The 115,343-nt window shown below is 38.0% G+C and carries 111 protein-coding genes, 1 tRNA gene, 1 pseudogene and 1 other annotated feature (2 of these 114 only partly in view); of the genes and pseudogenes, 83 read left to right on the plus strand and 30 right to left on the minus strand.

What is annotated here, in order from left to right; translation table 11 throughout:
• Window positions 1-312 carry the 5' end (the start) of an argininosuccinate synthase gene (locus tag AC4PG0_RS08370; RefSeq protein ID WP_003769660.1) on the minus strand. 903 nt of this gene lie to the left of the window's left edge, so 312 of the gene's 1,215 nt are visible here — the first part of the coding sequence; the start codon lies at window positions 310-312; its stop codon lies off the left edge, out of view.
• Between the two features lie 214 nt (window positions 313-526).
• Here AC4PG0_RS08370 and AC4PG0_RS08375 point away from each other — a divergent pair, with 214 nt between their 5' ends.
• The 4 genes from AC4PG0_RS08375 (at window position 527) to AC4PG0_RS08390 (ending at window position 5,483) form a co-directional block, all read left to right on the plus strand.
• A complete protein-coding gene (locus tag AC4PG0_RS08375) occupies window positions 527-1,570 on the plus strand; it encodes an alpha/beta hydrolase (protein ID WP_003763352.1) in 1,044 nt (347 codons plus the stop codon).
• Between the two features lie 109 nt (window positions 1,571-1,679).
• Complete coding sequence (gene fepR, locus AC4PG0_RS08380; RefSeq protein WP_010991061.1) at window positions 1,680-2,264, plus strand: efflux pump transcriptional regulator FepR; 585 nt, start codon at window positions 1,680-1,682, stop codon at window positions 2,262-2,264.
• 14 nt (window positions 2,265-2,278) lie between these two features.
• Complete coding sequence (fepA, locus tag AC4PG0_RS08385; protein WP_492167605.1) at window positions 2,279-3,610, plus strand: multidrug efflux MATE transporter FepA; 1,332 nt, start codon at window positions 2,279-2,281, stop codon at window positions 3,608-3,610.
• Between the two features lie 592 nt (window positions 3,611-4,202).
• Complete coding sequence (locus AC4PG0_RS08390; protein WP_267667710.1) at window positions 4,203-5,483, plus strand: helix-turn-helix domain-containing protein; 1,281 nt, start codon at window positions 4,203-4,205, stop codon at window positions 5,481-5,483.
• 127 nt (window positions 5,484-5,610) lie between these two features.
• On the opposite strand, the gene AC4PG0_RS08395 is transcribed toward AC4PG0_RS08390, so the two are convergent.
• Window positions 5,611-5,694 (minus strand) — tRNA-Leu (locus AC4PG0_RS08395).
• A 132-nt stretch (window positions 5,695-5,826) separates the two neighbouring features.
• Here AC4PG0_RS08395 and AC4PG0_RS08400 point away from each other — a divergent pair.
• The 10 genes from AC4PG0_RS08400 (at window position 5,827) to tsaD (ending at window position 12,670) form a co-directional block, all read left to right on the plus strand.
• On the plus strand, window positions 5,827-6,720 hold the full coding sequence (locus tag AC4PG0_RS08400; RefSeq protein ID WP_492167606.1) for a phosphotransferase: 894 nt from the start codon (window positions 5,827-5,829) through the stop codon (window positions 6,718-6,720).
• Window positions 6,717-7,343 carry a GyrI-like domain-containing protein gene (locus AC4PG0_RS08405; protein WP_492167607.1) on the plus strand — a complete coding sequence of 209 codons (627 nt, stop codon included), beginning with the start codon at window positions 6,717-6,719 and terminating at the stop codon, window positions 7,341-7,343. The genes AC4PG0_RS08400 and AC4PG0_RS08405 overlap by 4 nt, the downstream gene beginning before the upstream one ends.
• Before the next feature lie 106 nt (window positions 7,344-7,449).
• On the plus strand, window positions 7,450-7,839 hold the full coding sequence (crcB, locus tag AC4PG0_RS08410; RefSeq protein ID WP_010991057.1) for a fluoride efflux transporter CrcB: 390 nt from the start codon (window positions 7,450-7,452) through the stop codon (window positions 7,837-7,839).
• Window positions 7,829-8,185, plus strand: coding sequence for a fluoride efflux transporter CrcB (gene crcB, locus AC4PG0_RS08415; RefSeq protein ID WP_492167608.1), 357 nt, complete (start codon window positions 7,829-7,831; stop codon window positions 8,183-8,185). Before crcB (AC4PG0_RS08410) ends, crcB (AC4PG0_RS08415) begins: the two co-directional genes overlap by 11 nt.
• 95 nt (window positions 8,186-8,280) lie before the next feature.
• Window positions 8,281-8,661, plus strand: coding sequence for a hypothetical protein (locus AC4PG0_RS08420; protein WP_003763337.1), 381 nt, complete (start codon window positions 8,281-8,283; stop codon window positions 8,659-8,661).
• Between the two features lie 148 nt (window positions 8,662-8,809).
• Entirely contained in the window at window positions 8,810-9,943 is a 1,134-nt protein-coding gene (locus tag AC4PG0_RS08425; protein WP_003763335.1) for an Lmo2079 family surface lipoprotein, read from the plus strand.
• A 105-nt stretch (window positions 9,944-10,048) separates the two neighbouring features.
• Window positions 10,049-10,510 (plus strand): tRNA (adenosine(37)-N6)-threonylcarbamoyltransferase complex ATPase subunit type 1 TsaE, encoded by a 462-nt coding sequence (tsaE, locus tag AC4PG0_RS08430; RefSeq protein ID WP_003763333.1) that lies wholly within the window; start codon window positions 10,049-10,051, stop codon window positions 10,508-10,510.
• A complete protein-coding gene (gene tsaB / locus AC4PG0_RS08435; RefSeq protein ID WP_492167609.1) occupies window positions 10,507-11,199 on the plus strand; it encodes a tRNA (adenosine(37)-N6)-threonylcarbamoyltransferase complex dimerization subunit type 1 TsaB in 693 nt (230 codons plus the stop codon). Before tsaE ends, tsaB begins: the two co-directional genes overlap by 4 nt.
• Window positions 11,196-11,651: a ribosomal protein S18-alanine N-acetyltransferase gene (gene rimI, locus AC4PG0_RS08440; RefSeq protein WP_003763328.1), complete on the plus strand. Its 456-nt coding sequence runs from the start codon at window positions 11,196-11,198 to the stop codon at window positions 11,649-11,651. Before tsaB ends, rimI begins: the two co-directional genes overlap by 4 nt.
• Entirely contained in the window at window positions 11,648-12,670 is a 1,023-nt protein-coding gene (gene tsaD / locus AC4PG0_RS08445; protein ID WP_003769636.1) for a tRNA (adenosine(37)-N6)-threonylcarbamoyltransferase complex transferase subunit TsaD, read from the plus strand. Before rimI ends, tsaD begins: the two co-directional genes overlap by 4 nt.
• A gap of 76 nt (window positions 12,671-12,746) precedes the next feature.
• Here tsaD and AC4PG0_RS08450 read toward each other — a convergent pair whose 3' ends face one another.
• Both AC4PG0_RS08450 and AC4PG0_RS08455 read right to left on the minus strand, forming a co-directional pair.
• Window positions 12,747-13,706 (minus strand): alpha/beta hydrolase, encoded by a 960-nt coding sequence (locus tag AC4PG0_RS08450; RefSeq protein ID WP_203573807.1) that lies wholly within the window; start codon window positions 13,704-13,706, stop codon window positions 12,747-12,749.
• A gap of 24 nt (window positions 13,707-13,730) precedes the next feature.
• Window positions 13,731-15,683, minus strand: a complete 1,953-nt coding sequence (locus AC4PG0_RS08455; protein ID WP_003769633.1) for an ABC-F family ATP-binding cassette domain-containing protein — start codon at window positions 15,681-15,683, stop codon at window positions 13,731-13,733.
• 310 nt (window positions 15,684-15,993) lie between these two features.
• On the opposite strand from AC4PG0_RS08455, the gene AC4PG0_RS08460 reads away from it, so the two are divergent.
• Window positions 15,994-16,641 carry a redox-sensing transcriptional repressor Rex gene (locus AC4PG0_RS08460; protein WP_003722329.1) on the plus strand — a complete coding sequence of 216 codons (648 nt, stop codon included), beginning with the start codon at window positions 15,994-15,996 and terminating at the stop codon, window positions 16,639-16,641.
• A 26-nt stretch (window positions 16,642-16,667) separates the two neighbouring features.
• Here AC4PG0_RS08460 and AC4PG0_RS08465 read toward each other — a convergent pair.
• Both AC4PG0_RS08465 and AC4PG0_RS08470 read right to left on the minus strand, forming a co-directional pair.
• Window positions 16,668-16,872: pseudogene (locus tag AC4PG0_RS08465) on the minus strand (DUF4305 domain-containing protein).
• Between the two features lies 1 nt (window position 16,873).
• Window positions 16,874-17,560, minus strand: coding sequence for a CPBP family intramembrane glutamic endopeptidase (locus AC4PG0_RS08470; RefSeq protein ID WP_033532858.1), 687 nt, complete (start codon window positions 17,558-17,560; stop codon window positions 16,874-16,876).
• Between the two features lie 232 nt (window positions 17,561-17,792).
• Between AC4PG0_RS08470 and groES the strand changes: the two genes are divergently transcribed.
• From groES to AC4PG0_RS08490, 4 genes are all read left to right on the plus strand, one after another.
• The gene (gene groES / locus AC4PG0_RS08475; protein WP_003726504.1) at window positions 17,793-18,077 is read left to right on the plus strand and encodes a co-chaperone GroES; all 285 of its coding nucleotides are present in this window, start codon (window positions 17,793-17,795) and stop codon (window positions 18,075-18,077) included.
• 32 nt (window positions 18,078-18,109) lie between these two features.
• Entirely contained in the window at window positions 18,110-19,738 is a 1,629-nt protein-coding gene (groL, locus tag AC4PG0_RS08480; protein ID WP_003767780.1) for a chaperonin GroEL, read from the plus strand.
• Between the two features lie 193 nt (window positions 19,739-19,931).
• On the plus strand, window positions 19,932-20,141 hold the full coding sequence (locus tag AC4PG0_RS08485; RefSeq protein WP_003763314.1) for a hypothetical protein: 210 nt from the start codon (window positions 19,932-19,934) through the stop codon (window positions 20,139-20,141).
• Window positions 20,142-20,185: 44 nt separating this feature from the next.
• Window positions 20,186-20,578 carry a hypothetical protein gene (locus AC4PG0_RS08490; RefSeq protein ID WP_003769625.1) on the plus strand — a complete coding sequence of 131 codons (393 nt, stop codon included), beginning with the start codon at window positions 20,186-20,188 and terminating at the stop codon, window positions 20,576-20,578.
• 56 nt (window positions 20,579-20,634) lie between these two features.
• Here the strand turns inward: AC4PG0_RS08490 and mscL are convergent, their stop codons facing one another.
• Entirely contained in the window at window positions 20,635-21,021 is a 387-nt protein-coding gene (mscL, locus tag AC4PG0_RS08495) for a large conductance mechanosensitive channel protein MscL (protein WP_010991046.1), read from the minus strand.
• Window positions 21,022-21,081: 60 nt separating this feature from the next.
• Window positions 21,082-21,273 (minus strand): hypothetical protein, encoded by a 192-nt coding sequence (locus tag AC4PG0_RS08500; RefSeq protein ID WP_045552873.1) that lies wholly within the window; start codon window positions 21,271-21,273, stop codon window positions 21,082-21,084.
• A 145-nt stretch (window positions 21,274-21,418) separates the two neighbouring features.
• Between AC4PG0_RS08500 and AC4PG0_RS08505 the strand changes: the two genes are divergently transcribed.
• The 3 genes from AC4PG0_RS08505 to AC4PG0_RS08515 are packed head-to-tail and all read left to right on the plus strand — an operon-like array spanning window position 21,419 to window position 24,334.
• Window positions 21,419-23,044: a copper resistance CopC/CopD family protein gene (locus AC4PG0_RS08505; RefSeq protein ID WP_203573809.1), complete on the plus strand. Its 1,626-nt coding sequence runs from the start codon at window positions 21,419-21,421 to the stop codon at window positions 23,042-23,044.
• A 12-nt stretch (window positions 23,045-23,056) separates the two neighbouring features.
• Window positions 23,057-23,674 (plus strand): YcnI family copper-binding membrane protein, encoded by a 618-nt coding sequence (locus AC4PG0_RS08510; RefSeq protein WP_010991044.1) that lies wholly within the window; start codon window positions 23,057-23,059, stop codon window positions 23,672-23,674.
• Window positions 23,675-23,692: 18 nt separating this feature from the next.
• Entirely contained in the window at window positions 23,693-24,334 is a 642-nt protein-coding gene (locus AC4PG0_RS08515) for an MOSC domain-containing protein (RefSeq protein ID WP_492167610.1), read from the plus strand.
• Between the two features lie 5 nt (window positions 24,335-24,339).
• On the opposite strand, the gene AC4PG0_RS08520 is transcribed toward AC4PG0_RS08515, so the two are convergent.
• Together AC4PG0_RS08520 and AC4PG0_RS08525 are read right to left on the minus strand one after the other, a co-directional pair.
• Window positions 24,340-25,083 (minus strand): potassium channel family protein, encoded by a 744-nt coding sequence (locus AC4PG0_RS08520; protein WP_033532862.1) that lies wholly within the window; start codon window positions 25,081-25,083, stop codon window positions 24,340-24,342.
• 110 nt (window positions 25,084-25,193) lie between these two features.
• Window positions 25,194-26,111, minus strand: coding sequence for a COX15/CtaA family protein (locus AC4PG0_RS08525; protein ID WP_003723941.1), 918 nt, complete (start codon window positions 26,109-26,111; stop codon window positions 25,194-25,196).
• 235 nt (window positions 26,112-26,346) lie between these two features.
• On the opposite strand from AC4PG0_RS08525, the gene cyoE reads away from it, so the two are divergent.
• The 7 genes from cyoE (at window position 26,347) to AC4PG0_RS08560 (ending at window position 31,461) form a co-directional block, all read left to right on the plus strand.
• Window positions 26,347-27,252, plus strand: coding sequence for a heme o synthase (gene cyoE / locus AC4PG0_RS08530; RefSeq protein WP_010991041.1), 906 nt, complete (start codon window positions 26,347-26,349; stop codon window positions 27,250-27,252).
• Between the two features lie 147 nt (window positions 27,253-27,399).
• Window positions 27,400-28,455 carry a CAP domain-containing protein gene (locus tag AC4PG0_RS08535; RefSeq protein ID WP_003763300.1) on the plus strand — a complete coding sequence of 352 codons (1,056 nt, stop codon included), beginning with the start codon at window positions 27,400-27,402 and terminating at the stop codon, window positions 28,453-28,455.
• Window positions 28,456-28,502: 47 nt separating this feature from the next.
• Complete coding sequence (locus AC4PG0_RS08540; protein WP_003767765.1) at window positions 28,503-28,952, plus strand: YlbF/YmcA family competence regulator; 450 nt, start codon at window positions 28,503-28,505, stop codon at window positions 28,950-28,952.
• Between the two features lie 30 nt (window positions 28,953-28,982).
• Window positions 28,983-29,264 carry a YlbG family protein gene (locus AC4PG0_RS08545; RefSeq protein ID WP_003726138.1) on the plus strand — a complete coding sequence of 94 codons (282 nt, stop codon included), beginning with the start codon at window positions 28,983-28,985 and terminating at the stop codon, window positions 29,262-29,264.
• Window positions 29,265-29,360: 96 nt separating this feature from the next.
• Entirely contained in the window at window positions 29,361-29,918 is a 558-nt protein-coding gene (gene rsmD / locus AC4PG0_RS08550; RefSeq protein ID WP_003769609.1) for a 16S rRNA (guanine(966)-N(2))-methyltransferase RsmD, read from the plus strand.
• 2 nt (window positions 29,919-29,920) lie between these two features.
• Complete coding sequence (gene coaD / locus AC4PG0_RS08555) at window positions 29,921-30,406, plus strand: pantetheine-phosphate adenylyltransferase (protein ID WP_003767763.1); 486 nt, start codon at window positions 29,921-29,923, stop codon at window positions 30,404-30,406.
• Between the two features lie 14 nt (window positions 30,407-30,420).
• The gene (locus AC4PG0_RS08560; RefSeq protein WP_003769606.1) at window positions 30,421-31,461 is read left to right on the plus strand and encodes a SepM family pheromone-processing serine protease; all 1,041 of its coding nucleotides are present in this window, start codon (window positions 30,421-30,423) and stop codon (window positions 31,459-31,461) included.
• Window positions 31,462-31,506: 45 nt separating this feature from the next.
• On the opposite strand, the gene AC4PG0_RS08565 is transcribed toward AC4PG0_RS08560, so the two are convergent.
• Both AC4PG0_RS08565 and AC4PG0_RS08570 read right to left on the minus strand, forming a co-directional pair.
• Entirely contained in the window at window positions 31,507-33,747 is a 2,241-nt protein-coding gene (locus AC4PG0_RS08565) for an ATP-binding cassette domain-containing protein (protein ID WP_492167611.1), read from the minus strand.
• Window positions 33,748-33,829: 82 nt separating this feature from the next.
• Window positions 33,830-35,005, minus strand: a complete 1,176-nt coding sequence (locus tag AC4PG0_RS08570) for a nucleotidyltransferase (RefSeq protein ID WP_492167612.1) — start codon at window positions 35,003-35,005, stop codon at window positions 33,830-33,832.
• Between the two features lie 129 nt (window positions 35,006-35,134).
• Here AC4PG0_RS08570 and AC4PG0_RS08575 point away from each other — a divergent pair, with 129 nt between their 5' ends.
• From AC4PG0_RS08575 to AC4PG0_RS08590, 4 genes are all read left to right on the plus strand, one after another.
• Window positions 35,135-35,671: a YceD family protein gene (locus AC4PG0_RS08575; protein WP_003769603.1), complete on the plus strand. Its 537-nt coding sequence runs from the start codon at window positions 35,135-35,137 to the stop codon at window positions 35,669-35,671.
• Window positions 35,672-35,762: 91 nt separating this feature from the next.
• Window positions 35,763-35,936: a 50S ribosomal protein L32 gene (gene rpmF / locus AC4PG0_RS08580; RefSeq protein WP_003726143.1), complete on the plus strand. Its 174-nt coding sequence runs from the start codon at window positions 35,763-35,765 to the stop codon at window positions 35,934-35,936.
• A gap of 149 nt (window positions 35,937-36,085) precedes the next feature.
• A complete protein-coding gene (locus tag AC4PG0_RS08585) occupies window positions 36,086-36,991 on the plus strand; it encodes a 2-dehydropantoate 2-reductase (RefSeq protein ID WP_492167613.1) in 906 nt (301 codons plus the stop codon).
• Complete coding sequence (locus tag AC4PG0_RS08590) at window positions 36,984-37,370, plus strand: DUF3397 domain-containing protein (protein ID WP_003767754.1); 387 nt, start codon at window positions 36,984-36,986, stop codon at window positions 37,368-37,370. The genes AC4PG0_RS08585 and AC4PG0_RS08590 overlap by 8 nt, the downstream gene beginning before the upstream one ends.
• On the opposite strand, the gene AC4PG0_RS08595 is transcribed toward AC4PG0_RS08590, so the two are convergent.
• Window positions 37,342-39,114, minus strand: a complete 1,773-nt coding sequence (locus tag AC4PG0_RS08595) for an SgrR family transcriptional regulator (protein ID WP_492167614.1) — start codon at window positions 39,112-39,114, stop codon at window positions 37,342-37,344. The genes AC4PG0_RS08590 and AC4PG0_RS08595 overlap by 29 nt on opposite strands.
• 114 nt (window positions 39,115-39,228) lie before the next feature.
• Here AC4PG0_RS08595 and AC4PG0_RS08600 point away from each other — a divergent pair, with 114 nt between their 5' ends.
• The 16 genes from AC4PG0_RS08600 to AC4PG0_RS08675 all read left to right on the plus strand — a co-directional run bounded on the left by AC4PG0_RS08600 (window position 39,229) and on the right by AC4PG0_RS08675 (window position 56,169).
• Window positions 39,229-40,476 (plus strand): MDR family MFS transporter, encoded by a 1,248-nt coding sequence (locus AC4PG0_RS08600; RefSeq protein WP_492167615.1) that lies wholly within the window; start codon window positions 39,229-39,231, stop codon window positions 40,474-40,476.
• A 203-nt stretch (window positions 40,477-40,679) separates the two neighbouring features.
• A complete protein-coding gene (gene mraZ / locus AC4PG0_RS08605; RefSeq protein WP_003763280.1) occupies window positions 40,680-41,111 on the plus strand; it encodes a division/cell wall cluster transcriptional repressor MraZ in 432 nt (143 codons plus the stop codon).
• Between the two features lie 12 nt (window positions 41,112-41,123).
• Window positions 41,124-42,062, plus strand: a complete 939-nt coding sequence (gene rsmH / locus AC4PG0_RS08610; RefSeq protein ID WP_003769598.1) for a 16S rRNA (cytosine(1402)-N(4))-methyltransferase RsmH — start codon at window positions 41,124-41,126, stop codon at window positions 42,060-42,062.
• Window positions 42,063-42,078: 16 nt separating this feature from the next.
• Window positions 42,079-42,441, plus strand: coding sequence for a cell division protein FtsL (ftsL, locus tag AC4PG0_RS08615; RefSeq protein ID WP_003723754.1), 363 nt, complete (start codon window positions 42,079-42,081; stop codon window positions 42,439-42,441).
• The gene (locus AC4PG0_RS08620) at window positions 42,438-44,696 is read left to right on the plus strand and encodes a penicillin-binding protein (RefSeq protein WP_003769597.1); all 2,259 of its coding nucleotides are present in this window, start codon (window positions 42,438-42,440) and stop codon (window positions 44,694-44,696) included. The genes ftsL and AC4PG0_RS08620 overlap by 4 nt, the downstream gene beginning before the upstream one ends.
• Before the next feature lie 171 nt (window positions 44,697-44,867).
• On the plus strand, window positions 44,868-46,343 hold the full coding sequence (locus tag AC4PG0_RS08625) for a UDP-N-acetylmuramoyl-L-alanyl-D-glutamate--2,6-diaminopimelate ligase (protein ID WP_194318541.1): 1,476 nt from the start codon (window positions 44,868-44,870) through the stop codon (window positions 46,341-46,343).
• 46 nt (window positions 46,344-46,389) lie between these two features.
• Window positions 46,390-47,364: a phospho-N-acetylmuramoyl-pentapeptide-transferase gene (mraY, locus tag AC4PG0_RS08630; RefSeq protein WP_003767739.1), complete on the plus strand. Its 975-nt coding sequence runs from the start codon at window positions 46,390-46,392 to the stop codon at window positions 47,362-47,364.
• A gap of 138 nt (window positions 47,365-47,502) precedes the next feature.
• Window positions 47,503-48,870, plus strand: coding sequence for a UDP-N-acetylmuramoyl-L-alanine--D-glutamate ligase (gene murD, locus AC4PG0_RS08635; RefSeq protein WP_010991778.1), 1,368 nt, complete (start codon window positions 47,503-47,505; stop codon window positions 48,868-48,870).
• Window positions 48,867-49,958 (plus strand): undecaprenyldiphospho-muramoylpentapeptide beta-N-acetylglucosaminyltransferase, encoded by a 1,092-nt coding sequence (murG, locus tag AC4PG0_RS08640; protein WP_003763269.1) that lies wholly within the window; start codon window positions 48,867-48,869, stop codon window positions 49,956-49,958. Before murD ends, murG begins: the two co-directional genes overlap by 4 nt.
• 22 nt (window positions 49,959-49,980) lie before the next feature.
• Window positions 49,981-50,793, plus strand: a complete 813-nt coding sequence (locus AC4PG0_RS08645; RefSeq protein WP_492167616.1) for a cell division protein FtsQ/DivIB — start codon at window positions 49,981-49,983, stop codon at window positions 50,791-50,793.
• A gap of 363 nt (window positions 50,794-51,156) precedes the next feature.
• A complete protein-coding gene (gene ftsA / locus AC4PG0_RS08650) occupies window positions 51,157-52,437 on the plus strand; it encodes a cell division protein FtsA (RefSeq protein WP_003767733.1) in 1,281 nt (426 codons plus the stop codon).
• A 66-nt stretch (window positions 52,438-52,503) separates the two neighbouring features.
• On the plus strand, window positions 52,504-53,682 hold the full coding sequence (gene ftsZ, locus AC4PG0_RS08655) for a cell division protein FtsZ (protein WP_003769589.1): 1,179 nt from the start codon (window positions 52,504-52,506) through the stop codon (window positions 53,680-53,682).
• 120 nt (window positions 53,683-53,802) lie between these two features.
• Window positions 53,803-54,492 (plus strand): YggS family pyridoxal phosphate-dependent enzyme, encoded by a 690-nt coding sequence (locus AC4PG0_RS08660; RefSeq protein WP_033532873.1) that lies wholly within the window; start codon window positions 53,803-53,805, stop codon window positions 54,490-54,492.
• A gap of 3 nt (window positions 54,493-54,495) precedes the next feature.
• The gene (locus AC4PG0_RS08665) at window positions 54,496-54,954 is read left to right on the plus strand and encodes a cell division protein SepF (protein WP_003763262.1); all 459 of its coding nucleotides are present in this window, start codon (window positions 54,496-54,498) and stop codon (window positions 54,952-54,954) included.
• A gap of 22 nt (window positions 54,955-54,976) precedes the next feature.
• A complete protein-coding gene (locus AC4PG0_RS08670; protein ID WP_003763260.1) occupies window positions 54,977-55,267 on the plus strand; it encodes a YggT family protein in 291 nt (96 codons plus the stop codon).
• 125 nt (window positions 55,268-55,392) lie between these two features.
• The gene (locus AC4PG0_RS08675) at window positions 55,393-56,169 is read left to right on the plus strand and encodes a YlmH family RNA-binding protein (protein ID WP_185341445.1); all 777 of its coding nucleotides are present in this window, start codon (window positions 55,393-55,395) and stop codon (window positions 56,167-56,169) included.
• A gap of 764 nt (window positions 56,170-56,933) precedes the next feature.
• Here the strand turns inward: AC4PG0_RS08675 and nadA are convergent.
• From nadA to nadB, 3 genes are read right to left on the minus strand one after another with little or no spacing between them, the layout of a single operon-like run.
• Window positions 56,934-58,034 (minus strand): quinolinate synthase NadA, encoded by a 1,101-nt coding sequence (gene nadA / locus AC4PG0_RS08680; protein ID WP_492167617.1) that lies wholly within the window; start codon window positions 58,032-58,034, stop codon window positions 56,934-56,936.
• Window positions 58,031-58,876, minus strand: coding sequence for a carboxylating nicotinate-nucleotide diphosphorylase (gene nadC, locus AC4PG0_RS08685; RefSeq protein ID WP_185547730.1), 846 nt, complete (start codon window positions 58,874-58,876; stop codon window positions 58,031-58,033). The genes nadA and nadC overlap by 4 nt, the downstream gene beginning before the upstream one ends.
• A complete protein-coding gene (gene nadB / locus AC4PG0_RS08690) occupies window positions 58,873-60,327 on the minus strand; it encodes an L-aspartate oxidase (protein WP_492167618.1) in 1,455 nt (484 codons plus the stop codon). The genes nadC and nadB overlap by 4 nt, the downstream gene beginning before the upstream one ends.
• A gap of 131 nt (window positions 60,328-60,458) precedes the next feature.
• Between nadB and AC4PG0_RS08695 the strand changes: the two genes are divergently transcribed.
• The 7 genes from AC4PG0_RS08695 to cspB all read left to right on the plus strand — a co-directional run bounded on the left by AC4PG0_RS08695 (window position 60,459) and on the right by cspB (window position 68,058).
• The gene (locus AC4PG0_RS08695; RefSeq protein WP_492167619.1) at window positions 60,459-61,565 is read left to right on the plus strand and encodes an IscS subfamily cysteine desulfurase; all 1,107 of its coding nucleotides are present in this window, start codon (window positions 60,459-60,461) and stop codon (window positions 61,563-61,565) included.
• Between the two features lie 4 nt (window positions 61,566-61,569).
• Window positions 61,570-62,091: a transcription repressor NadR gene (locus tag AC4PG0_RS08700; RefSeq protein WP_003727955.1), complete on the plus strand. Its 522-nt coding sequence runs from the start codon at window positions 61,570-61,572 to the stop codon at window positions 62,089-62,091.
• Window positions 62,092-62,185: 94 nt separating this feature from the next.
• Window positions 62,186-62,713: a septum site-determining protein DivIVA gene (divIVA, locus tag AC4PG0_RS08705; protein ID WP_003725769.1), complete on the plus strand. Its 528-nt coding sequence runs from the start codon at window positions 62,186-62,188 to the stop codon at window positions 62,711-62,713.
• Window positions 62,710-62,943, plus strand: a binding site (T-box leader). (Overlaps the previous gene by 4 nt.)
• Before the next feature lie 52 nt (window positions 62,944-62,995).
• The gene (gene ileS / locus AC4PG0_RS08710) at window positions 62,996-65,761 is read left to right on the plus strand and encodes an isoleucine--tRNA ligase (RefSeq protein ID WP_003763254.1); all 2,766 of its coding nucleotides are present in this window, start codon (window positions 62,996-62,998) and stop codon (window positions 65,759-65,761) included.
• 111 nt (window positions 65,762-65,872) lie between these two features.
• Window positions 65,873-66,862, plus strand: coding sequence for a diaminopimelate epimerase (gene dapF / locus AC4PG0_RS08715; protein WP_492167620.1), 990 nt, complete (start codon window positions 65,873-65,875; stop codon window positions 66,860-66,862).
• A 13-nt stretch (window positions 66,863-66,875) separates the two neighbouring features.
• Window positions 66,876-67,571 carry a phosphatase PAP2 family protein gene (locus AC4PG0_RS08720; protein WP_003769562.1) on the plus strand — a complete coding sequence of 232 codons (696 nt, stop codon included), beginning with the start codon at window positions 66,876-66,878 and terminating at the stop codon, window positions 67,569-67,571.
• A 286-nt stretch (window positions 67,572-67,857) separates the two neighbouring features.
• Window positions 67,858-68,058, plus strand: a complete 201-nt coding sequence (gene cspB, locus AC4PG0_RS08725; RefSeq protein ID WP_003723180.1) for a cold-shock protein CspB — start codon at window positions 67,858-67,860, stop codon at window positions 68,056-68,058.
• A gap of 67 nt (window positions 68,059-68,125) precedes the next feature.
• On the opposite strand, the gene AC4PG0_RS08730 is transcribed toward cspB, so the two are convergent.
• A complete protein-coding gene (locus AC4PG0_RS08730; RefSeq protein WP_492167621.1) occupies window positions 68,126-71,224 on the minus strand; it encodes an alpha-mannosidase in 3,099 nt (1,032 codons plus the stop codon).
• Window positions 71,225-71,488: 264 nt separating this feature from the next.
• On the opposite strand from AC4PG0_RS08730, the gene AC4PG0_RS08735 reads away from it, so the two are divergent.
• The 22 genes from AC4PG0_RS08735 (at window position 71,489) to AC4PG0_RS08840 (ending at window position 96,456) form a co-directional block, all read left to right on the plus strand.
• Window positions 71,489-74,137 (plus strand): alpha-mannosidase, encoded by a 2,649-nt coding sequence (locus AC4PG0_RS08735; RefSeq protein WP_492167622.1) that lies wholly within the window; start codon window positions 71,489-71,491, stop codon window positions 74,135-74,137.
• Window positions 74,138-74,140: 3 nt separating this feature from the next.
• Window positions 74,141-75,445: a glycoside hydrolase family 125 protein gene (locus AC4PG0_RS08740; RefSeq protein WP_010991765.1), complete on the plus strand. Its 1,305-nt coding sequence runs from the start codon at window positions 74,141-74,143 to the stop codon at window positions 75,443-75,445.
• A gap of 59 nt (window positions 75,446-75,504) precedes the next feature.
• Window positions 75,505-76,116 (plus strand): YesL family protein, encoded by a 612-nt coding sequence (locus tag AC4PG0_RS08745; protein WP_003763246.1) that lies wholly within the window; start codon window positions 75,505-75,507, stop codon window positions 76,114-76,116.
• A gap of 56 nt (window positions 76,117-76,172) precedes the next feature.
• A complete protein-coding gene (locus AC4PG0_RS08750) occupies window positions 76,173-77,912 on the plus strand; it encodes a sensor histidine kinase (protein ID WP_492167656.1) in 1,740 nt (579 codons plus the stop codon).
• A complete protein-coding gene (locus tag AC4PG0_RS08755) occupies window positions 77,912-79,396 on the plus strand; it encodes a response regulator transcription factor (RefSeq protein ID WP_492167623.1) in 1,485 nt (494 codons plus the stop codon). The genes AC4PG0_RS08750 and AC4PG0_RS08755 overlap by 1 nt, the downstream gene beginning before the upstream one ends.
• Before the next feature lie 112 nt (window positions 79,397-79,508).
• Window positions 79,509-80,438, plus strand: a complete 930-nt coding sequence (locus AC4PG0_RS08760; RefSeq protein ID WP_010991761.1) for an ABC transporter permease — start codon at window positions 79,509-79,511, stop codon at window positions 80,436-80,438.
• An 18-nt stretch (window positions 80,439-80,456) separates the two neighbouring features.
• Window positions 80,457-81,428 (plus strand): carbohydrate ABC transporter permease, encoded by a 972-nt coding sequence (locus AC4PG0_RS08765; RefSeq protein WP_492167624.1) that lies wholly within the window; start codon window positions 80,457-80,459, stop codon window positions 81,426-81,428.
• An 18-nt stretch (window positions 81,429-81,446) separates the two neighbouring features.
• Window positions 81,447-82,904, plus strand: coding sequence for an ABC transporter substrate-binding protein (locus tag AC4PG0_RS08770; protein ID WP_185543450.1), 1,458 nt, complete (start codon window positions 81,447-81,449; stop codon window positions 82,902-82,904).
• A gap of 186 nt (window positions 82,905-83,090) precedes the next feature.
• Window positions 83,091-84,785: an acetolactate synthase AlsS gene (gene alsS / locus AC4PG0_RS08775; RefSeq protein ID WP_003769540.1), complete on the plus strand. Its 1,695-nt coding sequence runs from the start codon at window positions 83,091-83,093 to the stop codon at window positions 84,783-84,785.
• 114 nt (window positions 84,786-84,899) lie between these two features.
• Window positions 84,900-85,895 (plus strand): aldo/keto reductase, encoded by a 996-nt coding sequence (locus tag AC4PG0_RS08780; RefSeq protein ID WP_492167625.1) that lies wholly within the window; start codon window positions 84,900-84,902, stop codon window positions 85,893-85,895.
• Window positions 85,896-86,063: 168 nt separating this feature from the next.
• Complete coding sequence (locus AC4PG0_RS08785; protein ID WP_492167626.1) at window positions 86,064-86,795, plus strand: GntR family transcriptional regulator; 732 nt, start codon at window positions 86,064-86,066, stop codon at window positions 86,793-86,795.
• 2 nt (window positions 86,796-86,797) lie between these two features.
• The gene (locus AC4PG0_RS08790) at window positions 86,798-87,499 is read left to right on the plus strand and encodes a GntR family transcriptional regulator (protein ID WP_185540747.1); all 702 of its coding nucleotides are present in this window, start codon (window positions 86,798-86,800) and stop codon (window positions 87,497-87,499) included.
• Window positions 87,500-87,518: 19 nt separating this feature from the next.
• Complete coding sequence (locus tag AC4PG0_RS08795; RefSeq protein WP_010991757.1) at window positions 87,519-87,986, plus strand: PTS sugar transporter subunit IIB; 468 nt, start codon at window positions 87,519-87,521, stop codon at window positions 87,984-87,986.
• 22 nt (window positions 87,987-88,008) lie between these two features.
• Complete coding sequence (locus AC4PG0_RS08800) at window positions 88,009-88,827, plus strand: PTS mannose/fructose/sorbose/N-acetylgalactosamine transporter subunit IIC (RefSeq protein WP_010991756.1); 819 nt, start codon at window positions 88,009-88,011, stop codon at window positions 88,825-88,827.
• Window positions 88,808-89,629, plus strand: a complete 822-nt coding sequence (locus AC4PG0_RS08805; protein ID WP_010991755.1) for a PTS system mannose/fructose/sorbose family transporter subunit IID — start codon at window positions 88,808-88,810, stop codon at window positions 89,627-89,629. The genes AC4PG0_RS08800 and AC4PG0_RS08805 overlap by 20 nt, the downstream gene beginning before the upstream one ends.
• 12 nt (window positions 89,630-89,641) lie before the next feature.
• On the plus strand, window positions 89,642-90,706 hold the full coding sequence (locus AC4PG0_RS08810; RefSeq protein ID WP_112119948.1) for an SIS domain-containing protein: 1,065 nt from the start codon (window positions 89,642-89,644) through the stop codon (window positions 90,704-90,706).
• A 22-nt stretch (window positions 90,707-90,728) separates the two neighbouring features.
• Window positions 90,729-91,724 carry an SIS domain-containing protein gene (locus tag AC4PG0_RS08815; protein WP_045552899.1) on the plus strand — a complete coding sequence of 332 codons (996 nt, stop codon included), beginning with the start codon at window positions 90,729-90,731 and terminating at the stop codon, window positions 91,722-91,724.
• A 16-nt stretch (window positions 91,725-91,740) separates the two neighbouring features.
• Window positions 91,741-92,157, plus strand: coding sequence for a PTS sugar transporter subunit IIA (locus tag AC4PG0_RS08820; protein ID WP_003769526.1), 417 nt, complete (start codon window positions 91,741-91,743; stop codon window positions 92,155-92,157).
• A 95-nt stretch (window positions 92,158-92,252) separates the two neighbouring features.
• Entirely contained in the window at window positions 92,253-93,200 is a 948-nt protein-coding gene (gene deoR, locus AC4PG0_RS08825) for a DNA-binding transcriptional repressor DeoR (RefSeq protein WP_033532884.1), read from the plus strand.
• Between the two features lie 62 nt (window positions 93,201-93,262).
• Window positions 93,263-93,934, plus strand: coding sequence for a deoxyribose-phosphate aldolase (deoC, locus tag AC4PG0_RS08830; protein ID WP_003763218.1), 672 nt, complete (start codon window positions 93,263-93,265; stop codon window positions 93,932-93,934).
• 79 nt (window positions 93,935-94,013) lie between these two features.
• Window positions 94,014-95,024: a substrate-binding domain-containing protein gene (locus AC4PG0_RS08835; protein ID WP_003769520.1), complete on the plus strand. Its 1,011-nt coding sequence runs from the start codon at window positions 94,014-94,016 to the stop codon at window positions 95,022-95,024.
• A 130-nt stretch (window positions 95,025-95,154) separates the two neighbouring features.
• Window positions 95,155-96,456: a pyrimidine-nucleoside phosphorylase gene (locus AC4PG0_RS08840; protein ID WP_003769518.1), complete on the plus strand. Its 1,302-nt coding sequence runs from the start codon at window positions 95,155-95,157 to the stop codon at window positions 96,454-96,456.
• 31 nt (window positions 96,457-96,487) lie between these two features.
• Here the strand turns inward: AC4PG0_RS08840 and budA are convergent, their stop codons facing one another.
• From budA to ilvD, 10 genes are all read right to left on the minus strand, one after another.
• Window positions 96,488-97,207: an acetolactate decarboxylase gene (gene budA, locus AC4PG0_RS08845; RefSeq protein WP_003769517.1), complete on the minus strand. Its 720-nt coding sequence runs from the start codon at window positions 97,205-97,207 to the stop codon at window positions 96,488-96,490.
• 191 nt (window positions 97,208-97,398) lie between these two features.
• Window positions 97,399-98,667, minus strand: a complete 1,269-nt coding sequence (gene ilvA, locus AC4PG0_RS08850; protein WP_492167657.1) for a threonine ammonia-lyase — start codon at window positions 98,665-98,667, stop codon at window positions 97,399-97,401.
• A gap of 18 nt (window positions 98,668-98,685) precedes the next feature.
• Entirely contained in the window at window positions 98,686-99,267 is a 582-nt protein-coding gene (gene leuD / locus AC4PG0_RS08855) for a 3-isopropylmalate dehydratase small subunit (protein WP_003769516.1), read from the minus strand.
• Window positions 99,254-100,642 carry a 3-isopropylmalate dehydratase large subunit gene (gene leuC, locus AC4PG0_RS08860; protein ID WP_010991748.1) on the minus strand — a complete coding sequence of 463 codons (1,389 nt, stop codon included), beginning with the start codon at window positions 100,640-100,642 and terminating at the stop codon, window positions 99,254-99,256. Before leuC ends, leuD begins: the two co-directional genes overlap by 14 nt.
• Window position 100,643: 1 nt before the next feature.
• Entirely contained in the window at window positions 100,644-101,696 is a 1,053-nt protein-coding gene (gene leuB / locus AC4PG0_RS08865; RefSeq protein WP_492167627.1) for a 3-isopropylmalate dehydrogenase, read from the minus strand.
• Between the two features lies 1 nt (window position 101,697).
• Window positions 101,698-103,236, minus strand: coding sequence for a 2-isopropylmalate synthase (locus AC4PG0_RS08870; protein WP_010991746.1), 1,539 nt, complete (start codon window positions 103,234-103,236; stop codon window positions 101,698-101,700).
• A gap of 157 nt (window positions 103,237-103,393) precedes the next feature.
• Entirely contained in the window at window positions 103,394-104,389 is a 996-nt protein-coding gene (gene ilvC, locus AC4PG0_RS08875) for a ketol-acid reductoisomerase (RefSeq protein ID WP_003727977.1), read from the minus strand.
• Window positions 104,390-104,486: 97 nt separating this feature from the next.
• Window positions 104,487-104,978, minus strand: coding sequence for an acetolactate synthase small subunit (gene ilvN, locus AC4PG0_RS08880; protein ID WP_003723150.1), 492 nt, complete (start codon window positions 104,976-104,978; stop codon window positions 104,487-104,489).
• A complete protein-coding gene (gene ilvB, locus AC4PG0_RS08885; RefSeq protein WP_033532888.1) occupies window positions 104,979-106,700 on the minus strand; it encodes a biosynthetic-type acetolactate synthase large subunit in 1,722 nt (573 codons plus the stop codon).
• Window positions 106,701-106,718: 18 nt separating this feature from the next.
• Complete coding sequence (gene ilvD, locus AC4PG0_RS08890) at window positions 106,719-108,413, minus strand: dihydroxy-acid dehydratase (protein WP_003769508.1); 1,695 nt, start codon at window positions 108,411-108,413, stop codon at window positions 106,719-106,721.
• A gap of 689 nt (window positions 108,414-109,102) precedes the next feature.
• Here ilvD and AC4PG0_RS08895 point away from each other — a divergent pair.
• Entirely contained in the window at window positions 109,103-109,630 is a 528-nt protein-coding gene (locus AC4PG0_RS08895; protein WP_185505171.1) for a GNAT family N-acetyltransferase, read from the plus strand.
• Complete coding sequence (locus AC4PG0_RS08900; RefSeq protein ID WP_185501031.1) at window positions 109,603-110,088, plus strand: DUF6884 domain-containing protein; 486 nt, start codon at window positions 109,603-109,605, stop codon at window positions 110,086-110,088. Before AC4PG0_RS08895 ends, AC4PG0_RS08900 begins: the two co-directional genes overlap by 28 nt.
• On the opposite strand, the gene AC4PG0_RS08905 is transcribed toward AC4PG0_RS08900, so the two are convergent.
• The 3 genes from AC4PG0_RS08905 to zwf form a co-directional block, all read right to left on the minus strand.
• Complete coding sequence (locus AC4PG0_RS08905; protein ID WP_003763184.1) at window positions 110,071-110,208, minus strand: hypothetical protein; 138 nt, start codon at window positions 110,206-110,208, stop codon at window positions 110,071-110,073. The two genes, AC4PG0_RS08900 and AC4PG0_RS08905, sit on opposite strands and share 18 nt — an antisense overlap.
• Window positions 110,209-110,241: 33 nt before the next feature.
• The gene (locus AC4PG0_RS08910; protein WP_003767647.1) at window positions 110,242-110,673 is read right to left on the minus strand and encodes a YueI family protein; all 432 of its coding nucleotides are present in this window, start codon (window positions 110,671-110,673) and stop codon (window positions 110,242-110,244) included.
• A 118-nt stretch (window positions 110,674-110,791) separates the two neighbouring features.
• On the minus strand, window positions 110,792-112,267 hold the full coding sequence (gene zwf, locus AC4PG0_RS08915) for a glucose-6-phosphate dehydrogenase (RefSeq protein WP_003767646.1): 1,476 nt from the start codon (window positions 112,265-112,267) through the stop codon (window positions 110,792-110,794).
• A gap of 300 nt (window positions 112,268-112,567) precedes the next feature.
• Between zwf and rnz the strand changes: the two genes are divergently transcribed.
• From rnz to dinB, 3 genes are all read left to right on the plus strand, one after another.
• Window positions 112,568-113,488: a ribonuclease Z gene (gene rnz, locus AC4PG0_RS08920; protein ID WP_003769501.1), complete on the plus strand. Its 921-nt coding sequence runs from the start codon at window positions 112,568-112,570 to the stop codon at window positions 113,486-113,488.
• A gap of 4 nt (window positions 113,489-113,492) precedes the next feature.
• Window positions 113,493-114,284 (plus strand): SDR family NAD(P)-dependent oxidoreductase, encoded by a 792-nt coding sequence (locus AC4PG0_RS08925; RefSeq protein ID WP_003763179.1) that lies wholly within the window; start codon window positions 113,493-113,495, stop codon window positions 114,282-114,284.
• A 108-nt stretch (window positions 114,285-114,392) separates the two neighbouring features.
• Window positions 114,393-115,343 carry the 5' portion of a DNA polymerase IV gene (gene dinB, locus AC4PG0_RS08930; protein WP_492167628.1) on the plus strand. Its footprint extends 120 nt past the window's final position, so the window shows 951 of its 1,071 coding nt (coding positions 1-951); the start codon lies at window positions 114,393-114,395; the stop codon falls past the right edge of the window.

Here is a 115,343-nt window from a genome sequence, read left to right on the forward strand (position 1 = left end):
TACTTCTACTAATTTTTTCGCGATTAAAGGACGACTTAAAGCAGAAATAAGTGGATATTTTCCCTCATAATAGGCATGAGCTTGAAGGGCGATTAAAGCAAAGTTTTCGGCAAATTCTTCCTTGGCATCAATTGTATAAGATGCACTTGCGCCGACAGTAATCGCTTTTTCTTTAATAAAATCCAAATTTTTCCCTTCACCAACGTCTAAACAACATGCGATAACTTCATAACCTGATTCCACTAGCCACTGAATTGCAACAGAAGTATCTAACCCACCAGAGTAAGCTAACACGATTTTTTCTTTCGTCATTGTAAACATCCCCTATTCATAAATATACAAACATTTGTATTTATATTAACACCTATACTCTCATATATCAACCTTTTTATTTTAAAATATTCATCATTATGATTAAAAATACATTTCACAAGAAAAATAGCCATTTCAAATAGTAATAAATTGGTTCCTGTTCGTAAAACTGCTATACTTGATATTGAAGTTATATTGAAGGAGTTGAACGAATATGAAAAATGCAATAAAATGGATTGCCATTGGTTTTGCAGGAATTATTCTACTTCCGTTAGTAATCGTTTTCTTTATTTACAAAAAAGCGGTTGGGAAAAAAGAATATGATCCCGAGGTACTTGAGAATTTAGATGAGGCTTCCCAGGAATTTGTAAAAAATACTTCACCATTGTCAGATGTAGACTCGCGATATAAATATATGAGACTTGCGACAAAAGCATTGCCTTCTGCTAAAGATATTGAAATAGGCGATGTCGAAAATAAAAAAATTGACGGTCCAGCTGGTAAAATTCCGATTCGGATTTATACGCCAAAAGAGGACGGACCATTCGAGATTATCGTTTATTATCATGGTGGCGGATTTGTGTTAGGTGGTTTGCAAACACATGACGCGATTGCAAGAAAACTTGTACAAACAACAGGTGCTCGCGTTGTCACAGTTGACTACCGACTAGCACCAGAAAATCCTTTCCCGGCAGCAGTGGAAGATGCTTATGCAGCATTACTTTGGGTACAAAATCACCGTACTAGTTTACGTGCTAAATCCTCCGATATTATTGTCGCAGGGGATAGCGTAGGCGGAAACTTAGCAACAGTAGTGACCCAAATTGCCAAAGCCAAAGGAAAACCAAATGTTACGGCACAAATTTTACTTTATCCAGCAACGGATATTTTCAGTCGTGATGCTTCAGTGCTTTATCCGTCAATGGATGAATTTGCGGAAGGATATGTACTTACAAAAGAATCTTTAGACAAATTCTTTAAATTATATATTGCGAACTCAAGCGACCGTAAATATGATCCTCTGATTGCACCAATTCGTAGTAAAGACTTAGCTGGTCTTCCTAAAACCTTCATCGCAACTGCTGAATTTGATCCACTAAGAGATCAAGGAGAAGCATATGCGAAGAAATTAAAAGATGCTGGTGTAGAAGTATTTGCGAAACGTTTTGAAAAAGTTCCGCACGGCTTTATGACCACAACATCCGAAGCAACTGATGAGACTTACGAATTGATTAGCGAGTTTTTAGAAGAAAAATAAATCTTTGAATCCACTCTTTCACGAGAGTGGATTTTTTTATTGACAAAGAATTTTATTCATGAGAGAATGGCTTACGAACGGTCGTCAGTTTTTTGAGAGGGGTGAAAAGATGAGAAAAGAAGAAATAAAGCAAGCAGCACTGACACTTTTTGCAAATAATGGCTTTGAAGGGACATCCCTTGCTGATATTGCAGGCGTTGTAGGGCTAAAGAAACAATCCATCTATTCTCATTTTAAAGATAAGGATGATTTGTTTTTATCTATTATGAAGGACGCGAAATCTACGGAAATTGATTACTACCGAGCGAAACTTCGAGATAGTGATTTATCTAGGCCCGACTTAGTGTTATCTAGTTTACTTTTTGGTGTGAAAGAATTATATGATACCGATGAGGCTTACCAATTTTGGTTGCGATACGGGTTTTATCCACCGAAACATTTGTATGATATTGTTCAGGCAGATATTACCGAGAATATTTTGCAAATGGAACAAGATTTCACTGATTTATTTAGCGATTGGATTGAACAAAAGTTGATTCCAATGCAAGATGTCGAAACGATGAAAGAAGCGTACATGGGAATTCTTGACGCGGTTATCGTGGACATTGTTTATGTGAACGACCCCGAACGAACTAAAAAGAAAATCACAGCTTTATGGCAAATTTTCTGGAGAGGAATTACGCTAAAAGCTTAATTTAGAGGTGTAACATGGCAAAGAATATAGAAATATTAGAAACAGATTCAGTTAAAAAGATTTATTTTAGATATTTAGTTCCTTCCTTAGTCGGAATGTTATTAATGTCTTTGAATATTGTAATTGATGGAATTTTTGTTGGGCATAAGCTCGGCGGAGTGGCGCTTGCAGGGATAAATATTGCTGTACCCGTATTTACGATTTTTACAGCTATTTCGATTTGGATTGGGATTGGTGCCGCGACCCAGTTTTCGTTTGCTATTGGAGAAAAAAATGTTCCTAAAGCGCAATCAATTTTTACGAGTGCAATTTTAGCAGTTGTTTCGATTACGGTGGTTATTGCAATCCTCGCTTTTATTTTTAAAGTACCACTGGCATATTTTTTAGGCGCGAATGATGAAACGATTGGTTACGTACTGGAGTATATGAATATATTACTTATTTTCGGTTTTGCACTTACACTTGAAAATATTTTAAGTATTTTTGTTCGTAATGACGGTGATCCGAATTTATCAATGATTGCCCTTATTGTTACAGCAATCAGTAATGTTATTTTGAATTATTTATTCTTATTTGTATTTGAATGGGGCGTAACCGGATCTGCGCTTGCTACGATGATTGCAATTATTATCGGTGTGCTTATCCTAACTACCCATTTCTTTAAAAAATCCAGTCGCTTGAAATTTGTAAAAGTGAATTGGAATAAAGCTTTTTTCAAAAAAACACTGGGCATCGGCTTGCCAAGTTTTTTAGCAGAAGTTGGCGTGTCGGTATTTACTTTCGGATATAATATTTCCATCGCAGCCATTGCTGGTACTGCAGGAGTTGCAGCATTCTCGGTTTTAAATTATACCCATAGTGTGATTTTAATGTTGTTCCTTGGCATGGGTTCAGCGATTCAGCCACTTATAAGTTATTACCGCGGGGCAAGGGCGAGAGAAAAAGAAATTGAAACATTGAAAATTGCGATTGTCGTAGCATTTGGTACCGGGGTTGCTTTCTTATTAGTTGGATTATTTGGTTCTAATCTGCTCGTTTCGATGTTCGGAAACTTTAGTGCAGAAATTCGAGAACTTGCAAGCAACGGAATTAAGTTATTCTATTCAGCTTACTTATTTATGGGCTTTAACTTTGTTATGATGACTTACTTCCAAACTTCTGATAAAGTCAAAATGGCAACATGGATTACGATTTCACGAGAAATTATTTTCATGGTGATTTTCTTGCTTATTTTGCCACCAATTATTGGCATTCCAGGTGTTTGGTTAGCAATTCCAATTTCTGAGATGATTGTAGCTATTTCGATTGTATTTTACATGAAGAAGAAACATATCTTATTTAAATAAAACAAAGACGGAGATCTAGTATCTTCGTCTTTTTAGGATGATTTGGCAAAAAAGTAAGATTAAAAAGAGTATATTTCCATTTGTTTCCTTTTTCCTCAGTATGGCGATTTAAATGGTAAAATATTGTTCTACGTTTCCGTTTACGTAGGAATGCTTTAAAAAGGGAATGAATAGTTACTATTTTATGGACTCCTGAGTGTTTTAGGAATCCTGTTTTACTTTGCTGTTTTATAGTTGCATGTGGGAGCAATGGAAACTCTGTAGGGAAATGTATGAGGGATAATTTTACAGATAATGCAAAATAAAATAATAGCGATTCAAGGAATTTTTTAATGTCTTTACTTTGCCATTGGTGTAAAAAGCTAATGGCGAACGTAAAGAAAAACATTAAATATGGCAAATTAGTGAAGCGTGTAAAGATGCTTGAAATCAAGTCTAGTACTGAATTTAAGCCTTGTGTAAGACTGGATAATTAAAACAGAAAAATCATTCGTTATGAAAAGAAGCTAAAACTAATAAATAAGGTATTTGTTTTCTAAAAATAAATGTATATAATTAAAAGAAAAGTTTTCTAAGTAATGGCGGTGACATCATGGATTTAATCGGTTTACGAATTAGAAATATCCGTAAAATAAAACAACTTACTTTAAAAGAGGCGGCTAAAGGAATCATTTCCGTCCCTTATTTAGCTAATATAGAAAATGGTGTGAAAGTGGCTTCTTTTGAAACGTTAATGCATATAGCGAAACGTCTGGAAATACCGGAAGAAGCTCTTTTAATAGGTAATGAAGATTTAAATAAAGAATTATTACAAGAACTCAAGCAGATATTTGATTTACTTGTTTTTTCAAATACAAAAGAAGCGGGAGATAGACTTGATCAAATAGCTGCGAGTGTCGATTTACTGTGTGAATCTCCTGTTATAGAACTTAGTTTTTACTGGCTTCAAGCAGGTTTTTACTATAAAATATGGGAATTTTCTAAAGCTAGAGAAATAGAAAGAAAGTATTTGAATAGTAATGAAAAGCGTGTAGTGGAGTCATTCCCACCGGATTTGCTTAGTTATTATTACTATGGGCAAGCTGTGAAACATTCTCATGCTACTTGCGACTATCAATTGGCAGTGGAGTACTGGGAAAAAAGCATTGATTTAACTGATAAAGCTGCGTTTCAAGTGGTTTTTCAAGTGGGGCTTTGTATTAATTACATATGTCTAAATAACTATGAACCTGCTTTAAAACACATTGAATGTGCCTGGAACTTAATTAAGAGATTCCCGAGCAAAGACCAAGAAAGAATCACGGCCATTTTATATTTGTATGGTTATATAAACTTTCAAATTGGCTTTATGACTGAAGCAAAGCGGAAATTTGAAGAAGTGCTAGTATTTTTTAACATGTATCCAGAAGCTAAAACAATGTATTATTTTCTTGTTCGCTTTAAGCTGGCAGAAATAGAAAGAGTTGAAGGTAATCATGAGTTGTTTGATGAGAAGATAGTTTGTTTATACGAGGAATTAATGGCGCATGAGGCTTCCGAGATAGGTTTTAATAACAATGACTACCTTGTAATTACAGAACTGATGGTTATTTTTGCCGAACAAGGGTCAGTATTAGAAGCAAGTAATTTACTGGCTATTATTAACAAAGTAACTGAGCAAGTAATGGAAATCAATTTTTTTGTAACCTATACGGAAACATTACTGCTGTACCATCAAAACAAGCAATCTAGCTATGAAAAGAAAATGCTAGGTTTGCTTAAAAAAATTGATGAATCCAATGATCCAGCATTAATTGAACGCGTAAAAAAACACGCAAGTAAACACTTCGCTGACTCAACGAAATATAAAATGGCATATAATATTTTAGCTTAGTATAAAAAAAAGGAAGACCAGTTCAGTAGTTAACCTGGTTTTCCTTTTTTCGTCGAGTGTAATTTGTTCTATCAAAAAAGGTTTCGTAACTGTATGGACAATTACGAAACCTACTTGTAGTTCTCTATGCGGCCGAGAGGACTTGAACCTCCACGGGTTTTACCCCACTAGGCCCTCAACCTAGCGCGTCTGCCGATTCCGCCACGACCGCGTATGCGTAGCAAAACTAATTATAATATTGATTCTATTATTTTGTCAATAAATTCTGCATAGATAATTGAGAAAAAGTAAGCGTATTCTTGTATAATAGAGAATAGCTAATTAATAGGAGGGAGAGCTAATTATGGATGTGACCCAATTGAAAATGTTGCGTAATGCGAAAGTGGTTTCAGAAATAAAAAAGGGTTTTTCTATCGATAAGAAATATCAGGTGGATGAAACCTATCTTGTACGTGTTTTTCCAAAAGAGTTACTCCAAACACGAAAGCAAGAATTTGAAATAATCCAAGCGTTAGGTTCTCAAACTCCATTTGTTCCACGAGCATATGATTTTGGCTGTACCGGCGGAGAAGGCTATATGATTATTGGTTATGTGCGCGGTGAAGATGCGGAAAATGGCATGTTTAGCTTATCACATTCCGAACAGTTTAAGGCTGGTTTTTCAGCAGGGGAAATTTTACGAGAAGTTCATAAAATACCGCTAGATACACCAAAAATGAACTGGTTGGATTTTCAAACAGCTAAATTTAAACGAAAAGTGGAGGAATTAAAAGAATTAGAAATAACAGCTTCTTTTTTAACAGAAACCGAACAGTTTGTTTATGAGAATATAGCTAGATTAAAAAATAGACCGATTTGTTTACAGCATGGAGATTTTCATCCAGCGAATATTATTTTAAAGAACAAAAAGTTTGCGGGGCTAATTGACTTTAATCGGCTAGAGTTTGGCGATCCTTTATTTGATTTAGCTAAAATCGGCTTTTTTACAACAGAGGTCAGTATACCTTTTGCACGAGGAAATATTTTAGGCTATATTGATAAAGAAGAAGTTGCAGATTTTTGGAATCTTTATGCGCTTTACACGGCGATGCATATTACTTCGGCCGTTAATTGGGCGGCAAAAAATGAATCTCGTAATTTTAATAAGTTAATGAATTACGCAGCAAAGACGGCAGCTAGTCATGATAATTTTCAGAAGCTGATGCCAGACTGGATGAACAAGGAGGAATTCAAATGACTGAAAAGAAAATTGATTTTAAAAAAGAGGAAAAGAAATTCTATGCGCCTAAAAGAAAACCAGAGCGTATTTTTGTTCCGGAAATGAATTTTTTGATGGTGGATGGGAAAGGCGATCCGGACGGAGAGGAGTATCAAAAGGCAGTGCGGTCACTTTATGCGATTGCGTACACGATTAAAATGAGCAAGATGGGCGAGACGCGTCTGGATGGTTACTCGGATTTTGTTGTACCGCCGCTGGAAGGTTTTTGGTGGTCTGAAGGGAAGTTTGATTTAAAGGACAGAGATGCGTGGCTTTGGACATCGATTCTTAGACAACCAGATTTTGTTACCGAAGAAGTGTTGGAGTGGGCGAAAGAGGTTGCAAGGAAGAAAAAGCCTGACGTTGATACGAGTCGCGTGAAATTGGTTCGTTTTGAGGAAGGGGAATGTGTGCAAATGATGCATGTGGGGCCATTCAGCGAGGAAGTGCATACTGTGGCGGAAATGCATCAATTTATGGAAATAGAAGGGCTTCGGAACGACACCGGAGCTATTCGGAAACATCATGAAATCTATTTGAGCGATCCACGAAAAGCAAATCCAGAAAAAATGAAGACCATCCTTCGACTTCCAGTGAGTTGAATAATTGGAATGTTTTGCGTTATAGTATAGAAGAAATAGGACAAAGGCGACTGCCCGAAATGTAAATATTTCAGGGTAGTTTTTTTGTGAAGTGGGGTTTTTGAGGATGTATTTTTTATATGTGGGGATTTTTGGTGCGTTAGGCGGAATGTGCCGGTATGCGATGAATTTATGGCTTGGCGGCGGAGATTTTCCTTCTGCGACTTTAGCAGTTAATCTAATAGGTTGTTTTTTATTAGCTTTCATAATGCCTTTTTTGGCGGAAAAATCGCGTATTTCATTGGTGCTTTTAAACGGAATTGGGACTGGGTTTATTGGCGCATTCACGACTTTTTCGGCATTTAGTGTGGATACGATTGAATTATTGCAACAAGGTGAAGTGGTGTTAGCTATTAGTTATATTTTGGTGAGCTTAATTGGCGGCCTTGTGATGGTGAAGTTTGGTAGAAGATTTAGTAATAAGCTCTTGAGGCGAGGTGCGCATCATGTTGATTAATTTCTTGCTTGTCGGTTTTGGTGCAAGCCTTGGTGCGATTTTGCGTTATGGTATTTCTATATTTGTCAAAAGTAAATGGAAAACGGATTTTCCTTATGCGACTTTTTTTATAAATATCACAGGATCATTTTTACTAGGATTTCTTGTTTCTACTGCGCTTGGGCCAATGTGGCAGCTTTTTTTAGGCACGGGTTTTATGGGCGGATACACGACATTTTCGACTTTTAAAGTAGAGAGTATGGAATTAAAGTGGAAGGCAAATTTTCAGGTGTTATTTTCATATGTTGGTTTGACTTATTTATGTGGTTTAATCGCAGCTTTTATCGGAATCATGCTTGGTGTATAAGAATTGTTTAAGAAAATAAGAAAACGATTGCCTGTATTTACGCAAGATGCTATGCTAGAAAGAACGAAAAGCTTCAGAGAGGACGAGAACAAGAGATGACAGGTTTTAAGAAGGTAATCTGGTCGGTTTTACTAGTCGTAATATTTTTGGCAGGCTGTAATCAGGAAGTAGTTCCTGCTTTAGTCCTTGATGGAACAGTGACAGATGCTAGTTTATTAGAAAATAATAAACAATTAACTGTAAATGGCACGTTAACATGGAGCGGCGAAAAAAATAATTATGCGAGCGAACTAATTGTAACGGTTAATAGCAATACGGCGGTAACAAATGCCACTACTGGTAAGACGATGAAACTTTCGGATATTAAAGATGGTGATACGATTAAAGCTACATTCCCACAAGGCACAAATGTAACTTCACCGGCACCAGGGAAAATTTCTGAAAATGCAACTTCATTAAAAGTAACACCAAAATAAAACGTTCCCTTTTTAGGGGGCGTTTTTTTATTAACTAAGTGAAAAGTTAAGTTAATTGTGACTAACTAGTGAATAATCTATAAATCTCCTTGTTTTCTGTACTTAAATTGTGTTAGTTTAAATGTATTAACGATACAGGGGGAGAACTATGAAAAAAGGGATATTATTTTCAATTTTGTTAGCTTTAGCGTTAGTAGTCAGTGCTTGTGGTGGGAATTCAGCAGCGAAAACACCACAAGAAAAATTTGTTCAAACAATGAAAAATGCAACTAATGTACCGGATCAATCTACATATACAACTTCTTTTGCCGTAACCGATATAGATGTTGCGAGTGCTGATTCCAGCGCTCAAACGATGGGGATTTTAAAAGATATTAAGCTTTCAATGACAACTTCAACAGATAAAACAGCAAAAAAATCAGAAACTAAATTAAACTTAACTTCCACGAATAATTTACTCCCAGTTTCCATTAATTTGGACTTCTTATTAGACAGTAAAACAGGTAATGTCTTTATTCCACTTAAAACTATTGTTCAGCCAGATGCTTCATTACTAAGTTATTTAGACCAATCAACTGGTGGCATGTGGTCACAAATTAATACCGAATATCCAGATTTAAAAAACAAATATCTTAGCACGGAAGAATTAACCAGTTCATTAACAGGCAAATCAGAAGCTAAGACTGCTGCTAACACAAAAGAAATGGAAGCAGCCTCCAAAGATTTAAATAAAAAAACGACTAAATTAATTGATAGTTATTTCAGTGGTTTAGAAAAAGATCGTTTTAAAGAAGCGGATGATGGCACACTTACAATCACACTTACAAACGCCGACCTTGCTAATATGATGAATCAAGTAGCAAAAATGATGGACGATGAAAAAGTAAAAGCAGACTTTAAAGTTATTGTAGAAAGCCAAGGTTCAGAAGCGGTAACAGATTTTGATACGACTTATACAGAAATGCAATCAAGCATAAAAGACGCAGCTAAATCTTTAAAAGACAATAAAGATACGAGCATTCATATTAAAGTTTCTGTAAAACCTGGCAAAGACAATTCATTTGATGCAATCACCCTTAAAACCAAAATTGATGACAAATCCGATGCTAATGCAGATCAATCAATTAGTTTTACTGTGAAAACAAAAGCGGAGAAATTTGTTCCAATAGCAGATTTCCCAACCAAAGACCAACTTATATCGAGCGAAGAATTAAATAAAATTATTACTGAAGTTACCATGAAAATGTACGGTGGAATGGATTTAACTGGAACAGGTTATTAATTCATCCGAAAGACGCAGCGACTTAGGTTGTTGCGTTTTTTTGATTTTTATTTTGGCACGGCTTTGTGGTATGATATGTAGAGAAAATGATGGACGGGTGAGGTAATGGAATTCGAATTAATAATGACAAATGAAAGAGAGACAAGGCTTCTCGCAAAACAACTCGGCGAACAATTAGCAGCCGGAGATGTGATTTTACTTGAAGGCGATCTCGGCGCGGGGAAAACTACTTTTACAAAAGGTCTTGGGGAAGGCCTTTTAATTCCGCAAATGATTAAAAGTCCGACATTTACGATTATCCGCGAATATAAAAAAGGGCGCTTGCCACTTTACCATATGGATGTATACCGCTTGGAGGATGCTTCAACTGATGAGCTCGGTTTGGAAGAATATTTTTACGGAGCGGGTGTGAGTGTGGTTGAATGGGCGCAGTTTGTTCGGGAGGATTTACCGGAAGAATACTTGGAAATTAAGCTTTTTCATATAGATGAGAATACGCGTAAGATGATAGTGAAGCCAGTTGGAGAACGATATGAGCAACTGGCGATGGAGGTTTTTGGGAAATGATACTTGGAATGGATACGTCTTCAGATACGATGACGATAGCACTTTTTAATGAAGGTGTTGTTCTTGGTGAATATACGACGAATTTGAAAAAAAATCATAGCGTGCGATTACTTCCGGCGATTGCTGCTTTAATGGAAGAATGTGCCGTAAAACCAACTGATATAGAAAAAATCGCTGTTGCTAAAGGTCCCGGTTCTTATACAGGGCTTCGGATTGGTGTAACCGTTGCGAAAACAATGGCGTGGGATGCTGGAATTCCAATTGTCGGCATTTCTTCCTTAGCACTTTTAGCAGAAAATGGTTTATACTTCCCCGGAAAAGTCGTTGCTTTGATGGATGCTCGTCGTATGAATGTGTATGCGGGTGTTTATCGTGCAAGTGACGGTGTAATGAAAAACGTTGTAGCCGATAGCCATATCGCGCTTACTGATTTACTTGAACAATTAACGGCGGAGAAGGAAGCAATTTTATTTGTTGGCACGTTAACGGAACAAATTCGCCTTACTGTGACGGAAGTTTTAGGGGAACGTGCTGTATTTAGTCAAGCTGATTATACTTATGCACGGGCTAGCTCACTTGTAAAACTGGCAGAGAATTTAGACGGTGAGCCAGCAGACAATTTTGTTCCAGATTATTTAAAACTGGCAGAAGCGGAAAGCAAGTGGTTGGAATCGAGGGGTTCTGAGTGAGTTTAGACGCGGCCTTAGTATTTCGAGAGGCAACTGTTGCGGATTTAAAAAGTATTATGAATGTAGAAAATGCTGCATTTACAGTACCTTGGACAGAAGCCGCTTTTCGAAATGAATTTATTATTAATCAATATGCCTACTATTTACTTGCGACTTATAAGGATCAAGTTGTCGGGTACGCGGGTGTATGGCTGGTGCTAGATGAAGGGCACATTACGAATATTGCGATTCATCCCGATTTTCAAGGTAATCACTACGGCGAGGCACTTTTACGGGAAATGATTCGTGTTGCAAAAGAGCGCGGTGTTGTTCGGATGACATTAGAAGTTCGCGTTTCAAACGATGTAGCACAAGGGCTTTACAAGAAATTAGGATTTCAAGACGGCGCCATTCGGAAAAACTATTATCCGGATACGAAAGAAGATGCGCTAGTGATGTGGGTGGACTTATGAAAAAAAATACATTAATTCTTGGGATAGAATCGAGCTGTGATGAAACAGCTGCTTCTGTTGTGAAAAATGGTTGTGAAATAGTATCTAGCGTTGTGGCTTCGCAAATTGAAAGTCATAAGCGATTCGGTGGTGTGGTTCCAGAAATTGCATCTCGTCATCATGTGGAACAAATTACGCTCGTGATTGAAGAAGCTTTAAAACAAGCGAATGTAACGATGGACGATTTAGACGGGGTGGCGGTAACTGAAGGACCTGGTTTAGTCGGTGCACTTCTAATTGGCGTCAATGCTGCAAAAACACTTGCTTTTATGCATAATTTGCCTTTAGTTGGTGTGCATCATATTGCTGGACATATTTATGCGAATCGCTTTGAAACAGAATTTCAATTTCCGCTTTTATCGTTAGTTGTCAGTGGTGGGCATACAGAACTTGTTTTAATGAAAGCAGATAATGAATTTGAAATTATCGGGGAAACAAGAGATGATGCGGCCGGCGAAGCATACGATAAAGTGGCGCGTACACTTGGTTTAGCTTATCCAGGTGGTGTTCAAATTGATAAACTTGCAAAAGATGGTGAAGACACGTTCCATTTTCCGCGGGCGATGATGGATGATGGTTCGTTTGACTTTAGTTTTAGCGGATTGAAGTCTTCTTTTATTAATACGTTGCATAATTTAAGACAGCGCGGGGAAGAACCAAATCCTAATGATATGGCAGCTAGTTTTCAAGCCAGTGTAGTCGATGTTTTAGTAAGTAAGACGATTCGCGCAGCTAAACAACATGGCGTGAAACAATTGCTTCTTGCTGGAGGAGTGGCGGCAAATCAAGGTTTGAGAGAGCGACTTATTCAAGAAGTAAAATTAGAACTTCCGGATACCGAGCTGATTATTCCGCCGTTATCGTTATGTGGTGATAATGCGGCTATGATTGCCGCTGCAGGGACAGTGAGTTTCTTACAAGGAAAACGAAGCAATTATGATATGAATGCAAATCCAGGTTTATTGCTGGAAGACATTTAAAAAAGCATGCGGAGTTAAATTCCGCATGCCCGGGACTGCAATCAAAGTAATTTCTCACTTTGATTGCAGTCTTTTTTTACATTGTTTTAGTTAAAAATTGTCGGACTTTTTCTTCGTAAGTTTCTGGCTCAACAGTGAATGCTTGACCATGTTCAGCGCCTTTTACAACCCATTTTTCCTTGTAGCTTTTGGTGGCGTCATATAGTTCTTCTACCATAGAAGTAGGGACAAATGCATCTGAATCACCGTGAATATAGAAAATAGGTAAATCAGTTTCAGCTACGGCATTAATCGCACTTGCTTCACTGAAAAAGAAACCTTCTTTTACTTTATTGATAAGACTAGCCATTGGAATGATTGGGAATTTCGGTAAATGAAACATTGCTTTTAATTGATAAGCTAGTTCGGCGTCCATGGAAGTATAGCCACAATCCGCGATAATACTTTTTACTTGTTTCGGCAGCTTTTCGGCACTTGTCATGAGGACGGTGGAACTCCCCATGGAAACACCATGAAGGACAATTTCTGTATCATCGCCATTTTTATCGAGTACTTGGTTTGTCCACTGAACATAATCTTTACGTTCTGGCCAACCAAAGCCTATATTTTTTCCTTCACTTTCGCCGTGTGCTCTTGCGTCAGGCATTAATACATTGTAGCCGAATTTTTGATTATACATCCTTGCTAGACCAGCCATTTCGACTTTGCCGCTTTTCCCTCGATAACCATGTGCCAAAATAATGGTTGTATTGGAAGGTGAGGGTGCTTCTAAATAATTAGCGACTAGTTTCAAGCCATCTGCTGAGGTTTCTGTCCATTTTGTTAGACGTTGTTGCTCCATCCAAGCGGTATTTTCTTGGCGATTTTTCTTCGCAAGTTTGGCTGTTTCTGTAGTTTGATCGGCAGTCGGTTTATCATTCATACTTGAATTATCACGAGATAGTGCATAGCTATATAAGTAAAAACTTGCGCAAATACTAATAATTACAAGTAACCCAACGATAATTGAACCAGAAATAATTAAAATCTTTTTCATTGTTAGCTCCTTTTTTTATGTAGATTACATAGATTCTAGTTCTTCGCTTACTTTTTCCCATTCTTCCATCAATTTTTCACCACGTGCTTTTACCACATCAAGTTCCTGCGTAATTTCAAAAGCTTTCTCATGATCTTGAAAAATTTCCGGTTTGGTTAATTGAAGTTCTAGTTCGGCGATTTTTTTATCTGTTTCTTCCATAGACTTTTCTACTTCTTCTAGTTTGCGTTTTCTTTGACGAAGTAGTTTTTGTTGTTCTTTTTCTTCTTGATAATTTAGTTTTCTAACCGAGGCAGTTGCTTCGACAGGTTCCCCTTTTTTACGACGATCTTCTGCATCAAGGCGCGCTAGTTCTTTTGCTTCGGCGATTTTTTCCTGATAATAATCATAATCGCCAAGGAAAACGGTCGCTTTTTCTGGAGCTAGTTCTACTACTTTTGAAGCGATGCGATTAATAAAGTAACGGTCATGAGAAACAAATAGAATCGTTCCTTCAAAATCGATCAAAGCAGCTTCTAAAACTTCTTTACTTTCAATGTCTAAATGGTTGGTAGGTTCATCAAGAATTAGCACATTGGCTTCAAGTAAAGTAAGTTTGGCAAGAGCGAGTCTAGCTTTTTCACCACCACTAAGGGATTGAACGTTTTTTAGGACGTCATCATCTGAAAATAAGAAATTACCCAGTGTTGTTCGAACGTTCACTTCATTTAATTCTGGATAATCATCCCAAAGTTCCATCAAAACAGTTTTGTTGGATGTTAGTTTAGCTTGTTCTTGGTCATAGTAACCGATTTTGACACCTGCTCCAAAATGAAATTCACCGCTAAGAGCTGGAATATCACGAATAAGTGTTTTAAGAAGGGTAGATTTACCGATTCCGTTTGGACCAACGAGCGCTAGACTATCTTGACGTTTCATTTCGAATGTTAGATTGGAAGCGATGCGCTTGTCTTTGGCGTAACCAATACTTAATTCATCTACCATTAAAACATCTTTACCAGTTTGCTTTTCAAATTGGAAGCCAAAATGAGCCGATTTTTCGTCGCCTTGAGGTCGGGCGAGTACATCCATTTTTTCTAATTGTTTTCTTCTGCTTTGAGCTCGCTTAGTAGTAGAAGCGCGAACGATATTTCTAGCGACAAAATCTTCTAGCTTGGAAATTTGTTTTTGTTGTTTATCGAATTCTTTCCACATTTGTTCAAGTTTAGCTTGTTTTTGACTAACAAATGAACTGTAATTTCCTTTGTAGTGATCAATTCTTGTGCGGCTAATTTCGTATACTTGGTTAACGACTTTATCTAGGAAATAGCGGTCATGAGAAACGATAAGTAAAGAACCATGATAGTTTTGCAAATAGGTTTCTAACCATGCTAGTGTTTCAATGTCTAAATGGTTTGTCGGTTCATCGAGAACAAGAATATCCTGTTTCGCGAGTAATAACTTAGCCAGCGCAAGCCTTGTTTTTTGCCCACCACTGAGTGAGGCGATTTCTACTTCATAATCTTCTGGATAAAAGCGTAAACCGTTTAAAACGGAACGGATTTCTGCTTCATACGTATACCCACCAACTTCTTTAAAAGTGTGTTGCAAGGTATCGTAATCGGTCATCAATGCTTGATATTTTTCCGGATTATTATAAAGCTCAGGTTCCCCAAGACGAAGCTCCATTTTGCGTAAATCTGCTTCCATTTTTCTAAGTGAATCAAAAACACTTAACATTTCATCCCAGATTGTTTTCGTGGATTCAAGGCCAGTATTTTGAGCCAAATAGCCAATTTCGACACTTTTAGGTTTAGAAATTGTTCCGCCGTCATAACTCATTTTTCCAGCGATAATTTTAAGTAAAGTAGATTTACCGGCGCCATTTCGGCCAACTAAGGCAATTCGGTCGCCTGTTTTTACTTCTAATTTAATATTATCTAAAATAACTTCTGCACCGAAGAATTTAGAAATTTGCTGAACTTGTAATAATATCATAATCTCTCTCCTCGAACGTTCTCCTTACTAGTTTATCTTAAAAGCCAAGTAATCGCAATGAGAGAAGAAGGGCTTCACGTATAAGGCAGATTGTGAAAACACTCGCATTATTTGTGATTTTAGCGTAGAATGGAAAAGAAGGAAAACACTAGATATTTTGCGGGACAAACTATTGCTTGAAAATCATGAGCAAAAAGTTTGTGCATTCCTTGTGAAATGTTTATAGTATATAAGCAAGCATGTGAAAGGAAGTACAGTTCACAAAAGCTTCAACTTCAGAAAAAATTTAAAAGAAGAAGGGACAGAAGGCATGATGGAGGAAACAACAAAAATTCCACAAGCGACAGCAAAACGCTTACCATTATATCATCGTTACTTGAAATACCTAGATGAATCAGGCAAGGAACGAGTATCATCTGCGGAATTAAGTGAAGCGGTGAAAGTTGATTCAGCGACTATTCGACGTGATTTTTCGTACTTTGGCGCATTAGGTAAGAAAGGATACGGGTATAACGTTTCTTACATACTCGACTTTTTCAGTAAAACACTTAGTCAGGACAAACAGACAAATGTTGCACTAATCGGTGTAGGTAACCTAGGTACAGCATTATTACATTATAATTTCATGAAAAACAATAATATCAAAATCGTTGCTGCATTTGATGTAGACCCAGCGAAAGTTGGTAGTGTTCAACAAGACATTCCAATTTATCACTTAAATGATATGGAAGAAATTGTTCGTGAAAATGGTGTGGAAGTAGTTATTCTGACAGTTCCAGCTGATGAAGCACAAGTAACTGTAGATCGTTTAATTGAAGCAGATGTTAAAGGTATTCTAAACTTTACGCCAGCTCGTATTAGCGTTCCAAAACAAGTTCGTGTGCACCATATCGATCTTACAACGGAATTACAAACGTTAATCTATTTCCTGGAAAACTATCCAGCGAAAACAGAATAAAAAAACCTGTAGAAGGTAAGCAACACTTACTTTCTACAGGTTTTTTTTACGTCTTTTAAGCCCAGTGATAATAAGGCCAATACCAATACCAAAATCAATTAACATCATGAGTATAAGTATATAGGCAACAAGATCATAACCATATTCAGCCACTCGAACAATAACAAAATAGACAAATACAAGACCAAGCGCAAAATAAAGAAAACTTTGCTTTATTAATGAATTTTTCATATTATCCTCCAATGATTCCAAGACTCACGAGCAAAACAATGGTATTCATTAAAATATGTGCGCCCATCGAAACAGCAATTCGTTTCGTTTTCGTATAAAGAAAACAAAGAATTAATCCGATGACAAAATAAGTAAGTAAAAAGGAAATATCCCCGTGAAGTAGCCCAAAGAATAGCGAACTAATAACTGCAGCCACATGAATGTTCATCACATTACTCAGCCCACCAAAAACCACTTTTCTAAAAACAAGCTCTTCTAAAATTGGCCCGAGAACTGAAATGAAAATCAAGAAAATAGGCGCCGATCTAGTTAAATCAACAAGTAATTCTGTGTTTGCCGATTCACCAATATTCCCAGAAATTAGCGTTAGAATAATGCTACAAATAAATTGTGCTACGTATAACCCAATCACTCCACCAATAATCCACACAATACTCAGAAATGGCGCAGTTTTTTCACCGAGTTCGATTTTATTTTCTTTTGGTTTTCTATAAAGCATTGGAATAATAATGGCGAGTGATAATAAATTAGAAAAAATCGACCATGTAATTACCCCATAAGTTTGAGCATCCGCTGTAGAAATCGAAGTCATACTAAGTAAAATATGTTGAACAACGGGAATCCCAATAGATGCAGAAAATAGTAATAATAAATAAACTAATACAATCGTAATATAACGTTTAGCCAAAAAATACGCATCCCTTCTAAAAACAAGCTCCAGCTAAATGCTTAAAAATAGCGGAAATAGCTCTTCTTATTGTACTAGTTATCACGCTTTACCGCAAATAAGAATTCTTTAATTTTTAAACGTTTTTGCTTGCAATTTTTATTTAGTTTGGTATCATAATAACTGTATTAGCACTCTAATGTGTCGAGTGCTAAAATGAAAAATGTAATTATATCAGAGGAGGTCATTTACATTGTTAAAACCATTAGGAGATCGTGTTGTAATTGAAGTACTTGAAGCAGAGGAAAAAACAGCGAGTGGGATTGTATTACCAGACTCTGCCAAAGAAAAACCGCAATCAGGGAAAATTGTTGCAGTCGGTTCAGGTCGAGTGCTAGATAACGGCACAAAAGAACCGCTTGAAGTTGCAGAAGGTGACACGGTTATCTTCGCAAAATACTCTGGAACAGAAGTGACGTATGAAGGAACTGACTATCTGATTTTACGTGAAAGTGATATTTTAGCAATTACTAAATAATAAAAAAAGAAATAATCGGAGGGAAATATAAAATGGCAAAAGATATTAAATTTAGTGAAGATGCTCGTCGTGCCATGTTACGTGGTGTCGACCAACTAGCAAACGCAGTAAAAGTAACGCTTGGCCCAAAAGGTCGTAATGTTGTTTTAGAAAAAAAATTCGGTTCTCCGTTAATTACAAATGATGGTGTAACGATTGCAAAAGAAATCGAATTAGAAGACCCATTTGAAAACATGGGCGCAAAACTTGTATCTGAAGTTGCTTCTAAAACCAATGATGTTGCTGGGGACGGAACTACAACTGCTACCGTTTTAGCGCAAGCAATGATTCAAGAAGGCTTAAAAAACGTAACAGCTGGAGCAAATCCAGTAGGCGTTCGTCGTGGTATCGAAAAAGCCGTAGCAACTGCTATCGAAGAATTAAAAGCTATTTCTAAACCAATTGAAAGCAAAGAGTCTATCGCTCAAGTTGCTGCTATTTCTTCTGGTGATGAAGAAGTTGGTAAATTAATCGCAGAAGCAATGGAACGTGTTGGTAACGATGGCGTTATTACTATTGAAGAATCCAAAGGCTTTGCAACAGAATTAGACGTAGTAGAAGGTATGCAATTTGACCGTGGCTACACTAGCCCTTACATGGTAACTGATTCTGACAAAATGGAAGCAGTCCTTGAAAAACCATACATTTTAATTACAGATAAAAAAATCAACAACATCCAAGAAATCTTACCAGTTTTAGAACAAGTTGTTCAACAAGGTCGTCCAATGTTAATTATCGCGGAAGATGTTGAAGGGGAAGCTCAAGCAACTCTAGTACTAAACAAACTTCGCGGAACATTTAACGTAGTTGCAGTGAAAGCTCCTGGTTTCGGTGACCGCCGTAAAGCAATGCTAGAAGATATTGCTGTTTTAACTGGTGGACAAGTCATCACAGAAGACCTAGGCTTAGAACTAAAAACAGCTACAGTTGACCAACTTGGAACAGCTAACAAAGTAGTTGTAACAAAAGATGATACAACAATCGTAGAAGGAGCAGGCGATTCCACACAAATCAGCGCTCGCGTAAACCAAATCCGTGCGCAAATGGAAGAAACTACTTCTGAATTTGATAGAGAAAAATTACAAGAACGTTTAGCAAAACTTGCAGGTGGAGTAGCTGTTGTTAAAGTCGGCGCTGCAACTGAAACAGAGCTAAAAGAACGTAAATTACGTATTGAAGATGCCCTTAACTCTACTCGTGCAGCAGTAGAAGAAGGTATCGTAGCTGGTGGTGGTACTGCCCTTGTAAGTATTTACAATAAAGTAGCAGCACTAGAAGCAGAAGGCGATGTAGAAACAGGTATCAACATCGTGCTTCGTTCCCTAGAAGAACCAGTTCGTCAGATCGCGCATAACGCTGGACTTGAAGGTTCTGTTATCGTAGAACGCTTGAAACACGAAGCAGTTGGCGTTGGTTTCAACGCAGCTAATGGCGAATGGGTAAACATGATTGACGCTGGTATTGTTGATCCAACAAAAGTTACTCGTTCCGCATTACAAAACGCTTCATCTGTTGCTGCTCTTCTATTAACTACAGAAGCTGTTGTAGCAGATCAACCAGATGAAAACGGCCCAGCAGCAGGCCCAGATATGGGAATGGGCGGCATGGGCGGTATGATGTAATTCATATCAACCGAACAATAAAAAGATCTCTGAATTTTTTCAGGGATTTTTTTTGAATTAAATTGAAGTTAGCTGCCTTATTTTTATAACAACAAACCAAAACTTGTCACGGGGCATACAATTTTGGGACCTAAAAAGTAATCAGTTCTCTCCTAACCATTGTTATAATAAAAGAAAAGGAGATGCACTTGCTATGAGAGAAAATTCCATTATTGGTCGAATTATTGCATTTTGTGCGATTTGCTTTGCATTTTTTAATCCGAAAACGGTGACTTATTGGCTTGGAGTACGCGCGGAATCTGGGCCGGCTTGGTATCTTACAACAGTTGTCGCATGCGGAATTGCGGTTTTCGTACTGATCGATTTAATCAAAAAAATAAAACGAAGAAAAGCAGCAGAATGATAATTTTCGTGGTATACTACTAGAAAAACGACTAGGAGAACGCCATGAACTGGACACGTATAAGTAGTATTTTAATAGTTGGTTTTACAGCATTTGGAGCAATTTATGGGGGATTATCGATGGTTTTTAAGCCTAGTGGTAGTCTTTTATCACTTTCGACCGGATTGCTTGATGGTTCACCGTTTGTCGATTATTTAATCCCAGGCATATTTTTATTCATATTTGTTGGGTTATTCCATTTAGCAGCACTAATTTATTTACTAAAAAAATTACCACGAACAAAAGAAGTCATGTTTGCAGCAGCGGCCGTACTCGCAGTCTGGATGGTTGTTCAAATACTCATTATCGGTTATGTATTTATTTTACAAATTATCTTCTTAGTAGTCGCTGTGGTGGAAATGTTCTTAGCGGTACAATTAAAGAAACAACAACAATAAAAAAACAGGAACCTTTAGTCAGAAATAATGACTTAGGTTCCTGTTTTTTTATGTGCTTATTTTTGTTGTTCTTTTAATAAATCGCGAATTTCTTTTAAGTATTCTTCTGTTGGAGGTACTGGTGTCTCTTCGGTTGGTTGTTCTTTTTTCTTGATAAAACTAGTAAGTACTTTGACAAAAATAAAAATGGCAAAAGCGATGATGACAAAGTCCACGATGGATTGAATAAATGCACCATATTGAATGACTGATTTTCCAACTTTGAAGCTTAAATCTGAGAAATCAAGACCACCGAGGAGTACACCAACGAATGGCATGATGATGTTATTCACTAAAGATGAAACGATTTTTCCAAAAGCAGCCCCAATAACAACGGCCACCGCAAGATCTAGTACATTCCCTTTTAACGCGAAATCTCTAAATTCAACTAACATTTTTTTCATAAAATTCACCTCCCACATCTCAGTATAAAACATCTAACTGCGATGTGAAAGCAACTGAACTTATTTTAGTAATAAACTGCCGATGTATAGTGTCGGGGCCATTAAAGCATAACCAATAATAATAAAAGTAAGTGTTCGAAGCCAGAAAGAGCCCAAAATATTTGGTTTCCATTTAGCTAAGAGTGCTTGAAGCCACATCGTGATGAGTGTAACAAAAGCAAACATAAAAAATAATTCAACATAACGAAGCATAGAAAAATCCCCCTTGTCCTTTTCTTTCACTATGCCATAATCGCTATATCTTTTGCAATAGCGAGTGAGCCAATTATTTCCATTCAATTCTTGCACGTGATAAGTTAAAAAGAGTAAAACCGTTCGTTCGAAAAAGGAGCAGCAAATGAAATTATTTAAAAGGATCAGTTTTATTTTAATCGTATTATACATATTAATTGTGCCAGTTCAGCATGTTTCAGCGCATGCTTATTTGGAAAATTCAAACCCAGCCGATCAATCGCATATAAAAACAGCGCCAGAAAAAGTAACGCTCGTTTTTAATGAAGAAATTGAAGCGGATTTTCCTTTAATAGAAGTAAAAGATTCAAGTGGGAAGCAAGTAGAAACCGGCAAAACCTCTGTTTCTAAAAAGAATAATCATATGGTTGAAGCGTCTCTACCGGCTGAATTAAAAGCAGATGTCTATTCTGTTTCATGGCGTGTTGTGTCAGCGGATGGACATGCGGTTACGGGGATAATTTCTTTTAAGTTAGGCGATACGAAAGCGACGTTCCAAGAATCGGAAGTTCCCTCAAGTGGAGCGGACTTGCAAATTAGTTCGATTCAAAAAGCCATTTTATACATAGGATTTTCGTTGTTTATCGGTGTGCTTGTTTTTGGGTTAGGACTTTATCCACGAAAAGAACAGATATCAGAAAAAATTTCTGGACGTTTGAAAAAAGTAACTTGGATAGCGCTAGCACTTCTAGGTGTGGCTCTCTTCATGCAACTTTTCGTACAGACAAGTATCACAACGGGCGTTTCCATCAGTGAAAGTTTTGGACCGAGTAAGTTAGCTGCTTTCTTGACTACGAAAACAGGGTATATTTGGATCAGTGAATTTATCGTATGGCTGCTACTTGCCATTTTTACCATCATGATGTTCTTTAAAAATAAACAATGGAGCTGGTTCGCGCTTCTGACAGAGAGTGCATTAATTGGTTATTTGATTTTTGCGAAGGCTCAGAATGGACACGCTGCAGCCAGTGCCGATAAAATAGTAAGTATCACAGCAGATATGCTTCATATGATTGCAGCAAGTGTTTGGGTTGGCGGTATTTTAGTATTATTATTCGTATTACCGAAAACCGGAAAAGCGCGTGAAATTTGGAGCAGATTTGCCATTGTAGCAATCATCGCGGTAGCTTCAATACTCATTAGTGGCTTACTTATGGCAGTGATGAACATTGGTCAAATGTCTAATTTATTTACAACCAACTACGGCAAAATTCTTCTTTTCAAAATCGGTCTATTTTTACTAATGGCATTATTAGGTTTAGGACATTACATCTATCTCAAACTCAAAAACAAGAAGTTGCCATTTAAAACGATTTTAATTGAGCTTATCATTGGGACGATCATTCTTATCGTCGCAAGTGTTTTAACAAACGTACAAACCCCGCCACCACCTGCCCCAAAAGCATTTGATGAAACAATTGCAGCAGAAGGCGAAAATGCAAAAATCAATTTACGAGTAGAGCCAGCGACAGTCGGACAAAACCAATTTATTATCACTTTCACTTCCGCAGATGGAGCAACCAAAACAGATTTCGAACAAGTGACTATCACAACAAAATCTACTAAAACCGATGAAAAAGCCACTTTCCAAGCAAAACTTGCAAATGAGAACCAATATTTTGCAGAAGGACTTTATATTAACCAAACTGGGAAATGGGAAATTACGGTCCATGGCCTAACGAAAGATTTTACCGATATTAATCAGACATTTACAACCAATATTACACAGTAAAGGGGAAAAACAATGAAAAAAATTATTAGTTCGCTCGTCGTTTTATTAGCAGTTTTTATTATTCCATTTGAGGCAAGTGCGCATGTGTCGGTTTTACCAAGTGAGTCCACTGTTGACTCTTGGGAAACTTATACAATGAAAGTACCTTCCGAAAAAGACGCTGCATCAAAGAAAATCGTTTTAAAAGTAGCGAAAGGTGTTTCATTTGAATCATATGAACCCGTTCCCGGCTGGACGACTACAGTAGATAAGAAAAACAGTACAGTGACATGGCAAACGGAAGGCAGCGGGATTGAAAAAGGTCAATTCCAACGTTTTAGTTTTATCGCCAAAAATCCAAGTGAAGAAGGAGAAGTTGCTTGGAATGCCTACCAATATTATGAAGATGGCTCTATTGTCGAGTGGGTTGGCGCAGAAGATTCCGAGACCCCTCATGCAACAACGAAAATTTTGAAAGACTCATCCAAACAAACAACTGGCTCACACGGAGAAATGGTTGCAGGAGCCGAGAATACTGCTGGGGATACAAGCGAGTCTAATGACAATACCATTTTGCTATGGACGGCGCTTGCCATTGGTGTGCTCGCATTAATTACAAGCATTCTTGCTATCTTAAGCCGAAAAAAATAACATCAAAGGAGTAAACAGATGAAACCGAAAATCATCCATTTAGCAGTTGGAAAACCAAAAAATTTAACCCTTCCAAATAATAAACGAATGATGACTGGAATTGAAAAAAAGCTCGTTAAAAAAGCCCAATTAACTATGAATGGCTTTGAAAACGATGCACCTCATAATTTGAAATATCACGGTGGTGCGGATCGAACTGTATGCATTTATCCATATGAGCATTACGCAAAATGGGCTGAAATGTTTGGGGAAGAATTACAAGTAACCGCGTTTGGTGAGAATCTCATTGTCACTAATATGTTAGAAAGTACGGTCCAAATCGGTGATAAATTTCAAATTGGCGAAATCGTAATACAAGTGACAGAAGCACGAAATCCGTGTAGCACGATTGAGAAATTTAATGGAATACCAGATCTCTATAAAGCAATTCGCGAAACGGGTTTAACAGGTTATCTGTGCCGAACAATTACCCCAGGGGAAATTAGTGAATCAGCTGAAATGAAACAAATTCACCAAGAGTCGCACGGAGTAACAGTTGCCTTTTGTCATGAAAAAGTATTGCATAAAAAAGGCACACAAGAAGACTTTGAGCGGATTTTAGCTGTTCAGGCTTTATCCGAACGTTACCGGAATCAAGTCGAAAAGCTAATAAAAAAGTGATAGCGTCATTCGCTATCACTTTTTTTGGTCTCGTTTATTAATTCATTTTTTCTCAGTGTTAAAAATTGCTCAACTACTGCAATTTCTTCCTTCGTTAAATCAGGTGTATCGGCAATTAGTTGAGTGATTTTACTTGCCCGTTGTGTGCTAGAAGTAGCAGTTTTTTTAGCACGGAAAAAGTTGGTTAAAGTACTAGTTATCATCCCAATAAACGCTATCCCAAATAGCATCATTATCGATGCCAAAATTCGCCCAATTGGTGTTACTGGAACAATATCGCCATAGCCTACTGTAGTCGCCGTAACGATTGCCCACCAAAGTGCATCAGGATAGTTGTTTATTTCAGGTTCAATAAAAACCATTGGAACAGGAATAATAATCACGAGTAACACAAAAATCATTAAAAATCGATTTAATCCATTGGAACGGAAAAAGCTATAAATCGGCATAATATAACGTCTTCCCATCGCAGTAATACTTAGAAGATGGACAAAACTTACAATCCGCGCCGCTCTGAAACCACCGTAAAAAGGAATAATTGCAATCAGCTGGAAAGGATGCGTTTTTACATAATGCCACTTATCATCTGCTCGGTGAAACCTAACAAAATAATCTAATGTAAATATCACCCAAATAATCCAATTTAAAATAAAAGTAAAGTTGTTTCTGTACGGCAATAGGGCAAGGGAAAGTAGTATGAGACCAAGCATAAAAATCTCATAAATCATTTTTCTCTTTGTTTTATCCAAGTTATTCACCTCGTTTAACGTATATTCTTATTTATTTTAGCATAAAAACGATTGAAAACTGTAGATAAATCAAAAACAGCTGATGATTTTTTGGTCATCAGCTGTTTTCTTTATTTAATTCGTAGCCGATTACTTTTACTTCTTGATGCGAGTAAGCATAGGTAGCAAAGTAAGGCGAAGAGCATTGTAATAATTAAGCTATGTGCCAGTGCGATATACAAGTTCACTCCTGTATAAACAGAAAGCGCACCAGTAACCGCTTGAAGAGCGATAAACACAAGCGACAATACCATGCTAAAAGTTAACACGCGGTATCTTCTATAATCACGGAACACAAGCCAAGTTACATAAAGCAACCAAACAATTAAAATAAATGCGGCTAATCTGTGGAAATACTGAACGTAATCTTGCACCGAAGTAGGCATAATAAAGTGCCCATTTTCAAACGGCCAAACCGGAACGGCCATACTTGCTTTTTCGTGGCGTACAAGTGCACCAGTATAAACGGCTAAATACGTGTAAATCGTTAGCGCGTATATATTAATTCGTAATTTTGTCCCCATTACAAGGTTTCTGGCATCAAATTTCCTGTCCACCTCAAAAATCATTAAGGCAAGTAACACGATCGACGCATAACAAATGATGGAAATACCAAAGTGGAGCGCCATGATGTACGGATTTTGTCCCCATACAACTGCTGCCATTCCCATTAACGCTTGAATAATTAAAAATAACACAGCGATAATTGCAAGCGGTTTTGTTTCACGACGATTTTTCATATAAATCCAAGCACAAATCGCTAATACAATAACAAAAATCGAACTGATTCCCGTTGTCATTCGGTGCATGAATTCAATGAGTTTTTCAGGGGTAACATCTGTTAAACGAACTAATTGTCCATTACAAAGTGGCCAGCTATTACCACAACCATCTGCTGAACCAGTTTTCGTCACCAGCGCCCCGCCAAACACAACGACTGTCATACAAATAATCGTTAGTACGGACCAAACTTTTAAGAATTTTTTCATTATCTACCAATCTCTCCTTTAGATGCGTGTGAGATTTTACTAAAATTTGTTTATATGTATAAGTTCATGAGTACACATCAAACTAATTGTAGCGTGTTTATTTAAAGAAGTAAAGCGTACAAGACTAAAGCCGATTTATTGACAAAAGGTGCGTATTTTTCACATAATAAGGGTATAGGATATGTATCAGTTCGCAATCACTGGTTTATATCAGCAAGTGTTAGGGGGAGAAAAATTGAATCAGATAGAAAAGACTGGGGAGTTAACTTCGAGTAGATTTACTGTCCGTGATTTTACCGAGCTTGTGAAAATCGGAATCGTTAATTCTAATACGATTACTGCTTTTACAGGTATGTGGCTAGCCTTTCAGTTAAATGGAATTTCTTTTATTCAAAATGTAGATGTAATATTTTTTACTATCGTCGGTTCGGCACTTATTGTCGCTGCTTCGGGCGCTTTTAACAATGTCATTGACCGTGATATTGACGGAATTATGGAAAGAACGAAAAACAGACCAACGATGACCGGGAAAATTTCTGGTAAACGTGCATTAATGGTTGCACTTGTGCTAGGTGTTGTCGGAACAATTATGTTATTTATGACGACTTGGCAAGCAGGGGTTCTTGGTGTTATTGGGGTCTTTTTGTATGTAGTCGTTTATTCACTTTATGCGAAAAGAAAATTAGTTAGTAATACCGTAATTGGTAGTTTTTCAGGAGCTGTACCGCCGTTAATTGGTTGGTTTGCAGTTGAACCATCATTTAGTATTGTGCCAATTATGCTATTTCTTGTGATGTTTTGCTGGCAACCACCGCATTTTTATGCGATTGCTATTAAACGGAAAGAAGAATATGCTGCGGCTGGAATCCCAATGTTACCTGTTGTAAAAGGGATTGAACGCACGAAAAAAAGTATGTTTTTCTGGGTGATTTTATTAACCGTATTGCCATTCTTTATGTTTGATTTAGGGCTTGTATATGTTATTTTAGCAACCTTACTTAATATTGGTTGGCTTGCACTAAGCATTTACGGATTTAAAATGGACGACAGCATCAAATGGGCAAAATGGATGTTTGTTTACTCGCTAAACTACATGACAATTTTATTTGTTGCGATGGTCGTTATTTCGATTTTCTTATAAAAATAACTGCAATTACGGAGAACCGCATTTTGTCGCGGATTTTCGTAATTGTTTTTTTATGGTTTTTAAAGCTTTTCAAATGATACTAGAATTGGTAAAATGAAAGTTACATCAAGATAAACCAAATACTGCCGAGGAGGGCAAAATGTGAAGTTTATTATGCGAGTAGCTGTGCTATTAATCATTTGCCTGTTCATTGGATATAACACAGATCTTTTTTTTAGTAAATCAGTTGAAAAAAATACGGCCGAAGATACTGCTACAAAATCCGATTTTCCTGATGATAAAAAAACAACAAATGAAAATCCGAAACAAGTGCAAGATAGTTCTAGCTTGGCGAGGTTTATAAATAAAAACGTAAGCGAGTTAAAAAAAGAATTTGGCGACCCGGTGCGTGTTGATAAAACAGCATACGGTTATGATAATTACGTTTACAGTCAACCAGGAACTAGTTACATGTTAGTTGGAGTGACAAATAATGTCGTTCAAACTATTTATGCGCTCGGACAAGATTTAAATGTTATGCCTTATTCAATCGGAATGTCGACAGAAAAAGTATTTACTGACGCGAATTTACAATCAGAAATATCTTTTAATTACAAAGATAGCTATTATAAATTTGAACTTTCCGAAGAAGATTTAAATGCTCGACCAATTGTTAATATCGGAAGTGGCGTGTATGCGCAACTAAATTTTGATAAATTTAAGTCAAAACTAGTTAGTGTCCGCTACTTGAATAAATTAGCTTTCATAAAAATGCGACCTTATGAATTATCTTATCAAGGCGAAATTTATGAAGAGAAATTATCCCAAGAAGATTGGAATGCGATTGACCAAGCTTCTAGTAAACAAGTGTTAGAAATTACAAATGTCATTCGCGACCGCTACGGTATAGAAGAAGTGGCGTGGGATGAGGAAGTCGCAAAAGTCGCCTATGGTCATAGTGTCGATATGAAGAAAAATGATTATTTTGATCATACTTCACCGACGCAAGGGGATTTAAGCAAGCGATTAAGTGCCGGTAATGTAAAATATACTAAAGCGGGCGAAAACATCGCTTACAACTATATAGATAGTGCCGCAGCTGTTGAAGGTTGGCTTAACTCTAAAGGACATAGAGAAAACTTACTAGATGGTTCTTATACTTATATGGGTGCGGGAACTTATCAGAAGTACTATACGCAAAATTTTATTATTAAATAATCGTTCTATGGTATAATGAAAAAGTAAGTAAGATGGAGGTGGCTAGATTGCTCGCTACAATGGAAAATATGGCGCTACTCGATTTATCAGATGAGCTTGCTAGCATGATTCTAGACTCCGAAGAAGCACAGAATTATAAGCATACTAGACAAGTATTACTAGATGACGCCAATTCACAAAAAAATATTCGTCAGTTTATACGAATAAAAGAACAATATGAGGAAGTACAACGGTTCGGCCGGTATCATCCTGATTATAAAGAAGTAACCAGAAAGACTCGTGCTTATAAACGCGAAGTCGATATGGATCAAAATGTGGCAGCTTTTCGCCGGGCAGAGATGGATTTACAATCTCTCTTGGACGAAATCAGCTTGCTTCTCGCAAGTGCAGTTTCAGAAAATATCAAAGTACCAACCGGTAATCCATTTTTTGAAACAAAATCTGCTTGTTCTACAGGTGGATGTGGCAGCGGGGGAGGCTGCGGTTGTTCAGCGTAAAGCTTATCCTAAAAAGAAGGGGCTTAAACAATGGAAAATGATAGACAAGCTATCGTCGTTTGGATGAATCATCTTAAACAAGTTAGATCTTTGAAGCGATTTGGAAATGTTCATTATGTATCGCGCAAGTTGAAATATGCGGTATTATATTGTGATATGGCCGAAGTAGAAGATATCTCTAACAAAGTTTCTCGTTTTCATTATGTGAAACGCGTGGAAATGTCTTTCCGTCCGTTCTTAAAAACAGAATACGAATCCAAAAAAGAAATGATGTACGAACATAAAAACGAAGATGTGCAAATCAGTATTTAATCAAAACGGCGAGACTATTTCAACTAGTCTTGCTGTTTTTTTGCACCTATTTATGATAAAGTAAAAAAGACATTGAAGTAAAGGTTGTGCAAAAACATGAGAGTCATTGCAGGAGAACGAAAAGGACACGCTTTAAAAGCTGTTCCAGGAAACAATACAAGACCAACTACAGATAAAGTAAAAGAATCCTTATTTTCGATTATCGGTCCATTTTTTGATGGCGATATTGTTCTCGATTTATTTGCTGGAAGTGGCGGACTTGGAATCGAAGCACTGAGTCGAGGTGCGGAGCGCGCAGTTTTTATTGACCAAGCGACACTAGCAATTAAAACAATTCGTCAAAATATTGAAGGTTGCCATTTCACAGAGCGCGCAGAAGTATACCGAAATGACGCCGAACGAGCACTCAAATTGCTTCATAAAAACGAGTGGAAATTTGACCTTGTATTTTTAGATCCGCCCTATAAAAAACAACAACTAGAAAAATTACTTATAACTCTAGAAAAATTAGAGCTAGTTAGTGAAAATGGAAGAATTGTTTGCGAGCATGATAAAGAAGCAGTAATGCCAGATACAATTGGTAAATTTGAGAAAATCAAATCGGTTTCTTACGGAATTACTGTTTTATCCATATTTGAATTTCAGGAGGCGTAGAAATGGGAAACAAAATTGCTGTTATTCCCGGAACATTTGACCCAATTACAAATGGACATTTAGATATTATTGAACGTGCAGCGAAAATATTCGATGTACTTTACGTATCCGTTTTAAATAATTCATCTAAAAAACCACTTTTTACCGTAGAAGAGCGAATGGAAATGATTAAACAAGTAACGGCTCATTTACCAAATGTTCATGTGGAAAGTGCAAGTGGATTAACAGTTGATTATGCTGCTAAACGCGGGGCTACTGCAATTGTCAGAGGGCTCAGAGCAGTAAGTGATTTTGAGTACGAGATGCAAATAGCTTCGATGAACCGCACACTTAATGCAGACATTGAAACTTTTTTTGTTATGACTAATACGAAATACTCGTTTTTAAGTTCAAGTATGGTAAAAGAAGTGGCGCAGTATCAAGGTGATATTCGTGAACTTGTACCTGAAGTCGTAAACAAAGCGGTAAAAGCAAAATTCAATAAGTAGGAGATGGACAGATAATGCGTAAAGAGTGGAAAAAAATAACGGCGATAGTGCTGTTAATCATTATTATAGCGGGCTTTTTTATTCCGGTTCCGTATTATATTTCAAAACCTGGTGGAACGGAAGAACTTGCACCACTCGTTACGGTAGATGACCATCCAAATAAAAAAGACGGTTCACTCAGCCTAGTTACGATTGCAATGGGAAAAGCTAATATTTATACATATATGACAGCTAAATTCCTGCCATATCATGAATTAGAAAAAGACAGTGATATTAAATACGACAACGAAACAGATGAAGAATACAACGTTCGCCAAATGCAAATGATGAACGAATCAAAAAATAATGCCATCCAAGTCGCATATAAAGCAGCGGACCAAAAAGTCAAAGTTACTTATGATGGTGTATACGTATTAAGTGTAAAAGAGGACGTCCCAGCAGCAGGTATCCTTCATGCGGGAGATTTAATTACTGAAATTGACGGCCAATCTTTTAAATCAAGTCAAGAATTTATTGACTACATTCACGGCAAAAAAGTGGGTGACACTGTCAAAATCAAATACAAACATGGCAATAAAAATGAAGAAGCAAGTATTAAACTAACAGCTATCGATAAAAAAGGCACGCCAGGAATTGGTATCACACTAGTGGATGATGAAAAAATCACTGCAGACCCAACTGTGAAAATCGACTCTGAAAAAATCGGCGGACCATCTGCTGGTTTAATGTTCAGTCTAGAAATTTACAGTCGCTTCCAAAAAAATGATTTAACAGATGGCAAAAAAATCGCTGGAACTGGAACGATTGATCCTGATGGAACTGTAGGAAGAATTGGTGGAATTGACCAAAAAGTTGTCGCAGCAGATAAAAGTGGCGCGAAAATCTTCTTTGCTCCGAAAGATCCAATTACAAAAGAAATGAAAAAAAGCGATCCAAGCATTGAAAGCAATTACGATACAGCAGTTAAAACAGCGAAAGACATTGACTCTAAAATGAAAATTGTCCCAGTGAAGACATTCCAAGATGCTGTTGATTATTTAGAAAAACTACAATAAAAAAAGCCGTTTTGTCTGAGTATAGACAAAACGGCTTTTTTCATATTAAAGATATTTCGCAGTTAACGATTGTTTGTTTTTTAATAAATCGAGTGGCGCGCCTTCAAATAGAATTTGCCCACCTGAACTTCCGCCTTCTGGACCAAGGTCGATAATCCAGTCAGCATTTCGAATAATATCAACATTATGTTCAATCACAATCACCGTATTTCCCTTATTTACAAGAGAGTGAATAATAGACAGAATGTGTTCAATGTCTGACATATGAAGCCCAGTTGTTGGTTCATCCATAATGTAAATGGATCCTTTTTTATGGAGCTCATTGGCGAGTTTTAAGCGTTGGCATTCTCCGCCAGAAAGTGTGCTAAGTGCTTGGCCCAGTGTAACATAGCCAATTCCAACTTCTTCCATTGCTGTAATTTTCTTCAAGATTTTTTTATCTGTAAAGAATTCAAGGGCTTCTGAAACGGTTAATTCTAGTACATCACTAATCGATTTTCCATCAAGCTTATACTGTAAAACGGAATCTTGGAATCGTTTGCCATGGCAGACTTCGCAAGGTGTGCGAATCGAGTCCATAAAAGCTAAATCCATTGTTGTAAAGCCAAGGCCCTTACAGTTTTCGCAGGCGCCTTTCGAATTATAACTAAATAGTGAAGGGCTCACATCGTTTTCTTTTCCGAATGCTTTTCTGATTGAATCCATAATGCCCGTATAGGTTGCTGGATTGGAGCGGATATTCGCATGAGCAGCGGACTGGTCAATAACAATGGCATCTGGATATTCTTTTAGGAAAACAGAATGAATTAATGTACTCTTCCCAGAACCTGCCACACCAGTTATCACTGTAAGTACTTCTTTTGGAATAGTAGCTTGAATATCTTTTAAGTTAAAACGACTGCTTTTTTTAGTAGATAAAAAGCCTTTTGGTGCGCGTGGTTTATCATTAATTGGCAAGTGGCGATTGAGGAACCGGCCTGTTAAAGTATCCGACTTGAGTAAATCTGGGTAACTTCCAACGAACTGAATCTCACCGCCATGTTTTCCAGCGTGCGGACCTATGTCGACAATATGATCGGCAATTTTGATTACATCCGGATCATGTTCGACGACGAGAATCGTATTTCCTTTATCACGTAATTTAACGAGTAAGTCATTTAAACGATGAACATCACGAGGATGGAGCCCAATACTTGGCTCATCGAAAATGTAAAGCAAATCAGTTAAGCTACTGTTCAAATGACGAATCATCTTGACGCGTTGTGACTCCCCGCCAGAAAGAGAAGCTGTTTGCCGGTCTAGTGTCATATAACCAAGCCCAATATCAATTAAATGTTGCACTCGTTCTGTTACACTTTTGACCATCGGAGCTGCTACTTGGTCATTTATGCTAGTAAGTGTTTCTTTGAGTTCATCTAACTGCATCGCGGTATAGTCAGCAATATTCGCGCCGTTTATTTTACAAGATAGTGCTTCTTTCGAAAGTCTCGTACCTTCGCAAGTTGTGCAAGGGGCAATATGAGTGAATTTATCTACTCGTTTTTTAGTAGAAGCAGACATTTCGCCTTCTTTTTGAATGTAAAGCCGATTGAATTTAGGGATTAAGCCCTCGTATGTTGCGTTCATGCTACCCATTGGAGTTTCTAAAAAGACTTTCACATCTTTCCCGTTTAAAAGCATGTCATATTCTTCTTCGGTATAATCTTTTATTTTTTTGTTCACATCAAAAAAGCCGGAATAAGCATAGGAATTCCAGTACCATGAGTCTACTGAAAACGTCGGAAATAAGATGGCGCCTTCTTTAAGTGATTTATTTGGATCGAGTAATTTCACTAGATCGACCGAAACTTTTTGACCAACGCCGTGACAATCAGGGCACATACCAGCAGGATCATTAAATGAAAATAGATTTGCTGTCCCGATACTAGGTTTTCCAACACGCGAGAAAAGTAAGCGCAAAATGGAATTAATATCTGTGATGGTACCAAGGGTGGAGCGGGAGTTACCGCCAAGTCGTTTTTGATCAATAATAACAGAGGTGGAGAGGTTCTCAATTGAATCTGCGTCCGGTTGCGTATACTTCGGTAGAAAATTACGAAGATAAGCGCTGTATGTTTCGTTTAGCTGTCTTTGCGATTCTGTAGCAATAGTTTCAAATACAATAGAAGATTTCCCAGAACCAGATACTCCCGTAAAAATAGTGATTTTTCGTTTTGGTATATCTAGGGAAATATTTTGGAGATTGTTTTCACGAGCTCCTCTTAATCGAATATATTCTTGTACCATACACATACCTCCTGTTTTTTGAGTCGGACAAACATCTTAGCAAAACAGAACGATGAAAGTCAACCAAAAACCTTGTAAAGTTTTACAAGGTTAGAATTGGTGGAGTATGAAAGTCGCCCGCTTGATAATCTTCTAATCCATTTATTAGCGTATAAATGTCTGTCGCCCGTAAATCTTCTTTTAAAAGACTTGGTTCTGCTTTAGAAACAGTCGTAACAATAGGCAGCGAAATATTTTTTTTATGGAGCGATAAATATTTTTGACCAGTTTTACTCATTCCAAGTACTCGGATATAGGGCTCTGCTGGAGGCGTATTTTGGGCATTTAATAAAATTTGTAACGCCGTTCGTTGTAATCGTGCGTTGCTGTAACGTTTTGTTTTCATTATTTCAATAAAATCTGAAAAACTGTGTGCTTTTTTTGCCGCAAGTTGCATTCGATTTTGAATTCCTTCACTAACACCGCGAATCCCTTCAAGCTCATCCGAATTAGCTTGGATTAAACGAAACTTTAGAAGCGGCCAATAATCTTCAAACGATAAAAATGGTCCGCGATAATTATTTAAAACTTCTATAGAGGAATCGGGAAGGTAGCGACGAGCTTCTTCTAAATTCCCAGCAAGGAGTAACTTTCGAATCGCGGTTGCACTAGCAATATAATCATGGCTTGCTTCCGCATCGTGATAGCCCGAATGTTCACGCGGCATCGTTTGAAGTGCAATCGAAGGATTTTGTTTTTGAATAGCGAGTGCGTAGTGGAAACCGAGAATGTTATTAGGCTTAGTGAGATCCAGTAGTTCTTTTCCAAATAAACGTGTAAAAGCTTCTGTATAAGCTCTAGCATAAGACGTTTTCTTATCACCTAAAGCAAGCTGAATGGTTTCATTAAAAGCGGCTTCATTTTCAACAACTGTTTTAGCAGCGGTAGAAAAATCTTCACTAACCCCGTGCTCACTTCCGAAAAAAAGTGTATCTATATGAAGCGTATCTAATAGTCGAATAGACTCTTCCGCAAAAATAGTCGCATGTTGTGTCGCAAACGAAACAGGGAGCTCGATAACCATATCGATGCCAGCTGCAAGGGCCATTTTTGTTCGTTCCCATTTAGGTATAATTGCTGGCTCGCCGCGCTGTACAAAAGAACCACTCATTACCGCAATTACCACATCGCTTTTTGTAAGTTCACGTGCCTTATTTAAATGTAACTGGTGGCCATTATGAAAAGGGTTATATTCGACCACAATTCCAGTTGCTTTCATTTCGGTTCCCTCCTTTAGATAATCTATTTTAGCATAAAATTCAGCCGCTAGTTTCGGTCCCTGAAAAACCATTGACAAAAGCCTTTAAAAAAGCTATAATATTTTGTGTTGCGCTTGGAGTGATGTAGGATGAAATGGTCTATCAGTCAATTGAAAAAATATCGTGACAGCAACTTCACGATTAATGAAAAAGCTGACCTAAAAAAGTTCTTTCAAGAGAACAATATAGACGTTCGTGATGCAAGCCCCGTACAAGTAACTGGGGAACTAATTGTACACCCAGAAGAAGTTACCGCTAACCTTACAATGAAAGGCGAGTGGACACTTCCATGTGCTCGTACACTTGAGGATGTTATTTATCCTTATGAAGTGCATGCGACGGAAACCTTTGTGAAATCCAAAGAACAAGTTCTAGATGAATCTTGGCATGTGATGGAACAGGATATGGTCGATTTAACCCCTGTAGTAGAAGAACTTTTACTAGTTGAAATTCCGATGCAAGTTTTCAGTGAAGACGCACTCGAAATGAGTAAGCTTCCACGAGGCAAAGAATGGGAAATGAAAACAGAAGAAGGTAACCTACTAGAACAAATAGCAAAAGAACCAAAAGTGGATCCTCGTCTTGCGGGATTAGCCGATTTTTTCGATGAGAAAAAAGAAGACTAAACTTCCCCGTGAAGCTGGAATATATTAAGGAATTTATTTTTCTTAGATTAACGATACAAGTACTTAGTTATCGTCAAGGAGGTGTAAGGAAATGGCAGTACCTTTTAGAAGAACTTCAAAAGCCAAAAAGCGTAAGCGTCGTACACACGTTAAACTTCAACTTCCGGGCATGAACGAATGCTCGAATTGCGGCGAATACAGACTTTCCCATCACGTATGTCCAGAATGTGGACAATATGATGGCAAAGATGTAGCAAACAGCTAATATTGTTAAAAACAAGTGACGTTTCACTTGTTGAAGACGAACCTCGAAAGACGCCATGGGTCTTTCGAGGTTTTTGTTTGCGCGCAAAAGTGCAAAGACTCGCCACTTCTGATAAAATAAAAGCATCAACCAATATGGAGCTGAAATCAATGGAAAACCAAATAAATGTTGGGATTATTGGCGCGGGAGCAATGGGACTGTTATACGCAGCTAATTTCGCTGATAAATCTAAGCTCACCCTTTTTACACATCGAAAAGAACAAGCGGATTTATTAAATCAAAAAGGAATTTCATTAATAGACAATGAAACAACAAAAAATATACATATTCATGCAGCACAGATTACCGAAGAAGAACAGTTAACTAAACAACAGTTACTAATTATCGCTGTAAAGCAGTATTCCTTAAATGAAATAATACCAATACTTCAAAAACTACCGACAAAAATCCCGATTTTATTCATTCAAAATGGTGCAGGACATCTAGAACGCTTAAGTGAGCTTGGGACAACACGCATGATTTTATTAGGCATTAGTGAACACGGGGCAGGTCGCGAGGATGATACGACCGTTATTTGGCGCGGACACGGCCGAACAAAATATAGCATTTTCCAAGGAGAACTGAATGACGACCTAAAAGAATTACTAACGTCTAGCCCAGCTTTTCCGATTGAAAAACATGCGAATTATCAAGCAATTATCCAAGAAAAATTATTTATCAATGCAGTGATTAACCCTTTAACAGCGGTACTTGGTGTTCAAAATGGGAAACTTTTAGAAAATCAAGAATGGCATCGTTTGTTAATAAGGGTAGTAAATGAAGTTGAAACTGTCTTACCGATAGAAAATGCATTAGAGAAAGTTGAGACGATTTGCCGAACGACTGCGCTTAACTTTTCCTCGATGGCCCTTGACTGTATGAATGAACGTATGACAGAAATTGATGGGATTGTGCTACCAATTTTAGAAAAAGGGGACAAAACAGAAACTTCCCTTCCTACACTTCGGACACTTTACCAGATTATTAAAGGATTGGAAGGAGAACGTCATGTTTGATTGGCTAACTAATTCAACTGCTATTATTATTATTTTACCCGTAGTGGTATTTGTACTTACTTTATTTTTAGCGCGTTTTAAATTTCGGAAACCGCAACGGAGAATTATGTTGGCAGCGGATTTATCGACAATTTTCTTAATTATCGCGGTACACTTTTTTATGATTGTTATCTTTAACCGTTCGTTTTTACTTTATATTTTGTTGTTTTTATTTATCTTAGGCATCGTTATTGTGGTGTTAGCTGCAAAAAAAGAAGGCGAGATTCAGTTTCGCAAAATCCTTCGTGGTTACTGGAGACTTTGTTTCTTCATCTTCGCCTTACTATATGTCGTTCTTTATTTATATGGCATTATTTATAGTTTGATTTTACTGTTTTAAGCGGTTTTGTTTCAATCCATACTTTACTTAAATCAAAGTAGCCATATGGATTTTCTGCAATACCTTTTATCATGGAATGGAGCGATTGGCTTTTTTCTGGATGATGTAAATAAATTAAATAGTTATTTTCGGTTAGATAACGATCGATATTCGTTTGCAAAGCGTCTCTTTTGGAGGCGCTTTTTTCTAATTTCATTGCATCTAATTTTTTCGAAAGTTCGAGGAGAATACTTGGATTAAGTAGCTGTTGTGGTAAAAGATAAGGGTTATTTAAGAAATCCAAATAAGCCATCTCGTTATCAGAAGCTGGAATTTCTCCCATCATCATCAAGTCCGTTTCCTCTTTTGGCACATTTGAATAAGAAGCTTCATGATGAGTTATGATTTTTTGTTCAAGCGTAATTCCGAATTGTGCTGCTCGGTCACGAATCCATTTCGATTCTTTTAAAGCGGTAGGATGCTGTGTTGTCGCAAAAATAACTTTTTCTCCTTGGTAATTTGCTTCTTTTAATAAGTCGGCAATTTTGTCAGGGTTTTTAATAGGAGCAATCGATTTTTCTGGAAAGTAATTCGAAGCGATTGTGCCGTAATTTTCGAATCCTTGCTCGCTAGCTATTTGGCAGTCTATTAGTTGATAAATTGCTTCGCGAAAAGCTGGATGTTGCGGGACGCCTTGCCGATGGGTATTAAAGCAAATAAAGTTGACACCGACACCTAGTTTACGGCGTTCAACATAAGCTTTATTTTCCTCGTAATCAACGGAGGTAAACTGCATCGGAATGTTTGTTAAAGTGTCTCCGGTTTGAGCTGTCCAAAATTCTACTCGGTCAAGAAGAGGGCGCTCTAAAAAATAAGCGTCAAATGCTTCTAAGACTAGGCGTTCGTCATTTCGCTCTACTATCCGAAAAGGCCCCGTTGAAATCCATTTGTATTCATCAAAAACCACGTCGCGTGGCAAAATCGCCATATTGGCAGTACATAAATAGCGAATAAAAAAAGGATCTGGCTTGTTTAAATAAATCGTAATGGTAAATTTATTTCCACATTGAATTGCTTTAATTGATTTTAGTTGCCAGGCGCTTACCGAATTTGTTTCCTTCGAACGGAGCAAGGTGTATTTAACGTCCTCGCTATCAAGCATACGCCCATGATGAAATAAAACACTTTTTCGTAAATAAAAAGTCCATTCTGTGTAATCATCGGAAACTTTCCAATTATGGGCAATATGGGGAATGATAGTCTTTTTTTGTTCATCATATTTTACAAGAGTATCACTGATTTGTGTAATTAAAAAAGCTTCCATTGAAACAGATGTTTGCAACGGATCAAGCGTAGTAAGTTTACGCCGGACAATAGAGCGGAGTATTTCTTGCTGATTTTCTGTTACTTGTAAACCAAACATGTGCTGAATTTCAGTAGATATACTCGAAAACCAACTTTTTGGTATTGGTAATTGTAGTAGAAATAATATATCGCTAAATGCATCTTTTGCTAAACTTTGCTCCAAAACTTCCAGAACTTCATCTTCTAATTGTTTCGGAAAAATAAGCCGTGAAACATTTCCGCGACCAAGCCCCGGTAAATAAGTGAGCATGTCCTTTGATTGGTATTGCTGCAATTTTCGCTTGGCATTTTTAGTAGTACAAAACCAAATATCTGCTAAATTATTTAGTTTAAAAGGTACTTCTAAATCTGTAGTTTGTTCATATAAATGCGCGCGCATAGTGAAATAATCTTTGTCCATAAGCCAGCTCCAATCTAAAAGGGGACAATTTCTGTTTTTAAATACCCTTTTTATCTTTCTGTTTCCCTTTTATACTAACAGAGAAGTCAGAAACATTGCAATGGAGGGGATTCCATGTTTAAAGAGTTACATCCAAATATTCGTGCGCGGATATTGATTCAATTTTTAAGTAAAATAATCGGGTCAATGATTTTTCCTTTTATGGCAATTTATTTTTCAATGGAAATTAATAGTAAGGTCGCGGGAATTCTCTTGATGATTAATGTATTGGCGCAGTTTCTTGCGGGTATGTATGGCGGGCATTTGGCGGATATTATTGGTCGTAAAAAACTGATGGTGGCAGGGGAACTTCTTAAAGTATTTGCCTTTCTAGGAATGGTGCTTTGTAATTCGCCGATTTTCCATTCACCATGGATAACGTTTGTGATGCTACTTCTAATTGGTGTGGCGCAAGGACTCATAAATCCTGCTGGAGAAGCGATGTTGATTGATGTAAGTACGCCGGAAAATCGTTCTTTTATGTATTCGGTTAGTTACTGGGCAAATAATTTATCTATGATGATAGGGATTATTGTAGGTGGTTGGTTTTTCGTGGATTACTTATTTCTGTTACTCGTTGTGCTCTTCATTATGTCATTTGTCACTGCATGGCTTACTATAAGCTTGATTTCAGAAACCTTAAAGCAAAAAGCAGTATTAAAAAAAGGATCTTACGGGTTAGTAGGAATGCTTAAAAATTATGGGCAAGTGTTACATGATTACCGTTTTCTTCTATATACTCTTGGTGGAATTGCAGTTATGTCGATTGAATTTCAACGGAGTAATTATATTTCCGTACGTTTGGCTGAAGATTTTCAGGCTTTGCTCGTTCATTTCGGCCCACTCGGAAACATTACTCTAAATGGCGTACAAATAGTCAGCGTTTTAACGGCAGTGAATACTTTGTTTATCGTTCTTTTCACAGTTCCGGTTGCAAGGTTCGTAACAAAAAGAGCTCAACAACCTATTATGTACGTTGGGTTTACTTTATTTGCTATAGGTTTTGCGGTGTGTGCCTTTGCGAATAATCTGGCCGTTTTATTACTAGCGACAGCAGTACTTTCTATTGGAGAGTTGCTTTACGTGCCAACGCGTCAAACAATTTTAGCCGCAATTGTGGACGATGACAGACGAGGCGCATATATGGCGTTTAACGGTATTATTTTCCAAATTGGTAAAATGATTGGTTCAGTGAGCCTTGTATTTGCACCTTTTATTGGTAAGTATGGTATGGCGACTTTTACGATTTTACTTGGGGTTTTAAGTATTGTTTTTTCCGCGGCTGCATTAAAATCGGGCTGGAAAAAAGTATTAGCAAAATAGTTTTTGGGTGAGAAGTGGGGAATCCCTCCACCCGGCCCCACAATCATTTTTAAAAAGGAATTGTAGTTAAAATGGCTTTAAATAAGGGTTTGATCATTCTGCTTAAATAGTAGAGTGATTTTTTTTTACACTTTTTTAGGTTTTGGGTGGTGCGAAGTGGGGAGATGTGGTAAAGTGGTATTTAGGAAAGTGGGTGAAGTCTAATGTTCATGGGAGAATATCAACATAACATCGATATAAAGGGCAGATTAATTGTGCCAGCTAAATTCCGTGAGCTTTTGGGGGATAATTTTGTTATAACCCGAGGACTTGATAAGTGTTTATTTGCTTATCCACAAGAGGAATGGAAAAAGCTTGAAGAAAAGCTCCAAACCTTACCACTAACTAAAAAAGATGCTCGTTCCTTTACACGTTTCTTCTTTTCCGGTGCGTCTGAATGCGAACTAGACAAACAAGGCCGGATAAACATTCCATCCAACTTACTACAGTATGCGGATTTGGAAAAAGAAACAGTAATTATCGGGGTTTCAAGTCGTATTGAAATTTGGAGTAAATCAGAGTGGGATAATGTCTTTAACGAGGCAGAAGAGTCCTTTGCTGATTTAGCTGAAAATATGATTGGCTTTGATATTTAAGGGGGAATTTGCATGTTTAAGCACGAAACCGTATTACTACATGAAACAGTCGATATGCTTGAAGTAAAACCAGACGGAATCTATGTCGATGCAACACTTGGCGGCGCAGGTCACTCAGAGTATTTACTAAATAAGCTTAATGAACAAGGGCACTTATTTGCTTTTGACCAAGATCAAACAGCAATTGATAATGCAAAAATTAAACTAGCAGAATATAGCGATAGAGTAACTTTTATTAAATCAAATTTCCGCTATATGAAAGAAGCTTTGAACGAGCGCGGAATTGAAGCGGTTGATGGGATTTTATATGATTTAGGTGTTTCTTCCCCTCAATTAGACGAAAGAGAACGCGGCTTTAGTTATCACCAAGATGCAGCACTTGATATGCGTATGGATCAAGAGCAAGAACTGACGGCGAAAAAAGTTGTTAACGAATGGTCTTACCAAGACTTGATTCGCATCTTTTTCCAATACGGCGAAGAAAAATTCTCTAAACAAATTGCTCGTGAAATCGAACGTCGTCGTGAAGTAAAACCTATTGAAACAACCGGCGAACTAGTAGACATCATCAAAACAGCTATCCCGGCGCCAGCAAGAAGAAAAGGCGGACATCCAGGGAAACGTACTTTTCAAGCAATCCGAATTGCCGTTAACGATGAACTTGGTGCGGTAGAAGATTCTCTTGAAAATGCCTTAACATTATTAAAACCAGGCGGCAGAATTAGCGTAATCACGTTTCATTCATTAGAAGACCGCATAACAAAACACTTATTCCAAGAAGCGACAAAAGGACCAGATTTACCACCAGGTCTTCCAGTCATTCCAGATGAATATAAACCAGATTTCAAACTTGCTACAAGAAAGCCAATCGTACCAAGTGAAGAGGAACTGGAACAAAACAACCGAGCACGTTCTGCAAAATTACGTGTAATCGAAAAAATTATTAAATAGCAGGAGTTGAAAAAATGTGAGCAATGTCGCCTATAAATCAAATCTCGAGCCAAATAGAGTACATAGAGAAGCGGAACAGCCTAAAAAACAAATCCTAAAACGTGGTCAAATGACACTTGGAGAAAAAGTAATCATCACGATTGCGCTTGCGATTGTTTTAGTTGTTGCTTTTCGAATCATCAGTGTACAAGCTCAAATTTATACAGTGAACCAAGAAATTCAAACAAAAGAAACAAAAATTCTCGAACAACAAAAATCAAATGAAGACTTAAAAGTAGAAGTAAAAGATTTAGGAAGATATGAACGTATTTTGAAAATCGCTAAAGAAAAAGGGTTAAAACTTGATGGCGATAATGTGAAAGTGGTAGATGGTCAATGAAACGGCGTATAGGTAACATGAGAAGGGGAGCTTTAGTGCTTTTTATCTTTTTCACTATTCTCTTTCTCTTAGTTTCTGGCCGTTTTCTTTATTTGCAAATTACGGGAGAAGCAAATGGGGTTCCGCTAGCAGCTAAAGCATCTAAACAACATTTGAAAAGCAGTGTTCTCGAAGCAAAACGCGGCTCCATTTTAGATCGAAAAGGAGAAGTGTTAGCAGAGGATACGGCTTCTTACACGATTGCAGCGGTAGTTAGTGATAAATTATCCAAAACAACGAAAAATCCGATGCGAGTAGTTGATGAAGAAAAAACAGCTCGTATTCTTGCAAAATATATTCCTATGGACGAATCTGATATTCTAGATAAACTCAATGAAAAAGGTAAATACCAAGTTGAATTTGGCTCTGCGGGAAAAAATATTTCTACAGAAACAAAAGCTAAAATCGACAAAGAAAATTTACCAGGCATTGAATTTACTCGTCAATCAGAACGTTTCTATCCTAATGGTACTTTCGCGACACAATTAATCGGCTTTGCGCAACAAGAAGAAGAAAAAAACACTACCAAATTAGAAGGTAAAATGGGAATTGAATCCAGCTATAATGATATACTAACAGGCAAAAATGGGAAAATCGATTATAGCACCGACCGAATGGGCTATATTTTGCCTGATTCAAAAAACAAAGTAACAGAAGCAAAAGACGGTAAGGATATTACCTTAACATTGGATAAAAAAATCCAAACCTTTTTAGAAGATACAATGACAACGGTCGATGCAAAATATAAACCGAAAAATATGATGGCCGTAGTTGCAGATCCGAAAACAGGAGAGATTTTGGCAATTAGTCAACGTCCTTCATTTAATCCGGCTGACAGGTCGACAATTACTGGAAACAGTTCGAGCATTTGGCAAGATTTACCAGTGGAATATGCTTATGAACCAGGTTCCGTAATGAAAATCATCTCCTTAGCATCTGCTATTGATAAAAACGTTTATAATCCAAACGAATACTATCAATCAGGTTCCTATAAAGTTGGCGATATCGCAATTCATGACCATAATAATGGGAATGGATGGGGCTCGATTCCATACCGCGAAGGCGTAGAACGTTCTAGTAACGTTGCGTTTGCTAAACTGCTAAACAAAATGGGTACTGATACATTTAAAACCTATTTAGATAAATTTGGTTTTGGCAAGAAAACAGGCATTGCTTTACCAAATGAAACAAAAGGAAAAATTCTTTATAACTACCCGATTGAAAAAGTAACGACTGTCTTCGGTCAAGGTACAACAGTTTCGATGATGCAAATGATTCAAGCCGCATCTGCTATTGCAAGTGACGGCACGATGAAAGAGCCTTATGTGGTTTCAAGCGTCAAAGATACGAATACTGGAGAAGAGACAGAAACAAAAACCAAAATCGCTGGAAAACCAATCAGCGCCGAAACAGCTAAGAAAACTCGAGATGAACTAAAAAATGTTATTAGCGGTCGAAACGGAACAGGTAAACTATATGCGATTCCTGGTTATGATGTAGCTGGTAAAACAGGAACATCACAAATTCCAGATTCAAAAACAGGTAAGTACATGACTGGGGCAGAAAATTATATTTTTTCTTTCTTAGGAATGGCACCTGCTGATAATCCCGAACTCGTGATATATGTGACCATGCAACAACCGCAATTATCTGGTAGCCAAACAGGTGGGGAAGCAGTTTCCGAAGTATTTAATCCTGTAATGAAAAACAGCTTACAATACATGAACATTAAACCGGGCGATGTTGAAAAACTAGCCAGCGAAAAAGTTCCTGTTGTAGCTGAAAAAACAGTAGACGAAGCTAAAAAAGCGGTACAAGACAAAGGGCTTGAACCAGTAGTTGTTGGTAATGGTAAAAAAATTGTTCAACAACTTCCACTAGCAAATAGCGAAATTATGCAAGGACAAAAAGTAATTCTGATGACTGATGGAGATATGACTGCTCCAGATATGGTGAATTGGTCGAAAGTTGACGCGCTAAAAGTCTCAGAAATCACTGGTATTCCTTTTGAGTTTAGTGGAAATGGTTATGTGAAAAGTCAAAGCGTTTCGGCAGGTAGCGTAATCAATAGTGAAACGAAAATGAAAATAACGCTCGCCTCACCAGAACAAATTGGCGATTTCAACCAAAATCATGACCAAGATACAGCAGAGCAAAATAAAAAAGCAACAGACATCCGAGAAAATGCAGGTATAGGTGATTTATTGAATGAATAATAGGAAGATAGAAGTATGTCAGCTGAGTAAAGTGGCATACTTCTAGCTTTAAAAGCAATCTATGTCTTTAGTCGTGGTAGATATACTTTGTTGTTTTTGCTAAGATAGAAAAGGATTCTTTTTGATTTTAGCAAAACTAACAGAAAGAATAAGTTTGAGGAGATGGCAAGAATGAAGTTAAAAGAACTAATGCAAGCTATCCCGGTCTATACTGGAGAAGCAAGTGCAGCAATTGAAGTTAACCAAATTGCGCAAGATAGTAGAAAAGTACAACCGGGTACCTTATTTATTTGTATAGATGGAGAAATAGTGGACGGACATCAGTTCGCTGACCGCGCCGTTCAGCTTGGTGCAGTAGCAATTATCGCTGAAAAACAATTAGATGTTTCCGTGCCAGTTCTTTATGTTAGAGATTCTAAACGAGCAATGGCAATGCTAGCGGATTATTTTTATGGTTCTCCAACCCAAGCGTTAAAACTAGTTGGGATTACAGGGACAAATGGTAAAACAACCGTTAGCCATTTAGTAGAACAAATTGTTCGCGAAAACGGCGAGCAAACTGGCTTGATTGGTACGATGTATCGTAAAATTGGCGATGAAATTTTAGAAACAAAAAATACGACGCCAGACAGCCTAACCTTGCAAGAAACTTTTCGTGATATGCTTCTGAGTGGTGTGAGTACAGCAGTAATGGAAGTCTCTTCTCACGCATTAGTTCAAGGCCGCGTATATGGTTCAGATTATGACGTAGCAGTATTTATGAATTTATCTCAAGATCATTTAGATTATCACCATACAATGGAAGAATATGCTTACGCTAAGAGCTTATTGTTCGCGCAGCTTGGTAACAGCTATAACTTGAGTAATCCCAAAATTGCTGTTTTAAATGCAGATGATAAAGAAAGCGTTCGAATGCAAACAGCAACAGCCGCGCACATTATAACTTTTGGGATAAAAGAACCGGCTGATTTTAGCGCATCTAACATTCAAATTACAAGCCATGGCTCAACTTTTGATTTAAAAACACCAGTTGGAGATTTCTCATTAAAAATAAAAATGATTGGAAATTTCAGCGTATATAATGTATTAGCCGCGATTGCTACAAGTTTTGCGCTACGTATTCCAGTTATAAATGCAATTGCAACGGTTGAGAGCATTCCAGGGGTAAAAGGACGTTTTGAGCTTGTAAATGCAGGACAAGATTTTCCAGTAATAGTGGATTATTCTCATACACCTGACAGCTTGTTAAATGTTCTACAAACGATTGATGAATTTGCCGAAAAACGTGTCTTTGTTGTCGTAGGATGTGGTGGTGACCGTGATAAAGGAAAACGACCACAAATGGCAAAAATTGCTGTTGACTATGCGACAAATCCAATTTTTACATCAGATAATCCGCGTAGTGAAGACCCACATGCGATTATTGAAGATATGATTCAAGGTATTCCAGGGAGCGATTCATACGTTGTTCATGAGAACCGTCGCGATGCCATTCGTTATGCAGTAAATATGGCAGAAGCAGGGGATGTTATTCTGATTGCTGGTAAAGGGCATGAAGACTATCAAGTGATTGGTGATGAGGTTATTGATTTCGATGATCGCGTAGAAGCTCGAATAGCTATTGAAAAAAAACTCGGACTCGCATAAAATATGAAGTGAAGTGCTTTGACAAACAGATTGGGGAGAATTTATTGTGTCTTTATACATGTTAGTATCAACTTTTGCAGTGGCTTTTATCATTACGGTGATAGGTGTCCCACTATTTATACCTTTCTTGGTGAAATTAAAATTCGGACAAAGTATTCGGGATGAAGGCCCGAAAATGCACGAAAAGAAATCAGGAACACCAACAATGGGTGCGGTTATTTTTATTACTGCCATGCTCATTAGCTTTTTGATCTTTTCTTTCATCAGTGGTGAAGTTAGTGCGGCTACGTGGCTACTATTCATCGCGCTGGCATTATTTGGCGCATTAGGTTTTCTGGACGACTATATCAAAGTAGTTCAAAAACGTAATTTAGGCCTCACTTCGAAGCAGAAGTTTTTAGGTCAAGTTGCGATTTCGATTTTATTCTATCTTGTGTATCATTTTAGTGATTTTGCAGAAACGCTTAAGATTCCATTTACGAATACGGAAATTGATCTTGGTTGGTTCTTCATTATCTTTATCTTGTTCTGGTTAGTTGGTTTCTCCAATGCAGTTAATTTAACAGATGGTTTAGACGGACTTGTTTCTGGTCTATCTGTTATTGCATTCTCTGCTTTCGGTGTGATTGCTTTTTACCAAGAACAAATGGATGTAGCGATTTTCTGTTTCGCGATTGTAGGCGGAATGCTTGGATTTCTTCTATTTAATAAAAATCCAGCGAAAATCTTTATGGGAGATACTGGTTCGCTTGCTCTAGGTGGAAGTATCGCAGCTGTTTCGATTTTAGTTCATCAAGAATGGTTACTACTTTTAATCGGAATTATTTTCGTTATTGAAACTGCATCTGTTATTTTACAAGTATTTTACTTTAAGGCAACGGGAGGAAAACGAATTTTCCGTATGACACCAATTCATCATCATTTTGAACTTGGTGGTTGGTCCGAGTGGCGTGTTGTTTTAACGTTCTGGGGAATCGGATTAATCGGAGCAATTATTTCAGTCTGTGTTGTTATCTTTTAAATAAAGCGCCGTGATTTTTGCGGCAAAAGCGTCTCTAGTTGGCTGTTTTTTACAGAATCTGGTTGGCGCTTTCCGTCGTTTTTGTGAATCTCATAGAATCGACCGCCAATTTTGATATAAATGGGGGAACCAAAGGAAATGAAAAAAATTGAAATGTACCATCACAAAAAAGTGCTTGTTTTAGGTCTTGCAAGAAGTGGTGTTAGCGCGGCAACAATTATGCATAAATTAGGAGCATTCGTCACAGTAAACGATCAAAAACCTTTTAGTGAAAATCCAGAAGCACAAGGATTACTTGAACAAGGGATTAAAGTTATTTGTGGATCGCATCCGATTGAATTATTAGATGAAGGATTTGAACTCGTAATTAAAAACCCGGGGATCCCGTATAACAACCCGATGATTGAAAAAGCTTTAAAACTCAAAATTCCAGTTATTACAGAAGTAGAGTTAGCTTACCAAATTTCTGAAGCGCCGATAGTTGGTATTACTGGAACTAACGGGAAAACTACTACAACAACGATTATTCACCATATGTTAAATGCACACAAAGAAAATAGCTCTTTGCTTGCAGGAAACATCGGTTTTCCGGCATCAGCTGTTGCAGAAAACGCAACAAGCGATCAATATATTTCGATGGAATTATCTTCCTTCCAATTAATGGGTGTACAAACATTTAAGCCACATATTTCTGTAATTACAAATATCTATGAAGCGCATCTAGACTACCATACAGACCGCAGTGAATATGTACAAGCAAAATGGCACATTCAACAAAATCAAACAGCCGACGATTTCTTAGTAATTAATTGGGATCAAGAAGAATTGAAGAATTTAACTAAACAAACAAAAGCACAAGTTATTCCGTTCTCAACAACGCAGCGTTTAGAACAAGGAAGCTACGTCCAAAATGGCAATATTATGTTTGACGATGAAGTAATCGGATCCCGTGATAGCATTTTACTTCCGGGAGAGCATAATTTAGAAAATATTTTAGCATCTGTAGCAGTAGCCAAAACATTAGGTGTGACAAATGAAGAAATTATGTATGTCCTTGAAACATTTAAAGGCGTAGAGCACCGAACTCAATTTGTAGTGGAATGGCAAGGACGTAAATTTTATAACGATTCTAAAGCAACTAATATTTTAGCAACTCAAAGCGCATTGAAAGGTTTTAAAAATCCAGTAGTATTACTTGCTGGAGGACTGGACCGTGGAAACTCGTTCGACGAATTGCTACCATTTTTCAAAAATGTGAAATCACTTATTGTTTTTGGTGAAACGGCAGATAAAATTGGTCGAGTAGGGAAAATTGCAGGAATTGAAGTGCATTATGTGGATGATGTAGAGGCAGCTGTTCCGGTTGCATATCGCGAGTCAGCACCAGGAGATATAATCTTACTTTCACCGGCTTGTGCAAGTTGGGATCAATACCGGACATTCGAAGTTCGCGGAAATGCCTACATGGACGCAATCAGTGAACTAATAGAAGAGGTGGAAAAATGAAAGTAGCAATAAGCGGTGGTGGTACTGGAGGTCACGTTTATCCAGCACTTGCTTTCATCCGAGAATTAAAAAAAGTACATCCAGAAGCGGAATTTTTATACATTGGAACAGAAAAAGGCTTAGAAGCAGGAATCGTTAAACGAGAAGGTATTCCTTTTGAATCAATAGAAATTACCGGGTTTAAACGTTCATTATCTCTTGAAAATATCAAAACAGTCATGCGTTTTCTAAGTGGAGCTAAAAAAAGCAAGCAAATTCTACGGGAATTTAAACCAGATGTCGTAATTGGAACTGGGGGTTATGTTTGCGGTCCTGTGGTTTATGCAGCCGCTAAACTTAAAATACCAACTTTAATCCATGAACAAAATAGTATTGCTGGTTTAACAAATAAATTTTTAAGCCGTTACACAGATAAAGTCGCGATTTGTTTTGAAGAAGTAAGTGATTCGTTTGCTTCTGAGAAAATTGTTTTCACTGGAAATCCACGAGCTTCAGAAGTAGTGGGTGTGGACGGTGAAGGCGCACTAGAAGCATATGGTTTAGTTTCAGGAAAACCTACTGTGCTTGTTTTTGGAGGTAGTAGAGGTGCTCGAGGTATAAATGAAGCTGTGGAAGCAATCTTGCCGGAATGGAATAAACGAGATTTTCAATTGTTGTATGTGACAGGTGATGTCCATTTTGAAAAGATAAAAGATTCTTTAGGAGAGATGAATTTAGGGAATCATATTAGTGTTCAACCATTTATTTATGATATGCCTAAGATTTTAAATGCTGTGACACTTGTTGTTTCAAGAGCAGGAGCGACTACATTAGCTGAACTTACAGCGCTTGGGGTGCCAAGTATTTTAATACCTAGCCCTTATGTGACCGCGAATCATCAAGAATATAATGCACGCGCGTTAGAAAAAAATAATGCGGCTGTGGTTATTACCGAGTCTGAATTAAAAGAGACGGATTTAATGGCGACAGTAGATGCTATTTTAACAGATGAAGCAAAATTAAATAGTATGAAATTAAGTGCTAAACAAATGGGGCGCCCAGATGCAGCTCAAAAACTGGTAGAAACAGTCCTTAGTATTATGAAATAAATTGCAGAAGGGGGCGAATAAAATGGCTGAAAACAAACGAGTAGTTTCCATCGAAAACCGTATACCTGAATTAAAAAAATACCGCAAAAAAAAGTTAATAAGACATTTAGCCATTTTAATCGGAATTTTTGCGATTTTAATCTTAATTACACTGTATTTCCTTTCCCCATTGAGCAAGTTAGATAAAATTGCTGTAAGTGGAAATAAACAACTAACTGAAAATGAAGTTCGTAAAGAAAGCGGGCTAACTTCTGGTGAATTTGTTCTTGGAATAAGAAACGGAAAAACCGAAGAAAAGCTCGAGAAAAATACGTTAATAAAAAACGCAACCGTTTCTAAAGATGGCCTAAATGATGTCAAAATTAATATTACGGAATATAAAACGATTGGTTACCAGCAAAATGACGGTAAATATTATGACGTCCTTGAAAATGGCATTATGCTAACAGACCAACCGCGACAATTTCCAATAGGGAACGACCTACTGTTCCAAAATTTTAAAAATGGTAAAACGCTCGAAAAAATGGTAGCGCAAATTAATAAACTACCAAAAGATGTAGTGAATTCTATTTCCGAAGTGATTTACAGCCCGACGAAGACCGATCAAAATCATATTGAATTATATATGAATGATGGTAATCAAGTTTCAGCGGATATAAGTAGTTTTGCAGATAAGATGCAGCATTATCCAGCAATTGTCGCTCAACTAGCGAAAGGACAAAAAGGCGTGATTGATATTGAAGTAGGTTCTTATTTCCAAAGTTATTATCAACAAAACGCCGAAAAAAAAGCTGCCGAAGAAAAAGCCGCGGAGAAGAAAAAAGAAAACGAATAAAGACTTGTTTCTTCTCTCGCATTTTTGGCGAACTAGCACTTAACAGATATGTCAAAAAGGTGACAAAATGATGACCTGCAAGCTTGCGATACCAACACTTGTTCGCTTTTTGAATAAAATGAAAAAAATATCTTAAGAATTTGCCAAAAATTGTTCTTTGTGCTTTTATTACCTTCTTTCTTAGTGTAGACTGTAAATAAGTGATTTTGTATGTTAGGCAGAATGGGGAATCATTCTACACTGACGCCATATAAATAAAGAAGTAACATCGTATTTTCAAGCAAGTTAAAAAACCGGCTTTGCTCGGTATAAAAAATGAAATATTATACTTTAAATGACTAGAATAAAAGGAGGTGCCGATAAATGGGTGATAGCGAAATTTATGTAAGTTTGGACATTGGAACAGCTTCTGTGAAAGTAATCATCGCGGAAATGGCTGACGATAGACTCAATATTATCGGTGTTGGGAATGTCGAGTCATCCGGAATTAAAAAAGGGATTATTATCGACATAGACAAGACTGTAGAATCCATTAAAAAGGCAATTGAACAAGCAGAAAGAATGGTTGGCGTTGAAATTTCTCAAGTAATCGTTGGGGTAGTATCGAGTCAGGTACATTTAGAAGCTTGCCGAGGAATTGTGGCAGTAGGTAGCGAAAACCGGGAAATTACAGATGAAGATGTCTGGAATGTGATGGATGCCGCTCAAGTCGTTCCTCTATCTCCTGAACGAGAAATTATTAATACTATTCCTGATCAATTTGTTGTGGATGGTTTAACTGGGATTACCGATCCACGTGGAATGATTGGTGTTCGTTTAGAAATGGAAGGCACACTAATCACTGGCTCAAAAACAATTTTACATAATACGTTACGTTGTGTGGAACGTGCTGGTCTAGAGATTTCTGATATTGCTTTACAACCACTTGCTGAGGCATCTATCTCTTTATCTGAAGACGATAAAGAATTCGGTACTGCTCTTGTGAATATTGGTGCAGGAACGACAACTGTTAGCGTGTTTGAGCAAGGAAGGTTAACTTACACTGGTGTTATTCCAGTGGGTGGAGATAATATCACTAAAGACTTATCGCTTGGACTAAATACATCTACAGCCAATGCAGATCGTGTTAAATTAGAGCACGGTTACGCATTTTATGATGATGCTTCTCCGGATGAAGTTTTTGCAATTGATGTTATCGGTAGTGACCAAAAACAACATTTTACACAAGTAGAAGTAGCGGATATTATCGAAGCTCGTATGGAAGAAATTTTCCAATTAGTTGTAGAAGAATTGAACCGCGTAGGTAAAACGCATCTTCCAGGAGGCTATGTATTAACTGGTGGCTCAATGGCGATTCCAGGAGCTATTGATTTAGCAGGGAAAACATTGGCAGCACATGTTAGACTGGCGATTCCTGATTATATCGGTGTTCGCGAACCATCCTTCACAACTGCAGTAGGCTTGATTAAATATGCTTACCAAATGGCTGAATTAGAAGGTCGTGATGTAAGTAGCACCGCAAGTGAGCCTCGTTATGATGACGAAGCACCAAAACCAAAACAACCTAAACAAAAACCAAAAAAATCAGATGACGAAAAAGTATCAACAAAAATGAAGAATTTTTTCGGCGCATTTTTTGAATAAAAGCGAATAGCTGGTAAGGCAGCAAGAAAAACAAATCGTATAAATCGGCAAATAGGAGGCAATAATATGTTAGAATTTGACACTAGTTCAGAAAGTTTGGCAACAATTAAAGTAATCGGTGTTGGCGGCGGCGGTAACAACGCTGTAAACCGTATGATTGAGCATGGTGTTCAAGGAGTAGAATTTATCTCCGTTAATACAGACGCTCAAGCACTTAATTTAGCAAAAGCAGAAACAAAATTACAAATCGGTACAAAATTAACGCGTGGTTTAGGCGCGGGTGCTGTACCTGAAATTGGTAAAAAAGCAGCAGAAGAAAGTCGCGAACAAATTGAAGAAGCTTTAAAAGGCTCTGATATGGTATTCGTAACTGCTGGGATGGGCGGCGGAACTGGAACTGGTGCTGCACCTGTTATCGCTCAAATCGCTAAAGAAATGGGCGCTTTAACTGTAGGTGTTGTTACACGACCATTTGGTTTTGAAGGACCAAAACGTACGAAACAAGCCCTAACTGGAACAGAAGCAATGAAAGAAGCGGTGGATACTTTAATTGTTATCCCTAACGACCGTTTACTTCAAATTGTTGATAAAAATACGCCAATGCTTGAAGCTTTCCGTGAAGCAGATAATGTTTTACGTCAAGGGGTACAAGGGATTTCTGACTTGATTGCCGTTCCTGGTTTAATTAACTTAGACTTTGCCGATGTAAAAACAATTATGACTAATCGTGGTTCTGCACTTATGGGTATCGGTATTGCAACTGGTGAAAACCGTGCCGCAGAAGCTGCTAAAAAAGCCATTTCTTCGCCACTTCTTGAAACTTCCGTTGATGGAGCTAAAGGCGTTCTAATGAACATTACTGGTGGATCTAACCTTAGTCTTTATGAAGTACAAGAAGCAGCAGAAATCGTTTCTAGCGCTTCTGATGAAGATGTAAACATGATCTTCGGTTCTGTTATTAACGATGAATTAAAAGATGAATTGATTGTAACTGTTATTGCAACAGGTTTTGATGAAGAAAAACAAGCGCAACAACAAGCGCAAGCGAATCGTCGTCCTAACCAATCCATTCAAGTGAATCGTCCAAGCTATGCTGTGCAAGATGAGCCGCAAAATGATTACGCGCAAAATGCACCGCAACAAGGAAATAACCCGGTACACGAACAACCACAAGCTGAACCACAACAAAACAGTTCAGACGTTGACGTACCAGCATTTATCCGTAATCGTAACCGTCGCGGATAATACTTATAACACAATTTCACCCGGCCACTGTTAATGCGTGATTAAGTGACCGGGTATCTGATTATAACAAGAAGCGTTTTAAATGAAGCACTTCGGGAATTATATAAGGTGATTAAACAAATGACAAAACAAGCTAATTTAGAAAAAGTAACAGCACAAATAAAACAATCTTGTGAAAAAAGCAATCGTCAACAGGCAGACGTAACTTTAGTAGCTGTTACAAAAACAATTGATGTAGCTGGAATCACAGAACTGTATGATTTAGGAATTCGTCACTTTGGTGAAAATCGGGCAGATGTATTTCTAGACAAAACTAGAGAACTTGCGGATAAGGATGACATTTGTTGGCACTACATCGGCTCTTTACAAACACGTAAAGTAAAAGATGTTTTACCAGAAATCGATTATTTGCATTCGCTTGACCGATCTTCTCTTGCAAAAGAAATTGAAAAGCGAGCGACAAAACCAATTAAATGTTTCTTACAAGTGAATATTTCTGGGGAAGAAAGCAAACATGGCTTTTCAAAAGAAGAGGCGTTGTCGTTTTTACAAGAAGCAGATTTCAATTTTATTGAGATTATTGGTTTAATGACAATGGCACCTATTACAAATAGTGACAAAGAGCTGCATCACGTATTTCATGAGTTAAAGCAATTGCAGCAAGAAATTCATGCGCTTCAGTTAAAAAATGTTCCGTGTACTGAGTTATCTATGGGGATGACAAACGACTACGGAATTGCGATTACAGAAGGTGCTACATTTATACGAGTAGGAAGAGCTTTGGTGAGTGACGATAATATGGAGGTGTAACAAATGGGACTATCGAATAAATTTAAGTCATTCTTTTTCTTAGATGAAGAGGAAGAATATTATGAAGAAGAAGTAGCGAGGGAACCAGAACCTATGCAAAAGAAAACGAAGAAAGAAAAACCTAGTAAAAATCGTTTTTATGCCGTTGAAGAAGAAGATGCGAAGGTGGTTAGTATGCAGGGAGCACAGTTTTCTAGTCGTATGGTACTCGCAGAACCGCGAGTATATGCAGAAGCCCAAGAACTTGCGGATTACTTAAAAGATTATAAAACGGTTGTTGTAAACTTACAACGCATTAGCCATGACCAAGCGACACGTATTGTTGATTTCTTAAGCGGTACTGTTTATGCGTTAGGTGGAGATATTCAACGTGTTGGAAATAATATTTTCTTATGTACTCCAGATAACGTTGAAGTAAACGGCTCTATTTCCGAAATGCTTGATGAACAAAACTTTATGTAATGAATTAGAGGTGTAAACTAGATTGCAAAGTATTTTATATCAAGTGGTGGAAGTCATTTTATTTGTTATTAGATGGTTGCCAACACTAATGTTTATTTATTTCTTGATGAGCTGGTTTCCAGGTGCAAGAGAATCGAAAATCGGTCAATTTTTAGCACGTATTTTTGAACCGATTTTAGAGCCTTTTAGAAGAATTATTCCGCCGATTGGTATGTTTGATATTTCGTCCCTTGTGGCTTATTTCATTTTCCAATATGCGATGAGAGTTTTAACTGGATTAATTCAAGTGTACGTTATTCCAATGCTATTTTAAAAAGCACACCCGTTTTCTAATGGGTGGCTTTTTTTGAATAATGAAGCAAGATTAGCAGAGGAGCAGCTTTTTTCATGGTATAATAGGGCTAAAGACTCGGAATGGATTGAAAGGGAGAAAAGATGATGGATGGAATATATCAGCATTTTCGCGCGGAAGAATACGCATTTATTGATAAGATATTAGGAATTACGATGCAAGTTGAAAATGAATATACACCGCAACTAACGGATTTTTTGGATCCGAGGCAACGTTATATTACCGAGACAGTTGTTGGTGGTTATGAGCATATTGGCGTCCAGTTTTTTGGTGGGGTTCCGCATGCAGAACGTCGGCGTGCACTGATTTATCCTGATTATTATACCCCAACAGAAGCTGATTTTGAGGTGGCTTTGTTTCATATTCGCTATCCGGTGAAATTCACGACACTCACGCATCAAAAAATTCTTGGCACATTAATGTCGCTTGGAATGAAACGCGATGTTTTTGGTGATATTTTAAATAATGGTAGTGAATGGCAGTTATTAGTAGAAAGTACGATGAAGGATTATTTAACATTACAGCTTGAAAAAATCGGTAAAGTGAATGTGATGTTAGAAGAAACTGACTTGGCAAATGCTGTCTACGCGCCAGTCGTTTGGGAAGAAATGGGTCTAACTGTTTCTAGTATGCGACTCGATGTTATTATTAGTAATGCGCACCATATCTCTAGGCAGAAGGCAAAACAATTAGTCACCGCGGGCCTTGTAAAAGTAAACTGGAAAACAGTGGAAAATCCGGATTTTGAATGTGAGGAAGAAGACGTATTATCAGCTCGTGGATACGGAAGAGTGAAGGTATTATCGACTGGTGGTAGGACGAAAAAAGATAAAATTCGAATTGAAATTGGTTATTTAAAATAAAAAACGAAAGCAGCTATTGCTTTCGTTTCATATGTAGTACCTAGTGTCATATGTTGTCAAATGGTTTTATGTTATGTTATTATATATATGAAAAGAGAGCCATGCGTGAACATGACCCTCCAGTGCAAGCCCAATTAAGGTGGCCACTAGCTAAATAGTTATAAGATAACCACTAACTTCGCCAAAAGTTTACAAGTGGTTATTTTTTTTGTTATTTTGACTGTTTAATAGCAACACCAGGGTCGCAAAAGCAACTGCAAAAGACAGTGCTTCATAAACGGTCATGGGTTATCCTTTCCAGGCAAACCTAACAAAAATATTCATAGGCATCACCCTTTCTTGTTGAAAGAGCTAGCCACCACCATAAACTTGCTTACCTATCATATTATAGCATGTAGAAATAGTTAGTAAAAGTACAATCGCAAAAAGGGTATTAGTGGAATTTGAGTTTATGTGAATAATAGAATATGATTATTTTATATTTAAAAAGGGAGATTTTGAATGAAAATACTAACTAAAAATGATAACTTCAAAACAACATAAGTTACTTTTGCTAATCTACAAAATTTATTTAATTTGAGTCTTACTTTTGTTGAGAAAAACTGTTTTATAAGATTAAAATAATGTGAAAAGTAGGTATACCAAAAATATACACAAAACCGTCACTGTAAATGCACGTTTTCGATATATAATTAGGGTGGATATTCAAAGCTTTTAAATATCATGGAGCTGAAACGAAAGCAGCCACTGCTTTCGTTTTTTTATTAGCTTAATTGGAGCATTCTTTCTAATGCTTTTAACGCAAATTTGGTTGTATGTTCATCCACTTTGATTTGATTTTTTTGTTCGCCGTTTTGAATAGCCTCGAGTGTCCAAAGTAAATGAGGTAAGTCGATTCGGTTCATTGTCATACACGGACACATAAAAGGGTTGAGTGAGACGATTTTTTTATCGGGATTTTCTTGAATAATGCGACCAACCAAATTGGCTTCTGTGCCGACCGCCCATTCGGTGCCAGGTGCTGCGTTACTTATTTCTGTTACAATTTTTTTCGTTGATCCAGAGTCATCTGCTAGTGAAACGACTTCATGCGTACATTCAGGATGAACAATAATTCGCATGTTAGGATGATTTTTACGAATGTTTTCGATATTTTTAACTGTAAAATGTTGGTGGACGGAGCAGTAGCCTTTCCATAAAATTACTTTACAATCATCTAGGTTACCGTCATATTCCAGTTCGTTTTTTATCGGATTCCAAATGGCCATATGTTCTAACGGAATGCCTAGTTCAAAAGCTGTATTCCGACCTAGATGCTGGTCTGGAAGAAAGAAAATCCGCTCTTTTTGCTGAAGTGCCCATGAGACAATCTTGGTTGCATTACTGGATGTCACTGTTGTACCGCCGTGCTCGCCGACGAAAGATTTAATCGCAGCCGTGGAATTAATATAAGTAACTGGCAAAATAGTATCACCAAACAGATGTTGTAGTTTGGGCCAAGCGTTGGTTAATTGGTGAATATCCGCCATATCCGCCATCGAACAACCAGCGCGCATATCCGGTAACGTCACAATTTGCTCATTTGTCGTAAGCATATCTGCTGTTTCAGCCATAAAATGAACACCACAAAAAACGATATGTTTTGCTTTTTTATTATTTGCAGCAATTTGTGCTAACTGTAAAGAGTCGCCAATTGCATCTGCAAAAGGAACGACTTCATCTTTTTGATAATGGTGGCAAGGAATAAAAAGATCTTCGCCGAGTTGTGCTTTGATTTCCGTGACACGAGCTATCATTTCTTGCGAGGTCATATGTTTATATCGAGCCGGCATCGTATCTTGTTCCACTGTTTCAAGTAAATTCATGCTTTTATACCTCCTTTACTATTAAAACTAATATCAAGAGCGCGAACTGAATGCGTTAGTGATCCTAAAGAAATATAATTCGCACCAGAGCCTTTATAATGATTAATATTATCTAAAGTGATATTGCCGGAAATCTCCGTAGTAATGTGGTCTGGCACTAGTTTAACAAGTTGTTTGATTTCTTCTGGTGTGCGGTTATCAAACATAATGATGTCTGCACCAGCTTGAACGGCTTCTTTTACTTGTGGGGCAGTTTCTGTTTCGACTTCGATTTTTACCATATGTCCTAGTTTTTCACGAACAGTAGAAACAGCTTCGGTTATACCACCAGAGAAGGCGATATGGTTATCTTTTAGCATGACTCCATCGTACAGACCATTTCGGTGGTTAAAGCCGCCACCGCTCTGTACGGCGTATTTATCGAAGGCACGGAGACCGGGGGCTGTTTTTCTTGTATCACAAATTCGAATAGTCGAATCGTCTAACTGTTTTACGGCAATATGGGTTTGGGTAGCAATACCGCTCATTCGTTGCATTAAATTTAAAATAACACGCTCACCGGAAAGTAAAGTGCGAACAGGGGCCGAGACAGTCGCGATAATGTCTCCTTTTTTAATTGTGTCACCATCTTTTTTTACGGCTTCAAAATGCACGTTTCCACCAAGGATTTCATATACTTTGGGCGGGATAGCGATGCCACAAAGAATACCTGTTTCCTTCGCAATAAAAACGCCTTCTCCCATTGTTTCACTGGAGAAAATACTATCTGAGCTTAAATCATGCTGACCAATATCTTCTAATAAAAATGCTTGAATTGCTTGATTCATAAGTATTGAGTTCATTTCGTTACTCCTTTTAAAATTCTATGTGCGCCAAGGCTTTCAGTTCGTTTTAAGGCGCTTTCGGCAATTAATTTTGAGGTAATAATCATATGACTTATTTCAGCTGTTTCTCTCGTATGGTTAGCATAATCAAATGTTTCTAACCAATGGAGAAATTCAGTGATTTTCTCAGGTTTTCGTGTAATTCCTAATGTTTCCCAAATTTTTTCTTGGAGTATATGTTTTTCAGGTAAATGGGGCGTTGTTGTTTGATAAGTGGGGGGATTCTCTGGAGCTATTATTCGGTTGGTTTTTTGCGTGTGGATATATTCCGCTACTTTTTCACCAAAAACAAGTGTTTCAAGAAGGGAGTTGCTGGCGAGACGGTTGGCGCCGTGTACACCTGCATTTGCCACTTCACCAATGGCGTAAAGATGAGGGATATTCGTTTTGCCGTTCAAATCCGTTCGAACACCACCCATTAAAAAATGTGCACCTGGATGAACTGGAATTCGTTTTGTTTCGCGAAATGGTACTTGATGTTCGTCTAAGCTGGTTGTAATTGCAGGAAATCGCTTCTCAAAATGAGCCACCTTAGTAATATCAAGAAACACTTGGTTACCACGCTCAATTTCTTCAAAAAGTGTGGCTGCAACGACATCACGTGGAGCAAGATCTGCCAGTGGATGCACGGTTTCCATAATAGCAGAACCATCCGCGCGAATAAGTGTAGCTCCTTCGCCGCGGACTGCCTCAGAAATTAAGCCATGACAACGCCCGTTTAGAAAAAGTAAGGTTGGGTGGAACTGAATAAATTCCATGTCGGATAGTGTCGCACCAGCTCGGTAAGCAAGAGCCAAGCCGTCTCCAGAAATAGTTGCAGCATTAGTGGTTACAGGAAAAAGTTGTCCAAGTCCGCCACTCGCTAAAATAATATGTTCGCCGTAATAAGTATGTAGCTCGTTTTCTTTATCTAAACAGTGAACCCCAATTGCTCTACCGTCATGTTTAATAATCTCTATAGCCATTTTTTGCTCTTGCCAGTTAACCTTTGTCAATTTTTCTTGCAAAAATGTAGTAAGGAATTTGCCGGTTTGATCTCCTCCTGAATGCAAAATACGAGGCAGTTGGTGCGCACCTTCTAATCCAAGCGAAAGTTCGCCATCTTTTTCGTCAAAAGTCATTCCTTCATTTATTAATTTTTGGATCACAATCGGGCCACAAGTCACAAGTTGGTTTACAGCGCGAACTTTATTATGAAAACAGCCAGCTTGAAAGGTATCGCTAAAATGTTTTTTTGGTGTATCGCTTTTTGATATAGCCGCGGCGACACCACCTTGAGCGAGCATCGAGTTACTTTCTTCTTTATGAGATTTTGTGATTATTGTCACATCATAGTCCTGCATTAATCTGAGGGCAGCAGTGCAACCTGCGATACCGCTCCCAATGATAATAACTCGTTCTTTTGTCATCATTTCCACCTCTTGCATAGTAGGTTCGATTAATTGTATACTTCTTAATGAATATACAGTTGTCTTGTCATCTATAATCACACAAAATCAAACTAAATTCAAGTATAAAATTTTAAGGGAGAGATAAAGAGATGATTTACTTTGACCATGCAGCAACTACGAAAATGAGTGAAACATCCTTACAAGTTTTTATGGATGCCTCGCGAGAATTCTTCGCTAATTCGGAAAGTTTGCACGATGCCGGGACGAAATCAGCAGCCCTTTTAGAAAAATGTCGGGAAAGCTTTGCTGAGTTATTACAAGTTCCAAACCGCGGGATTTTATTTACGAGTGGTGGAACAGAGAGTAATCAAATCGCCATCCAAACGCTACTCCATACAACTGATAAGAAAGAAGTGCTCGTAAGTCCGCTGGAACACGCTTCTGTTTGGCAGCAACTAATGGCACTCGAACAAGCGGGGAAGTGTCGTATGAAAGCATTACCAGTTGATTCGTTTGGGCAAGTAAATCCAGCTACTTTAGAAAAAATGATTTCTACTGAGACGGGGCTTATTATTATTCAACATGTTAATTCGGAAATCGGAACCATTCAACCAATCGCCGAACTAGCTCACATTGCTAAAAAAGCAGGTGTCTTTTTTCATACCGATATTGTTCAATCTTTTGGAAAACTTGATTTAGATTTAAGTGATGTCACTAGTTTTAGTATTTCATCGCATAAAATTTATGGGCCAAAAGGGGCGGGAATACTTTTTATGAAACCAGATTCTCCTTTGCAGGCAGTTTTGCCAGATGTACATCATGAATTTGGCTTTAGACCGGGGACGGTAAATGTTCCAGCTATTGCTGCCTTTACAACTGCCGCCTATGATATAATGGAAAATAGAGAGCAAGAAGCGATTAGAGCTTTGAAACTAAAAGCTGCGATTTGCGACACATTAGAAACGCGGGTGAAAGTCGAAGGTGGAGCAAATACATCGCCGTTTATTTTAGGACTTACTTTGCCAAATATGCAAGGTCAGGAAGCTTTACTTGCTTTAAACGAAGCAGATATTCAAATCTCGACGACGAGCGCATGTAGTTTACGTGATTTAGCCCCGTCCAGAACATTAATCGCTACTGGAAAAACAACAGAAGAAGCAAACCGTTTTATCCGGCTATCTTTTGGAAAAGAAAATGAATTAAACGATAGTATTATTTTTAAAGAAGAAATCGATAAATTACTACGAAAAAGGTGATAAGATGAAAAAAATATTAGGTGATACGCGTAGGCAAATGATTTTAAAATGGCTGAAAGAAGCTGAGGCTCCAATTTCTGGAAATCAATTAGCACAGAAAACAAATGTTAGCCGCCAAGTGATTGTTCAAGATATTTCTTTGTTAAAAGCTGGCAATGAACCAATTATGGCTACTCCACAAGGTTATATTTATGCGAAAGAAACGAGTTATACAGGTGAAAGACGCGTTATCGCTGTAAAACATACGAAAGAACAAGCTGCCGAGGAACTAAATATTTTGGTGGATCACGGTGTTTCCATTATTGATGTAATTGTGGATCATCCAATCTACGGCGAAATCACCGCTTCACTACATTTAAAAAGCCGTTTTGATGTAGAAAAATTTGTGCGGAAATTGCAAACAACAGGAGCAACGATGCTTTCTGGTTTAACGGACGGAACCCATTTACATACGATTGAAGCAGATACGAAAGAACAATTAGAGCAAGCGATTAAGGCGCTAGATAAAGCTGGATTTTTAATCTAACCATTTTTCAATATAAATTCTAGGAAAAAGCTAGTAACTATGGTAGAATGTATGTTAGGTATTTATAAACAATAGTCGTATGGAGGTGCTAGATATGCCATTATCGCCGCTGGATATACATAACAAAGAGTTTACCCGTGGTTTTAGAGGTTATGACGAAGACGAAGTAAATGACTTCCTCGATCAAATCATTAAAGATTATGAACAAGTTATCAAAGAGAAAAAGCGTATTGAGGACACTTTAAATAATAGTGAAGAACGTTTAGGTCATTTTACAAACATTGAAGAAACATTAAACAAATCATTAATCGTGGCACAAACAGCTGCCGAAGAAGTGAAAGCTTCCGCTGAAAAAGAAGCAAAACTTATTATCCGTGAAGCTGAAAAAAATGCAGACCGAATTTTAAGCGACTCACTTTCTAAAGCTCGTAAAATCGCGATTGAAATTGAAGACCTAAAACGCCAATCTAAAGTATTCCGCGAGCGTCTTCGTATGTTAGTAGAAGCGCAAATGGATTTAATTAAAAGTGAAGACTGGCAGCAAATGATGGCTTACGATGTAGATGCAACAGAACTAGCGTCTATTAAAGAAGTCGAAGCTGCTGAATCAGAAGAACGTTAAAAACGATTATAAGAGACAAGTAAATTTTTTAGATATAGGATACAAAGCGAGTTGGTGCAAGGTGTGAGACCAGCTATCCTCTAAAAAATCGAAATCACTCTTTAGTTCTAACCCGAAAAAGCAACTGCTTGAGTAAGTGTTAGCGCGAGCCGGCGTTATGGCATTAATGAAGTGGGCAAGCAATTAACATGCATGTCAACAAGGGTGGTACCGCGAATCTCGTCCCTTTTTTGGGAGAGATTTTTTTGTGTTTAAAAATAAAGTTTTAAAGGAGAAGAGAGTATGGAATATAAAGATACGTTATTAATGCCAAAAACAGATTTTCCAATGCGTGGAAATTTGCCAAACAAAGAACCTGAATGGCAAGCAAAATGGGAAGAAGAAAAGCTATATGAGAAAATTCAAGAAAAAAATGCTGGACGCAAGACGTATATTTTACATGATGGCCCTCCCTACGCAAACGGAGAGCTTCATATGGGGCATGCGTTAAATAAAACAATCAAAGATATTATCGTTCGTTATAAATCAATGGCTGGCTTCAGTTCCCCGTATGTTCCTGGTTGGGATACACACGGACTACCAATCGAGACAGCTATCGCCAAAAAAGGTGTTAAACGAAAAGAAATGTCGATCGCTGAATTCCGTAAACTGTGTGCCGAATATGCAATGACGCAAGTAGACGGCCAACGTACAGGTTTCAAACGCCTTGGAATTAACGGCGACTGGGAAAATCCTTACATCACTCTTTTACCAGAATACGAAGCAGAGCAAATCAAAGTATTCGGTGAAATGGCGAAAAAAGGTTACATTTACAAAGGTAAAAAACCTGTTTATTGGTCTCCTTCCAGTGAATCTGCGCTTGCGGAAGCAGAAATCGAATATCAAGATAAAACATCTGCGTCGATTTTCGTGGCTTTCAAAGTAACAGACGGAAAAGGTGTACTAGATGAAGGTACGAATATCGTTATCTGGACAACAACTCCTTGGACAATTCCTGCAAACATGGGTATTACTGTTAACCCTGATTTGGATTATGTAGTAATTGAATCCGCGGGTGAAAAATATGTTGTAGCAGAAGCACTTTTACCAAGCTTACGTGAAAAACTAGGCTTTGAGGATGCGACAGTTGTTAAAACGGTTCGTGGTTCTGAACTTGACCGCGTTGTAACTAAACATCCATTCTATGACCGTGACTCTTTAGTAATGAACGGCGAACATGCCACTGCTGAAGCCGGTACTGGTGCGGTTCATACGGCTCCTGGACACGGGGAAGATGACTTTTTAATCGGGAAAAAATACGATTTAGAAATTCTTGCTCCACTAGATGATCGTGGCGTATTCACAGAAGAAGCTCCAGGATTTGAAGGCGTATTTTACGATACAGCGAATAAAATGGTGACAGAAAAACTAGAAGAAGTGGGCGCATTACTAAAAATGGAATTCATCACTCACTCTTATCCACATGATTGGCGTACGAAAAAACCAGTTATTTTCCGTGCTACAGCGCAGTGGTTTGCTTCAATTGACGCATTCCGTGATGATTTACTCGCTGCTGTTAAAGGTGTTAACTGGACTCCTGCTTGGGGTGAAACACGTCTATTCAATATGGTTCGCGACCGCGGCGACTGGGTTATTTCTCGTCAACGTGCGTGGGGCGTTCCACTACCTATTTTCTATGCGGAAAACGGGGAAGCGATTATCACAGACGAAACAATCAACCATATTTCAGAACTGTTCCGTGAGCATGGTTCGAACGTTTGGTTTGAGCGTGATGTGAAAGACTTATTACCAGCTGGGTTTACACATCCAGGTAGCCCAAATGGCGAATTTACAAAAGAAACGGATATTATGGATGTTTGGTTTGATTCTGGTTCAAGTCATCAAGCCGTATTAAATGCTCGTCCAGAATTAAGTCGTCCGGCTGATTTGTACATGGAAGGCTCTGACCAATATCGTGGTTGGTTTAACTCATCTTTAACAACAGCTGTAGCGATCACTGGCGAAGCGCCTTATCGTAATGTGCTAAGTCATGGTTTTGCACTTGATGGTGAAGGTCGTAAAATGAGTAAATCACTTGGAAATACTTTACTTCCAGGCAAAGTAATTAAACAACTTGGTGCGGATATTGTTCGCCTTTGGGTTGCTTCTGTAGATTATCAAGCTGATGTTCGTGTTAGTGATGAAATCTTAAAACAAGTATCCGAAGTGTACCGTAAAATCCGTAACACAATGCGTTTCTTACTTGGAAATATCAATGACTTTAATCCAACTACTAACGGTGTTTCTTATGAAAACTTACGTGAAGTAGATAAATACATGCTGATTAAATTAAACGATTTAGTGAAAAATGTGAAGGATAGCTATGAAGCGTTTGAATTCTCTACTATTTACCACCAAATCAATAATTTCTGTACAGTAGAATTAAGCCAATTTTATATGGACTTTGCCAAAGATGTTGTTTACATTGAAGCAGCGGATAGTCATGATCGTCGCGCTATGCAAACGGTCTTTTATGAAGCAGTTGTTACTTTGACAAAACTACTTGCTCCAATTTTACCGCATACGACGGAAGAAGTTTGGAATAGCTTGATTGGTGAAGGCGCGGAAAGTATTCATTTACAAGATTTACCAGATGTAAAAGTATTAGCTGATAGTGAAGAAATTACTGCGAAATGGGACGCATTCATGCAAATCCGTGATAACGTCCAAAAAGCGCTAGAATTCGCTCGTAATGAAAAACTTATCGGTAAATCAATGCTTGCAAAAGTAACTCTATATGTAGACGGTGAAGCAAAAACATTGTTTGATTCATTAGAAGGCGATTTTGCACAACTATTCATCGTTTCTGATTTTGAACTAGTGGAAGGTTTAGAAAATGCACCAGAATCCGCATTTAAATCGAATCAAGTAGCTGTTCAAATTACTGTAGCAGAAGGCGAAACTTGTGAACGTTGCCGTGTAGTGAAAAAAGATGTAGGCGTAAATCCAAAACATCCAACACTTTGTGGCCGTTGTGCTGATATTGTTGTAAAACACTACGAAGCTTAATGCTCGCTTGGGGAAAATCCTAGTAGTTTAAAAAGGAGGTTCCCCAAGCTTTTTTAATTTAAGATGTGGTATTATAGACGTAATTCCAAATAAAGGAGGTTGCTTGAAGGAATGGCAACAATTCACTTTACAAAAGTACATGGTTCGCAAAACGATTTTTTCTTAGTTGATGAAGAAGAAAATCAAATCATGGATTGGTCGGATGCGAAACGTGCTGATTTTGCAATAAAGCTTTGTGATAGAGAGCATTCGCTTGGTGGGGCAGATGGTATTTTATATGTCACAAAAAGTAATGAAGCTGGACCAATTGGCCAAATGCGCGTCGTTAATTCGGATGGATCAATTGCGTCGATGTGCGGGAATGGCCTAAGAACGGTAGCTCGTTATTTACTTGAAAAGCACGCATTAACAGAAGCAAAAGTCGAAACAATGAAAGCGGTACTGGATGTCAAAAAAGCAACTTCACTTGGTTTTGATATACCAACGTACCAAGTTGAAATTTCTCCAGTTAAATTTAATGCAGAAAGTTTACCAATGAATGTCGGTGTGGAAAAATTATTTAATCAAGTCGTTCCTGAACTAGATTCGGAACTAGCTTTTTCTGCTGTGTCTGTTCCAAATCCACACTTGATTACGTTTGTGGACCAAACTGTGTTAGATTCGGATAAACAAGAAACTTTAGCGAGTTATTTAAACAGCGAAAATCCTTATTTTCCAGATGGTGTCAATGTTAGTTTTGTGAAACGTTTAAGCGATGATGCGATTTATGTGCGGACATTTGAACGCGGTGTAGGTTTTACGAATGCATGCGGGACAGCGATGTCAGCTTGTAGTTTAATTAAAAAAATGTTAGATAAAGATACTTTTGAAACACCACTTAATGTTTATAATGATGGCGGCCGAGTACAAGTGACTGCCAAAAAAGACGAAGCTGGTGAAATTTCGCTACAATTAATTGGTAATGCAACGTTTGTTAGCACGGGGTCAGTTAGCTACGAAAGCGACACTGTTACTGAACTTACAAATGAAGCGACACCAGAACAAGCGCAGTATCAAGAGCTTGTAAAAGAAGTAAAGCAATTTTTAAAAACAACCGAATGAAAAGGAGTTAACCATGAATACAAATCGAAAAAAAGCGACACCGTTATTCGTTATTGGCGGATTTTGTCTGATTTTATTTATTACAATCGCCTCAGCTATTGCGACAGAAAGTAACTGGGTAGCACGTTTTGATCTAAGCTGGATTGAAAAGATTCGCGGCGGGATTCAACCTGATAAAACAGCTATCGTTAAACTAGTGACCAATTTAGGTAGTGCAGAAACAACTATTATTTTAACTATTGTTGTTGTTCTTATCCTATTCTTTTTACGAAAATTTGTTGTTGGACTATGGTTTGGAGGAACGATGCTTGCTTGTGGTGTTGTCCTTAATCTAGTCTTGAAAACATTAGTTGCTCGTACACGTCCAGATAGCGTTAACTGGTTAATAGATGAGTCAGGTTTTAGTTTTCCTAGTGGACATGCGACTGCTACGGCGGTTTTCTATGGACTTGCAGCGATGTTCTTAATTTTCACAGTGCCAAAAATGTGGCAAAAAATCGTTATCGGAATTATCGGCTATGGATTTATCTTGTTTGTAATGTATACACGTGTTTATTTAGGCGTGCATTTCCCAACAGATGTACTGGGCGGATTTTTACTTGGTACGGCTTCTGTACTCATTTCTTTAGGCGTTTATTTCTTAGTGCGTAAACCGTTACATAATTTACTTGTGAAATGGCGTATTAAAGATAAAAGTATTGTCGATTAATAGAAAACCTTGTTATAAGAATTGACTTATAGCAGGGTTTTTTAGTTAATAAACTGAATACTCTATTTTGTAACCGTGCGACTTTTTCACTTGATTTATTTGTCCGTTGGCGTTAATATATAAGTGTTGCAGGAAGTATATTTATGTATTAGCAAGGATATTGATGTAAATGAGTATCTTTGCTAATATGTGAATTTTGTAATTGAAAAAATGATTAGCTTGTTGTTAACATCTTTTTCGTTAGTAAAAGAAACATATTAAGAAAATTTTTGGAGGTTTGTGAAATATGCAAACAGGTACAGTTAAATGGTTTAATAGTGAAAAAGGTTTCGGTTTCATCGAAGTAGAAGGCGGAGATGATGTATTCGTACACTTCAGCGCTATCGAAGGTGAAGGATTCAAAACTTTAGACGAAGGTCAAAGCGTTGAATTTGAAATCGTTGAAGGTCAACGTGGCCCACAAGCAGAAAAAGTTACTAAACTTTAATCTGATCACGTTAAACTAATAAAACACGCAGCGGACTTCTTAGGGAGAAGCCTTGCTGCGTGTTTTTTTATTTTAGATAAATTCGGTAAGTTTTAATTTCAAACGGAGTAATGGCAAATGTTGTGGTTTCAAGTGTTGTTTCGTTTTCCTCCAGTAAGTTACATTCTGTGATGGAAGTAATAGCATAATCGCTAGTTAGCGTCACTTCGCCGTGTGTGCCTGCGAATTCATGCAGCCGGATGATAAGACCATTACCGTCCTCAGCTTGTTTGACGCTATCAATCATCACATAAGGATTAGTAACTTGGAAAAGCGAGAATGGTTCAATTTCTCCGTTAGATGTGAAAATCGGGTTGTTTAATTCCCAAGCAGTTTGGACTGTTTCTCCGTCTAAGAAATCTCCTTGATGTGGAAAAAGTGAATACGTGAACTGGTGAAGACCTAAATCTGCTTCTGGGTCAGGATATCCAGCTGCTTTGAGTAAGGTTAGTCGAATCGTCGAGTCTTTAATATCATAGCCGTATTTGGAATCATTTAGCAAACTAACCCCGTAATTTTTCTCGGAAAGATCGGCCCACTGATGTCCAACTGTTTCAAAACGAGCATAATCCCAGCTTGTGTTCCAGTGTGTCGGTCGTTTTACATTACCAAATTGAATATCATAACTAGCTTCACTGGCATGAACGGAAACAGGGAAAGCGACTTTCAGCAACTGGTTACGGTCACGCCAATCCACTTCTGTTTCAAATCTGATTTCAGGGCTCTCATGGTAAAAATGAATCCACTGCGTAATTTGTGATTTCTCTGAGTGAAGCACCTGTTTGATAGTGAGTTCAAGTGGTCCATTATTGATTACTTCAAAAGAGTCTAAAGCGGTAATTTCCTTTTGTTTTTCTTGGTAAAATAGATCAATATCCCAAGCATCATGCCACATCGGCTTATCTTCAAATAATTGAAATACATTCCCCCTCGCGTTTTCTGCTAATACTTGGCGGTTATTTTTTTTGTCAAAAATGGATGTAAATTGGCCGTTTTCGTTCCAAGCTATTTGATAATAGGGTGTTTCTAATTGCTTGTCTTTGTAAGTGAAAGGCGATTTTGTTAGCTCACTTGTTGTTTCTTTAACGGAAATACTTGTGGCACCGAGCGCTGGCAAGTGATGGTGCTGGATGAGCCACGCGCCATTTGCTAATTTTTGTGCAGGGAGTGGCTTATTTTTTTGATCATAAAAGGCTAAGTTGCTAGCAGGATTATCGGCTTTGATTTCGATATAGCGTGGACGATTCCAAGTGGAACTATTCCATAGCGTTATTTTTTCAGAAGCCTGCTGGGTTAGTTTTTCCAGTTGTTTAGAGATAATCGTATTGTTTTCGGTGAGTGCTTCAGTGTACTCAATTAGCGCATCATCATATACTTCTTTGATGGAAGAGCCAGGAATAATATCGTGAAATTGATTTCGAAGTAATATCTGCCAAATGTTCGCTAATTTTTCGGTCGGATAAGTAGTTCCTTCTTTTAAGTTCGCTAAAACAGAAAGCCATTCGCTATTTCTTAAACCAAGCTCGATTTTACGGTTCATTTTTTTCGTGAAGGCTTGGCTGGTATAAGTTCCGCGGTGGTATTCAAAGTAAAGTTCCCCGTTCCAAGTGTGGACATATTGATCAGTGCTCTGAATCGTTTCATGTAAATCATCGAAATAATCGGTAGCGCTTTTTGGTTTTACTTCAGGGATTCCTGGCATTTTATCATAGCGGCGACGCATCTCGAGCATTTCGCGATTTACCCCGCCACCTCCATCGCCGTAACCATAAGCAAGTAATAATTCTTGGTTTATTTCTTTATCTTGATATTTATCCCAAAGTCCCACCAGTTCACGCGCGGTCATTTTACCGTTATAAGTAGAAATTCGGCTGTTTTTTTCTGGTGCAGTGATGAAGTGAGTTAGGATTTCCGTTCCGTCAATACCGCGCCACTGGAACGTATCATGCGGCATTCGGTTATATTGATTCCAACTAATTTTAGTCGTCATAAAAGTTTTGATGCCTGATTTACGGAGAATTTGCGGCAAGGCCCAGCTATAACCAAATACATCAGGTAACCATAGAAAACTAGAAGGTTTGCCAAACTCTTCGCGTAAAAATTTCTGACCGTAGAGCATTTGTCTGACGAGTGATTCTCCGCTAGGGATATTACAATCGGCTTCAAGCCACATTCCGCCATCAGCTTCCCAGTTGCCTTCCTCGATTTTAGCTTTAATTTTGGCATAAATTTCTGGATAATCTTCTTTAATGTAGGCGTACAGTTGGGGCTGTGATTGCAAAAATAAGTATTCAGGATAATCTTCCATTAAATGGAGCACGGTCGAGAATGATCGTGCTGCTTTTTCGCGGGTATGTTTTAAACGCCATAGCCATGCTACATCGATGTGGGTATGCCCAACTGCTGCTACTTTGATAGGAAAGTTTTTCGGCATTTCTTTTATTGCTGCTTGCAAGATTTGGTTGGCGTTTTCCATGGAGGAAAGATTTTGGTTAGAGCCTGGTGTTCCCCAATCAATCGCTAGGTAAGCGCGGTTAATAGCTTGAAGCAGGGGAGCATGCGTCGGATTATTTTCTTCCAGTTGATCGAGTGTTTTTAAGGTAGCTTTACTTGTAAAATATAAATCGTCAATCACGAGGTTTAAATAACCAATAAATGCTTCTTTTAACTGATGTGTTTGGATGGAAGGAACGCCGCCTCCTTCAAGACCAGACCATAAACGAAAGACAAGTTCGGTCGTTTTTCCGGCAAAACTATCTGGAAAAAGAACTTCTTGGTGATTTTGATCGACGCCTTGGAATGGTTCGCCGTTTACGAATAATAAGGATTCAAAGCCAGAATTATGACCATCGCCAGTATTACCAAAATCAAAGTAACCGATTAAGCGAGTACCTTGTTTGGCACTGGGGAAGGTAATCGTTGTTTTTAACCAGACGTAGCGATCGCGGCCGGCCCAGTTTTCTCCAGTAGTTAATTCGTTATCATAGATGACAGTTTGAGGACGCGCTGCAATGTTTCCGTCCATATCCTCAGCTGCTTGGAACTTCTGAATCGGATGCGTTTTCTCATAGCGGTAAAGGGCGACTTCATCTAGTCTACCGCGTAATTTATCTTTTGTGAAAAACATCTATATACTCAAATCCTTTCTTTTTTGTCTAGAACGGTTTCAATATATCATAGCGGGAAAAGAAGTCAATTTGGCTTTTGAAGGGAATTTGGCAGGGGCGTTTTTCTCATCTTTAGAGCGGTAAGGAATAAGCTTTTTTGAAATGGACAAATCAAGGGAAAATGGATTATTCATAGTAGTTTTTGGCGTAGCATTGCAATTCGCTTTAGCCCTTACTATACTTAGCTTGAAAGCGAATACAAAAAGGATATTTGGAGGGGCAAAATGACTAGAAAGAAAGCGCATATTATATCGCATTCTCATTGGGACAGAGAATGGTTTTTACCACTGGAAAGCTTAAGATTTAGGCTCGTTACACTTATGGATGAAGTAGAAGATTTACTTGATAAAGAAGCTGGTTTTAATCATTTTCATATGGATGGACAAATGATTATGTTAGAAGATTATTTAGCTGTAAAACCTGCTAAAAGAGAAAAAATGAAACAACTGGTTGCTGATGGAAAATTACGAATCGGACCTTGGTATATGTTACAAGATGCTTTTTTGACGAGTGGAGAAGCGAATATTCGTAATTTGCAATATGGTTTAGAAATGGCGGAAGAATTCGGTCAAGCGGAAAAAATTGGTTATTTTCCGGATACGTTTGGTTTATATGGTCAAGTGCCGCAATTAATGCGTCAAGCTGGTTTTGACACGGTTGTTTTTGGACGAGGTGTTAACCCAACTGGCTTTAATAACCAAGTATTTGATAGTGCTTTTGCCTCGAAATATTCAGAGATGTTCTGGGAAAGCCCGGACGGTTCGAAAGTTTTAGGAATTTTACTCGCTAATTGGTATTCCAATGGTAATGAAATTCCAACTGATAAAGAAGCAGCAAAAATTTTCTGGGATAAAAAATTGGCAGACGTGGAACGATTTGCATCAACAGATGAATGGTTATTTATGAATGGTTGCGATCACCAGCCTGTCCAAACAGATTTAGCAGAAGCTCTTGAAGTAGCGCGGGAACTATATCCAGAGATTGATTTTATTCATAGTCATTTTGAAAAATACCAAGATGCTGTCAAGGCTGGGCTTGAACCTGAAAAATTACAAACAGTTCACGGAGAATTAACAAGCCAACAATCGGATGGTTGGTCAACGCTTGCTAATACAGCTTCATCGCGTATTTATTTGAAGCAAGCCAATGCTAAAATTGAACGTTTATTAGAGCGTTTAGCTGAACCGATTTCGGTAATGGCAACAGAAGCTGGTGTTAGTTATCCGCATGAATATCTGGCTTTTGCTTGGAAATTACTCATGGAAAATCAAATCCATGACAGCATTACAGGATGTAGTTTGGATGAAGTGCACCGCGAAATGGAAGCTCGTTTTGAAAAAGTAGAACAAACAACTATGGCGATTATTCAAAACGCCGCACGTAAAATAACGGAACAAATCGTAACGAATGATGCGGGTATTCCAATTACGGTTTTCCATGCAGGTGGGGTAGAAGCAACTAGAACTGTCGAACTTGAACTTGAAACAGACGCGGTTCATTTTTCTGAGATGCATTTTGAATTGATACCAAATGAATTAGCAAAACTTCCCGAACAAAGTTTTCGGATGGAAACAAGTAATGGGGAAGAAATTCCGGTTGTGGTTGAGTCACTTGGTATTCATTTTAACTATGATTTACCAGAACGAAAATTCCGCGATTCTTATTTTGCAAGAAAGTATAAACTAACCTTTACTGTTGAACATTTACCAGCAGTTGGGTACCAAACAATCTATGCGCATCCGGTCGTAGTTTCGAATGATAAAAAAGAGCTAACAAAGGACTTACAGTTAGAAAATCAATATTTAAAAGTAGAAATTGCGCCGAATGGAACTTACTCCATTTTGGATAAAGAGACGGCTGTAGAAGTCGCGGGGCTTGGTGCATATGAGGATGTTGGCGATATTGGTAATGAGTATATGTTTAAAGAAACAGGTGATAATTTACGCATAAATACCTATAATTCAAAACCTGAGATTCGCGTGTTGCGTGAAGATAAGCTTGGAAAGACAATCGAAATGAAACATGAAATAGAAATCCCAGTAAGCGCAAGTACGACTTTTGCTGAAGAAAAACGCCGACTCGTATGGCATCCGGTTCGGACGTCACATCGTTCAGAGAACCGTACTACTTTTAAAATCACTACAGAACTGACGCTGAATAAACATGATAAGCAACTAACTGTTCGCATTAAACTAGATAACCAGGTGGATGACCATCGCCTTCGCGTACTTTTACCAACTGGGAAACAAACAGAAACACATCAAGCGGGCAGTGTTTTTGAAGTAGTAACGCGCGCGAATAAACAAGTGGAAGAATGGACAAATCCTGCTAATGATAATCGGAAACAAGGTTTTGTTGCCAGTGGAAATATCGTTGTTGCAAGCCTCGACTTACCGGAATATGAAGTAAGCGAGCAAGGGGACAGATTGGAACTAACACTGTTACGCGCAGTATCAGAAATTGGCGATTGGGGTGATTTCCCAGCATATGAAGCAGAATGCCACCGCGAAATCACAGCCGAGTTCCATGTATTCTTAACAGACGAATCAAGCGTCAACGTCCCTGCACAAGTTAACGCACTCTTAGCACCTACTTTTGCCATTCAACACCCGTCATCATCAAAAGAAAAAATTCTTGCAGATACAAAAGATTTTGCGAAATGGAAAGTAGCAGACGGACTTGTTTTTTCCGCATTTAAACTAGCGAAAGACAATCAACCAATTATTCGTTTCTATCAAACCGCATCCGAGCCAAAACTATTAAACACGGTTAATCTGTGGAGAAAATCAACCATTTTAGAAGAAACAGCAGGAGATGCAAAAAATCAATTTACCGTTAAACCAAACGAAATTATCACATTAAAAGGAGTGTAATTCATGACAAAGAAAGTACCAACAAGTTTTAACAAATGGATTGATATAGTAAAAACGACTTTTCCAGAAAATGAAAAATTACATCGCATGTTTGAAAAATGTTTTACTAACACCTATACAACTACTTTGCAGGAAACAGAAGAAGGGCTTCCGTTTGTTATTACAGGCGATATTCCAGCCATGTGGTTACGCGATTCAACGAGCCAAATCCGCCCTTATTTAATTGTTGCAGAAGAAGATGAAGAGATGGCGACATTAATTGAAAATCTCGTAAAACTGCAAACAAAATATATTCTTCATGATCCTTATGCGAATGCTTTTAATAAAACTGCGAATGGTGCCGGTTTTCAACAAGATAAAACAGAGATGTCAGACCTTGTTTGGGAGCGTAAATACGAAATTGATTCACTTTGCTACCCAGTCCAGTTAGCTTATCTATTATGGAAAAGTACTAATCACACGGGTCATTTTACCGAGGAATTCAGACAGGCTTTGCACCAGATTATCGACGTATTTAAAACGGAACAAAAGCATACGGAGCAAAGTCCATATCGTTTTGAACGAGAAAATGTGCGTCAATCAGATACTTTAAATAATAATGGCAAAGGAACAGATGTAAGTTATACGGGGATGTCTTGGAGTGGATTTAGACCGAGTGATGATGCGTGTATGTACGGTTATCTTGTGCCAAGTAATATGTTTTTGGTCGTAGTGATGGATTACGCTCAAGAAATAGCGGCACAGTTTTACCCGGACGATAAGGAATTAATCCAAGCTAGTTCGGAGTTAAGAGAAGAAGTCGCAACTGGAATTGAAACATACGCTAAACAAGCGCACCCGTATTACGGCGATGTTTATGCTTATGAAGTTGACGGAACTGGGCGCAAGTTATTTATGGATGATGCAAATGTACCGAGCTTACTCGCTGCGCCGTATCTAGGTTTTTGTGAGAAAAATGATCCAGCATATCAAGCGACTAGAAAACTCATTTTAAGCCGAGAAAATCCTTATTTTGTAGAAGGTAGCGTCCTTACTGGAATCGGTAGCCCTCATACGCCGGATCATTATGTTTGGCCGATTGCGCTCAGTATTGAAGGTTTAACCGCAGAAACAGAAAGCGAGAAACAAGCTATTTTAGAGATGTTAATAGCTGGTGATGGCGGAACGGATTACATGCATGAAGGAGTTAACGCTTCAAACCCAGCTGAATTCACTCGCGACTGGTTTGCTTGGTCGAATGCGATGTTTAGTGAATTTGTCCTAAGTTTATGTGGTGTATACGTAAAGGGAAGTCCATTAAGTAAATAAAAAAGAAAAGTCTGGGCGAAAAACTCAGGCTTTCTCTTACTATCAAAGGAGAAAAAAGAATGAAACTTATTGATAAATTCTCAGTTATTAGTGATTGGATAATACGGCTTGTTTGGACGAATTTAGTATGGCTTTTCCTTGTATTAATAGGCGGGATTGTGCTTGGATTTATGCCAGCGACAGTTGCTCTTTTTACGATTACGAGAAAATGGGCGAGAGGCGATTTAGACACGCCTGTTTGGAAATCAGCTTGGCAAACTTATAAGCAAGTATTTGTTTCTGCTAATTTAGCAGGTGGGATTTTTGCAGCCATTGGGATATTTCTTTATGCTGATTTACGGATTGTTTTTGAACTGATGCAAGGATTTTGGTCGACCATTTTATACTTTTTCTTGATGTTCTTACTTTTTCTCGTTGGTATTGCCTTTTTACAGTATTTTACCGTATTTGTTCACTTCCAAATGAAAAATGTTCGCGCTTATGTTGGGCAAGCATTCTTACTAGCTATTACTAGTTTTAAAAATACCTTTATGATTGTGATTGGCCTTGTTTTTTGTGCTTGGTTAATTTCTAAAATGCCAGCTTTTATTTTGTTTATTTCGGGCGTTTTACCAAGTTATTGGATAATGAAAATCAACTTGCAACGTTTTAAACAGATGGAGCCAAAGTAACCCCTTACATTATTTTTGATAGTATGCAATAATCAGAAAGGAAAAGGGGGCAATGAATTAGAATGACACAAGAATTACCACGTAAGCGCGTTTTTAAAAGGATGTTATTAATTTTTTCTTTAACAAGTCTTTTTACCGTGAGCTTGTTACTTTTTTTCATTTATAAGTACTATACCAACATTCAGCTCGATACAAATCTTCAGCGCGCGGAAACTATCGCTAGCAAGCAGTTGGAAGCTTTAACTGAAAAGCAAAAGGCATTAATTAGTTTAACGCAAGATATTTACCGTAATAGTGATTTGATGCAAGATGTTCAAATCGCGATGACGAACGACTACGGTAGTTACACTGAGCAAAATATCGACAACTATTTTAAAAGTAAAAATTTTTATTCTGTAGATATGCAAACCTATTTACAGTCTTATTTTTCGTATGATGAAGATATTATTGCTTTGCAGCTTATTTCAGATGACGGGAGCTACTCCTATACATTCCCGAGTCGTTACCGTGAATGGAAAGAAACTGTTGATACATATGGTGAAGAAAATATTGCCAGTCAAGCATCGAAACAAGGAAATTTTTATACGATAGAAAATAAAATTGTCGTGAAACAGCCGATTAACGATCCGAGTACATTAAAACAAATGGGCTATCTATTGCTTTATATTGATCCGACCTTTTTAAACAAATGGATTACGAAAGATTATAAAAACTCGATTTTCCAAATAAATAATACAAAAGGGGCCGAGTTATATTCCAATCATCCTGCAAAACAAATAACCCCACCCGAAAAACAAGGTTGGATGAATGTAGATAATAAGAAAATATACTTTCAAAAAACAGAGGATGAAACTACTGGCTTAAAAAATAATACATTTTTATATCGTGTCACGGATGATAGCGCGCCATTAATCGAGTTGACTTTATTTGGGATTGGTTTGTTACTCGTTATTTTTTCTATTAGCGTTAATTTTGTAATAAGCAGGCGCTACTCCAAGCGGATTTTGACAATTATTGGTGGGATGAACCGAGTGGAAAATGGAACGCTTGATGCAAAACTACCTGTCGATAATAACGGGGATGAACTGACGATGATTAGTGAGCGATTTAACCATATGACTGAAAATCTCGACGCTTATGTGAAGAAGGTCTATAGTCTTGAAATGGAAGAACAAAAAGCACGACTCAAAGCGCTTCAAGGGCAAATGCAACCTCATTTTCTTTATAATTCTTTAGAAGCAATTAGAATGAATGCCCGCGTAGAAGGAGCGAAAGAAACAAGTGATATGATTTACCAACTTGCGACGCTGCTACGCTATACTGCTAACCACCGCGAAATCACGACTTTAGGCGAAGAAATCAATTATGTAAAACAATATGTTCGGTTTATGGAAATGCGCCACGAACAGCCGATTAAGTTAGAAATCCATATTGAAAAACGTTTTAATCATACCCATATTCCACGATTTGCCTTGCAGCCGCTCATTGAGAATTTTTTCAAATATGCCTATAAAGAAAACCAACATCCAGTAGTTACAATTACGGTCACGACGGAAAATAACAATTTACAATTTCAAATAAAAGATAATGGCAAAGGAATGGACGAGGAAAAACTAAAAGAAGTGCAAGAAACGATTGAAAGTAAAGCTGAAACAAGCCACATCGGTCTAGCTAATTTAAACAAACGACTGCAACTTTTATATGGTGAAGCATACTCATTAACGATTACAAGTAAGCCAAATGAAGGTACAATCATTCTATTTCAAGTACCTCAAAATACGGGAGGAGAAAAGTGATGCTAAAAATAGTACTAGTAGACGACGAACCCCTTATTCTTAAAGGTTTAGAAAGCATTATTCCAGAGTTTGAGCAAAACATTGAAATTGTCGGGACAGCCAAAAATGGCGCACTAGCCTTAGAGTTATTTGCGAATCAAGAAGTGGATGTCCTTTTAACAGATATAGAAATGCCTGTGATGAATGGTTTAGAATTAATCGATGCATGGAAAAAACGCCAACCGACTACTAAAAGCGTCGTTCTTTCCGGATTTGAAGATTTTCATTATATAAAACGTGGACTTTCAGCGGGAATCGAAAATTATTTATTAAAACCTTTAAACGAACAAGAATTAAAAGAAACATTCGTACAAATAGAGAAAAAACAAGTGACAGATAATGTCGTACCAAGGGAAGAAGCGTACTACATTTTACGGGACAATACGATTTGGCGCTGGCTAAATTTACGAATTAATAAAGAAGAATGGGAAGAGCGACTTGCGTTATACGATATGACTTTAAATCAAAACGAGAGCGCCGTCCTCATCCAGATTCAACCAACTAAAGAAACCGACATGGCTGAATGGAAAAAGCTTTCTGAACACTACCGGCGCACCTATCCATTTATGCTACTTACTCCAGAAAATGAAATCATCATAGGAATAACCGAACAAACCTCTATATCCGAACAAATTTTAGCGATTCATCAAGATATAAAGCAACATATTTCAAACGAATTTTTTTATATCTTTGTTAGCGAAAAAGTACAAGGGGAAATGATGTATCCGCAAGCATTCCGACAACTGACAAGACTACTTCCAGAACGGCTTGTAAAAGAGTCCGGCAGCTTGATTGCCTACCAAAAACGAACGAAACACACTTGGCGACCAAAAAGAAAACAACATCAACTTGCAAAACTACTCGTAATGAATAATGAAAAAGAAATCAAAGCATGGATTAACAACTTTTTTAAAGAATGGAACGATCACAAATTAGAAAGCGATCCGCATCAAATGCTCCATATTTTGAATGAACTGCTCGTGATGATGGCGGAATCAGACCCTAAAGAATTAAGCGAGTCAATGGGACGAATCGCAGAAGAAACAAGTATTGAGGGGCTTGAAGAAGCAACACTCACCTATGCGATTCGTTATTACAATCGTAAAAAACAAACCGATGAATCGAAAAGTCCTATTATCCAAAATGTATTGTCGTATATTACCGAACATTTTTCAGAAGGCATGTCCTTAAAAACGCTTGGCAACGATTTTCACATTAATGCAGTCTATCTTGGGCAACTTTTCCAAAAAGAAATGGGTGAGCATTTTACGGATTATTTAAATCGCTACCGAGTAAACTATGCGAAGGAAGAGTTGCTGCAAACAAAAGATAATTTAACGATTATTGCTGGGAAATCCGGCTATACAGATATGGCCTATTTCTATAGACAGTTTAAAAAACATACTGGCGAAACACCAAATCGTTACCGGAAAATCCATCAATAAAATTATTTCTAATATTTGTCTATAAATCTAAACATCCGCAACTATTTTAACGCCCTTAAAAACGATAAACTAAAGATGTTGAAAGCACTTACAAAAAAGAGGGGTGGATGGATTGAAAAAAGTTTTATCACAAATTCGAGCTAATCGGATTTGGCTATTAATGGTACTTCCGGGCCTTCTATGGTTTCTGGTTTTCTCATACTTACCAATGTTTGGTACAGTTATTGCGTTCAAAGATTACAAGATTGATGGGAAAGGATTTTTATCCAGTATTATGAACAGCGACTGGGTGGGGCTTGAAAATTTTAAATTCCTATTCCAAACAAACGACGCTTTTATTATTACCCGAAACACCGTCCTTTATAATTTAGTATTTATTATCGTTGGGCTGTTTCTTGGCGTGGCACTTGCGATTGTCTTTAACAGCTTACTAAATAAACGAGGAGCAAAAATTTATCAAACAGGAATGCTTTTCCCGCATTTCTTATCATGGGTTGTTGTGAGTTATTTCTTATTTAGCTTTTTAAGTGAAGATAGCGGACTGATGAACAATATTTTACTTGCATTCGGGCAAGATCCTGTTTCATGGTATAACGATCCGAAGTATTGGCCGTTTATTTTAATCATGATGAATGTCTGGAAAGGGCTTGGTTATGGAAGTATTGTCTACCTTGCTGCAATTGCCGGAATTGACCGAACTTACTACGAGGCCGCGATGATTGACGGCGCTGGCAAATGGCAACAAATTAGACATGTAACGATTCCAGCACTAACACCACTGATGGTTATTTTAACGATTTTGAATGTCGGGAAGATTTTTAATTCGGATTTCGGGTTATTTTATCAATTACCTCGAAATTCAGGGCCACTTTATCCGGTGACGGATGTTATTGATACATATGTATACCGAGGCTTAACGTCGCTCGGTGATATGAGTATGAGTGCGGCAGCTGGTTTCTATCAGTCGATTGTCGGCTTTATTCTAGTGTTACTCACTAACTACATCGTGAAAAAAATAAACCCAGAATATGGCTTATTTTAAAAAAGGAGGCGAGTCGCTTTGGCAGAACAGCTTGAAGCAGTGAGTGAAATAGAACAAGTGCGAGGCGAAATGGAAAAACCAGTAAAAAACAAGCCGGCAAAAGATATTATCGGTTTTGGCAAAAAGATGAATGTGGCGATGAATGTTATGCTCGCTTTCTTAGCGCTCATTTGTATTTTTCCATTTTTATATATTATTGTTATTTCTTTTTCGAGTGAAACATCTCTGGCGGCAAATGGCTTTCAACTAATACCGAAAGAGTGGAGCATGGAAGCGTACGAATATTTATGGAAGATGAAAGGTCAGCTTTTACAATCATACGGCATCACGATTGTAGTTACAGTTATAGGTACTGTGTGTAGTGTTGCAATGATTGCTCTTTATTCTTATGCAATATCCAGACCACAATTTAAGTATCGCCGTCAATTTACATTTATTGCCTTCTTCACGATGCTATTTAGTGGCGGGATGGTGCCAGCATATATCGTTATGACACAATTCTTGCACTTACGAAATAGTATTTGGGCAATGATTTTACCACTGGCAATGAATGCTTTTTACATTATGATTATGCGTACATTTTTCTTACGGTCGATTCCGGAACCAATCCTTGAAGCGGCGCGGATTGAGGGCGCAGGGGAACTAAGGATCTTTTTACAAATGGTTGTGCCACTTTCCTTACCAGGACTTGCGACAATCGCGCTTTTCTCTACGCTCGGTTACTGGAATGACTGGTTCCAAGCATCACTTTATATTGATAATCCAAATTTAGTTCCATTACAATCTCTGCTTATGAAAATTGAAAACAATTTAGAATTTATGCGGCAAAACTCAGAAATTGCTTATACTGCCGGCGCATTTAAGTCCATTCCTCAAGACGGGGCAAAAATGGCGATGGTTGTTATTTCAACTTTACCAATCGCGATTACCTATCCGTTTTTCCAAAAATACTTCATTAGTGGACTCACAATTGGCGGCGTAAAAGAATAAAAAGATGGAGGGAATTTAATGAAAAAGAAATGGGGAGTAATCATCGCGTCACTTTGCTTGCTACTAGTTTTAGGTGCGTGCGGAAGCGATGAAAAAGCAGATGCAAATGAGGTTCCGACACTGAAATGGTACATGATTGGGACACCACAAAAAGACACGGAAGAAGTAATGAAAGAAGTAAATAAATATACTGAAGAAAAAATTGGGGTCAAAGTAGAAATGACACAAATTGACTGGGGCGACTACGGCAAACGGATGCAAACAGTTATTAACTCCGGAGAAAACTTTGATATTGCCTATTCAGCAGCAGGAGAATTCGTTTCTTATTCGCAAAAAGGTGCATTCTTGCCACTAAATAAATACCTAGATAAAGAAGGCAAGAAAATGAAAGCTGAATTAAATGAAGTTCTTTGGGAAGGAGCAACGATTGACGGCAATATTTACGGTGTACCTTCCAACAAAGAAGTCGGCGAACAACAAGTCTATGTTTTCAATAAAAATCTAGTAGATAAATATAAAATGGATATATCGAAAGTAAAAAACTTCAGCGATTTAGAACCAATGCTAAAAACAATTAAAGAAAACGAACCTGGCATCACACCAATTGGCGGGAATAAAGACTTTAAGCCAGCATTTTCATATGATTATTTAATCGATAACGCTGTGCCACTTCCATTTGCTGTGAATCAATACGAAGATACTGGTAAAATCGTTAACTTCTATGAACAACCAGATACATTAGAAACCTTAAAATCGCTTCATAGCTTCTACCAAAAAGGTTATGTTACTAAAGATATTGCCACTTCAACTGATCCATGGTCTTACGATAAAGAAAACTGGTTTGTGCGTATTGAGAAATACCAACCATACGCAGAAAACATTTGGGATAAAAATACAGGCGGTAAATATAAAGTAGTCACACAACCAATTGCCGAAACACCAATCATTAAAAATAACTCAGTCACAGGCGCAATTCAAGCTGTATCCGTGACAAGTCAACATCCTGAAGAAGCAGTGAAATTCCTTGATTTACTAAACACAGATGAATATTTACGCAATTTGGTTGATAAAGGAATTGAAGGCACCCATTATAAAGAGTTAGATGATGGCAAAATTCAAGATTTACCAGCACGTGTGGAACGTTATAGCATGCCAACTTATGCACTAGGAAATCACTTTATCCTTAAATTATATGAAGATGAACCAGCCGATAAATGGGATCAATTTAAAACATTTAATAAAAAATCAGTAGCATCACCGGGCTTAGGTTTCTATTTTGACTCATCAAAAGTAAGAACAGAAATCGCTTCAATTACAAATGTTTGTAATGAATTTGCTCCAGCGCTTCTAACCGGAACAGTCGATCCAGTAGAATACACCGAGAAATTCAAAGCTAAATTAAATGATGCAGGTATGAAAAAAGTAATGAAAGAAATGCAAAAACAATACGACGAATACCGCGCCACACAAGAATAAGAAACGGAAAGGACTTAGTTTGACTAAGTTCTTTCTTTTTTTATATAACAGTTTTTATGTAATTATATAACAGTTTTTGAGTCAGTAATCTTGCAATAATTCTTTTGAGTAGTATAATTAGTCTTGTGAATGAGATTTTATTATAATCTGTACTACTTAAATATAAATAATTTATATAACAAAAGGATGATAAAGATGGAAAAGCATGAAAAAGACCAAACAAAAGGTAAATCAGGGGCAGACTTAGTTGTTGATAGTTTAATTAATCAAGGAGTGACGCATGTTTTCGGTATTCCGGGTGCGAAAATTGATAAAGTTTTCGATGTAATGGAAGAGCGCGGGCCAGAATTAATCGTTAGTCGTCATGAGCAAAATGCTGCTTTTATGGCTGCAGCTATCGGTCGTTTAACTGGTAAACCTGGTGTTGTGCTTGTAACTAGTGGACCTGGAGCTTCGAACCTTGCAACAGGACTTGTAACCGCAACAGCAGAAGGGGATCCTGTAGTCGCGATTGCGGGGAACGTAACTAGACAAGATCGTCTAAAAAGAACCCACCAATCGATGGATAACGCTGCACTTTTCCGTCCGATTACAAAATATAGCGAAGAAGTAGTTCACGCTGAAAGTATTCCAGAAGCAATCACTAACGCATTTCGTTCAGCGGCAGAACCGAACCAAGGCGCGGCTTTCGTAAGTTTACCACAAGATATTGTGAACGAACCAAACGTACCTGTAAAAGCAATTCGTCCACTTGCTAAACCAGAAAATGGACCAGCTTCTAAAGAACAAGTCGCTAAATTAGTTGCTCGTTTGAAAAAAGCGAAATTACCAGTATTGTTATTAGGAATGCGTGCCTCAAGCCCAGAAGTAACAGGCGCCATTCGTCGTTTACTGCAAAAAACAAGTATCCCAGTAGTAGAAACTTTCCAAGCGGCAGGAGTAATTTCACGTGATTTAGAAGATAACTTCTTTGGACGTGTCGGTCTCTTCCGCAATCAACCAGGTGATATTTTGCTAAATAAAGCCGATTTAGTTATTACGGTAGGTTATGATCCAATTGAATACGATCCGAAAGCTTGGAATGCATCAGGCGATAGAACGATTGTACATTTAGATGACATCCGTGCTGATATTGACCATTATTACCAACCAGTGACCGAATTAGTCGGAAACATTGCTCTTACATTAGATCGTGTTAATGCGAAATTTAGTGGTTTGGAATTAGCTGATAAAGAACTTGAAACTTTAAAAGAACTTCATGCGCAATTAGAAGAAAGAGATGTACCACCAGAAAGTGATGAAACAAATCGGGTGCATCCGTTATCTGTCATTCAAACGCTTCGTTCGGCGATTGATGATAATGTAACTGTGACAGTCGATGTTGGCTCGCACTACATTTGGATGGCGCGTCACTTCCGTTCTTATGAACCACGCCGTTTATTATTTAGTAATGGTATGCAAACGCTTGGTGTCGCTCTTCCTTGGGGGATTGCAGCTACACTTGTGCATCCAGGCGAAAAAGTCGTATCTATTTCAGGCGATGGTGGCTTCCTATTTTCAGCGATGGAATTAGAAACAGCTGTCCGTTTACGTGCCCCGTTAGTGCATCTTGTGTGGAATGACGGAAGCTATGACATGGTCGCTTTCCAACAAAAAATGAAATATGGCAAAGAAGCAGCTGTTCGTTTTGGCGACGTCGATATTGTTAAATTCGCCGAAAGCTTCGGTGCAAAAGGACTTCGTGTAACTAAACCATCAGAACTTAGCGACGTATTAAAAGAAGCGCTTGAAACAGAAGGTCCAGTCGTTGTAGATATTCCAATTGATTACCGCGACAACATCAAACTTGGTGAAACATTACTACCAGACCAATTTTATTAAAAAGCAAAAAATCTCTCGGACTTTCCGGGAGATTTTTTTAGTTAAAGGTTGACTTGGAGTGAGCTTCAAGGTATATGCTGTAATAGTACTAGAAATTAACTAGGAGGGTTTTCAATGGAATATGTGAAATTTGGCAATACTGGGATGGATGTTTCGAAAATTTGTTTAGGAACAATGGGCTTTGGCGACAAAGATAAATGGATCCACAAATGGGTTTTGGATGAAGCGAATAGCCGTCCAATTATAAAAAAAGCGCTTGATCTGGGCATTAACTTCTTTGATACTGCAAATATTTATTCTTACGGCGAAAGTGAAAAAATTGTTGGCCGAGCACTCAAAGATTATGCTAACCGAGATGATATTGTCTTAGCCACAAAAGTACACCAAACGATGCGCCCTAATCGTCCGAATAGTGGCGGTTTATCTAGAAAAACAATTTTAAGTGAAATTGACCATAGTTTAAAACGCTTAGAAACAGATTATGTTGATTTATATATCATTCACCGCTTTGATGAAAATACCCCAATCGAGGAAACAATGGAAGCTTTACATGATGTCGTTAAGGCGGGTAAAGCGCGCTATATCGGCGCAAGTGCGATGTACGCTTGGCAGTTCCAAAAAGCACAACGCGTCGCAGAAAGAAATGGGTGGACAAAATTCGTTTCCATGCAGAACCATTACAACATGATATACCGAGAAGAAGAACGAGAAATGATTCCATTTTGCCGGGATGAAAAAATCGCGATTACACCTTACAGTCCACTAGCATCAGGTCGGTTAACGCGGGATTTTGCAGAAACAACTAATCGTTCAGAAACAGACCCAATTCAAAAATCTAAATACGACGGCATGATGAATTCGGATAAAGGAATTATTGAACGCGTAGCTGAACTTGCTCTAAAACATGAAGTATCCCGAGATAAAATTGCTTTAGCGTGGTTGTTAAATAAAGATGAAATCACTTCACCAATTATCGGTGCTCAAAAAGAAAGTCATTTGGAAAGCGCAATTGGAGCGCTAGATATTAAATTAACGGAAGCGGAAGTTAATTATTTAGAAGAACTATATATCCCGCATCCAGTCGTTGGCGCCCTCCCTACAAGTAAATAAAAATATGGAGCATGAGTTAGAAAAAACTAACTCGTGCTTTTTTTTATGGAAAAGGCTATTGACAAATAATTTGCAACCGTTTACAATGAAGTGGTATTAAAAATAGTTAAAGCTGTATCTTTTATAAACTTAAATGTTATAGACGATTTTAAAATAAGAGGTGGAGACATGGAGTATAAGGACTTATCGCCAGCTGTGCAAAGTGAAGAACAATTAAGACAGCTTATTCAAGAAAAAGTAGCAGTAGGAGAAACAAGCTTCCCATCAGAACGAGCCCTTGAGAATGAACTAGGTGTCAGCCGAACCACACTTAGAAGATCACTCGATACGCTCGAAAAAGAAGCAGTAATCCAAAAAAGAAACCGTAAAGGCATCGAAATTAACCAAAAGCAAACAATCAACATTTTGAAAATGAATTCCATGAGTAGTCAACTCCCTGGCGAGCAAAGAGTCGAGGTATTATCCCAAGAAATAGTTGAAGGGGTAGATAAAGTAAATCGCTTTTTGACACTTGATGAAGATAAGCCTGTATTTAAACTAGTTCGGCGAAGAATCGTTGCAGAAAAGCCGTTTTCTTATGAGATTTCATTTGTAGACAGCGCTAGATTTTCTGGAATTGAGAAAATTGATTTAAATAATTCCTCACTCTACAGCATTTTAGAAGAAAAATTTGGTATCAAACCAGCTTATGGGCGCGAAGAATTACGTTTTGTATCCGCGAACGAAAAACTGGCAGAAGCTTTGAAGGTACCCCTAAACACCCCGCTTTTTGAAGTTGTGAGTAAAGCATTTGACCAAAATGATGAACCGTTTGAGTACAGCAAACAATATCTAATCGGTAATCAAATCAAATACAAAATTAATGCGAAAAATATATTTGATTACTTGGAGGACGAGTGAACATGGCAGCTAAAAAACCATTATTTGAAGTAATTGCTTCGAAAATAAAAGATAGTATTAATCGTGATGAATATAAAACGGGAATGCTTATGCCAAACGAAACTGCGCTGCAAGAAATTTATTCCAGTAGCCGAACCACAATCCGTCGCGCGGTAGATTTATTAGTGGAGGAAGGTCTCGTCGTGCGTAAAAATGGAGTAGGACTTTACGTGCAACCAAAATTAACCGCACAAAATATTTTAGAAATGACAGGTGTTATGAAAAATGATACCAATGAAAATTTAAAGAAAGACATTAAAGATTTTTACATTCGTAAAGCTGGGAAATTTTACGCAGAAATATTCGGAATGAAAGAAAATGAGCTAGTTTACTCCATTAAGTTTGTACAAAAAAGCGAGCACGGTGTCACACTAGATCGCTTAATTTTACCACTAAGTTTATACCCTGATTTACAAGCGAAGGATTTTCAAATTATTAATATTATAGAGCTTGTTAATTCAGGTAAATATAAATTATTTGAGCTTGAGCAGGAACTTCAACTTATTTTAGCTGGGAATGAGCAAATCAAAAATATGCATTTAAATGAAAATGATCCTGTTTTTAAATTAAGCAGCGTTTTTTATGCGGAAAATGACATGCCAATTGCCATCCAATATCATTATGAAGATGCTGAGTCAACCAAATATGTAGTTGATTTTAACTAACAATAAGGAGGAAGAAAAAATGATTCAATTTCTAAGAGTAGACCATCGTTTACTACATGGGCAAGTTGCGGTATCTTGGTTCAATGCTTTAGATGTAAATACAATTTTAGTAGCAAATGATGGGGTAGCAGCGGACGATTTTCGCAAGTCGGCAATCCGTTTAGCTAAACCCGAGGCCGCAAAACTAGTAATGAAAAGTATCGCTGAAAGTATTGACTCAATTAATTCAGGAGTGACTGATAAGTATAATTTACTTATTGTCGTGGAGTCTGTTGAAGACGCTTACAAACTAATTCGCGGTACAAACGGAAAAATCCCAATGCTAAATCTCGGCGGAACTAAACAACGAGAAGGGACATCTAATTATTCGAAAGCAGTCAATTTAACCCCTGAAGAAGTAGAAAAACTAACAGAGCTTCAAAAAGAAAAAATTGATGTGTTTATGCAACAAGTGCCAAATGAGAAAAAAGTAACCTTTGAAGCATAAAAGACGAAAGAAGGGATAAATTATGGAACAGTTTGGAACAGCGATTTTGCTTGCACTTGCAGCAATGCTTGCAAATGGAGAATATTTATTTGGTTCATCGATGCTATCAAGACCACTTGTAACTTGTACGCTCGCCGGCCTCATCATGGGCGATGTACAAATGGGAATTATTATGGGGGCAACTTTGGAATTAGCTTTTGTAGGATCGTTTTCTATCGGTGCATCCATTCCACCAGAAATTATTTCAGGAAGTATTTTAGGAACTGCCTTTGCAATTGCAACTGGTGAAAGTACAGCCGTAGCATTAGCACTTGGTATTCCAATCGCCTCTTTAGTACTTGTCGTAAAAAATCTATGCTTTATTTTCGTACTACCATACTTTGTTCATAAAGCAGATAAATACGCACTCGAGGGAAATTCAAGAGGGATTAGCCGAATGCAATTACTAGGTGGGTTTTTATCAATTAACTTACCAATCGGTATCATTGTTGCAACGTCCTATTTAGTTGGAAGTCCAGTGATTCAAAACGTACTTGATGCCATTCCAGCCTTTGTTATAGCCGGTCTAGGTATCGCAACAGGTTTACTACCAGCATACGGTTTTGCTTTGCTACTAAAATTAATGGTCAACAAGAAGAATGCAGTATTTTTCGTATTTGGCTTTGCTTTAGCCGTTTACTTGAAAGTACCTGTAACTGGAGTAGCGATTTTCGGAGCTTGTTTAGCACTAATTTTAACAGGTTATGCAACTCTAAAAAATGACAATGGACCAACGAACAATAATACAGAGCCAGCACTTGCGAATGATGGAGGTATTAACTATGAAGATGAAGAATTCTGATGTATTAACAAAAAAAGACTTAATGAAAGTTTTCTGGCGTTCGTTCACAATGGAATGGTCATGGAACTATGAACGGCAATCCAACTTAGGTTACGGCTTTTCCATGTTACCAGCTTTAAATAAAATTTTTAAAAATGATAAAGACAAACGAATTTCTTCTTATCAAAGACATTTAGAATTTTATAATGTAACACCTTGGCTTTCCACTTTTCCACTCGGGATTTCGATTGCGATGGAAGAACAATCAGCGAAAGATAATGATTTTGACACTGATTCTATCAATAATATAAAAGTAGCTTTAATGGGACCGTTAAGCGGAATTGGTGATTCGTTCTTTTGGGGCACTTTACGCGTAATTGCAACAGGTATTGGGACCTCACTTGCGCTTCAAGGTAATATTCTAGGACCAATTTTGTTCCTTCTTATTTTCAATATTCCAGCTATTCTGACACGTTATTATGGATTATTCATCGGTTATAACATTGGAGCTAATTTTATTGAAAAAATTCAAAAGACTGGTTTGATGGATAAACTGTCATACGGCGCTTCTATTATAGGTCTTGGTGTAGTGGGAGCTATGGTCGCCACGATGGTAACAATTAATATGCCAATGAAATTTGGTTCTGGCGACGAGGCTGTTACAATCCAAAGCGTTTTTGATGGTATTGTTCCTGGCATACTCGCACTCGGCTTCACTTTCTTTATCTTTTGGTTAGATAAAAAAGGTCTAAAAGCGCATTGGATTCTGCTTTTAATTGCTGGTATTGGTATTTTAGGAGCATTTACAGGTTTATTAAAATAAGTAGGTGAAAAAATGAAAAATATGGATTACTATATCCGGTCAGAACAAGATGTTTATGAAAATATTATCCAAAATCGGAAGGAACTTTTACAAAACATCATTCAAATGAAGCATGCGGACTATGAAGCTATCGTAATTTTTGCAACAGGCTCAAGTTCTAATGCAGCATTTGCGGCACAGTTATATATGTCGGCGAAACTAGCTATACCGGTTTATGTAGAAGAACCGTCTACAGCAGCTAACTACATGCTTCATTTAAACAAAAACACATTATATATCGCCATATCACAAGGTGGACATAGTTATTCTACCATCCATCTTGTAGAAGAAATCGAGCGTCAGGGTGGCAATGTTTTTACATTAACGAGTGATTTGACAAGCCCAATTGCAAAAGCAGGAACGCATACGATTGACCTTGGAATGGGCATAGAAGAGATGCCTTATGTCACCCTTGGATACAGCGCCACGATCTTAATGCTAAATTTAATCGCACTCGAAATGGCCTTATTGCAAACAAAAATTACTGAAACAACTTATCAATCGGAAATAGCGGAATTACAAAAAATCACCGCTCATTTACCAAAAGCTATCGCACAATCAGAAAAATGGATTGAAGCCCATTTTAATGAATTAATGGAAGCGGAACGAATCTTTTTCATTGGATATGGTGCTACTTATGGCGTGGCGCGTGAGGGAGAAACAAAAGTAACGGAAACCATCCGAATTACCTCTTTTGGAAAAGAATTAGAGGAATACATGCATGGCCCTTACATTGGATTATCCGACCGTGACTATATCATTTTCATTGAGCCACATGGTTTGTTAGAAAATCGTGCGGACAAACTTAAACAATTTTTAAAAGGACATGTTGGGAAAATCCGAACAATTTATGCGAACACTGGCGGTGAAAGTACGGATGATTTATTACTCGGCTTAAATACAGCTGAACTGTTAACACCGCTATTTATGACAATCCCAGTTCACTTATTATCTTTTAAAATTTCTAAGGAAAAAGGCATTAATTTAGAAGTATCAGCTTTCCCGGAATTTGACCAAATAACTAAATCTAAAATTTAATCAAAGAAAGTAGGAATGAGCAGTGCTAAAATTTGATGAACAAAAAGTAAGAGAAAATATGGAAGGGGCGTTAAAATTACGCCCGCAAATTAATGAAGTAGTTGACCAAATTCATAACCGAGGATTTAGCAATATTTGCTGGCTTGGCATTGGGGGAACCTACGCATCTGCAATGCAAGCTGTTGTGCATATGAAAGAAAAAACAGCATTAGAAACGTTTTATGAGAATGCTGCTGTATTTTTAACAACTGGCAATAAACGCGTTACGAAAGATACACTTGTTGTCATTTCGTCAGTAACAGGAAGTACGCAAGAAGTAGTTGATGCAGTGAAAAAATGTAATGAAATTGGCGCGACTGTTTTTGGATTTATTGATAAAGCAGAAGCAGAACTAGCTACTTTAGTGGACCACCTAATTTCATATCCGTTAAACGAGCAATTGAAATTCTTCATGGTAGCAGATCGTTTTATGTACTTAGCAGGTGAATTTGATGATTACGATGCGTTTTATCAAGAAATGGACCAACATTTTGCTAAAGGCATTGTCGAAGTAGAAAAAGCTGCTGATAAATTTGGACAAGAATTTGCTCTTAAACACCACGAAGATGACATTCATTATTTTGTTGGCGCGGGGAACCAGTGGGGCGCAACTTATTCTTACGCAATGTGCTACTGGGAAGAACAACACTGGATTAAAACGAAATCGATTGAATCGCATGAGTTTTTCCACGGGATGTTTGAAATTGTAGAACGCGATACACCAGTTACTATTTATGTGACGGAAGATAGCCAGCGTTCTTTAAGTGAGCGAGTGGTTGATTTTATTCCACAAATTTGCGCTAATTATACAGTTATTGATGCAAAAGATTACGATATGCCAGGCATTTCCGCTAAATTCAGAGGAGCTTTATCGCCATTTATTATCCACGCAGTTAATAACCGAATCGATGTGCACGTGGAAAAAATTAACTGCCACCCAATGGAAATCAGAAGATATTATCGTCAGTTAGACTATTAAAAAGGCGGTTTAGAAAATGAAAGCAATTTTTGTTTGTACCCATGGAAACGCCGCAAAAGAACTCATTCAATCTGCTGAGATGATTTGCGGTAAACAAGAAAATACAAGTTTTGTTCCTTTTGAAGTAAATGAATCTGCGGAAAATTTGCAGATGAAAATAGTTAATGAGGTAGCTAAACTTGATGTATCAGAAGGGCTTTTATTTCTAACTGATTTAAAAGGCGGAACCCCGTTTAATGTCCTCGTTCGATTACTTGAAAACTTTAATGAAGTGGAACTAGTTGCAGGTGTGAATATACCTCTTTTATTAGAAGCATTCCTAAGCCGGGAAATGCTACCTTTAAAAGAACTAGCGAATCAAGTCGCCGAAACTGGCCGACTAGGAATTTATGAATATGCCGCGCCGCTTGAAGAAATAGAAGAAGACTTTTAAGAAAAAAAGACAGCCGCGGCTGTCTTTTTTTATCTTCCCTCTCGAACTATCCTCCTTCATACGTTATACTAAAAAGAAAAAGATGGAGGGATGAAATGGATAAACAAAAAGAACAACTGAGTATTGAGGTTGCGAGACTTTATTATCAATCCGATCTCGGTCAACAAGAAATTGCCACACGTCTAGGTGTTTCTAGACCAACTGTTTCCAGGTTACTCCAAAACGCGAAACTAAAAGGATACGTCAAAATCGAAGTCCAAGATCCATTTTCTAACCTTACAGAACTGGCCGTGGCTTTAAAGGAAAAATACCAACTTAAAAATGTAACCGTCGCTTTCAGTCAAACCAATGACTATAGCGAAATCTCTAAACAAATTAGCCAAAGTGCAGCAGAATATTTAGAAGAAATTATCCATGATGACGATATTCTTGGTGTGAGCTGGGGAACAACCATGTATAAGATTGCCCAAAAACTTTCACCACAGAAAGCTGAAATCAAAGTCGTCCAGCTAAAAGGCGGCGTGAGTCATTCAGATGTCAATACCTATGCGGCCGAAACGCTTGCTCTTTTCGGTGCAGCCTATGATACAGCACCAGTATCGCTCCCGCTCCCCGTCGTCCTAGATAATCCACTTGCGAAACAAATGGTGGAAGCTGACCGTCATATAAAAAATATCATCGAACTCGGCAAAAAAGCTAATATCGCCATTTTCACAGTAGGGACAGTACGCGAAGAGGCACTACTTTTCCGATTAGGATACTTTTCAGACGAAGAGAAAATCCGCTTAAAAGAAAAAGCTGTTGGCGATATTTGTTCTCGATTTTTCACTATCAACGGCGAAATTGCTGACGAAAAAATGAATGAACGGACTATCGGCATTGACTTACAAGATTTAAAACAAAAAGAAACAGCTATTCTTGTCGCAGGTGGAGAACGGAAAATAAAAGCAATTCATGGCGCGCTCCGTGGCGGTTATGCCAACCATTTTATTACCGACCAATATACAGCAAAACAACTACTTGAACAAAATTTCAGCAATTAGTTTACAAATGTTCTGTAGTGCGATATGATAAAGTCAAATCCAATTTTAAAGGAGTTTTTATAATGACAATTGCCAAAATGATCGATCACACTGCTTTAAAACCAGACACAACGAAAGAACAAATTTTAACATTAACAAAAGAAGCAAGAGAATATGGTTTTGCTTCCGTATGCGTGAATCCAACTTGGGTGAAATTATCCGCTGAACAGCTTTCAGGAGCAGAATCCGTTGTATGTACAGTTATCGGTTTCCCGCTTGGAGCAAATACACCAGAAGTAAAAGCTTTTGAAGTGAAAAATGCCATCGAAAACGGCGCTAAAGAAGTGGATATGGTTATTAATATCGGCGCATTAAAAGACAAAGACGATGAATTAGTAGAACGTGATATTCGCGCTGTAGTTGATGCTGCCAAAGGGAAAGCATTAGTAAAAGTAATTATTGAAACTTGCCTATTAACAGATGAAGAAAAAGTTCGCGCATGTGAAATCGCTGTAAAAGCGGGAACAGACTTCGTTAAAACATCCACTGGATTCTCCACAGGTGGCGCAACTGCCGAAGATATTGCTTTAATGCGTAAAACTGTAGGACCGAACATCGGCGTAAAAGCATCTGGCGGAGTTCGTACAAAAGAAGACGTGGAAAAAATGATTGAAGCAGGCGCAACTCGTATCGGCGCAAGTGCAGGTGTCGCAATTGTTTCCGGCGAAAAACCAGCTAAACCAGATAATTACTAATTTTGGATGAAACCCCTTTATTATTATTCTTAAATGTGGCAAAATAAGGAGAATAGATAATCTGACTGGGGGAGTTTAAATGGCTGCAACCATCCGCGAAATAGCAGAAAAGACAGGCGTTTCAATTACGACGATTTCTCAAATTTTGAATGGTAAAGGGGAACGATTTAGCGATTTAACCCGTGAAAAAGTCCTGAAAACAGCAAAAGAGATGTCTTACAAACCAAACTTTTTCGCAAAAAACATGATTGTTAGTCACACGAACACAATTGGAATGATTGTCCCAGAAGTAACCGATCCATTTTTTTCCCAAATGGTCAAAGGGGCAGAAGATTACTTAAATAAAGAAGGTTATATGATTATGCTCTGTAACTCTTCTAATGATAAAGAACGAGAAGATTTATACGTAGAAGAATTATTACACCGGGCTGTCGATGGCTTAATTATCGCCAGCCCTAATATTCTGCTCTCAGGTGTTATTAAACGCATGGAAGAGAAGCGGTCGCCGTATATTTTACTCGACCGGCAGCGCAATCCTAGACAAGAAGGCAATATCGCAATTGATGATTTCAAAGGCGGCTATATGGCAACCGAACATTTAATTGAACTGGGCCATACGAATATCGGAATCATCATTTCTGATACATCTTTTTATAACGTACATGAACGCTATGAAGGTTATTTGGCTTGTATGAAAGATTATAAACTTACTGTAGAAGATGGCTGGATTGTGAGCGGAGACCAAACGATGCACGGTGGCTATATCGCCTCGCAAAAATTACTGCAAGAAAATATTAGCGCCATTTTTGCTACCAATGATCTAATGGCAATGGGGACTTACCGCGCAGCATTAGAAAACAATATTCACATCCCTAAAGAACTAAGCGTTATCGGGTTTGATGATATAGAACTTTCCGAATACATGACCCCGCCACTTACAACCATTCGCCAACCAGTCTATGGTATTGGCGAAATTGCCGCAGAACTTTTACTAAAAAATCTCCAAAATCCAACCGAGAAATTAGAGAACCGCTTACTTGATATTTCTCTAATCGAACGCAGTAGTACAAAAAGTATTGACAAGAAGTGAGCGAGTACGATATAGTGAGCATGTTAAGCACATGTTCTTGTTTAGTAAAACGGTTTACTTAAAAAGTGTAACCGTTCTCAATAAAGGTACATAAAATGCTAAAGTGGACAAAAAGAAAGGGTGAAGAGAAATGAGAATGGTGGATATTATTTCCAAGAAGAGGGACGGCAAAGCTTTATCAACAGAAGAAATTCAGTTTTTCATTGATGGCTATACAAATGGGGAAATTCCAGATTATCAAGCAAGTGCTCTAGCCATGGCAATCTTTTTCCAAGATATGAACGATCAAGAACGCGCAGATTTAACAATGGCAATGGTAGGCTCTGGCGACACGATTGACCTATCTGCAATCGAGGGCATAAAAGTCGACAAACATAGTACTGGTGGCGTTGGTGATACAACAACACTTGTCCTTGCTCCACTTGTAGCAGCAGTAGGTGTTCCAGTTGCCAAAATGTCTGGACGCGGCCTAGGTCACACTGGAGGCACTATTGATAAATTAGAATCCATCGAAGGTTTCCATATTGAACTAGATAAAAAAGATTTCATTAACTTAGTAAACCGCGACAAAGTAGCTGTTATCGGACAATCAGGTAACCTTACTCCAGCTGATAAAAAAATGTATGCGCTTCGTGATGTAACAGGAACCGTGAACTCTATTCCACTCATTGCAAGTTCCATTATGAGTAAAAAAATTGCAGCCGGCGCAGATGCAATCGTACTTGACGTAAAAACAGGTGCTGGTGCGTTTATGAAAACCGATGAAGATGCAGAAAACCTAGCGCATGCAATGGTTCGCATCGGTAATAACGTTGGTAGAAATACAATGGCAGTTATTTCTGATATGTCTCAACCACTTGGTGAAGCAATCGGAAACGCTTTAGAAGTAAAAGAAGCTATTGATACATTAAAAGGTCAAGGTCCAGAAGACTTAACTGAATTAGTCCTCGTACTCGGAAGTCAAATGGTCGTACTTGCTAAACAAGCTGAAACCTTAGATGAAGCTCGCGCTAAACTAATCGAAGTAATCGAAAACGGAGCAGCACTAGAGAAATTCAAAACCTTCCTTTCTAATCAAGGCGGCGATGCAAGTATTGTTGACCACCCAGAAAAACTCCCACAAGCAAAATACCAAATCGAAGTACCCGCTAAAACATCCGGTTTCGTAAGTCAAATCGTTGCTGATGAAATTGGAATCGCAGCAATGATTCTAGGCGCCGGTCGTGCAACAAAAGAAGACGAAATTAACCTAGCAGTAGGTTTAATGCTTCGCAAAAAAGTAGGCGATCAAGTCAAAGAAGGCGATTCACTCGTAACGATTTTTGCCGACCAAGAAGACGTAGAAAATGTAAAAGCAAAAATCTACGAAAACATCAAAATCGCTGACCAAGCAACAGCACCAACGCTTATTCATAAAATTATTACAGAATAAAAAAACGCCCATTAATTTGGGCGTTTTTTTATTAATTTTCCGCTGCTTCAATCTGTTCTAACATATCCGGTGTGCTTAAATCGCTTCTAAGAAATTCTGTTGTTTGTGGTAACTGAAGTTCGAATTCAGTTTGTTGTGCGACTTCAACAGTACCTTCAAGCATTTCGTAATCAAATACGTGACCACCGATTTTGCGCATATCATCAATAAAATGTACGTGATAGCCGGAAACCCCAATACCACTAATATAAGCAGGTGTCCAAAAACCAACAATTGTACCAGTAATATACTCAAAGTGATACGTTGGCTGTTCCTTCACCGCTTCAATAAGTGGCGGATATGGTCTTTGTTGTTTTGGAACAACACGAGTGTCCACATAACGGAAATTCCCAGTCATTTTCACCGCGTAAAAAACGTTCGGTCCTTGCACTAATTCGGCGATTTTTTCTTCCACAGTTTGTTTAGAAGTAGGTTCTGAAACAGTAAAAGACGTATCTGCTTCAAAAAAAGTAGTGCTCGCATAAGGTGTTGTGTCTTCCGGTTTTACTTTATAAGCTTGACCGTCCGAGCGTATTTGAAAAGCTTCCCCATCCAAAATAATCAGTTCGCCATCAAATTGATCAAGCGTTCCTATGCCGAGGTCACCGTGTTGTAGTAATTCTTTAAAACTTGTCGTTCCGCTAAAAAGACCACCAACAAGTGCTGCCATTGTAGAATGCTGAAATAATCGATTTTTTCTTACTGTGTCCATCATTGCCACTCCTTGAATTGTTATATATAAAAAGTTGCTTTTAAATAATACAGTTTAATTTCTATATGTTCATTATACTACTTTATATCCTTAAACAAAAGATTTTAAACCGGTTTTCAAAATAAACTGTTACTATAACAGACAGATAAACTGTAATATAAATAGGCTCCCGCTTTATGCGAGAACCCATTTTAAACAAGTAATGTGTAAAGTGTTTGGTTATCATTAATCGGTATATAACTCGGATCAAAAGCAGCAACCCGCTCAAGCAAACCTTCATAATCATTCTTATCTTGTAAAAGTACACCGATGATAACAGGTCCATTGCCTCGATTTACTTTTTTCGTATATTCGAATTTAGTAATATCATCATGCGGTCCAAGAACATCATTTACAAACTCTTTTAGAGCACCAGGGCGTTGAGAGAAGTTGACGATGAAATAATGTTTTAATCCTTCATGAAGTAGGGAACGTTCTTCAATTTCTTGCATTCGATTAATATCGTTATTTCCGCCACTAACGATACAGACTACTGTTTTATCTTTGATTTCCTCACGATAAGTTTCGAGAGCAGCAACGGAAAGAGCACCAGCTGGTTCGGCGACAATCGCTTGCTTCGTATACATATCTAAAATCGTTGAACAAACTGCTCCTTCAGAAACGGTTGTCACTTCATCAACTAAGACTTTTGCATGCTGAAATGTTAAACTTCCAACTTCTTTCACTGCAGCCCCGTCAACAAATTTATCGATTTTATCTAGAGTCACAACTTGATTTTGTTTTAATGCTTCTGTCATCGAAGGCGCGCCAGCTGGTTCTACACCGATAATTTTTGTGATTGGACTTTTCGCTTTTAGATAAGATGCCACACCGCTAATTAAGCCGCCGCCACCAATACCTGCAAAAACATAATCCGCTTGCTCATGTGCTTTATTTAAATCTTTTACCATTTCAACCGCGAGCGATCCTTGGCCTGCGATAATATCTGGATCATCAAACGGCGGGATAAATGTCTGGCCATGTTCTGCTGCGAATTCTTTTGCGGCAGTAGCAGATGCATCAAACGTGTCACCAACTAAAACAACCTCCACATTACTCCCACCGAAAAATTTCACTTGCGATACTTTTTGTTGTGGGGTAGTAGTTGGCATGAAAATCGTTGCCGGAACCGTCATACGTTTACAAGTATAGGCGACTCCTTGAGCATGATTTCCAGCGCTTGCACAGGTGACTCCTTTTTCTAACTGTTCTGCTGACAGTCGAGAAATGGCATAAAAAGCACCACGTAATTTAAAAGAACGCACCCGTTGTAAATCTTCACGTTTCAAATATACATTGCAATGATATTTTTCTGACAGGTAAAAATCGTATTCAAGCGGGGTATGCTTGACAACTGGTTTTAATACATCATAGGCTTTTTCGACATCTTCTTCTGTCACTAATAAATCAACTAACTCCATCATCCTCACTACCTTTTCTTATATGGAATCCACTTTTTGCTCATAGGCTTTAATCGCGTCAATATGTTCAAAAGTAATCGCAATATCATCCAGCCCATTAATAAATTTATTTTTCCATGTAGCATCAATCTCAAATGGATAGGTACCAACTGAACTAATGACTTGTTGTTTTGGCAAGTCAATCGTCACTTTTTCCTCGGCAGTGATTTTCGCTAATTTTTCACGCGCTTCTCTAGGAAGAACAATAGGAAGAACGCCATTTTTCGTACAATTCATATAAAAAATATCACTATAACTTCCAGCGATAATCACTCGGAAACGGTAATCAAGTAGCGCCCATGCGGCATGTTCACGAGAAGAGCCGCAACCAAAATTATCTCCTGTAATTAATATCGTTGCTTCTTGACGTTCAGGAGCATTGAGCGGAAAATCCGGGTTTGGTTTCCGATTCGGAAGGTAGCGCCAACTATCAAATAGAAATTCGCCAAAACCAGTCCGTTCAATTCGCTTTAGGAAACTTTTTGGAATGATTTGATCGGTGTCAATATTATCATTCATTAGTGCAACCGTTTTACCAATGTGTACTTTAATTGCCTCCACTAATAACCGCCTCCTTTCGAATATCGATAAAGTGTCCGTTAATTGCCGCCGCTGCAGCCATTGCTGGTGAAACAAGATGGGTACGTGCTCCTTTACCTTGGCGCCCTTCAAAATTACGATTCGAAGTAGAAGCGCAGTGGACCCCGTCTGGAACTTGGTCGGGATTCATTCCGAGACACATCGAACAACCAGGTTCACGCCATTCAAAACCGGCATCTTTAAATATCTTATCAAGGCCGATTGCTTCTGCTGCATTACGAACTTGGCGAGAACCAGGCACGACTAGTGCCCGAATATTATTTTTTACTTTATTTCCTTTAACGATACGAGCTGCTTCTTCTAAATCGGACAGCCGAGCATTCGTACAAGAACCAATAAACACATAACCAAGCTCGATTTCTTCTGCTGTTTGGCCGGGTTTTAGTCCCATATATTCATAAGCACGCTCATAGTTCATATCTTTAATTTCCGGAAATGCTTTTGAAAAAGGGACACCCATCTCTGGATTTGTTCCCCAAGTGACATATGGTTCTAAAATGCTAGCATCCATTTCGATATGAAGGTCATATTCCGCATCAGGATCAGTTTTAAGCGTTTCCCAATCACGAATGGCTTTTTCCATGTCAGAAGGAGCATATTCACGACCACGAACATATTCAAAAGTAGTTTGGTCTGGCGCCATCATGCCCATTTTTGCGCCACCTTCAATAGCCATATTACAAATCGTCATACGTTCTTCCATCGACATATTGCGAATCGTTTCGCCGTAATATTCAACCGCATAACCTGTTCCAAAAGCGACGCCATATGTGGCAATCAAATGCAAAATTATATCTTTTGCATAAACGCCTTTGGGAAGTTTTCCATTAATTTCAATACCCATAGATTTTGGTTTTTGTTGCCAAATAGTTTGGGTCGCAAAAACATGCTCTACTTCACTGGAACCAATCCCAAAGCCAATCGCGCCAAAAGCACCATGTGTCGCAGTATGCGAATCTCCACATACAATCACTTTTCCAGGCTGAGTAAGACCAGTTTCAGGTCCAACCATATGCACGATTCCTTGGCGGTCGCTACCCATATCAGCTAGTGTTACCCCGAATTCTTCGCAGTTAGTTTGTAGTGCTTCAATTTGCTTTTTAGCAACTAAATCTTGAATGTTGAAAATGTCTTCAGTAGGAACATTATGATCCATTGTAGCAAATGTTTTATCTGGTCTCCGCAGTGGTCGATTTTCCATTCTAAGTCCTTCAAACGCTTGAGGAGAAGTAACTTCATGAATCAAATGAAGGTCAACATATAATAATTGCGGTTCACCTTCTTTACCATAAATGACATGGCGGTTCCAAAGTTTATCAAAAAGTGTTTTCCCCATTTTATTCTCCTCCTTCAATTTGTTTTAGAACTTCATTTGTAAAATCGGTTGTGGAAGTATTACCTCCAAGATCAGCGGTTAAAAATCCAGCTTGCATCGTTCTTGCTGTAGCCGCATCAATCGCATCTGCCTCTTTAAAAAGTGAAAAAGATTGACGGAGCATCATTGACACAGAAGAAATCATTGACATTGGATTGGCGATATTTTGATTAGCAATGTCTGGTGCAGATCCGTGAATTGGTTCGTATAAAGAAGGTCCATTTTGAGCATGACTAGCAGAAGGGAGCATCCCAAGTGAGCCAGTAATAACAGACGCTTCATCACTTAAAATATCACCGAATAAATTTTCCGTTACGATTACATCGAATGTCGTTGGCCGCTGAATCATTAGCATTGCAGCAGCATCAACGTACAAATGCTCTAATGTAATATCTGGATGACGACTTGCTACTTCTTCAGCAATTTTGCGCCATAATTTACTTGAAGCTAGCACATTTGCTTTATCAACAGAAGTTACTTTTTTATTTCGTGTCGATGCAATTTCGAATGCTTTTTCTATAATTCGTTCGATTTCCACGCGAGTATAGGTTAAAGAATCAACAGCAGCTACATCATCCCAATGTTTCGGTTCCCCAAAGTAAAGTCCACCAGTTAACTCACGAACAACAACAAAATCAGTATTTTCAACAATTTCCTTTTTTAAAGGAGAAAGATGCGTTATCGAGCTAGGGACTTGAATAGGGCGGATGTTAGCGAAAAGACCAAGCGCTTTTCTGAGTGCAAGTAAGCCGTCTTCAGGTCGTTTAGGCGCATTATCCCACTTAGGACCACCAATTGCCCCAAGTAAAATTGCGTCGGCATTTTGGCAGGATTTTAAAGTTTCAGGAGGGATTGGATCACCAGCTGCATCAATTCCGGCTCCTCCAAAAGGGTGCGATTCAATTTCAAATGTATGATTGTATTTGGCAGCGATAGCTTCTAATATTTTGATTCCGGAAGCCATAATTTCCGGTCCAATTCCGTCGCCAGCTAAGGAAGTAATTTTATATGCCACGTTACTTTACCTCCTCGAAATCAGCTTGCTTACTTGTAGATTTGCTTTTTCCAGATGCTTGCAAATAAGCTTTAGCACTAGCTGTTAAAACATCAAAATCGATACCGATACCATGGAATTCAGTGCCATTATCATCTTTAATGACGACATGGACTTCTGCTTGGGCATCTTGGCCTGCTGTAATCGCTTGAATACGATAATCGGTTAATTCAATATCTTGTTTCATTAGTCGGTTAATAGTATTATAAATGGCTTCAATGCTTCCTGAGCCGGTTGCTGCATCTTCTATTAACGCTCCATCACGTTCTTCAATCCGCACGATGGCACCTTGGACACCGCCAGTAACGTACTGTACTTGTAAATGTTTTAATTCGAAAGCATCATGAGATTCAGAAGATTGACCAAGAATTAGCGCATGCAAGTCTTCTTCGGTCACGTCTTTTTTTGCATCTGCAAGCTGTTTGAAACGTTTAAAAGCATCTTTTTGTTCTTGTTCACTCAGCGTATAACCCATTTCTTCCATTCGTGTATTGAAGGCATGTTTTCCAGAAAGTTTGCCAAGAGGGAGGGAATTTTTATCAACACCAACAAGAGCAGGGGTGATGATTTCATACGTATCTGGGTTTTTTAGAACGCCATCTTGATGAATACCGGATTCATGTGCGTATGCATTTCCACCTATTACGGCTTTATTACGAGGAACTGGCATACCAGACAAACGACTAATTAGATCACTTGAGTTTTTAAATTGATTCAAGACAATATTTGTTTCTGCTTGATAAAAATCTTTGCGGATGTGAAGTGCGACGGCAACTTCTTCTAGCGCCGTATTTCCAGCACGTTCACCGATACCGTTAATTGTACCTTCAACGCGTCTCGCACCATTTTCAATTGCAGCGAGCGCGTTAGCCGTAGCCATTCCAAGGTCATCATGACAGTGGGACGCGAAAATAATATCATCAAACTGCTTTATTTCCCGGCGCAAATCTTGAAACAATTGTCCGAATTCAGTTGGATTAGTGTATCCGACTGTATCTGGAATGTTAATAACGGTAGCTCCAGCATCAATCGCGGTTTGAACTGCTTCAATAAGAAAAGCACGATCTGAGCGCGTTGCATCTTCTGGTGAAAACTGTACAACGTCAAATTTTTGTCTCGCATAACTAATGTGGTGTTTAATGGAAGCAAGAACTTCCGCCCGACTCATTTTTAATTTGTATTCCATATGCACATCGCTCGTTGCTAAGAAGATATGTATTTGCGGGGAAACTGCGTCTTTAAGCGCTTCTTCCGCGCGGTCAATATCCGCTTCAACACAGCGTGCTAGCCCTGTTACAGAACAATGTTTAATCGCTTTTGCAATTGCCTTGACGCATTCAAAATCTCCAGGAGAAGAAATCGGAAAGCCGGCTTCAATCACATCAATTCCAAGTTTTTCGAGTTGTAAGGCAATCTGGATTTTCTCCTTTACGTCAAAATTAACTCCAGGGGTTTGTTCGCCATCTCTAAGTGTAGTATCAAAAAACTGGATTTTCTTCATTCGATTTCACCTCTTGTTTTATATTAGATAGGGAAGCGTGGATTTTTCCTGCTTTCAGTATCAGTTTAGGGAAGAAACACGTTCTTGCTTAAACTCATATTGAAAAAGGATAAACGGTTGCTAGGCGAAAAACTCGCCTAGCAATCCGCGGTAAGTATTAATGTTGTGGTTTTACAAATGGCATCATTTCGCGAAGTTCTGCACCAACTTTTTCGATTTGATGACCTTGTTGTTCTTTGCGCATTCTATGGAATTCTTTAAAACCATTTTTATTGTCGTCAATGAATGATTTAGCAAAGTTACCATTTTGAATGTCGGTAAGTACTTCTTTCATTGCTTTTTTCGTATCAGCTGTAACAACACGAGGGCCGGAAACATAGTCGCCGTATTCTGCTGTATTAGAAATCGAGTGGCGCATTTTTTCCATACCGCCTTCATACATCAAATCAACAATTAGCTTCATTTCGTGTAGTACTTCAAAATAAGCAAGTTCCGGTTGGTAGCCAGCCTCAACTAGTGTTTCAAATCCAGCTTGGATAAGATGAGTAGCGCCTCCACATAGAACTGCTTGTTCACCAAATAGATCCGTTTCTGTTTCTTCTTTGAAAGTAGTTTCAATAACGCCAGCACGAGTTGCACCGATGCCTTTTGCGTAAGATAGAGCTGTATCACGTGCATTTCCAGTTGCATCTTGGTAAATAGCGAATAGGGAAGGGACAGCGCCACCTTCAACAAAAGTACGGCGAACCAAGTGACCAGGACCTTTTGGAGCTACTAGGAAAACATCCACATCGCTTGGAGGATTAATTACGTCAAAATGAATATTAAAACCATGAGCGAAAACAAGTGCATTGCCAGCTTTTAGGTTAGGCTTGATTTCATTTTCATACGTTTCACCTTGTGTTTCATCTGGCAAAAGAATCATAATAACGTCTGCTTTTTCAGCTGCTTCACTAACAGAATAAACATCAAAGCCATCATTTCTCGCAGATTCGGCAGATTTACCTTCACGAATTCCGATAATAACGTTATTGCCATTGTCACGTAGGTTTTGCGAATGCGCATGGCCTTGTGAACCGTACCCGATTACTGCTACTGTTTTACCTTCTAGTGCGTTATTTTTTACTGCATCTTCATAATAAACTTTTGTCATTTTTCCTAACCTCCAACTAGTTTCTTTTTATATTTCAGAAGAGCGAGATGCTATTCTGATGCTAGCAAAGCAACGAATTGCTCTGTAGTTAATGATTTCAGCCCATTTTTTTAGGACTTCTTGTAAAGCCAGTTACACCTGTTCTAGCCATTTGTTTAATGCCATATGGTCGAACTGTATCAACGAAAGCATCAATTTTTTCGCTTGTACCAGTTACTTGAATGACGACATTTTTAGTACCGACATCAATGACGGTGGCGCGAAATGGTTCGATTACTGCGTTTAGCTCAGAACGTAAAGCAGCAGGGGAGTTGATTTTAAGTAAAGCGAGTTCGCGTTCAATGTGCGCGTCATCAGTAATATCACTTACTTTAAGCACATCGATTTGTTTGTTAAGCTGTTTGGTTACTTGTTCAATTTCGTATAGTGAGTCGACATGGACGACGATGGTAATCCGAGAAACATTCGGGATTTCGGTCCAGCCAACAGAGATGCTATCGATATTATATTGGCGTCTGGAGATAACCCCAGTAATACGATTTAGTACGCCAGATGAGTTATTCACTGTAGCAGTAATGATTCGGCGCATTTATTCCACTCCTTCCATTTGGTGATTTGGTTTACCGCTTGGAACCATTGGAAGTACTAGTTCATCTTTTGCAACATGAACGTCAATGACAATTGGGCCAGGGTGCGCGAACGCTTTTCTTAAATCTTTTTCAAGCGTTTCAGGATTTGTCAAACGAACGCCTTTAACCCCATATGCTTCAGACAATTTCACAAAATCAGGTTGACTCGTGAAAATCGAATGGGAATATCTTTCACCGTGGAATTTTTCTTGCCACTGACGAACCATTCCTAGAGACCCGTTATTGATAATGACTGTTTTTACATTAATCTGATAATCGTTTAAAATTGCTAGTTCTTGGTTTGTCATTTGGAAACCACCATCACCAACAACCGCGACTACTGTTTTGTCGGGGAAAGCAAGTTGTGCGCCGACCGCTGCTGGAAATCCAAAGCCCATCGTGCCAAGACCACCGCTTGTAATAATTTGGTGATCAAATTGGAACGGATAGAACTGAGCTGTCCACATTTGATGCTGTCCAACATCGGTAGAAACAAGCGCCTCACCTTGCGTAATTTCACCAATAAGTTCAATTACACGCTGTGGTTTAATTTCCGCTTTTTTCGTCCTATCAAAATTAAAAGGATGACGGTTTTTACGAGTCATATTTAATTTGTACCAATGTGATGTATCTGGGTGAACCGGTAGTTCCATTTGTAACAGTTGTGTGAGTGTTTCATTAATGTCGGCAACAATTGGAATTTGGGTTTCGATAATTTTGCCGATTTCAGCGGGATCAATGTCGATATGAGCAATGGTTGCTTTCGTAGCAAAATCTTTTGGCGCGCTAGCAAGGCGATCATCAAATCTTGAACCAAAATTAATGAGTAAATCGCAGTCAGTTAACGCCATATTTGCTGCGTAAGAACCGTGCATTCCTCCCATACCAAGAAATAAATCATGGTTTTGCGGAAAACTGCCAAGACCGAGCAGTGTATTAACAACAGGAATTTGATAACGTTCAGCAAATTCGAGTAATTCAGCCGTAGCTCTAGCATGGTTTACACCAGCTCCTGCAAGAATAAGAGGCTTACTACGAGCGGAAAGAGCTTGCATTAATTTTTCGAGTTGTAGTGGATTAGGTGAATAAGTCGGTTGATAACCCGGCAAGTCAATCGTATCAGGACGAACCGTGTCCGTTTGAGTAATACCCATATCTTTTGGAATATCAACAACAACAGGACCTTTGCGACCAGTATTTGCGATATGAAAAGCTTCGTTGACAATTTTTGGTAAGTCACGAACATCACGAACTTGGTAGTTGTATTTAGTAATTGGGATGGTGAGTCCAATCATATCTGCTTCTTGAAAAGCGTCTTTTCCGATACCAGGCGTATGAACTTGGCCTGTAAAAATAACTAAAGGAATAGAATCACTCATCGCATCTGCAATACCAGTTAATACATTTGTTGCACCAGGTCCACTCGTTACAACAACGACACCAGGTTTCCCAGTTACGCGGGCATAACCTTCAGCAGCATGAATCGCTCCTTGTTCATGCCTCGTTAGAATATGCGGAATATCACAGTCATAAAAGGCATCATAAAGAGGTAAAACAGCGCCACCTGGATACCCAAAAATCATTTCGACTTGTTGTTTTTTCAAGGAGTCAATTAAAAGTTCAGCTCCACTTTTATTTAGCTTTTTTGTCGCTTTTTCATTTGTCTTCGTCGTATCAATCACGCTTATCACCTCATTTTTTTAGTCGATTAAATCTTCTGGAATTTGCAAAATACCACCAGTGTGAGCACTTGTTACGAGGGCAGTATATCTTGCAAGATAACCAGTTTTTACTTTGGCTTTAAATTTCGGTAATTCTTTTCTTCTTTCTTCTAAAACTTCATCTGGAACATCTACATTTAACGTCCGATTTGGTAAATCAATTGTGATAATATCTCCGTCGTGAACAAGTGCGATTGGACCGCCAGCAGCAGCTTCAGGAGAAATGTGACCTACTGCAATCCCGCGTGTTGCTCCGGAGAAACGGCCATCTGTAATGAGTGCGACGTCTTTACCTAAACCTCGGCCAACAATACTAGATGTTGGAGCTAGCATTTCTGGCATTCCTGGTCCGCCTTTTGGACCTTCATAGCGAATAACTACTACATGACCTTCGCGAACCGTATGATTATCAATGGCTTCAACCGCCTCATCATGAGAGCTAAAGCAAATAGCTTCTCCTTTGAAAACTTGTACAGAAGGATCTACACCACCAACTTTGATAGTTGCTCCTTTTGGTGCGATATTTCCAAACAGCATCGAAAGTCCACCAACTGGGCTATAAGGATTTTCTTTTGGATGGATAACGTCTGTATTATTAATTTTTGCATCAGCAACATTTTCTCTAATTGTCTTTCCAGTAACCGTTATGCGGTCTGGATGAATAGCGCCGCCAAGATCAACAAGTTCTTTAATAATGGCAGAAACGCCGCCAGCTTCATGAACATCATGCATCGAGTAAGAAGAAGAAGGGGCGATTTTGGAAAGGTAAGGGACGCGTTTAGCGATGTCATTGATACGTTCTAAATCGTAATCTTCAATCCCAGCTTCATTTGCAAGGGCGAGTGTATGTAAAACAGTATTTGTAGAGCCACCCATTGCCATGTCTAGAGCAAATGCATCATCTATCGCATCTTTAGTAATAATGTCACGAGGACGAATATCTTTTTTCACTAAATCCATTAAATGGAATGCTGACTCTCTAATAAGTTCTCGGCGTGCATCCGAAACAGCAAGCGTTGTACCATTTCCCGGAACAGCCATACCGAGGATTTCCATTAAACAGTTCATTGAGTTTGCAGTGAACATTCCTGCGCACGAGCCGCAAGTCGGGCACGCGTTTGCTTCCATATCAAGGAAATCTTCTTGTGACATACTGCCTTCTTTAAAAGCACCAACCGCTTCAAAAACGGAAGAAAGAGTAAGGGCTTTTCCGTGAGCAGATAATCCAGCTTTCATAGGACCACCAGAACAGAAGATAGCAGGTACATTTGTACGAACAGAAGCAAGTAGCATCCCGGGTGTGATTTTGTCACAGTTTGGAATGTAGAAAACACCATCGAACCAGTGTGCATTTATGACAGTTTCAGCCGCATCAGCAATAACCTCACGAGAAGGGAGGGAGTAACGCATACCGATATGCCCCATAGCAATGCCGTCATCTACACCAATCGTATTAAATTCAAATGGGATACCGCCAGCTTCTCTAATAGCTTCTTTAGCCACATCCGCAAGTTCTCGCAAATGAACATGACCTGGCACAATATCAATGTAAGAGTTACAAATAGCGATAAATGGTTTATCCATATCACCTGGACTTTTGATTTGACCTGTGGCATGCAGCAAACTTCTTGCTGGAGCCTGTTCAACACCTTTTTTAATTTTGTCACTACGCATATGACTTTACCCCATTTCTAATTAAGAATTATTTGCCGACGCTGAATTTTTAGAATTTGCAAAATAGCGTGGCATTAATATATATGAATAAGTAGTTGCTTGCTTGATAGTTACTTTTCTATGCTTAAACCTTGAAATCTAGCTAAAGAAAAAGCACCCCAATGATGAAAACAATGGGATGCTTTGCCAGAATCCCATTTAACGTAAACAGGACTCAAACTACTGTAAATTTCTACAGTGCTCAAAGTCCTTTTAGAGTAATAAAATTGTAATGACTGATTTGGTCGTTTTCATAAGTCATTATCCCCTTCGTTAAATGGTTTTAGATTTCCGATTAGTCGCACATTTTTGAAAAAAATTAATATCAAGAAATGTTATGTTATTATTTAATATATATGGTTGCCATGCGATTGTCAATTGTTATTTTGAAAGTTTTCCGTCAGTTTGCACAATTCAAGCAACTTACTCTTTTATACTAAATTAGTACCTGGTCTTATATTTGACTTATAACTTAAATGGAAGCGCATTCAAAAATGAAAGGTCAAGTATATAGTCAGAATAGTTTTATTTTTATAGTTTTACTCGAATTAATTAATATTTTGGATAAAAAATCACACATTAGTTGCGTTTTTATAGCAAATTCTGCTAAATTGAAAGTAATAAATTAGTAGGAAAGTCAGGTTTTTGCTGTGGATAATTTGGAAACAGATCGATTAATTTTAATAAATTACACATTAGAAATGATTCAAGCAACGATAAATGGGACAGAAGCTTTAGAAAAAACAAGCGGCTACCACGTGTCGCCTGACTGGCCCGGAATTGATTTCTTTTTTTATTTGCCATATGTATTAGAAAATGTAAAAAAAGACGATAAAATGATTAAATGGACACGTTTAGTCGTTTTAAAAACAGAAAATAAAATTATCGGTGAAATTGGCGGACAAGGAAACCCAGATAAAACAGGAGAAATCGAAATTGGCTATAGTATTGTTCCAGATTATCAAAATAAAGGATATATGTCAGAAGCGCTCATTAGTATGATTGATTGGCTAGAAAACCAACCCGTCATTAACCGCATATTTGCTAGATGTTATGAGCAAAACGAAGCTTCTATCCAAGTACTAAAGCATAATCATTTTGTACATATTAAAGAAAAAGATACTGAAGAGAAACAAGGAAGAGTGATGATGTGGGAATATCCAATAAAACAAACCTGATTATTATCGCCTCAGGAAAACCAAAAATTTGGGATAAGCTTCCGGATATTGGTCCAGTTAAGGCAAGTGAAGTGTATACCGGAACGTTTCATCGTTTAAGTAAAGCTTATGCGGAACAGTTTGCGGATAATTATTTGATTTTATCCCCAAAATACGGATTTTTAAGACCAGATGATATTGTTGCAAAAACCTATGATGTCCGTTTTACGATGAAAGGGGTAGGGGAAGACACAATTCAGCTTGATGAACTGAAAGAACAGTGGGAGCAACTACAAATAAACCCTTCTGAACCAATCCCGATGTTAGGCGGCAAAAAATTCAGAGGGTTACTAATGAGTATTACTGACGGTAAACAGCCATTCAGTTTTCCACTTGAAGGTGCGACTGGAATTGGTATTATGCAACAAGAGTTAAAGCAAGCTGTCGCGACGAATGTTCCACTAAATTGTGCTAAGTAGAAGAAGGGCGGCAGTTATTAGTAAAAACATAACTCCCATATTGACGTTTTTCCGAATGAAGAAATATATGGTTTGTAGCGCCATCAAAATAGCGAGTGATACAGTAATAAGGTGTAGCATAGATCGACCTCCTATATGTTTACACGGAAGAACTTAATTAAACAGTTTACGAACCTTCTCTAGTAACGAGGTAGGTTCTTCTTCGGCGTTTTCCTGTTCTTCCTTATACAAATGAATATCTTCTTTATTGACCGCTTTTTGACAGGCAAGGACGAGATAAATATCTGTTTCACCTTCTAAACGACTGACGATAGAAAATTCATGTTTACATTTTTCCGCTAGCTTAATGTAAGGGCGCAGAGAATTATAGTGCAGTAATCCATTTAACAAAAGCTTCGAGTCACTGTTTTCTAGTATTGCTTTTTCTAGTTCTGGAAGATACTCTTGGGTTAAAACTTCTTCTTTTGTGAGCGCGACTAATACGCGTTCGCGGTATGTTCCTAAATATTTTTTCTTCTCAGCGGGATTAATTTCTTTTGCCCCATACATGCCTTTTTCTAGGTAGTCATCAATATTTTCAGCCATTATATGAGCTCCTTTAACTAGTTAGTTTTCCTCTCTATTCTAACATGCATAGGGGTTTTTGCAAGTAAACAAAGAAAACCAGAAACAGGCTAAAATAGCCATATTTCTGGTTTTTTGATTAATCGATTGGGAACCACTGGAATCCGTCACGTTGGATAAGGTCGTCTGCTTCTTTTGGACCCATCGAACCGGATTTGTAGTTAGGGAAGTGGTCTTTAGTATTTGTCCAAACATCTGCCACATGGTCGATAAAGTTCCATGATAGCGATACTTCATCCCAGTGAGAGAAGTAAGTTGCATCACCGCGTAGGCAGTCTAAAATTAATTTTTCATAAGCTTCAGGTGTATTCATACCATCTGGAGAAGAATGAATGTAATTTAAGTTAACTGGCATTGTAACCATTCCTTGACCAGGTTCTTTTACATTCAAATGAAGTGTAATACCTTCGTCCGGTTGGATATGAATAACAAGTACGTTACCACCAAGCGATTGTTGTTGCCCGAATAAATTCAGTGGCACATCTTTGAACTGAATAGCAATTTGGGTTGTTTTCTTCGCAAGACGTTTACCAGTACGGATATAAAATGGAACACCAGCCCAGCGGAAGTTATCGATTTCAAGTTTAGCTGCAACGAATGTTTCCGTATTGGAATGAGGATCCACATTATCTTCTTGACGATAGCCTTTAAGTTCTTTGCCACCTACTTCACCAGGCCCGTATTGACCACGAATAAAGTTTTGGTGAACTTCTTTACCTTCAAAAACGCGTAACGAACGAAGCGCGCGAACTTTTTCATGACGAATCTCGCGTGTCGTTAAGTTAATTGGCGGCTCCATCGCAAGTAAAGAAACGATTTGGAGAATATGGTTTTGAACCATGTCTCGTAATGCGCCACTTTCGTCATAATAACGTCCTCGGTCTTCAACGCCGAGCACTTCTGTCAAAGTAACTTGAATGTTATCAATGTAACGATTATTCCAAAGCGATTCAATGATAGAATTGGCAAAACGAATAACCGAGATATTTTGGATCATTTCTTTTCCTAAATAATGGTCAATACGATAAATTTCATCTTCCTTGAAAGCTTGACGAAGCGAATTATTTAATTCTTCCGCACTAGCTAAATCATGACCAAATGGTTTTTCGATAATTAAACGATGGAAACCGTCTGTGTCTACAAAACCTTCAGATTTAATGCGGCTAGCAATCGTTCCAAAGAAGTTCGGTGCCATTGCAAGATAGAAAAGGCGATTACCACCTAATTCATATTTAGCGTCTAATTCATCAGACAAATCTTTTAAAGTTACATAAGATTCTTTATTTGTTACATCATGGGATTGATAGTAGAAATGAGAAGCAAATGCATCCGCGTCTTTTTCGGAACCGTCAATGTCTTTGATAGACTCTTTTACTTTATCACGGAAGAAATCGTTACTCCATTCACGACGAGCCGTTCCAATTACAGCAAAATTGTCGCCAAGAGATCCCTTACTGTACAAATGATATAGCGAAGGGTAAAGTTTGCGATTTGCCAAATCTCCCGTACCGCCAAAAATAGTAATCAGTGCTTTTTGTTCTAACTCATCTGTCATACGTCATTTACCCTCTTTCTTATTCTCTTAATGGCAAAAAATTAACTGCTAAGAAAAAGATTTCTTAGTTTGAAAAGAACCCCACAAAAAAAGGCCTTATTAAATGAGCTATTAATTTTCCTCATTAGTCCATACTATTTTATCCATAAAGAAGCATTTGTGCAACTGTTTGGTTCGAATATTTTTTTAATTTGACAGTTATTTCTGAATTATAAGGGTTTTTAGCATGAAAATGTTTATTTCCTGTTCGATTAAGAATGTGATAAAATAAGACACGAACTGGGAAGGGAATGGAACAAAATGGAACTTGTTTTTTTAGGAACTGGAGCAGGCGTACCGTCGCGAGGCCGTAATGTCACATCCATCGCACTTTCAATGTTAAATGAACGAAATGCAATTTGGCTTTTTGATTGCGGGGAAGCAACCCAACATCAAGTTTTGCGAAGCCATATCAAACTTAGCAAGCTAGAAAAAATATTTATTACTCACATGCACGGAGACCATATTTTTGGACTGCCAGGCTTATTAAGTAGCCGTTCTTTTCAAGGTGGAGATTCCGATTTGACTATTTATGGCCCAGCTGGAATAGCCGAATATGTCGAAACTTCCTTAAGACTCAGTGGAACAAGGCTTACATATAAAATCAATTTTGAAGAAATAGAGCCAGGTGTGATTTTTGAAGATGAGATGTTTCTAGTTACAGCTGACGATCTTGACCACGGCGTACGCAGTTTTGGTTACCGCATTGTTGAAAAAGATAAACAGGGCGCACTTAATGCTGAAAAACTAAAGGCGGACGGCGTCGAAGCGGGACCAGTTTTTCAAAAGCTAAAAAACGGCGAAATCGTAACATTAGCTGATGGACGCGTAATCGATGGTAAAAATTATATCGGTGAGCCACAAAAAGGGAAGATTATTAGTATTTTTGGTGATACAAAAGAAACTGTTAGCGAACTAGAATTAGCAATGAACGCCGATATTTTGGTTCATGAAGCAACATTTGAAGGTGATAAAGCAAAAATGGCAGGAGAATATATGCATTCGACAACGCTTCAAGCGGCAAACCTTGCTAAAGCTGCCAATGTCAAAAAATTAATTTTAACCCATATCAGCTCAAGATATGATCGAGATGCAAGTAAAGAACTATTAATAGAAGCAAAAACTGTTTTTGAAAATACTGAAATAGCTTATGACTTAGCTGTTTTTCAAGTAGGAGAGTGACAAAATGAACCCTTTTTTGAAGAATAAAACGGTATTAATTACCGGGGCTTCTAACGGTCTTGGCGCTGAAATTGCAAGACAAGTTGCTGCGTCCGGTGGCAATGTTATTATAACAGCCAGAAGTACGGAAAAATTACTAGATTTACAAAAAGATATACATGATAATTTTTCAGTAGAAGCGACTTATTTTACTTTAGATATGACGGATTTCGAGCAAGTGAAACAAGTCAGCGCAGAGATAAATGCTTCGTATCAAATCGACGTATTAGTCAACTGTGCAGGTTTTGGTTTATTTGAAAACGCGGTAGATATTCCATTTGAGACAATTGAAAAAATGTTTGATACGAATGTACTGGGCTTAATTCAACTCACACAACTGATTTTACCGCAAATGCAAGCACGCAAAGCAGGACATATTATTAATATTGCTTCCCAAGCTGCTAAAATAGCTACACCAAAATCAACTGTTTACTCAGCAACGAAATATGCGGTTTTAGGTTTTTCTAATGCACTTCGTTTAGAACTAATGCCAGACAAAATCCATGTTACAACGATCAATCCTGGCCCAATTGCTACAAACTTTTTCGATGTAGCGGATAAATCAGGGAACTATTTAGAAACAGTTGGCAAATTAGTGTTACAGCCAGAAAAGGTTGCGCGTAAAACAGTGCAAATTATGGGAACTAAGCGCCGCGAAATCAATTTACCTTTTGTAATGAATATTGCGACACGACTTTATCAAGTAATGCCACAAGTTATCGAATTCTTCGGTAAAGGGGCATTTTTAAAGAAATAAATCAGAAGAAAATACCTTATGAAAATAGGGTATTTTTTTCTTGTAATTAATGAGTTTAACCTTTATAATTGAATAAGAACGCTTGTTCGTTTTAAGGGAGATGCAGTTATGGATACGAGTAGAAAAATTATTCATATTGATATGGACGCTTTTTATGCATCTGTAGAACAACGCGACCATCCTGAGTTCCGAGGAAAGCCACTTATTATTGGTGGGGATCCTAATAAACGTGGAGTTGTTGCGACTTGTTCTTATGAAGCGCGCAAATTCGGTGTGCATTCAGCTATGCCCGCCAGACAAGCCGCTAAACTTTGCCCGAACGGTATTTTTATTCACGGCAATATGGCTCATTATGTAGAGGTTTCTAATCAAATCCGCGAAATCTTTTCCAGATATACGGATATTATCGAACCACTCTCTTTAGATGAAGCTTATTTGGATGTAACTGAAAATAAAAAAGGAATGAAATCCGCCACAATGGTTGCACGTGAAATCCAGCAGACGATTTACCGCGAGCTTGGTCTAACTGCTTCTGCCGGCGTATCATTTAATAAATTTATCGCAAAAATCGCTTCTGATTTTAAGAAACCTGCTGGGATTACCGTGGTTGCACCTGAAGAAGCAGAAGCCTTTTTAGAACAAATTCCTGTAACCAAATTTTATGGGGTAGGGAAAGTGACAGCGGAAAAATTACATCGCCTTGGAATAGAAACTGGAGCAGATTTGAAGAAGTGGAGCGAATGGGACCTTATTCGTGAATTGCATAAGCATGGCTATCAGTTGTATCGACATGTTCGAGGTCGTTCGAATAACATTGTGAATCCGCATCGTGATCGCAAATCAGTAGGCAAAGAAACGACTTTTGAATTTAACGTCTTAGATAGTCGAATTCTCGAACAAAGCCTCATGCAATTTGCCAAAAAAGTAGAAGAACGGCTTATCAAATTACAAAAACATGGCAAAACGGTAGTACTAAAACTACGCTACAGTGACTTTACAACCATTACTAAGCGCCTTACTTTAAACGAATATACCAATGATGCAAACCAAATTTATCAA

Source organism: Listeria sp. MAN/IMW/UF464 (assembly GCF_058683955.1).

Excerpts from the sequence above, each read along its gene's own strand:
- AC4PG0_RS08375 (WP_003763352.1), top strand. The coding sequence starts at position 527 with ATGAAAAATGCAATAAAATGGATTGCCATTGGTTTTGCAGGAATTATT.
- fepR (WP_010991061.1), top strand. The coding sequence starts at position 1,680 with ATGAGAAAAGAAGAAATAAAGCAAGCAGCACTGACACTTTTTGCAAAT.
- fepA (WP_492167605.1), top strand. The coding sequence starts at position 2,279 with ATGGCAAAGAATATAGAAATATTAGAAACAGATTCAGTTAAAAAGATT.
- AC4PG0_RS08390 (WP_267667710.1), top strand. The coding sequence starts at position 4,203 with ATGGATTTAATCGGTTTACGAATTAGAAATATCCGTAAAATAAAACAA.
- AC4PG0_RS08400 (WP_492167606.1), top strand. The coding sequence starts at position 5,827 with ATGGATGTGACCCAATTGAAAATGTTGCGTAATGCGAAAGTGGTTTCA.
- AC4PG0_RS08405 (WP_492167607.1), top strand. The coding sequence starts at position 6,717 with ATGACTGAAAAGAAAATTGATTTTAAAAAAGAGGAAAAGAAATTCTAT.
- crcB (WP_010991057.1), top strand. The coding sequence starts at position 7,450 with ATGTATTTTTTATATGTGGGGATTTTTGGTGCGTTAGGCGGAATGTGC.
- crcB (WP_492167608.1), top strand. The coding sequence starts at position 7,829 with ATGTTGATTAATTTCTTGCTTGTCGGTTTTGGTGCAAGCCTTGGTGCG.
- AC4PG0_RS08420 (WP_003763337.1), top strand. The coding sequence starts at position 8,281 with ATGACAGGTTTTAAGAAGGTAATCTGGTCGGTTTTACTAGTCGTAATA.
- AC4PG0_RS08425 (WP_003763335.1), top strand. The coding sequence starts at position 8,810 with ATGAAAAAAGGGATATTATTTTCAATTTTGTTAGCTTTAGCGTTAGTA.
- tsaE (WP_003763333.1), top strand. The coding sequence starts at position 10,049 with ATGGAATTCGAATTAATAATGACAAATGAAAGAGAGACAAGGCTTCTC.
- tsaB (WP_492167609.1), top strand. The coding sequence starts at position 10,507 with ATGATACTTGGAATGGATACGTCTTCAGATACGATGACGATAGCACTT.
- tsaD (WP_003769636.1), top strand. The coding sequence starts at position 11,648 with ATGAAAAAAAATACATTAATTCTTGGGATAGAATCGAGCTGTGATGAA.
- AC4PG0_RS08450 (WP_203573807.1), bottom strand. The coding sequence starts at position 13,706 with ATGAAAAAGATTTTAATTATTTCTGGTTCAATTATCGTTGGGTTACTT.
- AC4PG0_RS08455 (WP_003769633.1), bottom strand. The coding sequence starts at position 15,683 with ATGATATTATTACAAGTTCAGCAAATTTCTAAATTCTTCGGTGCAGAA.
- AC4PG0_RS08460 (WP_003722329.1), top strand. The coding sequence starts at position 15,994 with ATGATGGAGGAAACAACAAAAATTCCACAAGCGACAGCAAAACGCTTA.
- groL (WP_003767780.1), top strand. The coding sequence starts at position 18,110 with ATGGCAAAAGATATTAAATTTAGTGAAGATGCTCGTCGTGCCATGTTA.
- AC4PG0_RS08485 (WP_003763314.1), top strand. The coding sequence starts at position 19,932 with ATGAGAGAAAATTCCATTATTGGTCGAATTATTGCATTTTGTGCGATT.
- AC4PG0_RS08490 (WP_003769625.1), top strand. The coding sequence starts at position 20,186 with ATGAACTGGACACGTATAAGTAGTATTTTAATAGTTGGTTTTACAGCA.
- mscL (WP_010991046.1), bottom strand. The coding sequence starts at position 21,021 with ATGAAAAAAATGTTAGTTGAATTTAGAGATTTCGCGTTAAAAGGGAAT.
- AC4PG0_RS08500 (WP_045552873.1), bottom strand. The coding sequence starts at position 21,273 with ATGCTTCGTTATGTTGAATTATTTTTTATGTTTGCTTTTGTTACACTC.
- AC4PG0_RS08505 (WP_203573809.1), top strand. The coding sequence starts at position 21,419 with ATGAAATTATTTAAAAGGATCAGTTTTATTTTAATCGTATTATACATA.
- AC4PG0_RS08510 (WP_010991044.1), top strand. The coding sequence starts at position 23,057 with ATGAAAAAAATTATTAGTTCGCTCGTCGTTTTATTAGCAGTTTTTATT.
- AC4PG0_RS08515 (WP_492167610.1), top strand. The coding sequence starts at position 23,693 with ATGAAACCGAAAATCATCCATTTAGCAGTTGGAAAACCAAAAAATTTA.
- AC4PG0_RS08525 (WP_003723941.1), bottom strand. The coding sequence starts at position 26,111 with ATGAAAAAATTCTTAAAAGTTTGGTCCGTACTAACGATTATTTGTATG.
- AC4PG0_RS08545 (WP_003726138.1), top strand. The coding sequence starts at position 28,983 with ATGGAAAATGATAGACAAGCTATCGTCGTTTGGATGAATCATCTTAAA.
- rsmD (WP_003769609.1), top strand. The coding sequence starts at position 29,361 with ATGAGAGTCATTGCAGGAGAACGAAAAGGACACGCTTTAAAAGCTGTT.
- coaD (WP_003767763.1), top strand. The coding sequence starts at position 29,921 with ATGGGAAACAAAATTGCTGTTATTCCCGGAACATTTGACCCAATTACA.
- AC4PG0_RS08560 (WP_003769606.1), top strand. The coding sequence starts at position 30,421 with ATGCGTAAAGAGTGGAAAAAAATAACGGCGATAGTGCTGTTAATCATT.
- AC4PG0_RS08565 (WP_492167611.1), bottom strand. The coding sequence starts at position 33,747 with ATGGTACAAGAATATATTCGATTAAGAGGAGCTCGTGAAAACAATCTC.
- AC4PG0_RS08570 (WP_492167612.1), bottom strand. The coding sequence starts at position 35,005 with ATGAAAGCAACTGGAATTGTGGTCGAATATAACCCTTTTCATAATGGC.
- AC4PG0_RS08575 (WP_003769603.1), top strand. The coding sequence starts at position 35,135 with ATGAAATGGTCTATCAGTCAATTGAAAAAATATCGTGACAGCAACTTC.
- rpmF (WP_003726143.1), top strand. The coding sequence starts at position 35,763 with ATGGCAGTACCTTTTAGAAGAACTTCAAAAGCCAAAAAGCGTAAGCGT.
- AC4PG0_RS08585 (WP_492167613.1), top strand. The coding sequence starts at position 36,086 with ATGGAAAACCAAATAAATGTTGGGATTATTGGCGCGGGAGCAATGGGA.
- AC4PG0_RS08590 (WP_003767754.1), top strand. The coding sequence starts at position 36,984 with ATGTTTGATTGGCTAACTAATTCAACTGCTATTATTATTATTTTACCC.
- AC4PG0_RS08595 (WP_492167614.1), bottom strand. The coding sequence starts at position 39,114 with ATGGACAAAGATTATTTCACTATGCGCGCGCATTTATATGAACAAACT.
- AC4PG0_RS08600 (WP_492167615.1), top strand. The coding sequence starts at position 39,229 with ATGTTTAAAGAGTTACATCCAAATATTCGTGCGCGGATATTGATTCAA.
- mraZ (WP_003763280.1), top strand. The coding sequence starts at position 40,680 with ATGTTCATGGGAGAATATCAACATAACATCGATATAAAGGGCAGATTA.
- rsmH (WP_003769598.1), top strand. The coding sequence starts at position 41,124 with ATGTTTAAGCACGAAACCGTATTACTACATGAAACAGTCGATATGCTT.
- AC4PG0_RS08620 (WP_003769597.1), top strand. The coding sequence starts at position 42,438 with ATGAAACGGCGTATAGGTAACATGAGAAGGGGAGCTTTAGTGCTTTTT.
- AC4PG0_RS08625 (WP_194318541.1), top strand. The coding sequence starts at position 44,868 with ATGAAGTTAAAAGAACTAATGCAAGCTATCCCGGTCTATACTGGAGAA.
- murD (WP_010991778.1), top strand. The coding sequence starts at position 47,503 with ATGAAAAAAATTGAAATGTACCATCACAAAAAAGTGCTTGTTTTAGGT.
- murG (WP_003763269.1), top strand. The coding sequence starts at position 48,867 with ATGAAAGTAGCAATAAGCGGTGGTGGTACTGGAGGTCACGTTTATCCA.
- AC4PG0_RS08645 (WP_492167616.1), top strand. The coding sequence starts at position 49,981 with ATGGCTGAAAACAAACGAGTAGTTTCCATCGAAAACCGTATACCTGAA.
- ftsA (WP_003767733.1), top strand. The coding sequence starts at position 51,157 with ATGGGTGATAGCGAAATTTATGTAAGTTTGGACATTGGAACAGCTTCT.
- ftsZ (WP_003769589.1), top strand. The coding sequence starts at position 52,504 with ATGTTAGAATTTGACACTAGTTCAGAAAGTTTGGCAACAATTAAAGTA.
- AC4PG0_RS08660 (WP_033532873.1), top strand. The coding sequence starts at position 53,803 with ATGACAAAACAAGCTAATTTAGAAAAAGTAACAGCACAAATAAAACAA.
- AC4PG0_RS08665 (WP_003763262.1), top strand. The coding sequence starts at position 54,496 with ATGGGACTATCGAATAAATTTAAGTCATTCTTTTTCTTAGATGAAGAG.
- AC4PG0_RS08675 (WP_185341445.1), top strand. The coding sequence starts at position 55,393 with ATGGATGGAATATATCAGCATTTTCGCGCGGAAGAATACGCATTTATT.
- nadA (WP_492167617.1), bottom strand. The coding sequence starts at position 58,034 with ATGAATTTACTTGAAACAGTGGAACAAGATACGATGCCGGCTCGATAT.
- nadC (WP_185547730.1), bottom strand. The coding sequence starts at position 58,876 with ATGAACTCAATACTTATGAATCAAGCAATTCAAGCATTTTTATTAGAA.
- nadB (WP_492167618.1), bottom strand. The coding sequence starts at position 60,327 with ATGACAAAAGAACGAGTTATTATCATTGGGAGCGGTATCGCAGGTTGC.
- AC4PG0_RS08695 (WP_492167619.1), top strand. The coding sequence starts at position 60,459 with ATGATTTACTTTGACCATGCAGCAACTACGAAAATGAGTGAAACATCC.
- AC4PG0_RS08700 (WP_003727955.1), top strand. The coding sequence starts at position 61,570 with ATGAAAAAAATATTAGGTGATACGCGTAGGCAAATGATTTTAAAATGG.
- divIVA (WP_003725769.1), top strand. The coding sequence starts at position 62,186 with ATGCCATTATCGCCGCTGGATATACATAACAAAGAGTTTACCCGTGGT.
- ileS (WP_003763254.1), top strand. The coding sequence starts at position 62,996 with ATGGAATATAAAGATACGTTATTAATGCCAAAAACAGATTTTCCAATG.
- dapF (WP_492167620.1), top strand. The coding sequence starts at position 65,873 with ATGGCAACAATTCACTTTACAAAAGTACATGGTTCGCAAAACGATTTT.
- AC4PG0_RS08720 (WP_003769562.1), top strand. The coding sequence starts at position 66,876 with ATGAATACAAATCGAAAAAAAGCGACACCGTTATTCGTTATTGGCGGA.
- cspB (WP_003723180.1), top strand. The coding sequence starts at position 67,858 with ATGCAAACAGGTACAGTTAAATGGTTTAATAGTGAAAAAGGTTTCGGT.
- AC4PG0_RS08730 (WP_492167621.1), bottom strand. The coding sequence starts at position 71,224 with ATGTTTTTCACAAAAGATAAATTACGCGGTAGACTAGATGAAGTCGCC.
- AC4PG0_RS08735 (WP_492167622.1), top strand. The coding sequence starts at position 71,489 with ATGACTAGAAAGAAAGCGCATATTATATCGCATTCTCATTGGGACAGA.
- AC4PG0_RS08740 (WP_010991765.1), top strand. The coding sequence starts at position 74,141 with ATGACAAAGAAAGTACCAACAAGTTTTAACAAATGGATTGATATAGTA.
- AC4PG0_RS08745 (WP_003763246.1), top strand. The coding sequence starts at position 75,505 with ATGAAACTTATTGATAAATTCTCAGTTATTAGTGATTGGATAATACGG.
- AC4PG0_RS08755 (WP_492167623.1), top strand. The coding sequence starts at position 77,912 with ATGCTAAAAATAGTACTAGTAGACGACGAACCCCTTATTCTTAAAGGT.
- AC4PG0_RS08770 (WP_185543450.1), top strand. The coding sequence starts at position 81,447 with ATGAAAAAGAAATGGGGAGTAATCATCGCGTCACTTTGCTTGCTACTA.
- alsS (WP_003769540.1), top strand. The coding sequence starts at position 83,091 with ATGATAAAGATGGAAAAGCATGAAAAAGACCAAACAAAAGGTAAATCA.
- AC4PG0_RS08780 (WP_492167625.1), top strand. The coding sequence starts at position 84,900 with ATGGAATATGTGAAATTTGGCAATACTGGGATGGATGTTTCGAAAATT.
- AC4PG0_RS08785 (WP_492167626.1), top strand. The coding sequence starts at position 86,064 with ATGGAGTATAAGGACTTATCGCCAGCTGTGCAAAGTGAAGAACAATTA.
- AC4PG0_RS08790 (WP_185540747.1), top strand. The coding sequence starts at position 86,798 with ATGGCAGCTAAAAAACCATTATTTGAAGTAATTGCTTCGAAAATAAAA.
- AC4PG0_RS08795 (WP_010991757.1), top strand. The coding sequence starts at position 87,519 with ATGATTCAATTTCTAAGAGTAGACCATCGTTTACTACATGGGCAAGTT.
- AC4PG0_RS08800 (WP_010991756.1), top strand. The coding sequence starts at position 88,009 with ATGGAACAGTTTGGAACAGCGATTTTGCTTGCACTTGCAGCAATGCTT.
- AC4PG0_RS08805 (WP_010991755.1), top strand. The coding sequence starts at position 88,808 with ATGAAGATGAAGAATTCTGATGTATTAACAAAAAAAGACTTAATGAAA.
- AC4PG0_RS08810 (WP_112119948.1), top strand. The coding sequence starts at position 89,642 with ATGAAAAATATGGATTACTATATCCGGTCAGAACAAGATGTTTATGAA.
- AC4PG0_RS08820 (WP_003769526.1), top strand. The coding sequence starts at position 91,741 with ATGAAAGCAATTTTTGTTTGTACCCATGGAAACGCCGCAAAAGAACTC.
- deoR (WP_033532884.1), top strand. The coding sequence starts at position 92,253 with ATGGATAAACAAAAAGAACAACTGAGTATTGAGGTTGCGAGACTTTAT.
- deoC (WP_003763218.1), top strand. The coding sequence starts at position 93,263 with ATGACAATTGCCAAAATGATCGATCACACTGCTTTAAAACCAGACACA.
- AC4PG0_RS08835 (WP_003769520.1), top strand. The coding sequence starts at position 94,014 with ATGGCTGCAACCATCCGCGAAATAGCAGAAAAGACAGGCGTTTCAATT.
- AC4PG0_RS08840 (WP_003769518.1), top strand. The coding sequence starts at position 95,155 with ATGAGAATGGTGGATATTATTTCCAAGAAGAGGGACGGCAAAGCTTTA.
- budA (WP_003769517.1), bottom strand. The coding sequence starts at position 97,207 with ATGGACACAGTAAGAAAAAATCGATTATTTCAGCATTCTACAATGGCA.
- ilvA (WP_492167657.1), bottom strand. The coding sequence starts at position 98,667 with ATGGAGTTAGTTGATTTATTAGTGACAGAAGAAGATGTCGAAAAAGCC.
- leuC (WP_010991748.1), bottom strand. The coding sequence starts at position 100,642 with ATGGGGAAAACACTTTTTGATAAACTTTGGAACCGCCATGTCATTTAT.
- AC4PG0_RS08870 (WP_010991746.1), bottom strand. The coding sequence starts at position 103,236 with ATGAAGAAAATCCAGTTTTTTGATACTACACTTAGAGATGGCGAACAA.
- ilvC (WP_003727977.1), bottom strand. The coding sequence starts at position 104,389 with ATGACAAAAGTTTATTATGAAGATGCAGTAAAAAATAACGCACTAGAA.
- ilvN (WP_003723150.1), bottom strand. The coding sequence starts at position 104,978 with ATGCGCCGAATCATTACTGCTACAGTGAATAACTCATCTGGCGTACTA.
- ilvD (WP_003769508.1), bottom strand. The coding sequence starts at position 108,413 with ATGCGTAGTGACAAAATTAAAAAAGGTGTTGAACAGGCTCCAGCAAGA.
- AC4PG0_RS08905 (WP_003763184.1), bottom strand. The coding sequence starts at position 110,208 with ATGCTACACCTTATTACTGTATCACTCGCTATTTTGATGGCGCTACAA.
- AC4PG0_RS08910 (WP_003767647.1), bottom strand. The coding sequence starts at position 110,673 with ATGGCTGAAAATATTGATGACTACCTAGAAAAAGGCATGTATGGGGCA.
- zwf (WP_003767646.1), bottom strand. The coding sequence starts at position 112,267 with ATGACAGATGAGTTAGAACAAAAAGCACTGATTACTATTTTTGGCGGT.
- rnz (WP_003769501.1), top strand. The coding sequence starts at position 112,568 with ATGGAACTTGTTTTTTTAGGAACTGGAGCAGGCGTACCGTCGCGAGGC.
- AC4PG0_RS08925 (WP_003763179.1), top strand. The coding sequence starts at position 113,493 with ATGAACCCTTTTTTGAAGAATAAAACGGTATTAATTACCGGGGCTTCT.